The organism is Flavobacterium chungbukense (genome assembly GCF_020805785.1).
GTDB classification, from domain to species: Bacteria; Bacteroidota; Bacteroidia; order Flavobacteriales; family Flavobacteriaceae; genus Flavobacterium; species Flavobacterium chungbukense.
The window spans coordinates 288357-403699 of sequence record NZ_JAJGZV010000002.1 but is presented as its reverse complement, the minus strand read 5'-3'; the positions used below and the strand labels follow the sequence as shown (position 1 = coordinate 403699).

At 33.2% G+C, this 115343-nt stretch carries 103 protein-coding genes (2 of these 103 cut by a window edge); 61 read left to right on the top strand and 42 right to left on the bottom strand.

Features of this window, described 5'->3' with window-relative positions; all coding sequences use genetic code 11:
• A protein-coding gene (locus LL966_RS06980) for a choice-of-anchor I family protein (RefSeq protein WP_229351622.1) crosses the window boundary here: on the bottom strand, positions 1–701 show its start. Its footprint begins 814 nt before the window's first position; only the first 701 of its 1515 coding nucleotides appear in the window; the start codon lies at positions 699–701; its stop codon lies beyond the left edge, outside the window.
• Between the two features lie 187 nt (positions 702–888).
• Here LL966_RS06980 and LL966_RS06975 point away from each other — a divergent pair, with 187 nt between their 5' ends.
• Complete coding sequence (locus LL966_RS06975; RefSeq protein WP_229351620.1) at positions 889–1929, top strand: agmatine deiminase family protein; 1041 nt, start codon at positions 889–891, stop codon at positions 1927–1929.
• Between the two features lie 153 nt (positions 1930–2082).
• Here LL966_RS06975 and fahA read toward each other — a convergent pair whose 3' ends face one another.
• Positions 2083–3366, bottom strand: a complete 1284-nt coding sequence (gene fahA, locus LL966_RS06970; RefSeq protein ID WP_229351618.1) for a fumarylacetoacetase — start codon at positions 3364–3366, stop codon at positions 2083–2085.
• 109 nt (positions 3367–3475) lie between these two features.
• On the opposite strand from fahA, the gene glyA reads away from it, so the two are divergent.
• The 5 genes from glyA (at position 3476) to LL966_RS06945 (ending at position 7998) form a co-directional block, all read left to right on the top strand.
• Entirely contained in the window at positions 3476–4750 is a 1275-nt protein-coding gene (gene glyA / locus LL966_RS06965) for a serine hydroxymethyltransferase (RefSeq protein ID WP_229351615.1), read from the top strand.
• Positions 4751–4899: 149 nt separating this feature from the next.
• Positions 4900–5493 carry a tRNA-(ms[2]io[6]A)-hydroxylase gene (gene miaE, locus LL966_RS06960; protein WP_229351613.1) on the top strand — a complete coding sequence of 198 codons (594 nt, stop codon included), beginning with the start codon at positions 4900–4902 and terminating at the stop codon, positions 5491–5493.
• Between the two features lie 277 nt (positions 5494–5770).
• Positions 5771–6811 (top strand): GMP reductase, encoded by a 1041-nt coding sequence (locus LL966_RS06955; RefSeq protein WP_229351610.1) that lies wholly within the window; start codon positions 5771–5773, stop codon positions 6809–6811.
• A 1-nt stretch (position 6812) separates the two neighbouring features.
• Positions 6813–7310 carry a GNAT family N-acetyltransferase gene (locus LL966_RS06950; RefSeq protein ID WP_229351608.1) on the top strand — a complete coding sequence of 166 codons (498 nt, stop codon included), beginning with the start codon at positions 6813–6815 and terminating at the stop codon, positions 7308–7310.
• Between the two features lie 28 nt (positions 7311–7338).
• Complete coding sequence (locus tag LL966_RS06945) at positions 7339–7998, top strand: hypothetical protein (protein WP_229351605.1); 660 nt, start codon at positions 7339–7341, stop codon at positions 7996–7998.
• 31 nt (positions 7999–8029) lie between these two features.
• Here the strand turns inward: LL966_RS06945 and LL966_RS06940 are convergent, their stop codons facing one another.
• Complete coding sequence (locus LL966_RS06940; protein WP_229351602.1) at positions 8030–8608, bottom strand: pentapeptide repeat-containing protein; 579 nt, start codon at positions 8606–8608, stop codon at positions 8030–8032.
• Positions 8609–8765: 157 nt separating this feature from the next.
• On the opposite strand from LL966_RS06940, the gene aspA reads away from it, so the two are divergent.
• From aspA to LL966_RS06905, 7 genes are all read left to right on the top strand, one after another.
• Positions 8766–10175 carry an aspartate ammonia-lyase gene (gene aspA / locus LL966_RS06935; protein ID WP_229351600.1) on the top strand — a complete coding sequence of 470 codons (1410 nt, stop codon included), beginning with the start codon at positions 8766–8768 and terminating at the stop codon, positions 10173–10175.
• A 149-nt stretch (positions 10176–10324) separates the two neighbouring features.
• Positions 10325–11596, top strand: a complete 1272-nt coding sequence (locus tag LL966_RS06930; RefSeq protein ID WP_229351597.1) for a BamA/TamA family outer membrane protein — start codon at positions 10325–10327, stop codon at positions 11594–11596.
• Between the two features lie 102 nt (positions 11597–11698).
• Positions 11699–12316, top strand: a complete 618-nt coding sequence (locus tag LL966_RS06925) for an outer membrane beta-barrel protein (protein WP_229351594.1) — start codon at positions 11699–11701, stop codon at positions 12314–12316.
• Positions 12317–12482: 166 nt separating this feature from the next.
• Positions 12483–13157 carry a response regulator transcription factor gene (locus tag LL966_RS06920; RefSeq protein WP_229351591.1) on the top strand — a complete coding sequence of 225 codons (675 nt, stop codon included), beginning with the start codon at positions 12483–12485 and terminating at the stop codon, positions 13155–13157.
• Between the two features lies 1 nt (position 13158).
• Positions 13159–14541, top strand: coding sequence for a HAMP domain-containing sensor histidine kinase (locus LL966_RS06915; protein ID WP_229351588.1), 1383 nt, complete (start codon positions 13159–13161; stop codon positions 14539–14541).
• 83 nt (positions 14542–14624) lie between these two features.
• Positions 14625–15347, top strand: coding sequence for a hypothetical protein (locus tag LL966_RS06910; protein WP_229351585.1), 723 nt, complete (start codon positions 14625–14627; stop codon positions 15345–15347).
• A 131-nt stretch (positions 15348–15478) separates the two neighbouring features.
• The gene (locus LL966_RS06905; RefSeq protein ID WP_317207129.1) at positions 15479–16426 is read left to right on the top strand and encodes a bestrophin family protein; all 948 of its coding nucleotides are present in this window, start codon (positions 15479–15481) and stop codon (positions 16424–16426) included.
• A gap of 67 nt (positions 16427–16493) precedes the next feature.
• Here LL966_RS06905 and LL966_RS06900 read toward each other — a convergent pair whose 3' ends face one another.
• Complete coding sequence (locus tag LL966_RS06900; protein ID WP_229351582.1) at positions 16494–17915, bottom strand: aminotransferase-like domain-containing protein; 1422 nt, start codon at positions 17913–17915, stop codon at positions 16494–16496.
• A 108-nt stretch (positions 17916–18023) separates the two neighbouring features.
• Between LL966_RS06900 and LL966_RS06895 the strand changes: the two genes are divergently transcribed.
• From LL966_RS06895 to LL966_RS06870, 6 genes are all read left to right on the top strand, one after another.
• Complete coding sequence (locus LL966_RS06895; RefSeq protein ID WP_229351580.1) at positions 18024–18938, top strand: EamA family transporter; 915 nt, start codon at positions 18024–18026, stop codon at positions 18936–18938.
• 314 nt (positions 18939–19252) lie between these two features.
• Positions 19253–21517 carry an acyl-CoA dehydrogenase family protein gene (locus LL966_RS06890; RefSeq protein ID WP_229351578.1) on the top strand — a complete coding sequence of 755 codons (2265 nt, stop codon included), beginning with the start codon at positions 19253–19255 and terminating at the stop codon, positions 21515–21517.
• Positions 21518–21782: 265 nt separating this feature from the next.
• Positions 21783–23372: a DUF6377 domain-containing protein gene (locus tag LL966_RS06885; protein ID WP_229351576.1), complete on the top strand. Its 1590-nt coding sequence runs from the start codon at positions 21783–21785 to the stop codon at positions 23370–23372.
• Between the two features lie 205 nt (positions 23373–23577).
• Positions 23578–25794 carry a glycoside hydrolase family 3 C-terminal domain-containing protein gene (locus tag LL966_RS06880; RefSeq protein WP_229351575.1) on the top strand — a complete coding sequence of 739 codons (2217 nt, stop codon included), beginning with the start codon at positions 23578–23580 and terminating at the stop codon, positions 25792–25794.
• A gap of 136 nt (positions 25795–25930) precedes the next feature.
• Positions 25931–26578, top strand: coding sequence for a DUF1349 domain-containing protein (locus LL966_RS06875; RefSeq protein ID WP_229351573.1), 648 nt, complete (start codon positions 25931–25933; stop codon positions 26576–26578).
• Positions 26579–26697: 119 nt separating this feature from the next.
• On the top strand, positions 26698–27837 hold the full coding sequence (locus tag LL966_RS06870) for an acyltransferase family protein (protein ID WP_229351571.1): 1140 nt from the start codon (positions 26698–26700) through the stop codon (positions 27835–27837).
• Between the two features lie 461 nt (positions 27838–28298).
• On the opposite strand, the gene LL966_RS06865 is transcribed toward LL966_RS06870, so the two are convergent.
• A complete protein-coding gene (locus LL966_RS06865; protein WP_229351568.1) occupies positions 28299–29405 on the bottom strand; it encodes an NADH:flavin oxidoreductase in 1107 nt (368 codons plus the stop codon).
• Between the two features lie 7 nt (positions 29406–29412).
• Positions 29413–29715, bottom strand: coding sequence for an ArsR/SmtB family transcription factor (locus tag LL966_RS06860; RefSeq protein ID WP_229351565.1), 303 nt, complete (start codon positions 29713–29715; stop codon positions 29413–29415).
• Positions 29716–30012: 297 nt separating this feature from the next.
• On the opposite strand from LL966_RS06860, the gene LL966_RS06855 reads away from it, so the two are divergent.
• Both LL966_RS06855 and LL966_RS06850 read left to right on the top strand, forming a co-directional pair.
• Complete coding sequence (locus LL966_RS06855; protein ID WP_229351561.1) at positions 30013–30504, top strand: TlpA family protein disulfide reductase; 492 nt, start codon at positions 30013–30015, stop codon at positions 30502–30504.
• A gap of 11 nt (positions 30505–30515) precedes the next feature.
• Positions 30516–30986 (top strand): hypothetical protein, encoded by a 471-nt coding sequence (locus LL966_RS06850; protein ID WP_229351560.1) that lies wholly within the window; start codon positions 30516–30518, stop codon positions 30984–30986.
• A 183-nt stretch (positions 30987–31169) separates the two neighbouring features.
• Here the strand turns inward: LL966_RS06850 and LL966_RS06845 are convergent, their stop codons facing one another.
• The 3 genes from LL966_RS06845 to LL966_RS06835 form a co-directional block, all read right to left on the bottom strand.
• On the bottom strand, positions 31170–31529 hold the full coding sequence (locus tag LL966_RS06845) for a hypothetical protein (protein WP_229351558.1): 360 nt from the start codon (positions 31527–31529) through the stop codon (positions 31170–31172).
• 69 nt (positions 31530–31598) lie between these two features.
• Positions 31599–32465, bottom strand: a complete 867-nt coding sequence (locus LL966_RS06840; protein ID WP_229351555.1) for a chromate resistance protein ChrB domain-containing protein — start codon at positions 32463–32465, stop codon at positions 31599–31601.
• A gap of 18 nt (positions 32466–32483) precedes the next feature.
• On the bottom strand, positions 32484–32867 hold the full coding sequence (locus LL966_RS06835; protein ID WP_229351553.1) for a hypothetical protein: 384 nt from the start codon (positions 32865–32867) through the stop codon (positions 32484–32486).
• 213 nt (positions 32868–33080) lie between these two features.
• Between LL966_RS06835 and galA the strand changes: the two genes are divergently transcribed.
• The 7 genes from galA (at position 33081) to LL966_RS06800 (ending at position 42453) form a co-directional block, all read left to right on the top strand.
• On the top strand, positions 33081–35903 hold the full coding sequence (gene galA / locus LL966_RS06830; RefSeq protein WP_229351550.1) for a beta-galactosidase GalA: 2823 nt from the start codon (positions 33081–33083) through the stop codon (positions 35901–35903).
• 247 nt (positions 35904–36150) lie between these two features.
• Complete coding sequence (locus tag LL966_RS06825; RefSeq protein ID WP_229351548.1) at positions 36151–37020, top strand: helix-turn-helix domain-containing protein; 870 nt, start codon at positions 36151–36153, stop codon at positions 37018–37020.
• Positions 37021–37249: 229 nt separating this feature from the next.
• Complete coding sequence (locus LL966_RS06820; protein ID WP_229351545.1) at positions 37250–37657, top strand: cupin domain-containing protein; 408 nt, start codon at positions 37250–37252, stop codon at positions 37655–37657.
• 151 nt (positions 37658–37808) lie between these two features.
• Complete coding sequence (locus LL966_RS06815) at positions 37809–38792, top strand: aldo/keto reductase (protein ID WP_229351543.1); 984 nt, start codon at positions 37809–37811, stop codon at positions 38790–38792.
• A gap of 103 nt (positions 38793–38895) precedes the next feature.
• Complete coding sequence (locus tag LL966_RS06810; RefSeq protein ID WP_229351541.1) at positions 38896–39948, top strand: NAD(P)-dependent alcohol dehydrogenase; 1053 nt, start codon at positions 38896–38898, stop codon at positions 39946–39948.
• A gap of 179 nt (positions 39949–40127) precedes the next feature.
• Positions 40128–41000: a helix-turn-helix domain-containing protein gene (locus LL966_RS06805; RefSeq protein ID WP_229351540.1), complete on the top strand. Its 873-nt coding sequence runs from the start codon at positions 40128–40130 to the stop codon at positions 40998–41000.
• A gap of 91 nt (positions 41001–41091) precedes the next feature.
• The gene (locus LL966_RS06800) at positions 41092–42453 is read left to right on the top strand and encodes an amidohydrolase (RefSeq protein WP_229351538.1); all 1362 of its coding nucleotides are present in this window, start codon (positions 41092–41094) and stop codon (positions 42451–42453) included.
• A 211-nt stretch (positions 42454–42664) separates the two neighbouring features.
• Here LL966_RS06800 and LL966_RS06795 read toward each other — a convergent pair whose 3' ends face one another.
• Complete coding sequence (locus tag LL966_RS06795; RefSeq protein ID WP_229351536.1) at positions 42665–43252, bottom strand: DUF4142 domain-containing protein; 588 nt, start codon at positions 43250–43252, stop codon at positions 42665–42667.
• A 159-nt stretch (positions 43253–43411) separates the two neighbouring features.
• Here LL966_RS06795 and LL966_RS06790 point away from each other — a divergent pair, with 159 nt between their 5' ends.
• From LL966_RS06790 to LL966_RS06755, 8 genes are all read left to right on the top strand, one after another.
• A complete protein-coding gene (locus LL966_RS06790; protein ID WP_229351534.1) occupies positions 43412–43648 on the top strand; it encodes a hypothetical protein in 237 nt (78 codons plus the stop codon).
• A 30-nt stretch (positions 43649–43678) separates the two neighbouring features.
• Positions 43679–44260: a hypothetical protein gene (locus LL966_RS06785; RefSeq protein WP_229351533.1), complete on the top strand. Its 582-nt coding sequence runs from the start codon at positions 43679–43681 to the stop codon at positions 44258–44260.
• 30 nt (positions 44261–44290) lie between these two features.
• Positions 44291–44830: a hypothetical protein gene (locus LL966_RS06780; RefSeq protein ID WP_229351531.1), complete on the top strand. Its 540-nt coding sequence runs from the start codon at positions 44291–44293 to the stop codon at positions 44828–44830.
• A gap of 112 nt (positions 44831–44942) precedes the next feature.
• A complete protein-coding gene (locus LL966_RS06775) occupies positions 44943–45554 on the top strand; it encodes a hypothetical protein (protein ID WP_229351529.1) in 612 nt (203 codons plus the stop codon).
• A gap of 228 nt (positions 45555–45782) precedes the next feature.
• Positions 45783–46022: a DUF7218 family protein gene (locus tag LL966_RS06770; RefSeq protein WP_229351526.1), complete on the top strand. Its 240-nt coding sequence runs from the start codon at positions 45783–45785 to the stop codon at positions 46020–46022.
• Positions 46023–46063: 41 nt separating this feature from the next.
• Positions 46064–47158: a DNA topoisomerase IB gene (locus LL966_RS06765; RefSeq protein WP_229351523.1), complete on the top strand. Its 1095-nt coding sequence runs from the start codon at positions 46064–46066 to the stop codon at positions 47156–47158.
• A gap of 85 nt (positions 47159–47243) precedes the next feature.
• Positions 47244–47405 (top strand): DUF1328 domain-containing protein, encoded by a 162-nt coding sequence (locus LL966_RS06760; RefSeq protein WP_082586828.1) that lies wholly within the window; start codon positions 47244–47246, stop codon positions 47403–47405.
• A gap of 87 nt (positions 47406–47492) precedes the next feature.
• Complete coding sequence (locus tag LL966_RS06755; RefSeq protein WP_229351520.1) at positions 47493–48137, top strand: DUF5661 family protein; 645 nt, start codon at positions 47493–47495, stop codon at positions 48135–48137.
• Positions 48138–48226: 89 nt separating this feature from the next.
• Here the strand turns inward: LL966_RS06755 and LL966_RS06750 are convergent, their stop codons facing one another.
• Positions 48227–48745 (bottom strand): hypothetical protein, encoded by a 519-nt coding sequence (locus tag LL966_RS06750; protein WP_229351518.1) that lies wholly within the window; start codon positions 48743–48745, stop codon positions 48227–48229.
• 189 nt (positions 48746–48934) lie between these two features.
• On the opposite strand from LL966_RS06750, the gene LL966_RS06745 reads away from it, so the two are divergent.
• Genes LL966_RS06745 through LL966_RS06735 form a run of 3 tightly spaced genes read left to right on the top strand, consistent with a single transcriptional unit; the run spans position 48935 to position 51051 of the window.
• Positions 48935–49522 (top strand): YciE/YciF ferroxidase family protein, encoded by a 588-nt coding sequence (locus LL966_RS06745; protein WP_229351516.1) that lies wholly within the window; start codon positions 48935–48937, stop codon positions 49520–49522.
• 57 nt (positions 49523–49579) lie between these two features.
• Complete coding sequence (locus LL966_RS06740; RefSeq protein ID WP_229351513.1) at positions 49580–50311, top strand: endonuclease; 732 nt, start codon at positions 49580–49582, stop codon at positions 50309–50311.
• On the top strand, positions 50308–51051 hold the full coding sequence (locus LL966_RS06735; RefSeq protein ID WP_229351510.1) for a DUF72 domain-containing protein: 744 nt from the start codon (positions 50308–50310) through the stop codon (positions 51049–51051). Before LL966_RS06740 ends, LL966_RS06735 begins: the two co-directional genes overlap by 4 nt.
• 73 nt (positions 51052–51124) lie before the next feature.
• Here the strand turns inward: LL966_RS06735 and LL966_RS06730 are convergent, their stop codons facing one another.
• Entirely contained in the window at positions 51125–51625 is a 501-nt protein-coding gene (locus LL966_RS06730; protein ID WP_229351507.1) for a pyridoxamine 5'-phosphate oxidase family protein, read from the bottom strand.
• Between the two features lie 198 nt (positions 51626–51823).
• Here LL966_RS06730 and LL966_RS06725 point away from each other — a divergent pair, with 198 nt between their 5' ends.
• A complete protein-coding gene (locus tag LL966_RS06725; protein ID WP_229351505.1) occupies positions 51824–52255 on the top strand; it encodes a response regulator in 432 nt (143 codons plus the stop codon).
• Positions 52256–52257: 2 nt separating this feature from the next.
• Here the strand turns inward: LL966_RS06725 and LL966_RS06720 are convergent, their stop codons facing one another.
• Positions 52258–55068: a PAS domain-containing protein gene (locus LL966_RS06720; RefSeq protein WP_229351504.1), complete on the bottom strand. Its 2811-nt coding sequence runs from the start codon at positions 55066–55068 to the stop codon at positions 52258–52260.
• Between the two features lie 210 nt (positions 55069–55278).
• Here LL966_RS06720 and LL966_RS06715 point away from each other — a divergent pair, with 210 nt between their 5' ends.
• A complete protein-coding gene (locus LL966_RS06715) occupies positions 55279–55620 on the top strand; it encodes a hypothetical protein (RefSeq protein ID WP_229351502.1) in 342 nt (113 codons plus the stop codon).
• Between the two features lie 374 nt (positions 55621–55994).
• The gene (locus LL966_RS06710; protein ID WP_229351500.1) at positions 55995–56801 is read left to right on the top strand and encodes a hypothetical protein; all 807 of its coding nucleotides are present in this window, start codon (positions 55995–55997) and stop codon (positions 56799–56801) included.
• A gap of 68 nt (positions 56802–56869) precedes the next feature.
• On the opposite strand, the gene LL966_RS06705 is transcribed toward LL966_RS06710, so the two are convergent.
• Both LL966_RS06705 and LL966_RS06700 read right to left on the bottom strand, forming a co-directional pair.
• Positions 56870–57130 (bottom strand): SemiSWEET family sugar transporter, encoded by a 261-nt coding sequence (locus LL966_RS06705; RefSeq protein WP_229351498.1) that lies wholly within the window; start codon positions 57128–57130, stop codon positions 56870–56872.
• A gap of 103 nt (positions 57131–57233) precedes the next feature.
• A complete protein-coding gene (locus tag LL966_RS06700; RefSeq protein WP_229351497.1) occupies positions 57234–58082 on the bottom strand; it encodes an SDR family oxidoreductase in 849 nt (282 codons plus the stop codon).
• A gap of 386 nt (positions 58083–58468) precedes the next feature.
• Between LL966_RS06700 and LL966_RS06695 the strand changes: the two genes are divergently transcribed.
• From LL966_RS06695 to LL966_RS06675, 5 genes are read left to right on the top strand one after another with little or no spacing between them, the layout of a single operon-like run.
• Positions 58469–59686 carry a hybrid sensor histidine kinase/response regulator gene (locus LL966_RS06695; protein WP_229351495.1) on the top strand — a complete coding sequence of 406 codons (1218 nt, stop codon included), beginning with the start codon at positions 58469–58471 and terminating at the stop codon, positions 59684–59686.
• A 12-nt stretch (positions 59687–59698) separates the two neighbouring features.
• Positions 59699–63262 (top strand): response regulator, encoded by a 3564-nt coding sequence (locus LL966_RS06690; protein WP_229351492.1) that lies wholly within the window; start codon positions 59699–59701, stop codon positions 63260–63262.
• A gap of 17 nt (positions 63263–63279) precedes the next feature.
• Entirely contained in the window at positions 63280–63645 is a 366-nt protein-coding gene (locus tag LL966_RS06685) for a response regulator (RefSeq protein ID WP_229351490.1), read from the top strand.
• Positions 63646–63652: 7 nt separating this feature from the next.
• Positions 63653–64465 carry a CheR family methyltransferase gene (locus LL966_RS06680; RefSeq protein ID WP_229351488.1) on the top strand — a complete coding sequence of 271 codons (813 nt, stop codon included), beginning with the start codon at positions 63653–63655 and terminating at the stop codon, positions 64463–64465.
• Positions 64444–65040: a chemotaxis protein CheB gene (locus tag LL966_RS06675; protein ID WP_229351485.1), complete on the top strand. Its 597-nt coding sequence runs from the start codon at positions 64444–64446 to the stop codon at positions 65038–65040. The genes LL966_RS06680 and LL966_RS06675 overlap by 22 nt, the downstream gene beginning before the upstream one ends.
• Positions 65041–65200: 160 nt before the next feature.
• On the opposite strand, the gene LL966_RS06670 is transcribed toward LL966_RS06675, so the two are convergent.
• Entirely contained in the window at positions 65201–65959 is a 759-nt protein-coding gene (locus tag LL966_RS06670; protein ID WP_229351483.1) for a porin family protein, read from the bottom strand.
• Between the two features lie 10 nt (positions 65960–65969).
• On the bottom strand, positions 65970–67091 hold the full coding sequence (locus LL966_RS06665) for a hypothetical protein (protein WP_229351480.1): 1122 nt from the start codon (positions 67089–67091) through the stop codon (positions 65970–65972).
• Positions 67092–67327: 236 nt separating this feature from the next.
• On the opposite strand from LL966_RS06665, the gene LL966_RS06660 reads away from it, so the two are divergent.
• The 5 genes from LL966_RS06660 (at position 67328) to LL966_RS06640 (ending at position 75807) form a co-directional block, all read left to right on the top strand.
• On the top strand, positions 67328–67651 hold the full coding sequence (locus LL966_RS06660) for a DUF6660 family protein (RefSeq protein WP_229351478.1): 324 nt from the start codon (positions 67328–67330) through the stop codon (positions 67649–67651).
• Between the two features lie 122 nt (positions 67652–67773).
• The gene (locus tag LL966_RS06655) at positions 67774–70911 is read left to right on the top strand and encodes an efflux RND transporter permease subunit (RefSeq protein ID WP_317207128.1); all 3138 of its coding nucleotides are present in this window, start codon (positions 67774–67776) and stop codon (positions 70909–70911) included.
• A 105-nt stretch (positions 70912–71016) separates the two neighbouring features.
• On the top strand, positions 71017–72255 hold the full coding sequence (locus LL966_RS06650; RefSeq protein WP_229351475.1) for a TolC family protein: 1239 nt from the start codon (positions 71017–71019) through the stop codon (positions 72253–72255).
• Between the two features lie 2 nt (positions 72256–72257).
• Entirely contained in the window at positions 72258–73517 is a 1260-nt protein-coding gene (locus LL966_RS06645; RefSeq protein WP_229351472.1) for an efflux RND transporter periplasmic adaptor subunit, read from the top strand.
• A 289-nt stretch (positions 73518–73806) separates the two neighbouring features.
• Positions 73807–75807, top strand: a complete 2001-nt coding sequence (locus LL966_RS06640; protein WP_229351469.1) for a heavy metal translocating P-type ATPase — start codon at positions 73807–73809, stop codon at positions 75805–75807.
• Between the two features lie 172 nt (positions 75808–75979).
• Here the strand turns inward: LL966_RS06640 and LL966_RS06635 are convergent, their stop codons facing one another.
• The 16 genes from LL966_RS06635 to LL966_RS06560 all read right to left on the bottom strand — a co-directional run bounded on the left by LL966_RS06635 (position 75980) and on the right by LL966_RS06560 (position 95794).
• Entirely contained in the window at positions 75980–76975 is a 996-nt protein-coding gene (locus LL966_RS06635; RefSeq protein ID WP_229351466.1) for a hypothetical protein, read from the bottom strand.
• Positions 76976–77105: 130 nt separating this feature from the next.
• A complete protein-coding gene (locus LL966_RS06630; RefSeq protein WP_229351463.1) occupies positions 77106–77381 on the bottom strand; it encodes a hypothetical protein in 276 nt (91 codons plus the stop codon).
• A 221-nt stretch (positions 77382–77602) separates the two neighbouring features.
• Positions 77603–78253 carry a VOC family protein gene (locus LL966_RS06625; RefSeq protein WP_229351461.1) on the bottom strand — a complete coding sequence of 217 codons (651 nt, stop codon included), beginning with the start codon at positions 78251–78253 and terminating at the stop codon, positions 77603–77605.
• 209 nt (positions 78254–78462) lie between these two features.
• Positions 78463–79074 (bottom strand): hypothetical protein, encoded by a 612-nt coding sequence (locus LL966_RS06620; RefSeq protein ID WP_229351459.1) that lies wholly within the window; start codon positions 79072–79074, stop codon positions 78463–78465.
• A gap of 21 nt (positions 79075–79095) precedes the next feature.
• On the bottom strand, positions 79096–80238 hold the full coding sequence (locus LL966_RS06615; protein WP_229351457.1) for a cytochrome-c peroxidase: 1143 nt from the start codon (positions 80236–80238) through the stop codon (positions 79096–79098).
• Between the two features lie 153 nt (positions 80239–80391).
• Complete coding sequence (locus tag LL966_RS06610) at positions 80392–81825, bottom strand: hypothetical protein (protein WP_229351455.1); 1434 nt, start codon at positions 81823–81825, stop codon at positions 80392–80394.
• Between the two features lie 19 nt (positions 81826–81844).
• Positions 81845–83305 (bottom strand): RagB/SusD family nutrient uptake outer membrane protein, encoded by a 1461-nt coding sequence (locus tag LL966_RS06605; protein WP_229351453.1) that lies wholly within the window; start codon positions 83303–83305, stop codon positions 81845–81847.
• Between the two features lie 4 nt (positions 83306–83309).
• Complete coding sequence (locus LL966_RS06600) at positions 83310–86672, bottom strand: SusC/RagA family TonB-linked outer membrane protein (RefSeq protein WP_229351451.1); 3363 nt, start codon at positions 86670–86672, stop codon at positions 83310–83312.
• A 7-nt stretch (positions 86673–86679) separates the two neighbouring features.
• On the bottom strand, positions 86680–87786 hold the full coding sequence (locus LL966_RS06595) for a FecR family protein (protein WP_229351448.1): 1107 nt from the start codon (positions 87784–87786) through the stop codon (positions 86680–86682).
• Positions 87787–87853: 67 nt separating this feature from the next.
• On the bottom strand, positions 87854–88453 hold the full coding sequence (locus tag LL966_RS06590; protein WP_229351445.1) for an RNA polymerase sigma-70 factor: 600 nt from the start codon (positions 88451–88453) through the stop codon (positions 87854–87856).
• A 258-nt stretch (positions 88454–88711) separates the two neighbouring features.
• Positions 88712–89029 carry a GIY-YIG nuclease family protein gene (locus LL966_RS06585; protein WP_229351441.1) on the bottom strand — a complete coding sequence of 106 codons (318 nt, stop codon included), beginning with the start codon at positions 89027–89029 and terminating at the stop codon, positions 88712–88714.
• Positions 89030–89396: 367 nt separating this feature from the next.
• Positions 89397–90749 carry a DUF3526 domain-containing protein gene (locus LL966_RS06580; protein ID WP_229351439.1) on the bottom strand — a complete coding sequence of 451 codons (1353 nt, stop codon included), beginning with the start codon at positions 90747–90749 and terminating at the stop codon, positions 89397–89399.
• A 1-nt stretch (position 90750) separates the two neighbouring features.
• Complete coding sequence (locus LL966_RS06575; RefSeq protein WP_229351438.1) at positions 90751–92202, bottom strand: ABC transporter permease; 1452 nt, start codon at positions 92200–92202, stop codon at positions 90751–90753.
• A gap of 5 nt (positions 92203–92207) precedes the next feature.
• Entirely contained in the window at positions 92208–94505 is a 2298-nt protein-coding gene (locus LL966_RS06570; RefSeq protein WP_229351435.1) for a TonB-dependent siderophore receptor, read from the bottom strand.
• 7 nt (positions 94506–94512) lie between these two features.
• Entirely contained in the window at positions 94513–95208 is a 696-nt protein-coding gene (locus tag LL966_RS06565) for an ABC transporter ATP-binding protein (RefSeq protein WP_229351432.1), read from the bottom strand.
• Positions 95209–95443: 235 nt separating this feature from the next.
• The gene (locus LL966_RS06560) at positions 95444–95794 is read right to left on the bottom strand and encodes a hypothetical protein (protein ID WP_229351430.1); all 351 of its coding nucleotides are present in this window, start codon (positions 95792–95794) and stop codon (positions 95444–95446) included.
• Between the two features lie 532 nt (positions 95795–96326).
• On the opposite strand from LL966_RS06560, the gene LL966_RS06555 reads away from it, so the two are divergent.
• A complete protein-coding gene (locus tag LL966_RS06555) occupies positions 96327–97076 on the top strand; it encodes a 4-hydroxy-tetrahydrodipicolinate reductase (protein WP_229351428.1) in 750 nt (249 codons plus the stop codon).
• Positions 97077–97274: 198 nt separating this feature from the next.
• Here LL966_RS06555 and LL966_RS22750 read toward each other — a convergent pair whose 3' ends face one another.
• From LL966_RS22750 to LL966_RS06545, 3 genes are all read right to left on the bottom strand, one after another.
• Positions 97275–97406, bottom strand: coding sequence for a hypothetical protein (locus LL966_RS22750; protein WP_262909456.1), 132 nt, complete (start codon positions 97404–97406; stop codon positions 97275–97277).
• 166 nt (positions 97407–97572) lie between these two features.
• Complete coding sequence (locus LL966_RS06550) at positions 97573–100491, bottom strand: PQQ-dependent sugar dehydrogenase (protein WP_229351426.1); 2919 nt, start codon at positions 100489–100491, stop codon at positions 97573–97575.
• Between the two features lie 188 nt (positions 100492–100679).
• Positions 100680–101057: a winged helix-turn-helix transcriptional regulator gene (locus tag LL966_RS06545; protein ID WP_262909455.1), complete on the bottom strand. Its 378-nt coding sequence runs from the start codon at positions 101055–101057 to the stop codon at positions 100680–100682.
• A gap of 106 nt (positions 101058–101163) precedes the next feature.
• On the opposite strand from LL966_RS06545, the gene LL966_RS06540 reads away from it, so the two are divergent.
• Positions 101164–101775 carry an FMN-dependent NADH-azoreductase gene (locus tag LL966_RS06540; protein ID WP_229351424.1) on the top strand — a complete coding sequence of 204 codons (612 nt, stop codon included), beginning with the start codon at positions 101164–101166 and terminating at the stop codon, positions 101773–101775.
• A 115-nt stretch (positions 101776–101890) separates the two neighbouring features.
• Here LL966_RS06540 and LL966_RS06535 read toward each other — a convergent pair whose 3' ends face one another.
• Positions 101891–103168, bottom strand: a complete 1278-nt coding sequence (locus LL966_RS06535; RefSeq protein ID WP_229351422.1) for an acetyl-CoA C-acetyltransferase — start codon at positions 103166–103168, stop codon at positions 101891–101893.
• A 243-nt stretch (positions 103169–103411) separates the two neighbouring features.
• On the opposite strand from LL966_RS06535, the gene LL966_RS06530 reads away from it, so the two are divergent.
• Positions 103412–105850, top strand: coding sequence for a TonB-dependent receptor (locus LL966_RS06530; protein ID WP_229351420.1), 2439 nt, complete (start codon positions 103412–103414; stop codon positions 105848–105850).
• Between the two features lie 277 nt (positions 105851–106127).
• Here the strand turns inward: LL966_RS06530 and LL966_RS06525 are convergent, their stop codons facing one another.
• From LL966_RS06525 to LL966_RS06515, 3 genes are all read right to left on the bottom strand, one after another.
• Positions 106128–107150 (bottom strand): LLM class flavin-dependent oxidoreductase, encoded by a 1023-nt coding sequence (locus tag LL966_RS06525; RefSeq protein ID WP_229351418.1) that lies wholly within the window; start codon positions 107148–107150, stop codon positions 106128–106130.
• Between the two features lie 84 nt (positions 107151–107234).
• Entirely contained in the window at positions 107235–107642 is a 408-nt protein-coding gene (locus LL966_RS06520) for a DUF1634 domain-containing protein (RefSeq protein WP_229351416.1), read from the bottom strand.
• Positions 107629–108465, bottom strand: a complete 837-nt coding sequence (locus LL966_RS06515; protein ID WP_229351414.1) for a sulfite exporter TauE/SafE family protein — start codon at positions 108463–108465, stop codon at positions 107629–107631. Before LL966_RS06515 ends, LL966_RS06520 begins: the two co-directional genes overlap by 14 nt.
• Positions 108466–108771: 306 nt before the next feature.
• On the opposite strand from LL966_RS06515, the gene LL966_RS06510 reads away from it, so the two are divergent.
• Together LL966_RS06510 and LL966_RS06505 are read left to right on the top strand one after the other, a co-directional pair.
• A complete protein-coding gene (locus LL966_RS06510; protein ID WP_229351412.1) occupies positions 108772–109635 on the top strand; it encodes a helix-turn-helix domain-containing protein in 864 nt (287 codons plus the stop codon).
• Positions 109636–109734: 99 nt separating this feature from the next.
• The gene (locus tag LL966_RS06505; protein ID WP_229351409.1) at positions 109735–110238 is read left to right on the top strand and encodes a hypothetical protein; all 504 of its coding nucleotides are present in this window, start codon (positions 109735–109737) and stop codon (positions 110236–110238) included.
• 114 nt (positions 110239–110352) lie between these two features.
• Here LL966_RS06505 and LL966_RS06500 read toward each other — a convergent pair whose 3' ends face one another.
• Positions 110353–110787, bottom strand: a complete 435-nt coding sequence (locus LL966_RS06500) for a DoxX family membrane protein (protein WP_229351406.1) — start codon at positions 110785–110787, stop codon at positions 110353–110355.
• Between the two features lie 217 nt (positions 110788–111004).
• The gene (locus LL966_RS06495) at positions 111005–111565 is read right to left on the bottom strand and encodes a GNAT family N-acetyltransferase (protein WP_229351404.1); all 561 of its coding nucleotides are present in this window, start codon (positions 111563–111565) and stop codon (positions 111005–111007) included.
• Positions 111566–111836: 271 nt separating this feature from the next.
• On the opposite strand from LL966_RS06495, the gene LL966_RS06490 reads away from it, so the two are divergent.
• The 4 genes from LL966_RS06490 to LL966_RS06475 form a co-directional block, all read left to right on the top strand.
• Positions 111837–112850: a zinc-binding alcohol dehydrogenase family protein gene (locus LL966_RS06490; RefSeq protein WP_229351403.1), complete on the top strand. Its 1014-nt coding sequence runs from the start codon at positions 111837–111839 to the stop codon at positions 112848–112850.
• A 145-nt stretch (positions 112851–112995) separates the two neighbouring features.
• Entirely contained in the window at positions 112996–113382 is a 387-nt protein-coding gene (locus LL966_RS06485) for a DoxX family protein (protein ID WP_229351401.1), read from the top strand.
• 213 nt (positions 113383–113595) lie between these two features.
• A complete protein-coding gene (locus LL966_RS06480; protein ID WP_229351398.1) occupies positions 113596–114333 on the top strand; it encodes a CPBP family intramembrane glutamic endopeptidase in 738 nt (245 codons plus the stop codon).
• A 184-nt stretch (positions 114334–114517) separates the two neighbouring features.
• On the top strand, positions 114518–115343 hold the 5' portion of the coding sequence (locus LL966_RS06475; RefSeq protein ID WP_229351396.1) for a sensor histidine kinase. It continues 200 nt past the right edge of the window; the window shows 826 of its 1026 coding nt (coding positions 1–826); the start codon lies at positions 114518–114520; its stop codon lies off the right edge, out of view.

The window sequence follows — 115343 nt, the reverse complement described above, 5'->3', positions numbered from 1 at the left end:
TTAGAATCATCAGAAATAGTAACATATTCTGGCTCAATGTCCTGAGCGAAACTTTTAGCAGCCTTAGAAATTCTAAATCCGTCTTTTGCTAAAGCAGCCGCTTGTCCGCTGAAAGAAGCAAAATCTAAAGTTGTAACAGTATAAGTACTTGTTTCTATAATAGAAATAGTTCCGTTTGGATCTTGTGAATAATCTGTATTTGGCTCACCTTCATTAGCAGTCATGATAAATTTTCCATCAGGAGAAAAAGTAATCATATCTGGTAACGCACCAACTGTAACTTGTTTGATTAAGCTGTAATCTGAAGTGTTGAAAATAACCACTTTTCCATTAGCCTGTTTGTTTGCAGTAGACTCTAAAGCAACAGCCAATTTTCCATCAAAAACAGAAACACTATTTGCTGCACCTTCATAAGTGGCTAAGTCAATCTTTCCGATTTTTGCTGGCTTTGCAGGATCCGTAATGTCAATAACATCGATTTGGTTAACACCGCTATTGTTTACTGTAAAAAGTCTTTTTGTTTTTTCGCAATATGCAGAGATTTCAGCAGCAGCTTCTCCGCCAATTGTAATAGATCCAATTTCTTTAAAAGTTCCTGGATTTTCGTTTACAACTACTTCTGGTTCGTTGTTGTTTTCATCATTATTACAGCTTGCCAAAATCAAAAGGGCAGCTAGCAATGAGATCGATAATTTTTTCATGTGTTAGTTTTTAGTTTCGAGTGCAAAAGTAATTCTGTGCTTTATGTTAAATATTAAGAATGTATTATATAATCTTTAACTTAAATTTTGCAAGATATTTTTTGTGAAATAAAACATGAATTGCAACCAAATGTTTTATAATCCTAACGAATGCTTATCTTTGCACTTTCTAAATTAGAACGTATTTATGTCAACAAATAATAGAAGGTTTCCAGCAGAATGGGAAAAACAGCAAGGAATTGTTTTATGTTTTCCGCACAATGGCAAAGATTGGCCAGGAAAATATGAAGCTGTTCAATGGGCTTTTGTAGAATTCATCAAAAAAGTAGCTACTTTCGAAACGGTTTTTTTGGTTGTAGCTGATGAAAAACTAAAAGAAAAAGTTGTCGATATGCTTGAAAGAGCTCGCGTTAAAACTGAAAATGTTTCTTATATCATCCATAAAACCAATAGAAGCTGGATGCGTGATTCTGGACCAATTGTTGTAAAAAATGGTTCAAAAAGAGAGGCTTTAAATTTTAATTTTAATGGCTGGGCGAAATATAAAAACTATCAACTAGATAAATTTGTTCCAGGTAAAGTTGCTGAATTTATTGATGTTCCGTTAACGCAGGTTATGTACAAAGGAAAACCTGTAATTGTTGAAGGTGGTGCGATTGATGTAAATGGAAAAGGAACTTTATTGACTTCGGAAGAGTGTTTAATGCACCCAACCATTCAGGTTCGTAACGCAGGTTTTACAAAAGAAGATTACGAAGCAGTTTTTAAAGAATATCTTGGAGTTACGAATGTAATTTGGTTAGGAGACGGAATTGAAGGTGACGACACGCACGGACATATCGACGATTTATGCCGATTTGTAAATGAAGATACGATTGTAACCATTGTAGAGACTGATAAAAACGATTCGAATTATAAACCTTTGCAAGACAATTTGAAACGTTTGCAAAACGCAAAATTAGAAAACGGAAAATCTCCTGTTATCGTGGCGTTGCCAATGCCAAAACGTGTCGATTTTGAAGATTTAAGATTACCAGCAAGTTATGCTAATTTCTTGATTTTGAATAATTGCGTTTTAGTACCAACATTTAATGATAGCAACGATCGAGTAGCTTTGAATATATTATCAGAATGTTTCCCTGACAGAGAAGTAATCGGAATAAGCTGTATTGATTTTATTTGGGGATTCGGAACATTACATTGTTTGAGCCAGCAGATTCCGGCTTAATGAATAAAACCATATAAGTAATATAAGTAATTTAAGTTTGATTTTAATTGAACTTAAATTACTTATATGGTTGAAAATTTAACCATATAAAAAAACCTTGGCTCTCACCAAGGTTTTTAATTTCTATATTTCTTCAGATTCAGGATCTGTTCTTCATGCTCTAATAAAGGGAGGTAAAAGCTGACTAGCAACTTCTCCAAAACCAATTCTTACTTCTGCATTTTCGCAAAAACCTCTAATGATTACTGTATCGTTATCTTCAATAAATTTACGTTCACTTCCATCGTTTAATTTCAACGGATTTTTTCCGCCCCAAGTTAATTCTAACATAGAACCAAAACTGTCTGGAGTTGGTCCCGAAATAGTTCCAGAACCCATCATGTCACCAGAATTTACACGACATCCATTTGAAGTATGATGTGCTAATTGCTGACTCATTGACCAATATAAATATTTGAAGTTTGACTTAGAAATAACGGTTTCTTCTTGATCTTCAGGTTTTAATGAAACTTCTAAATGAATATCAAAGGCTTTTTTACCTTTAGTTTGTAAGTAAGGAAGAGGCGTTGGATCTTGTTTTGGTCCTTTAGTTCTAAAAGGTTCCAAAGCATCCATAGTCACAATCCATGGAGAAATAGAAGTCGCAAAGTTTTTAGCTAAGAATGGTCCGAGTGGTACATATTCCCATTTCTGGATATCACGCGCGCTCCAGTCATTTAATAAAACCATTCCGAAAATATAATCTTCCGCTTCGTAAGTTGGAATGTTTTCTCCCATTACATTCACATCAGTTGTGATGAAAGCAGTTTCTAATTCAAAATCTACTAAACGTGACGCACCAAAAACGGGTGTTTCATGTCCAGCAGGCAGCGTTTGCCCCATAGGTCTGTGAACCGGAATTCCAGAGGGAACAATTGTAGAGCTTCTTCCATGATATCCAACCGGAATATGAAGCCAGTTTGGCAATAAAGCATTTTCTGGATCGCGAAACATCTTACCTACGTTTGTAGCATGTTCTTTACTCGAATAAAAATCGGTGTAATCACCAATTAAAACGGGTAATTGCATTTCTACATCTTCGATTTTAAATATAACAATATCTCGGTGTTTTGTTGAATCTCTAAGCTGTGGATTGTTCTCGTCAAAAATATCAGCAATACGATTTCGAACCAAACGCCATGTTTTTTTTCCGTCAGAAATAAAATCATTTAGCGTATCCTGCATAAACATATCATCGGTTAAATCTATTCCTTCAAAATAGTTTAATTGTTGTAAAGCCCCTAAATCTATAGCATAATCGCCAATTCTTGTTCCTACTGTAACGACATTTTCTTTGGTAAGAAACACGCCAAAAGGAATATTCTGAATAGGGAAGTCGCTATTGTCTGGCACTTCTAACCATGATTTTCTACTGGTATCGTTGGCGGTTATAGGCATGTTTAATGTTAATTATTTGTTGAAAAATTGTATGTCAAATATATCATAATCTAGCAGTTTGACAAACGTTTTTTTGTATTTTTGCGTGAAATTAACGAAAAACATAGAAATGCAACGCGACGAACAAATTTTTGATCTTATCCAAGAGGAAAAAGAAAGACAAATTCACGGACTAGAGCTTATCGCTTCAGAGAATTTTGTAAGTGATGAAGTAATGGAAGCAGCTGGTTCTGTTTTAACTAACAAATATGCTGAGGGTTATCCGGGCAAAAGATACTACGGCGGTTGCGAAGTAGTTGACGTTATCGAGCAAATTGCTATTGACAGAGCTAAAGAATTATTTGGCGCTGAATATGCAAACGTACAGCCTCACTCAGGTTCTCAAGCAAACACAGCAGTTTATCATGCTTGTTTAAATCCTGGTGATACTATTTTAGGATTCGATTTATCTCACGGTGGCCACTTAACGCACGGTTCTCCTGTAAACTTCTCTGGTCGTTTATATCGTCCTGTTTTTTACGGTGTAGATGCTGAAACTGGTCGTTTAGATTATGATAAAATTCAAGAAATTGCAACTAAAGAACAGCCAAAATTAATTATCGCAGGAGCTTCTGCTTATTCTCGCGATATGGATTTTGCTCGTTTCAGACAAATTGCTGACAGCGTAGGAGCAATCTTATTTGCTGATATTTCTCACCCTGCAGGTTTAATTGCAAAAGGATTATTAAGCGATCCAATTCCTCATTGTCATATTGTTTCTACAACAACACACAAAACATTAAGAGGACCTCGTGGAGGTTTGATCTTAATGGGGAAAGATTTTGAAAACCCACAAGGTTTAAAAACTCCAAAAGGAGAAATCAGAATGATGTCTTCATTATTAGACTTAGCTGTTTTCCCTGGAAACCAAGGTGGACCTTTAATGCACATTATCGCTGCTAAAGCGGTTGCTTTTGGTGAAGCGCTTAAAGATGAGTTCTTTACTTATGCAATGCAATTGCAAAAAAATGCAAACGCTATGGCTGATGCTTTCGTAAAAAGAGGTTACAATATTATCTCTGGCGGAACTGATAACCACATGATGCTTATTGATTTAAGAAATAAAAATATTTCTGGTAAAGAAGCTGAAAATGCATTAGTGAAAGCTGAAATTACAGTAAACAAAAACATGGTTCCTTTTGATGATAAATCACCATTTATCACTTCTGGAATTCGTGTTGGAACAGCTGCAATCACAACTCGTGGTTTAGTTGAAAAAGATATGGAAACTATCGTAGCTTTAATCGACAAAGTATTAGCTAATCATACAGATGAGGACGTTATCGAAGAAGTTGCTGAAGAAGTAAATGAATTAATGAGCGAAAGACCAATTTTTGCATATTAAAAATTAGTCAAAAGTCATAAAGTCGAAGGTTGAAAGTCTAAAATGGAATGTGAATTTCTATGTTTAGTTTTTGATCTTCGATTTTTCTTTTTAGGTTTTACAATAACTTTTTATGACTTTAGACTTTTAAACTTTAAGACTTAAAAAAAATGGGCGTATTAAGATTACAATTGCCAACCGACCCAAGATGGGTAAATATTGTTGAGAAAAACATAGAAGAAATTCTAACGGATCACGCTTGGTGCGAGCAAAAAGCAGCAACAAATGCGATTACGATCATTACAAATAATTCTGAGCATCAGGATTTGGTGAAAGATTTATTGGCTTTAGCCAAAGAAGAAATCGATCATTTTGAGCAAGTTCACAATATTATCATCAAAAGAGGACTAAAATTAGGACGCGAACGTAAAGACGATTACGTAAACGAACTCTACCAATACATGAAAAAAAGCGGTGACGGAAGCCGTGTTTCAGGACTTGTAGAACGATTATTATTTTCTGCAATGATCGAAGCGAGAAGTTGCGAACGTTTCAAAGTTCTTTCTGAAAATATTAAAGATGAAGAATTATCTGTTTTCTATAGAGAATTAATGGAAAGCGAAGCTGGACATTATACCACATTTATCACATACGCTCGTAAATACGGAAAAGGAATCGACGTTGAAAAACGCTGGAGAGAATGGTTAGAATTTGAAGAATCTATCATTACCAATTACGGAAAAGGAGAGACGATTCACGGGTAGTTATTTTAGGGTTCATTGTTCAGGCTTTTAGTGTTCAGTCACGGTCGCAGTCTCAGATTTCAGTTTTTACGTTTGTCACGTTGAGCGGAGTCGAAACGCTCTCCAATTAGAAACTTTGTGAATCTTTGTGAAAGCTTTGCGAATCTTTGTGAAATTAAAAAGCGCTATCGCAAACTCAAGTCAGTAATTGTTCACAAGTTCGAGTTTTTGTTAATCTAATATCTTCGATCTAAAATCTAAAATTTCCTATATTTGAGAGTAACCAAAATCTCGAACTATGAGAATAGAAATGGACCTAAAATTAGGGTTTAAAGATGTGATGTTTAGACCAAAAAGATCAACACTAAAAAGTAGATCTGAGGTTTCTCTCGAACAAAACTTTAAATTTTTGCATAGCACAGCATCTTGGACAGGAATTCCAATTATGGGTGCAAATATGGATACGGTTGGAACTTTTGAAATGGCTCAGGTTTTGGCAAAAGAAAAACTTTTTACGGCCATTCATAAACATTACACTTTAGAAGAATGGAATAATTTTCTACAAAAAGTAACTCCAGACTTCTACGATTATATTGCAGTAAGTACAGGAACAGGAAAAGAAGATTTTGATAAAATTGGAAAAATTATTACTGCAAATCCGTTATTAAAATTTATATGTATTGATGTAGCAAATGGCTATTCAGAACATTTTGTGCAGTTTTTAAAACAAACTCGTAAACAATATCCCGATAAAATAATTATCGCCGGAAATGTGGTTACAGGAGAAATGACCGAAGAACTATTATTGGCCGGCGCTGATATTGTAAAAGTCGGAATTGGACCTGGTTCTGTTTGCACAACTCGTATCAAAACAGGTGTTGGTTATCCGCAATTGTCTGCCATTATCGAATGTGCCGATGCTGCACACGGTTTAGGAGGACATATTATAAGTGACGGAGGCTGCACAACTCCCGGCGATGTGGCCAAAGCTTTTGGAGCGGGAGCCGATTTTGTAATGTTAGGCGGAATGCTGGCTGGCCACACAGAAAGTGGCGGAGAACTAATCGAAGTAAAAGGCGAAAAATACAAACAATTTTATGGAATGAGTTCTAAAACCGCAATGGATAAACATGCTGGCGGAGTTGCAGAATACAGAGCAAGTGAAGGCAAAACAGTGCAGGTGCCGTTTAAAGGAGATGTAATTTACACGGTTTTAGATATTTTAGGCGGAATTAGAAGTACTTGTACTTATGTTGGAGCTTCACGATTAAAAGAATTAACAAAACGAACGACTTTCATCCGCGTAAGCGAACAGGAAAATCAAGTTTTTACAAAATAATATGATTAAGATTACCGAAGCATTTGTTGAAGATATTGCTAAAATTCAAGAAATTGCACATATAACATGGCCAATTACGTATGGCGAAATTCTAACAGCAGAACAATTACATTATATGTTAGATCTGATTTATTCTGATGAAGCTTTAACAAGACAAATTCAGAATAAAGAACAGTTGTTTTATTTAATTTCAGATTCTGAATCCTTAATTGGTTTTATCGGAATTGAACATCATTATAAAAATGAAGCTATAACTAAAATTCATAAAATCTACCTTTTGCCAGAAACACAAGGAAAAGGTTATGGTAAAGTAGTTTTTAATTCTATTGAAAAACTAGCTTTAGAGAATAATTCAAAAGAACTTTTATTGAACGTAAACCGCTTTAATACAGCTTTAAACTTCTATAAAAAATTAGGTTTCGAAATCAAAGAAACGGTTGATATTGAAATTGGAAATGGGTATTTAATGGAGGATTATGTGATGGGAAAAGGTTTGTAATTAAATTGAAAACGAAAATCATTAGCAAATGGATTTTATTAAAAATTTTTTAAATAAGACAAAAAAATACGAATTTGAGTTTGATGAAAACGGAAAGCATCAACTAGGAGGTGAAATACCAGACGAGTTTATAATACCAGAGAATGAATTTAAATCAAATTTCCAATATTTAGGTTTTATAAATAATGATGATGAAGTTTTCAATTGGCTTCCCTTTAAATTAAATTTAATATGCCCAATATATTTAGATATTGATTTAATATTTCTGGATTATGAAAAACCAAATGAGCCAAAATTAATTTATCCGAAAAACACATCAGAAATAGGAAGTGCTTATACAACTTTAGACATCAATTCAAGAGTAATTTATGAGGCTCAAAATTTTTCTTTAAGTGAATTTGATGGCGTAACAGAAGATAATGAGTTTGATATTAAAGGAATTGCAGGAAAACCTCATTGGGACCAAAAACAGAATATTCCAAAGTGTCCTAAAACAAATAATAAAATGAAGTTTGTTTGCCAATTGACAAGTTGGAATGATGTGCCAACAAAATATACAAATGTAGTTGCCGACAATGATTATGAACAAAATTTGTTTTCAAAAATGAACTTTTGGGATGATGGAAGCTTGTATGTTTTTATAGAACCAGAAGCAAAAACCGTTTGTTATTTTATACAAAACACATAAAAGGCAGTTGCTTGCATTGATTTTTATTCAATCAACTCACAAGTATATCATGCTTAAACAATAATCCTTTCACTTCTTTCAAAGAGAAGATCGCTTTCTTTAATTTAGTTTTAGATGGGTCAATAGTATAATTGTAACTTGTTTTAAAATCGGCTTTATTGGCGATTGCTTTATTGAACTCTGAACGATATAAATCGCAATTGTCAAAAACAACTCCAGTCAAATCTGTCGCCATAAAATCTACTGCAATCAAACTGCAATTTGTAAAAACGGTTCCTTTTATTTTTAAGGTATAAAATTTAGAAAAATCCAAAATACAATCGTTAAAACCAATTTCAAAAATAAGTTTGTCACACATCGCAAAATTTACTTCTTTAATTTCGCATCGATTAAAAGTAGCGGTTCTAAAAGCTACATAATTAATTTTTGCTTCAGTAAAAATGCAATCATTAAAAACACAGTCGATAAAAGTAACAGACAGAAAAGTGCAGGCAGAAAAATTACAATTATTAAATATACAGCATTCAAAATCCTTAAAATTGAGGTCGTCTTTACCGTAGATAATTGTATTGTATTCTTTATCAAGAAAATATTCGCTTTCTTTTTTCAACTGTATGCTAATAATTATTTGAGGGTGAAAAGATAATAATTTACCATAGAATAATAGGAACAAATGATAAATGATTTTGATTTGATTTACATTTTTAAATCATAAAATAATGTAGCTTTACACTTATTTTTTAGTCAAAATTTATCAATTTCAAGATATGGAATCAACAAGAAAAGAACATGATTTTCTGGGAGAATTAGAAATTCCAAACCATTTATATTACGGAATACAGACTTTTCGAGCAGTAGAAAATTTTAATATTACAGGAATTCCGATTTCAAAAGAACCTTTGTTTATCAAAGCTTTAGGATATGTAAAAAAAGCGGCAGCTTTGGCTAATAAAGATTGTAATGCAATCGATTCAAAAATTGCCGAAGCAATCTGTTATGGAAGTGATCAGGTTATTGCGGGTAAATTTGATAAAGAATTTGTAAGCGATTTAATTCAAGGCGGCGCCGGAACTTCGGTAAACATGAATGCTAATGAAGTAATTGCCAATATCGGTCTAGAATATCTTGGTCATAAAAAAGGCGAATATAATTTTCTGCATCCAAACAATCACGTAAACTGTTCGCAGTCTACAAACGATGCTTATCCGTCGGCATTTAGAATCGCTTTGTATTTGAAAATGGAAAGCTTTATTAAAACTTTTGCTGGTTTGGAAGTTGCTTTCGCTAAGAAAGGGGAAGAGTTTAAGGAAGTTTTAAAAATGGGAAGAACACAGTTGCAAGACGCTGTTCCGATGACTTTAGGGCAAGAATTTAAAGCTTATGCCACAACAATTGGAGAAGATATTCAACGTTTGAAAAATGCACAGGAATTATTGTTAGAAATTAATATGGGTGCAACCGCAATTGGAACAAAAGTAAATGCTCCAGAAGGTTATCCTGAAATTTGCGTAAAATACTTAGCCGAAGAAGTTGGAATTCCGTTAACACTTTCTCCAGATTTAATTGAAGCAACAGTAGATACAGGAGCTTATGTGCAGATTATGGGGACTTTAAAACGTTCTGCGGTTAAAATTTCTAAAATCTGTAACGATTTAAGATTATTGAGTTCAGGACCTAGAACTGGTTTAAATGAAATCAACCTTCCGGCGCGTCAGCCAGGTTCTTCTATTATGCCGGGAAAAGTAAATCCAGTAATTCCAGAAGTTGTAAATCAAACTTGTTTTTATGTTATTGGTCAGGATTTAACCGTTACAATGGCTGCAGAAGCGGGACAATTGCAATTGAATGTAATGGAACCCGTTATTGCTTTCGCGATGTTTACGTCTTTGGATTATCTTTCAAATGCTATTCAGACTTTAATCGATAAATGTATCAACGGAATTACAGCAAACGTAGATCACTGCTATAATATGGTCATGAACAGCATTGGAATCGTAACGCAGTTAAATCCGATTATTGGTTATGAAGAAAGTGCCAGTATTGCAGGTGAAGCTTTAAAAACAAATAAAAGTGTACATCAAATTGCAGTTTTAGAACGAAAATTGATTACTCAGGAAAAATGGGATGAAATTTATTCTTTAGAAAATCTGATTCATCCAAAGTTTATCACAAAGTAATTTTGTTGTAATATAGAAAATCATAAGCCGTCAAGAAATTGATGGCTTTTTTTGTGCTTTTAATAATTATATTGTGTAAAGTGTTGAAAATGAATTATATTTACTAAAGAAGTAAAACTTGATTTTTTAGAAATTAAAACTTTACGAGCATGAAATTCTCCAATAACAAAAATTTTCAGCATGCTATAAAAGTAACAGTTTTACTTTTTATACTTCCATTGTTTCTTAATGCTCAAAACGAATTAGAATCTCAAAATCAAGAATGTCCTCCTAAAACTATTTTTGAACTTTTTAAAAAGAAGGATTCCGTTTATGTAGTCAAACCTACAAAAAATGATTTTTTTCTCGTAATTCCAGCCATAGGTTCTCAGCCCGCTACTGGATTTTTCTTTGGTGCTGTTGCGCAATATACTTTCAAGGGCAAGCAGGAAAATGATAAATATTCTGTAGCGAATCTAGGGATTCTGTATACCCTGAAAAAACAGTGGATGATTAACGTTAAGAATAATATTTTGCTTAAAAACAATAAAATTTTTCTAAGCGGCGATTATCGTTTTTATATTTTTTCTCAACCCAATTATGGACTCGGAACCGATATTATTCCGCCACGAAGAGACCGTCCTGATGGTTTTAGTATTGACTCGATAGCGGAATCAATGGATTATAATTATTTCAAGTTTCATCAAACGGCTTCTTTTGAAATAAGAAAGGATTTTTATGTTGGAGGTGGTATAAACATTGACTGGTACACCAATATAAAAGACAACGAACTGGATATTGAAAACGGAAATTTAACCTATCATTACAATTACAGTCAGTTGCATGGTTTTGATAATTTAGAATATTTTCTAACGGGAGTAAGTTTCAATATGGTTTACGATTCTCGTGATAATCAAGTCAATTCATCTCGAGGCTGGTTTGCTAATATTAATTATCGTTTTAATCCCGTTCTATTTAACAATCAGAAATATAGTAATGTTTTGTATGCAGAGTATCGACATTTTATTCCGCTTTCAAGTAAAAATGATCGTTATATTTTGGGTATTTGGGCGTACGGACAATTTATCACTAGGGGCGATGTTCCTTATTTAAACCTACCTGCAATTGGCTGGGATCAGCGGAGTAGGAGCGGAGAAGGCTACACTCAAGGCTTGTTTAGAGGAAATGGATTGGTTTACCTCTCAACCGAATTTCGTTTTCCAATTACCTGCAATCAAATGCTTAGCGGAACGGTTTTTACCAATTTTGTAACGGCAAGTAATGCTGATAATAATGTAGGACTTTTTCATTCTATTCAGCCGGCCGCAGGTGTTGGGTTCAGAATATTAATCGATAAAAAGACACGCACCAATTTGGTTGCCGACTATTCTTGGGGAAATAATTCTAAAGGATTCTACTTAAATGCGGGCGAAGTGTTTTGATGTAATTATTTGATTGTGTGAAATTTAAGTTTTTAAACTATAAAAATTTAGAAGAAAAAACTTAAATTTGATATACCATTTAACATTCAAACACAAAAATTTATGAAAAAGTACAGTTTATTATTAGTTGTATTCCTGTCGGCGATAGGAATACAGGCTCAAGATGCGAGGTCGTTTTCTCTTAATTTGTATGGAGGTTATAATTTTTCAGACAAGCTCGATTATGACGGTTATTCTGCAACGATTGAAGATGGTTTTCAATACGGAGCGGGATTTGAGTATTTTTTTTCAACAGATAATTCAGTTGAATTAAAGTATTTAAGATCAGATGTAAAAATACCATATTACGGTCCAGCAGGAACTCAATTAAATGCTGGCGACGATAAGGGAGCATTCAACTTTATACTTGCAGATTTTACGCATTATTTTGATACAGGATCTAATCTTTTACCTTATCTGGGTGCTGGAGCGGGTGTAGGAATTATTGAAACTCCTCGAAGTGGTAGTGGAACTTATTTTGCTTGGGATGTAAAAGGCGGTGTGAAAATTAAAACCGCTTCGTCAGTCTCTGTAAATATCAATGCTTATTTACAATCTATGTCTGCGGCGGTTGGAAGTAGTTATTATTGGACTTATTGGGGCCCTGTTGGTGTCGAAGATTATGTTTCTACTTTTCAATTTGGTCTTGGAGCAGTATTAAGTTTTAACTTTAAAAATTAAGGATTTACAGCTTTAAAACATAAATAAATAAAGATGAGCAGGCTATTTAGCCTGCTATTTTTATGTTTTGACATAATTGTTCATAATAAATCAAAATTTCTATCCGTAATAAGTACTATTTTTAAAACTCAATGCTTATTTTTGTTGTATATACAAACTTCTCAAGATGAAATTACTGATAGTTGAAGACGAACCAAACCTATTATCCATTCTACGAAAAGGATTCGCAGAAAATAATAACGAAGTAAGTGTCGCCATGGATGGTAAGACAGCCTTGGAGATGATTCATAATTATACTTTTGATGTTGTCATCTTAGATGTAATGCTTCCAGATATTAACGGAATTGAAATTTGCAGAAGACTTCGCGCTAGCAAGAATTTTGTGCCAATTTTGTTGCTTACAGCTTTAGGAACTTCAGAAAATATTGTCACTGGACTAAATGCTGGAGCAGATGATTATTTGGTTAAGCCATTTAAATTTGGAGAATTAGACGCGAGAGTAAATGCCTTATATAGAAGATCGCATCAGGAAACTGAAAAAATCGATACCATTGTAATTTCTGACTTAGAAATAAATGGAAGAGCAAAATCTGTAAAAAGAGACGGAGAAAATATTGTTTTGACTGCAAAAGAATTTAAACTTTTGTATTATTTGGCCAAAAATACGGGCAGAATTGTTTCGAGAGATCAAATTTTAGATAATGTTTGGGATATTAATTTTGATATGAATACCAATGTTGTCGATGTATATATTACATATTTAAGAAGAAAAATTGATAAGCCTTACGCAACCAAATTAATTCATACTATGAAAGGTTTGGGGTATGTTATAAAGCCATAAAATGGATATTAGAAAAAAAATTACTTTTAATTATGTTGCCCTTTCTACCTTTAGTACGTCTCTATTGTGTATAATCGTTTTTTTCTTGTTTAGAGAAAACAACCGTTACCACTTTCTTAAGCGTCTTGATGATAGGTCTAAAATCGTTTCTTCTATTCATTTTCAAAAAGATCCAGAAAAAATTAAGTATTATAAAAATCTTAAAAAAAACGGACTGGAAGAATTAATTGAAGAAGAAGAATATGTTTTAAAAATTAATAGTGAGAATAGTTTCGATTATAACACCAATCTAAACCTTCCTAATTCTTTTTACACTAACATCTTAAAAACCGGCAAGGATTCTTTTGAAAGAGACAACAAGTATTATTTAGGTCAGATTTTTCAAGAAAACGACCAGAAATATATGGTGATTGTCGGAGCGAGAGATCGCAAAGGAAAAGATACGACCGTATATATTGTCAAAATAATGCTTTTTGGCGGAATTGGTTTTGTGATTCTAGCGTTTCTTTTAGGGCGATTTTTAGCCAAACGTGTCATAAATCCTGTAGCCAGAATTACCAAAGAAGTAAAAAGAATTAGTGCTTCTAATCTTCATAATAGACTTCCTGAAGTTAGAAATTCTGATGAAATTTCAGATTTGACCAATACTTTTAATAATATGCTGGATCGATTGGAAACTTCTTTCGAAATACAAGCTAATTTTATTAATAATGCTTCGCACGAATTAAAAACTCCAATAACAACTATTATTGCCGAGTCAGAAATTATGCTCCTTAAAGAACGCGAAGTAGCAGAATATGTAGAATCTTTAGAAAACATTTACAGTCAAGCTTCGAGATTAGGGAATTTGACAGAAAGTCTTTTAAAATTGACTCAAACGGGCTATGACGGGCAAAAACAAGTTTCAGATATTGCCAGAATTGACGAACTGTTGCTGGATGTAAAATCGGATTTGGATAAAATTTATCCGGATAACCGAGTAAGTGTGAGACTTAATTTTGCGCCAGAAGATTCTAACTTACTTTTATTGCCATGTAACAAACCATTATTAGAATTGGCAATCAATAACATTATTACCAATGGAGTTAAATATTCTGATAATAATGAAGTTTTTGTAAACCTTTCGGCTAATGACGAAATGATTAAAATTACAATCAACGATATCGGAATCGGAATTCCGCCCGAAGATATCCCGCATTTGTACGAACCTTTCTTTAGAGGAAAAATTGCAACCAAATACATTGGTTATGGTTTAGGATTACCGTTGGCTTCTAAAATTATTAGAATGCACCAAGGAGAATTACAAGTTCAGTCTGAGCAAAATAAAGGCACGATCGTAACAATCATCTTTAAAAAACTTAATATTAAAAAATCTAATGTTTGATTTTATAAAATTCTAATTTTAGATTAATAAGTGTCTAATTTGCTGAGAGTTATTTTGTAAGTATAAACTAAAAGATTATACTTATGAAAAATTTTCTAATACCTACGACTTTAAAAGACGATACAATCTTGGCCGTAAAATCTGCCGTGAATCAGTCTAAAAATACGGAATCAGAAATTATTTTAGTTTTAGTTTCAGAAGCTCCAGATACCTTTTCGACATCTAGTTTTTTAAGAGAAATGAGATCTGGACTTACTAAAAGTGAAGAAGAAATTCTAGAAACCTGCCGTTACATTATCGATCATACTCCAAATGTTAAGCTAAAGGTTCATAATCAATACGGACTTTCGGCGCCAATTTTTAAACGTCTTATTGAAGCTTTTGCTGTTAAGTTGGTTATTCTGACTCATTCTTATAAACAAGAAACAAAAAAAATTCACCAATATTTGGTGCAGCTAGCTGGAAATCAAAAATGTCCGATTCTACATTTAAGCACAGAAATTAACAAAGAAGTATTTCATAAAGCGCTTTATGTTGAAAATTCAAGCCGAAATATTCACGTTAAGGATGTTCAGCAGTTTTTAAGTGCTAATTTCTCTTTCGAAATTGTGAGCCAGACTGCTAGTTTTGAAGATAACTACGAAAGTGTTGCTCCATTTTTATCAGAAGCCATTTCAAAACATAATATAGATATGTTGGTTGAAACTCGAAAAGGGGAAAAAATCAAATTTAAAAAGGTTAAAAAAGAAAATGTCAATGAAAAATTAGGGCTTCCTGTACTTTCATTGTACGAAGAGATGGTTTGAGAATCTTAGGTTCTAAGATTCTAAGATTCTAAGGTACTAAGTCTCTAAGTTTTTTTAATTTTTTAACCTTTAGAACCTTAGAACCTCAGTCCCTTAGCCTCTTAAAGAATATTAATTTAAAAGCCGAAAATATGTTGTTAAGAAAAAGAATACCAATGAAGTACGTTCTCGGGAAAATTAAAGTAGAAATTGTTTTGGTATTGGTTTATACTGTAGTATTCGAAATATTTCACCATTATTTTGTAACACTTCCCGTAGATATTCCGATTGCAATTCCAACAATGATTGGAACGATTATTTCGCTATTGCTTGCTTTTAAGTCAAATCAAGCTTATGACAGATGGTGGGAAGCAAGAATTGTTTGGGGCGCCGTTGTAAACGATTCCAGAACTTTAATTCGTCAGGTATTGACGTTTTACGAAGATCCTGATTTTTCTGTTGAAGCAAGTGAATTCAAAGAGAATTTTGCAAAGAGACAAATCGCATGGTGTTACAGTTTGGGTCAGTCACTTCGAAACAGAGATGCAATCGCTCCTCTTGAAGGTTTTATGAGTGAGGATGAAATTAAATATATTAAAAATCATCAAAATGTTCCGAATGCAATTTTAATGCTGCATGCTAGAGATTTGCGAAATGCTAAAAATGAAAAGAGAATCAATGTGTATCAGCAAGTCGAAATTGACAATACTTTGTCTAGATTATGTGATGAAATGGGAAAATGCGAAAGAATTAAAAATACCATTTTTCCGACCACTTACAGTATGTACATCAGATTGACCTTGTGTTTGTTTATTTTATTGCTGCCTTTCGGATTGACAAGTGTATTAAGCTGGTTTGCAATTCCGTTGATTACAGCAATTGGAGGCGCTTTCTTTCTAATTGAAAGAATGGCAATCCATTTGCAAGATCCGTTTGAAAACCGTCCAACCGATACGCCAGTGACAACTATTGCAAACACAATAGAAAGAAATATCAAACAAATGTTGAATGAATACCAAAGTGAATTTGACATTTTAAAAGAATTCGAATTGAATGAGGAGCCTAAGAAAGTTGAAAAGGGTGCTTACTTTGTTTTATAATAAACATTTTGGTTATGTTTAATTGTTGGCCGGACAGCGAGTAGTTGCGTTGTTCGGCTTTTTTTATTTACAATTGATGAGCTAATTTTCCTAAGGTTTGAATAGCAATTCTTAATTCATTAGACCACGGAAGTCCAAAACTCAATCGCATACAGTTTGAAAACTGGTTTTGAAAGGAGAAAATTCTTCCAGGTGCAATACTTATATTATGTTTCAGCGCTAAATGGTAAAAAGCGGCCGTGTCTATTTTTTTATCTAATTCCACCCAAAGAAAAAAACCGCCTTGAGGCTGACTCACTTTTGTTCCTGCAGGAAAAGATTCTAAAACCGTATTAATATAATTGGTGCAGTTTCGATTTAAAATCTGACGAATTTTTCTAAGATGATTTTCGTAGCGACCATTTTTTAGAAAATCTCCCACAACTTCGTGCGTAATTGTCGTATTAGAAATAGTATGATACAATTTGGTTCTCAAAATTTCTTTTTTGAATTTGCCAGGAGAAACCCAACCCACGCGATAACCGGGAGCTAAAGTTTTAGAAACCGAACTGCAACACAAAACAATACCGCTTTCGTCATAAGTCTTGCAATTTGTTGGTCGGCTTGTGCCAAAGTATAAATCGCCATGAATATCATCTTCAATTAACGGAACATTATAGAAATCCATTAATCTCACAATTTCCTTTTTATGTTCGTTTGGTAGTGTACTTCCAGACGGATTACTGAAATTACTCATCAAAACGCAAGCTTTTACTTTATTACTGGAAAGTGTTTTTTTTACCGATTCGAGTTCAATTCCTGTTGTCATGTTTGTTGGAAGTTCCATCACATACAGACCTAAAGATCTGGCTAATTGTAAAATACCAAAATAAACTGGACTTTCTGTAATAATAGTATCTCCGGGTTTTGTCAGTGTTAGCAAACAATCTGATATTGCCGAAATACAGCCTGGAGTAGTTATAATATCATCTTCAGTCAAGGAGCCGCCCCAAGTAAAAGACCAACGGGCAATTTCTTTTCGTAAATTACTATTACCTTGAATCTCCTCATAACTGGTTCCGCTTTTTGGTAATTGGCGCATGGCCTGAACCATTCCTTTATTTAATTTAGCGATAGGAAGTAATTCATTAGAAGGAAAACCAAGCGAAAGCATCGTGACATCTTTGGTGCGCATATCGCCGTAAACCAAGTCAATTAAATCCTCACGTTCAATATTTTCAAGACTTAATCGTGGCTTACTTGCTGAAGGTTCAGAGATAATTCTTGCCGATATATTACTCACATAATAACCAGATTGCGGTCGCGCTTCAATTAAAGAACGGCTTTCAATTTCGTAATACGCCTTGCTTACTGTACTCATACTGTAACCCGTTTCCGCACATACTTCGCGTATAGAAGGCAATTTGTCTCCCACATTTAAAACTCCAGATTTAATCTGTTTCTCGATTCGGTCAGCAAATTGGAGATATAAGTAATTAGAATTTTTCATATAAATTGAAACTGTTATGCTGCAATTTACAAAAACTGTATCTGTATTGCTGTTTTATTTTTAAGAAATTTGCTTCATCAAAAGAAAATAAATTCAAAAAAGGATTTTGTGAAAACAACAAAGTATTATATAGCGGCTATTATTGCCTTTACCACATGGGGACTTTTCAGTTTGGTTTTGCGACCAATTCATGAATATCCGTCGTTGGATATTTTGTTTTTTCGTGTTTTCAGTTGCGCGATTTTAATGCTTTTGATTGCTTTTTTATGCAAAAGAAAACAAATAAAAGAGACAATAGCAATCTTTAAGGCTTTACCAAAAGCTGAAAAAAGAAAATCAGTTTTATTAAATATTGGCGGAAGCGTTTTTTTGATGGCGAACTGGTTTACATTCATTTATGTAGTAAATCATGTCAGTCTAAAAGCAGCTTCTCTTGCTTATCTCGTTTGTCCAATTCTTACGACGTTATTGGCTTATTTTATACTGCATGAAAAACTTATAAAAACACAATGGCTTTCTGTCGGATTAAGCATTTCGGGATGTTTGCTTCTTTCATACAGCGATATAACAGATATGCTTTTTAGCATTGTTATAGGGGTAACCTATGCTGCATATTTAGTAAGTCAGCGCGCCAATAAAGGTTTTGATAAATTTATTGTTTTAACGTTTCATATTACATTGGCTGCATTGTTTTTAGTACCATTTTATCCGGTTTTTGGGGGACCGGTTCCAACGGAATTTAAATTCTATTTCTGTATAGAAACAATCGCAATCTTATTTACAATTGTACCACTTTTCCTGAATTTGTACGCGCTTTCTGGAATTAATTCTTCTACAGTTGGAATGTTATTAAACATCAATCCGATGATTGCATTTGGATTGGCAGCCTTTGTTTTCAAAGAAAGTATAACGCCGTTACAAATTACCGCATACGGAATAATTTTTACCGCAGTGTTAGTTTTTAATTCGCATCATATTTTTGCTATAAAGCAAAAATTGACCTCAATATCCAAGGGTTCTTAATTCTTAGTTTTCATATTTTTTATTGGTTTAAAATCGAAAATTACAAGAATCTTAACAGGATGTTTAAACAGGAATGACTATTTTTCATTCCTGTTTTTTTATGCAGTTAAATGAATAAAGCCACAGATTGCACTGATTAAAAGGATTATTTCTTTGCGCAAAAAAATCAGCCACCAATTACACTAATTTTTACGAATTATTTTTTAAATCTAAAATAAAAATTTGTGCGAATTCGTGTAATTCGTGGCGAAAAAAAATCCTTTTAATCAGTGTAATCTGTGGCAAAAAACTATTAAAAACCGAATACTATTCATATGAAAATATCAAAACTTCAAGCTTTTACGCCATTATTTTATTTAGTGTGGTCAGATGATTTACTAACACAGAAAGAATTTGCAACACTTCAAGAGTTCATTAAATCATTGAATTTTTTGTCAGGAGAAGAAAAAGAATATTTACTTTCTAAAGTTGATATTTCAAATCCGCCTTCGCGAAATGAACTCGCACAATGGAAAGTTGACATTGAAAGAAGTATTCAGGATAAATCTTCTGTCAAATCTATTTTTGATATTGCAAAAGCACTTTCAGAAAGTGATGTAGATTTAACGCCTATCGAATCAGATTTTAAAAAACTAGAAAATGATTTAGGAATTTTGGGCGAAGAAGCATTGCAAAACTTCAAAACCAAAACGGGTTCTTTTACAGCAGATTCGCAAACAGATGCTAGTTTTGATATTCAGAACATTACTCAAATTTTAGATGGAAATGAAGCCGCAATAATCAAAAAAGTAAAATCTGTCATTTCCAGACCTGAATTTGCTTATGAAACTTCAACTGATATTAATGTTTTTAGGGAAACAGTTTACAAATGGTGTAAAATCTTAGCCGATGAAAATCTCGGAAATATGGCTTACCCTAAAAAGTACGGAGGTGGAGAAAACATAGCCGATTATTTTGCGATTATGGAAACGCTGAGCTATCACGATTTAAGTCTAGTTATTAAATTCGGTGTGCAATTTGGACTTTGGGGAATGAGCGTGCAATCTTTGGGAACCGAAAAACACTATGCTAAATATTTGAAAGATATTGGTTCGCTAAAATTGCCAGGATGTTTCGCTATGACCGAAACACATCATGGATCTAACGTAAAAGGTTTAGAAACTACAGCAACTTACAATCATAATGATCAGACATTTACCATTCATACGCCAAATAAAAATGCACAAAAAGAATATATCGGAAATGCAGCTGTTCACGGACAAATGGCAACTGTATTTGCAAAACTAATTATTGACGGACATGATTATGGCGTTAATGCATTTGTTGTGCCTTTGCGTGATCCAAACGGAAATGTGGTAAATGGTGTAACAATTGGTGACTGCGGGCATAAAATGGGATTAAATGGAGTGGATAACGGAACGATTAGTTTCGATAATGTAATAATTCCAAAAGAAAATATGCTAGATCGTTTTGCTTCTGTAAATGATAAAGGCGAATTTGAAAGTCCGATTCCGAGTGATAACAGAAGGTTTTTTACAATGTTAGGAACCTTAGTTGGAGGAAGAATTGGAATTCCGCGTTCGGCTTTAGCAGCAGCAAAATCAGGTTTGACAATTGCCATTCGTTACAGCGATCAAAGACGACAATTTGGACCAGAAGGAGGTTCTGAAGTTCCAATTTTAAACTATAGAATGCATCAGCGAAGATTGTTGCCGCATTTAGCTAAAACCTACGCCGTACATTTTGCTCTTCAATATTTAACCAAAAGATTTTTAAATAGAACAGAAAGTGAAATGCAAGAAATCGAATCTTTGGCAGCCGGAATGAAATCCTATTCAACTTGGAGCACAAGAGATATTCTGCAGGAATGCCGTGAAGCTTGCGGAGGAAAAGGTTATTTATCTGAAAATAGAATTGATGCATTAAAAAATGATACCGAAATCTACACGACTTTTGAAGGTGATAATACCGTTTTAATGCAATTGGTAGCTAAGAATCGTTTGGCTGAATTCAGAAAATCATTTGGAGAGATGGGTTCGCTTGGAATAATAAATTATGTTTATGAAAATGCTAAAACGGCTTTTACAGAAAAGAATCCAATAGCAACACGCAGAACAGATGAGGAACATTTGCTTGACAATGAATTTCATCTTCAAGCTTTTGTTCACAGAGAAAAAACAATTCTGGCTTCGGCAGCAAGACGTATCAAAAAGCTTGTTGACGGTGGTTTAGAAGCGTATGATGCCTTTAATGTCGTGCAGCATCAAATGATTGAGGTTGCAGAAGCTTATTTAGAAAGAATTGTTTTAGAGCAATTTCAAGTTGCAATAAAGGAAGTAGAAGAGCAGCAATCTAAAGCAATCTTAACGAAATTAAGTCAGCTTTACGCGCTTTCGCAAATAGAAAAAAACAAAGCTTGGTATTTAGAAGATGGATATATGGAAGCCGTAAAAACGAAGGCAGTTCGTAAAATCGTCAATCAGCTTTGTTGGGACATTCGTCCTGATGCGGTGGCTTTAGTAAATTCATTTAATATTCCAGAAAGCTGTCTGGCTGCGCCAATTGCGGCGCATCTTTAGTTTTGGAATGAAATTCTAATAAATGATTTCAGTTTAATTTTGTTTAAGCTGAAATCATTTTATTTATTGTAGAGTTGATTTGTGATTCTTTTATTTATGACTATTAAACGAATCACACCCTTTTTTGGTACATTTTGACCATAGTTAAATAATTCATTTTTTATATTTTCGCTTTCCTATATTTGTAATTCCTTTATATTAAATCGTCTTGAAAAATTATTACTTATTTCTAATTCTTATTTTGATAAAATTTCCAGTTTTTGCATTGGAAAAAAAAACAGATGTTATTTTAAAAGAATTAAATGAAGCGATAAAAAATAAACAGCATTACGTAAAAATAAAGGAAGAGCGAATTCTCAACTTCAAAAAGATAAAATCAGAGAATTTGACAAAAGAGCAGGAGTATAATTACAACAAGACATTATACCTTGAATATCAGAAGTTAAATACAGATTCGGCAATTCAATATGTAAAAAAGAACTTAAGAATTGCAACAGAACTTCAAAATAAAGAACTTCTCAATTTGGCGCAGTTACAATTAGTAACGCTTTATTCCTCGTCAGGAAAATATCGCGAATCGGAAGCCATTCTAAAAAGTATCAATAAAAAGAATTTAGAGCATTCACAGCTTCCTAATTACTACATTTCCTATCGCGAATTTTTTGAGCATTATGCTGCCAATAGTTACAGTTTGGAATACAGAAAACAGATTGGAAAATACCGTGATTCGTTACTTTCTGTTTTAGACAAGAATACATTAGACTATCAGATCAATAGAATTCAGCAGGATATTTTTAATAAAAAATTTGAAAAGCCTAAAAGTCAATTATTGGGTTTACTGGCAAAAACAAAACAAGAAAATCCGCAATATGCCATGATTACCTATTTATTGGGTAAGATTGCCGAGGCGATGCATGATCTAGAATCAAGAAAAAAATATTATGCACTTTCAGCTACTTCAGATATTAAAAATGCCAATAAAGATAATGCATCATTGCAGGAATTAGCTTTGGTTTTTTATGAAATTGGAGATGTAGATATGGCGTATAAATTAACACAATCTGCCATTGAAGACGCTCTTTATTGCAACGTTCAGTTTCGTACTTTACTGATGTCAGAAGTTTATTCGATTATCAATACAGTATATCAGGAACGTGAAGCCCAGCGTAAAAGCGAATTACAAATTTATCTGCTTTGCATTAGTTTGCTTTCGCTATTTTTATTGGTTGCAATCATTTATGTTTACAAACAAATGAAGAAGGTTTCGAGAATTCGAACAGAACTTTATGAAACCAGCCAGAAATTAGCAGAATTAAATAAAGATATAACCGAAACAAACAGTCAGCTTCAAGAAAGTAACTTGCAACTATCTGAATCTAATTTAGTTAAAGAAGAATATATAGCTCATTTTTTTAATCTTTGTTCTACTTACATCAATAAATTAGAAAACTATCGCATTATTTTAAATAAAAAGGCTACTGCAAAACAGTTTGATGAAATTTACAAAATTCTAAAGTCAACAACTTTGGTTGATAATGAGCTGGAGGAGTTGTACAAGAATTTTGATATTATCTTTTTGAATTTGTATCCAACATTCGTTAAAGATTTTAATGCATTGCTAATTTCGGAAGAGCAAATTGTACTCAAACAAAATGAATTACTTAATACTGAACTTAGAATTTTTGCATTAATTAGATTAGGAATTACAGATAGTGTTAAGATAGCTGCATTTTTACGTTACTCTTTAAGCACAATTTACAACTATCGTACAAGAGCTCGAAATAAGGCCGCAGTTTCACGAAATGACTTTGAAGAAATGGTCATGAAAATTGGTATAATGTCTTTGAAAGCATAACTATTTATTTTAAATCTACTACTTTTTTTGATGTTTTAAAAAAGTTAAAGTATTGTAAGTCAGTTTTTTGATTTTTTAATTCACTACTTTTTTATATCTAAAAATCTAACTTGTACGATAACGTTTTAGTTTTACAATATGATAAAAAAGTTTTTTCTCGTAAAGACTTTCCCTATTATAACCTAATGCTTTAATAATTACTGTTATGTTAAAAAACGTAAAAACAATTGTTGTTTTACTTTTACTAAGTTCTTTTGGGATGAATGCCCAAGACAAAGTTCCAGTTTATCTAGACGATAAAAAGCCAATAAATGAGCGTGTAGAGGATGCGCTTAAACGAATGACAACCGATGAGAAAATTGCCATGATTCATGCGCAGTCTAAATTTAGTTCTCCAGGTGTAAAACGTCTTGGAATTCCAGAAAACTGGATGACCGATGGGCCACACGGAATTCGTACAGAGGTAAAATGGGACGAATGGGATCAAGCCGGATGGACAAACGATTCTTGTATTGCTTTTCCAGCTTTAACTGCACTTTCATCAACATGGAATAAAGAATTGGCTTCTTTATATGGAAAATCAATTGGAGAGGAAGCACGTTTTCGTAACAAAAATGTATTATTAGGTCCTGGTGTAAATATCTACAGAAGCCCATTAAACGGTCGTAACTTCGAATACATGGGAGAAGATCCGTTTTTAGCTTCAAAAATGGTTGTTCCTTATATTAAAGGAGTTCAATCAAATGGAGTAGCGGCTTGTGTAAAACACTTCGCACTAAACAATCAAGAAACAAATCGTAATTCGGTTAACGTAATTGTTGACGATCGTGCCTTATATGAGATTTACCTTCCTGCTTTTAAAGCTGCTGTTCAAGAAGGAGATGTTTGGTCGATTATGGGAGCTTACAACAAATATAAAGGACAGCAATGCTGCCACAATGAATACCTATTAAATGATATTCTTCGTGGAGAATGGGGCTTCAAAGGAGTTGTGGTTTCCGATTGGGGTGGAGTCAATGACACTAAACAAGCAATCCATAATGGTTTGGATATGGAATTTGGTTCATGGACAAACGGACTTTCTTGGGGAACAAGCAATGCTTATGATAACTATTATTTAGCTAAACCATATTCTGAAATGATCAGAAAAGGAGAAATTGGAACAAAAGAATTAGACGAGAAAGTACGTCGTATTCTGCGTTTGTCTTTCTTGACTACAATGGATAGAAATCGTCCTTTTGGTTCTTTTGGAACAGAAGAACATGCTCTAGCTGGTCGTAAAATTGCTGAAGAAGGAATTGTTTTATTGCAAAACAATAATAATATCCTTCCAATCAACCTCTCTAAAACAAAAAAGATTGCTGTAATTGGAGAAAATGCCATTAAAATGATGACAGTTGGAGGTGGAAGTTCTTCGCTTAAAGCAAGATATGAAATTACACCACTTGAAGGATTGAAGAAAAGAATCGGAAATCAAGCTGAAATTGTTTACGCAAGAGGTTATGTTGGAGATCCGACAAGTAATTATAATGGTGTGATTGCCAAAGTAAGTTTAGAAGAAAAACGTCCTCAAGCAGAATTAACTGCGGAAGCTTTAAAAGTAGCTAAAGATGCTGACATTGTTCTTTTTATTGGAGGTTTGAACAAAAGCGAAAACCAAGATGATGAAGGACACGATCGTAAAGAATTAGGATTGCCTTATGGTCAGGATAAACTAATCAGTGAATTAGCAAAAGTAAATAAGAATATTGTTTTCGTAAATATTTCTGGAAATGCAGTTGCAATGCCTTGGATTAAAGAAGTTCCAGGTGTTGTTCAAGGATGGTTTTTAGGAACTGAAGCTGGAAATGCTTTAGCAAATGTTTTAGTTGGAGATGTAAATCCTTCTGGAAAATTATCTTTCACTTTCCCTGTAAAATTAGCAGATAACGGAGCTCACGCTCTAGGAGAATTTCCTGGTGGAGATGAAGTAAAGTATAACGAAGGAATTTTTGTTGGATACCGTTGGGTTGACAAAAACAAAATCAAACCTTTATTTTCTTTCGGCCACGGTTTAAGCTATACGACTTTTGCTTACGGAAAAGTAACAGCCGATAAAAAACAGATTAACGCAGGAGATAAAATTACATTCTCAGTTAACGTAAAAAATACGGGAAGCAGAGAAGGGGCAGAAGTAGTGCAATTGTACATTACAGATGTTAAATCTTCTTTGGTTCGTCCGATAAAAGAATTGAAAGGTTTTGAAAAAGTAGCTCTTAAAGCTGGAGAAGAAAAAACAGTAACTTTTACAATTGATAAAACGGCTTTAAGTTTCTTCGACGATAAAAAACACGACTGGGTTGCTGAACCTGGTGATTTTGAAGCGATTATTGGAGCTTCTTCAACAGATATAAAATCTAAGGTGAACTTTTCACTTAAATAAGTTTTTTATTTCTAAAATTGGTTGGTTTGTAAAGCTGCAAGTGTAAAATTTGCAGCTTTGCTTTTGTCTTTAAAAGTTAGATGTTAGAAGTAAAATTTTAGAAGTTTTACTTTTTATAAATAAAAGAATCAAAAAAATGAAAAGAATATTATTATTTACGATGGGTTTTGTCTTATTTCAAAACCTTTCAGCACAGACTCTCAATAAAATGCAATGGTTTAATGAACCTGAGAAATGGGAAATTAAAAACAATGCATTAATTATGAATGTTACTGCAAATAGCGATTACTGGCGAATTTCGCATTACGGATTTACTGTTGATGATGCGCCTTTTTACTACGCAAATTACGGTGGTGAATTTGAAGCTAAAGTAAAACTGACAGGAAATTACATCGCTCGTTTTGATCAAATGGGATTAATGATTCGCATTGATGAAAAAAATTATATCAAAACAGGTGTTGAATTTGTTGACGGGAAATTTAATGTTAGCACTGTTGTAACACACGATAAAAGCGATTGGAGCGTAACCACTCTAGATAAAGTACCGCCTTTTATCTGGATTAAAGCCGTTAGAAGATTAGATGCCGTTGAGATATTCTATTCTTTTGATGATAAAAATTACATCATGACCAGAAACGCGCCGTTACAAGATAATACGCCAGTTATGGTTGGTTTAATGGCAGCTTCTCCAGACGGAAAAGGTTTTGAAGCCAAATTCGAAAACTTTACTGTGAAACACTTACCAGACCAAAGAAGGGCGGAATGGCTTAAAAATCACCAGTAGATTAAATTTCAATTTAAAAATCACAAATTCCAAACTTAATTTTTGAATTTTAAGATTGCAGAAAATCTAAAATCTGCAATCTACAATTAAAACCTAACCTAACTTAGACCAAAAAACAAATGAGTTCAATTTCATCTGATATTAAACCAAAAAAACATTACGAAATTCTTGATGGACTTCGTGGAGTTGCGGCTATTTTAGTAGTTGCTTTTCATATTTTTGAAGCTTTCGCGGGCGGAAATCGTTTTGTACAAATTATAAATCACGGATATCTTGCTGTTGATTTCTTTTTCCTTTTATCTGGATTTGTTGTCGCCTATGCGTATGATGATCGTTGGGGGAAAATGACACAATGGGAGTTTTACAAACGCAGATTAATTCGCCTGCAGCCCATGGTAATTATGGGAATGATCATTGGCGCTATCTTTTATTATTTTCAAGCCTCAGACATACTATTTCCAATGATTGGAGGTATGGAAGTTTGGAAAGTTATTTTAACAATGGTAATAGGTTTTACTTTATTGCCAATTCCGCCTTCTTTAGAAATTAGAGGCTGGGGAGAAATGCACCCTTTAAATGGTCCAGCGTGGTCGCTTTTCTTCGAATACATTGCCAATATTTTGTACGCTTTAATCTTTCGTAAATTTTCTAATAAAGTGATGTCAGTCTTTGTATTGATATTTGCTGGACTATTAATTAATTATACTGTTTTCGGACCAAAAGGAGATGTTATTGGTGGCTGGTCGTTAAATTTAGAACAACTTAATGTTGGTTTTACACGTTTGCTGTTTCCATTTTTTGCCGGTGTTTTGTTATGTCGTTTAGGAAAACTAATTCATGTAAAAAACGCTTTTTGGGTTTGCAGTATTTTGATTACCATAGTTTTGGCTTTACCAAGATTTGGCGATGAAAACAGTCTTTGGCTGAATGGTTTGTATGAATCGATCTGCATTATTTTAATTTTTCCTCTTATTGTGGTAATTGGTGCCGGAGGAGAAATTAAAAATGAACTTTCTTTAAAAATATGTAAAGCTTTAGGGGATATTTCATATCCAATTTACATTACACATTATCCTTTAATTTATTGGTTTACAGCTTGGGTTGTAGATAATAAAGTCTCGATGAAAGACGGATATATGGAAGGAATAGGAGTTTTAATTGCCAGTATTGTTATGGCATTTGTATGCTTAAAATTGTATGATGAACCCGTTAGAAATTGGCTTCAGAATAAATTCCAAAAGAGAAAAGTTTCTTCTTAGAGGTGCAAAGGTTCAAAGGTAAAAGCTTTGTTCCTCTGAACCTTAAATAAAAACATTGAATTTCTAAATTTTGTTAGTTATAGATATTCATTAAAGGGTTAAGCTTAATTGTTTATCCCTTTTTTTATTTTGTTTTAGAAATTTTTGCATTAGACTATCATTCCTTAGGCATATTTCGTTGGTAGAAAAAAATAATTACCAAAAGATTTGCGTTCCATAGGAACGTTTGATATACGAAAGAATTGGAAACACGAAATCAAACGTTCCGACAGAACGTAAAAACAATAACAACATTTTTTTCTACAAACGAAATGTTCCTATGGAACAAAATAATAGATAAAAAAAAGTGGTTGTCTCATTTTTCGAGACAACCACTTTTTTTAAATATAGTAATAAAGACAATCAAAAGAAAAATCTCTGTCCCTCTAAACCTTTGCCTCTTTGAACCTTTAAAAAAAAAATTATTCTAAAACCAATTGGCCTAAAGCTTCTTTACTGAAACCTTTTAATTCTTCTGTTTTTCCTGCTTTGATTTTCGCCACCCAATTAGGATCAGATAAAAGAGGTCTACCAACAGCAACCAAATCAAAATCGCCTCTGTCGAAACGTCTGTTTAATTCTTCTAAAGAAGTTGGTTGTGAACTTTCTCCAGCAAAAGCACCAAAGAAATCGCCAGAAAGTCCAACAGAACCAACCGTAATAGTCGGTGCTCCCGTTACTTTTTTAGCCCATCCTGCAAAGTTTAAATCAGATTCTTCAAATTCTGGTTCCCAGAAACGACGTTGCGAAGCGTGAATAATGTCAACACCAGCATCAACAAGAGGCGTAAGCCAAGCTTCTAATTCCTGCGGATTTTTAGCTAATTTATAATTATAATCAGAAGGTTTAAATTGAGAAAAACGCATGATAACAGCAAAATCATTTCCAACTTGTTTTCTAATTTCTTTTACCACTTCAATAGCAAAACGATTGCGCTCTGGCAATGTTTTTCCTCCGTAAATATCTTCACGTAAGTTTGTTTCAGCTCTAAAAAATTGGTCAATTAAATAGCCATGTGCACCGTGAATTTCGATAGTGTCAAAACCTACTCTTTTGGCATCAGCTGCAGCTTTACCAAACGCAAGGATTGTCTCTTCAATATCTTTTTCAGACATAGCAATACCATTTCTAAAATCAGGACGGTTTAATCCAGACGGACCTTCAAAAGGAACTGGCGGAACCCATCCAGAATGATGATTATCCATAATTCCCATATGCCAGATTTGCGGTCCCATTTGTCCGCCAGCAGCGTGAACTTCGTCAATTACTTTTTTCCATCCGCTTAAAGCTAAATCGCCATGAAAGTGAGGAACATTTGCATCATTTGATGATGAAGGTCTGTCAATTACAGTTCCTTCAGATAATATTAATCCAACTTGACCTTCAGCTCTTTTTTGGTAATAAGCTGCGACTTCATCAGTTGGAACTCCGTTTGGAGAGAAAGAGCGCGTCATTGGCGCCATTACGATTCGGTTTTTCAGATTTAACGTTTTTAAGTTAAATGGAGAAAACAGGTTGTTTGTACTCATAGTAATTTTACAAATTAGATTGAATTAATTTACTGAGTGCTTCAAAGGCACCTTCGTTACGTTTATAATAGGTCCATTGGCCAACACGTTTGGCTTCGATAAAACCGGCGCGTTGTAAAATAGACAGGTATTCTGATACTGTAGATTGTGTCAAACCAGCTTTAGCTTGAATTTGCCCAACACAAACTCCATGTTCAAATCCAGCGTGCTGCAATTGATCGGGAAAGTTGATTTCAGGCTCTTTTAGCCATTCCAGCATTTGCAATCTGGATTTGTTTGACAAGGCTTTAAATATTTCTATCTTTTCCATAATGCAAATATATCGACTTTTCCCGATATACCAATTAAGCAAAATTTATTTAGGAAAATTTTATGATGGAGGAGAGAAAATGATGAAGAATTTAGTAAAGAAAATTTATATTTGCTTAAGTATTCTTTTCTCAGTTTATGTCATTTCGACGAAGGAGAAATCACACTAGAAAGTCCATGAAGAGAATCAAAATCTTTGTAGATTAGCGAGTGTGATTTCTCCTTCGTCGAAATGACAAATGTTGAGGCAATAACATGATTAAAAAAATAACCCCAAAACAATAAAACTTAATCCATTATGAAAAAAACTTTACTCATTGTAGCATTCTTATGTTGTATAATTACCAATTCAAAAGCACAAGTTGTTGGTGTTGATGTTGGAGACATTGCGCCAGAAATTGATCTTCCAAATACAAAAGGAGAAAAAATCGCACTTTCATCTTTAAGAGGATCTTTAGTTTTGGTTGATTTTTGGGCTTCATGGTGTGGACCTTGCATTAAAGAACAGCCATTATTACTGAAGTTAAATAATACTTATCCCGAGAAATTATCGATTTACGGCGTTTCTATGGATACTAAAAAACCATTGTGGACAGCTGCAATTGCAAAAGGAAAATTGCCATGGATAAATGTTAGCGATTTAAAATATTGGCAGTCACCAGCTGTTGCAGATTATAGATTACAATCTGTTCCGTTAAATTTTTTAATAGATAAAAACGGAATTATTCTAGCTAAAAATATTCATGGAAAAGCTCTAGAGGATAAGATTAAAAGTGTTTTAGCACCTTGATAATTAGTAAAATGGAGTCAAATCTCTCTTTGTCTGAATTTCGCAAAAGATTGCAACATAATATTGAAATAGGTTCTTTGAAAGTAAACTTCAGTTACTTTAGACTATTTCCTCTATTCGGCGAATCCAAACCTTTTTATGGAGTTTTTGATGATAAAAGCTTCCGTTTTACTGTAAATTCAGCAACATCTCCAACAATTTTTATTGTAAGAGGGAATTATAAGAATATTGATAACAGGGTAAATGTAAATTATGTCGTTGAAGAAAACAGTAAATTTCAATTGATCTGGACGAGATTTTCTCCAGTAGTTTTTCTGATATTCATTAATATATTTTTTCTTTTTTTTGGAAGAGGACTTAGGAGAGCAACTACAATTGTAAGTTTGTTTCTTCTTATGGGTATTTTCTATTCGAGATGGAAAGAAGAAAGAAGAAGGAAAAAATTAGAGCAAAAATTTATAAGAGTTTTTGAAATCAAATGAGTTAAAAACAAATCAATTTTTTAACTCATTTTTTAAGAGATTTTAGAAAGCAATTCCAAATTGAAAACCAATTGTAAAAGAGGCGGGATGATCATTTCCAAAACGGACAGGTAAAGGAACCGCAACAAAATAACTGCAATTATCACTTTTAAGTACAGTTTTATTTATTACAGGTGTAAAACCTTATCTGCCGCTGCTTTCAAAAGCGGCTCTTCCTGCAAAGGTATAACCGTTGCCTAAAGCCACTAATACGCCGGGATGAAATAATAAATTGGTCACTTTATCACTGTTTCCTTGAACTCTTATATTTGGAACAACTTCAAAAGAAAAACCTATTTTTTGATTTTTCCAAATGTTGATACCAGTTGGAAATCCGACTGCATAATAATCTCTAAAATTTACGGTTGTTTGTTCACTGCTAAAAGTGGCAATAGGATGAAGAATGCCAAAATAACCTGTGATTTTTGGATAAGTCGTTTGAGAAAATGCATTGAAACTTAAAGTAAATAAAGTGATTGCAAAAAGGTGTCTGAAGAAAATCATGATAGTTTTTGTTAATTAATTAATTAATTAAAACAAAACTATTGACAATCAAAGCTTAGAAATAGAACACTATTTACCTTTTGTATCTGGATTACTTTTTAAGGTGTTTTTTCTATAAGAGGAAGGATTTTTTCCTGTTTGTAATTTAAAAATTCTGGTAAAATGACTTTGGTCTGAAAAGCCCGTCATATAAGCTATTTCAGTTAAAGTATAAGAAGTATTTTGAATCAGATTGATGGCTTTTTCTATTCGAAGTTTACGCACGTATTCACCGAAATTTAAATCTTCAAAATATTTAGAAAACTCTCTCGATAAATAAGACGGATTCAATTCTAAATCACTTGAGATTTTCTTCAAATCAAAAGTAAACTGTGCATCTATTTGATCTTGAATAATATTTTTCAATTCTTTAACCCATAAAGGTGTTTTCTGATTATTCTTTTTCTCAATCAAAAACTTGTTATAAACTTCGTGAAGTAAATTTTCGAAAGGGCTATTTTGAAGATGATTTTGTTTGTACAAATGTTTCGCCCAGCTGTAAAGTGCATCGTACAAAACTAATCCTGTTTCCAGCAAATGCGAATCGTCTGTTATATTATGAGAAAGTCCAGCAGAAATTGCCCAAAGTCCAGCTGCTTCTTTGGCAAGATCGTGGCGGTCGGTGTCGGCGCCACGAACAATTTTTGCCATAATTAAAACTGCGGGATCTTTTATTTGATATTTTTTTATAATGAAGTCAAAAGTGCATTCTTCATTATAATGTGTAAATTCTACATCAGGAATATCAAACGGAATTGCATCTAATGCTGCCGCTTTTGTTAAAACTTCATCAAAAGGCACATAAATAAATTCCGCCTCTGCGTCAACAAAATTTTTGATTAGCCACGGGCAGGCAATTCTATCAATTTTAGGTCTTTCCCTAGTAATCCACTTCATTCCGTAAAGAAAAGTAAATTAATCTCCACTATTTGTATTTTTTTTAACCCCTCCAAAACTTGTTTTCAGCATTTCTCTAATCTGAAACTGCGTCTTGTTTCCCGATGCATTTTTCCAATCTTTGAGATCAAAAATATGAATTTGATCTGCATAAGGATTTGTTAAAAATGAAATTCTGGAAATAGCATATTTATAGTATTTCAATTCATGAGATACATGTCGATTTGGAACGACAATCAGAATATTTTCCCATTTCAGGAAATCCTTTGGAACATCATTTCTTTCTAATAATCCTAAAGATTCAAAAAAAGCATTAATCTTCTGATCATTAAGTTCGTTAATCTTATGATCGAGGGTTTTAAATTTACTGTGGAGTCTATTTTCATTTATAATAGTACTCATAATATTCTTTGCTTTTTTAAGATTTGAAAATAAAGTTACATCAAAAGTATATCATATTATAGTTTGAAGCCATTAGATTCATTCTAAATTTTGAATCGCTTTTTACAGCTTTAGATATTAATGAGTTATCATATTTTGATAAAATACTATCGATTTTTTTTCTGTAAAAGCCTTATTTTTATCGCTATTCGATTTTACTAACAACCCAACCTTATGAAAACCACTTTTATTCAAAAAACCATTTTGTCATTTTTTCTTTTGTTTTTAGTGCAAGTTACTGCGCAAAACAAATCGCCTAGAGAGTTAATATTAATAGATAAAGATTGGCGGTTTTCATTCGGACATTTGTATGACACCAAAAAAGATTTTGGTCATGCAGAAGGGTATTTTTCCTATTTGACAAAGACAGGTTTTGGAGATGGACCAGCTGCTTCGGGGTTTGACGATCGTGCCTGGAGAAAATTAGATCTGCCACACGATTGGGCTGTAGAACAACCTTTTAGCGAAAGCGCAAGTTTCAGCCACGGATTTAAAGCGGCGGGTAAAAACTTTCCAGAGAAAAGTATTGGTTGGTACAGAAAAAAAATTACAATTCCGAATAGCGATTTAGGTAGAGTTATTTCATTAAAATTTGATGGCGTTTTTAGAAATTCGAAAGTATTTTTTAACGGATTTTATCTAGGAACCGAAGAAAGCGGTTATAACGGTTTTGAGTATGATGTATCGGCTTATGTGAATTATGGTGGGGAAAATATCATTTCTGTACGTGTTGATGCTTCAATGGAGGAAGGCTGGTTTTATGAAGGTGCCGGAATTTACAGACATGTTTATTTGCAGAAAACAAATCCGATTTATGTAGTTCAGAACGGAACGTATGTTACTTCTGAGCTGGTAGGAAATAATGCAGCTGTTACGGCTGATGTAAAAATTAAAAACAATGGAAAATTTAAGGGTTCTATTGAAGTCATTCAAACCATTTTAGATAATAAAAGTAAACAAGTTGCGGTTTCTTCTGAAAATATAGTAGCTCCAGAATTCTATCAAACGATAAATTATAGTTCAAAATTGCATGTCGAAAATCCGCTTTTGTGGGATCTTGATTCGCCAAATTTATATCAATTAATTACCGAAATAAAAAGTGAAGGAAAAGTAATTGACAGTTATAAAACTTCTTTCGGAATCAGAACGATTGAGTTTAATGCCGAACAAGGTTTTTTCCTTAACGGAAAATCCATAAAACTGAAAGGAACAAATAACCATCAAGATCACGCTGGAATTGGAACAGCACTTCCGGATGAAATTCAGTATTACAGAATTCAAAAACTGAAAGAAATGGGGTCAAATGCCTATCGTTGTTCGCATCATCCTCCAACGCCAGAATTATTAGATGCCTGCGATAAATTAGGAATGCTGGTAATAGATGAAACTCGTTTAATGGGAATTAATGAGTATCATTTGAAAGATTTGCAGCGAATGATGGAACGCGATCGAAACCATCCAAGCATTTTTTGCTGGTCGGTTGGAAATGAAGAATGGCAGATTGAAGGTGGAATTATTGGAGAAAGAATTGCCAATATCATGCAGGATTTTAGTAAAAGCATTGATCCGACAAGACCCGTGACAATAGGAATTAGCAGCGGATTTAAAAGCGGTATTTCTTCTGTAGTCGAAGTTATGGGATATAATTATCTCGGAAACGGAGATATTGACGCGCATAGAAATCAGTTTAAACAGCAGCCTGGAATGGGAACGGAGGAAGGTTCGACGTTTGCAACGCGCGGAATTTATTTTACAGATGACGCCAAACATTATCAAAGTGCTTATGACAAAAAGCCAAGACCAACTTTTTACAGTATAGAAGAAGGTTGGAAATTCTACTCGGAAAGACCATATTTAGCAGGAATGTTTATTTGGACAGGTTTTGATTACCGCGGAGAACCAACGCCTTATGGCTGGCCTTCTGTAACATCTTATTTCGGAATGATGGATGTATGCGGTTTTCCTAAAGACAATGTTTTTTATCTGAAATCTTGGTGGGGAAAAGAACCTGTTTTACATCTATTGCCTCATTGGAATTGGAGTGGAATGGAAGGCAAAGAAATAGACGTTTGGGCTTATTCTAATTGTGATGAAGTAGAGCTTTTTCTAAACAAAAAAAGTTTAGGGAAAAAGAAAATGACACAAAACGGACATTTAGAATGGAAAGTAAATTATGTGCTAGGAACTTTAGAAGCGGTTGGTTACAAAAATGGAGAAAAGATACTTTCTGATATTCAAAAAACTACTGGAAAAGCAGAAAACATCAAATTATCTTCGGATAAAGAAAATGTTCTGAAAGGAAATATTTCGGTCGTAACGATTGAAACCACAGACAAAAACAATTTGCACGTTCCAATTGCCAACGACGAAATTACCTTTTCGATTAAAGGGGGAAAAATTTTAGGAGTTGGAAACGGAGATCCAACTTCTCTGGAAAGCGATAAATTTATTGATGACATTGCTTTGGTTGCTATAAATAATTTTAAAGAACAAAAAAGTAATAGTGCTACTTTGCCAGAACAGTTATCGAATTATTCTGATAATGAATGGATTGACGCTTTTAAAGATCGTGATTATAAAAAACAAGCACCATCTTATATTTATAAAGGAGAATTTGATTTGAAAAACAATTCAGCTTCGAATGTTGTTAGTTTCTTTTACAAAAAAATTGGTGTTCAAACTGTAGTTTTCATTAACGGAAATAAAGTAGAACCAAGTGCAGAAGATCCTCAGAAATATATTCTAAGTTCATCAATTTTAAAAGAAGGAAAAAATACGATTCATATTGCAGCAACGCCTTTACAAAAGATAAAAGATTGGGATGTAATGAATACAGATCCGGGAATTATTCAAGTGATAACACCAGCAGAACCTTGGAAAAGAAAGCTTTTTAATGGTTACGCTCAAATCATAATTCAAAAAGATGAAAATGCAAAAGAAGTTATTTTATCCGCTTCCGCGAAAGGATTACGAGCTGGAAGTTTGAGTTTAAAATAGTTTCACGCAGATTCTGCAGATTTTAGCAGATCTGTAAAGATTTTATTTTTAGATTTGGGATTATTAATCAAAAATGAATCTACTAAAATATGCAGAATCTGCGTGAAAAAACTTTGCATCTCAGCGACTTTGCGAGATTATTTAGTCTAGCTAAAAAACACTTTGCGTAAATCTTTGCGTTCTTTGCGGTTAAAATCAAAACAAAACAAACCAAAATAATATTGTTTGATTTTCATAACTTTGCAAAATGAATAATCAGACAGAAACTCAGAATTGCGATTTTACTTCAGATTTAAAAATGAAGGGATTTAAAGTTTATCCTATAAATGGGGATTTTAGTAAAGTTCCCGTTTACAGTAGGAGAGATTTTTATAAAATCTGCATCAACACCAGTAAAAGTATTATACAATATGCTGACCGCGGAATAGAAACAGACGGTACAATTTTGTTTTTTGGTAATCCGATTATTCCTTATTCATGGGAAACCGTTTCAGAGAGTTATGAAGGTTATGCTTGTGTTTTTACGGAAGAATTTCTAAGAGCAAAAGATCGCTCTGAAACGCTTCATGAATCGCCTTTGTTTAAAATAGGAGGAACCCCAATTTTTTCTTTAAATGCTGAACAAAAGCTTTTTATAGATTCTTTATTTCAAAAAATGATCAAAGAATACGAGACAGATTATGTTTTTAAAGACGATTTGATGCGTAGTTATGTCAATTTGATTATTCATGAATCAATGAAAATGCAACCTTCAGAAAATTTCTTTAAACATAAAAATGCATCTTCCAGAATAACCTCTTTATTCTTAGAATTGTTAGAAAGACAATTTCCTATAGAAACTAAAAATGAACCATTAGCTTTAAAAACGCCTCAGGATTATGCGCAAAGTCTGTCTGTTCACGTCAATCACCTAAATCGTTCGGTAAAAGAAGTAACAGGAAAACCAACAACGGCACATATAACAGAAAGAATTATTGGAGAGGCAAAGGCTTTGTTGCAACATACAGACTGGAGTATTTCAGACATTGGTTATTCGCTTGGATTTGAATATCCAAGTTATTTTAATAACTATTTTAAAAGACTTACAGGTACAGTTCCGAAATCTCTTAGAATGTAAATTGTTTCAATTTCATAATTTTTTGTTTGAATATTGTTATTTTCAGAAAGTCAAGTTGACCTAATTTTGCCTTGAAATTACAACGCTGAATTAATTTATCAGTTTTGGAAAAAACTAAATTACTACTTCATAAAGCGGATTCTAGCTTTTTAAATTTAGTTTATAATTCTGATAATGAATTAGATAAGTGGTTTTAAATGTAGTCAATCTCAAAAAAATAAGTAAATTTATGTCAACAAATTATTCAACCGTTATTGAAGAAGGAAAAGTCCCGAATACTTATATGACAGGTGATGTTTCCTATAAAAAGCAAACCAGTGATATTCACCCAGAAAACACTGTTATTAAGGAAGTTACTTTTGAACCTTGTGCAAGAAGTAATTGGCATAGCAACGCGGGTCTGCAAATGCTGATTGCAAAAGAAGGAACTGGATATTACCAAGAAAGAGGAAAAGCCGTTCGAAAGCTTCAAAAAGATGAAGTGGTTACCATTTTACCAGGAATTGAACATTGGTATGGAGCAACTCCATTTGATACATTCTCTTATGTTGCGATTATAACAGAAATAGATAAAGGCCACGGTGTATGGTTAGAAAAAGTAACAGACGCAGAATATTTTCTTTTAAGTAGCCTCTAAAGGTGCTAAGTTTCTGAGATACTAAAGTTCTAAGTTTTTTAGTGCTGGCAAATATTCTTTGCGTGCTTTGTGTAAATCTTTGCGCACTTTGCGGTTAAATCTGAAACTTGGAACCTTAAACAAAAAAACAACCCTAAAACAAAATTAAAAAATGAAAAAACGCCTTTTAGGAAATAGTGGTCTAGAAGTTTCTGCATTAGGACTTGGCTGTATGGGAATGAGTTTTGGTTATGGACCGGCTCATGACAAAAAAGAAATGATTGCCTTACTTCGTTCTGCGTATGAAAAAGGAATAACTTTTTTTGATACGGCAGAATGTTACGGTCCATTTTTGAATGAAGAACTTTTAGGAGAAGCCTTAGCTCCATTTCGCGATAAAGTTGTAGTTGCAACTAAATTTGGTTTTTTGGAAGGTGATTCTAAAAAAGGATTGGATAGTCGTCCTGAATGGATTAGAAAAAGTATTGAAGGTTCATTAAAAAGATTGAATACAGATGTTATCGATTTGTATTATCAGCATCGTGTTGATCCAAATGTTCCCATTGAAGATGTTGCAGGAGTAATTAAGGATTTAATTCAGGAAGGAAAAGTAAAGCATTTTGGACTTTCAGAAGCTGGAGTAGAAAACATTCGAAAAGCAAATGCAATACAGCCTGTTACAGCGCTTCAGAGCGAATATTCACTTTGGTGGAGAACTCCTGAAGAGGAAATTTTTCCAGTTTTAGAAGAATTAGGAATCGGATTTGTGCCTTTCAGTCCATTAGGAAGAGGCTTTCTTACGGCAAAAATTGACGAAAACACACAATTTGATAGCTCAGATTTTAGAAATTCATTGCCTCGTTTTGCTCCCGAAGCGAGAAAAGCAAATCAAGCTTTTGTCGATTTGTTAGGAAAAATTGCTTCAGAAAGAGGCGTTACAAATGCACAAATCGCATTGGCATGGAATTTAGCCCAAAAACCTTGGATCGTACCCATTCCTGGAACTACAAAATTACATCGTTTAGAGGAAAATTTGGGAGCAATTAATCTAGAACTTTCAACAGAAGAAATTACTGCCATTGAAAATGCATTAGCACAAATTAAAATTGAAGGATCTCGTTACCCGGAACATTTAGAGAAACAAGCAGGTAAGTAAATTGGATAATGTGGCAATTTGAAAATTAGATAATTCAACCTGAAACTTGACACGAGGCTTTAGCCGAACTGGCGAAGAAAACAAAAAAACAAACTATAAAAAAATGGAAACAAAAAACATAAAAGCTTTTGGTACAGAAGCGGCCGACGCACCATTACAAACATTAGATATTAAACGTAGAGCAGTGCAAGCTCATGATGTAGAAATTGAGATTTTATATTGCGGAATCTGTCATTCAGATCTACATTCTGCTAGAAACGAATGGCATGGCACTATTTATCCGATAGTTCCGGGGCATGAAATTGTTGGGCGTATTGTGAAGATTGGCGATCATGTAAAAAACTTTAAAGTTGGCGAATTAGCTGGAGTTGGCTGTTTGGTTGATTCTTGCAGAGAATGTGAACATTGCAAAAATGATTTAGAGCAATTTTGTGATGAAGGAAATATCCAGACATTTAACTCGCCTGACAAGCATTTAGGCGGACAAACTTTTGGAGGTTATTCTCAAAGTATTGTAGTTGATGAAAGCTTTGTATTACACATTTCAGATAAATTAGATCTTGCTGGAGTTGCTCCATTATTATGCGCAGGAATTACAACTTATTCGCCATTAAAACACTGGAAAGTTGGTCCTGGTCAAAAGGTTGGAATCGTAGGAATTGGAGGTTTAGGTCACATGGGAATCAAAATTGCGAAAGCGATGGGAGCTCATGTTGTAGTTTTTACAACTAATTTATCTAAAACAGAAGATGCAAAACGTCTTGGAGCAGATGAAGTTGTATTGTCTACCGACGAAGCACAAATGGCAGAACATGCTAGAAGTTTAAACTTTATTTTAGACTGCGTTTCTGCAGAACATAATATTGATGCTTACTTAAATTTACTAAAAGTTGACGGAACACTTACTCTTGTTGGAGCTCCAATGGATCCGCTTCCTGTAACATCTTTCAGTCTTATTTTAGGAAGAAGAAGTTTTTCTGGTTCTCTAATCGGTGGAATCGCAGAAACTCAAGAAATGCTAGATTTCTGTGCAGAACACAATATTACGGCTGATATCGAATTGATTGGCGTAAACGATGTAAACAATGCTTATGAAAGATTATTAAAAGGTGATATCAAATATCGTTTTGTAATTGATATGGCGTCTTTGCAATAAGATTCTAAGACTCTAAGGTTCTGAGATTCTAAGTTTTTTAATACTTAATTATTTCAACATCTAGAAAGTAAAAATAGATGCTGAGATTAAAGACAAAATAAAAAAACTTAGAATCTTAGCATCTTAATAACTTAGTCTCTTTTTTGTATTTTTGAAAAGAACAATCAAAAGCAATTTCTTTGAATAAAGATTCAATTCCTGTTTTATCTGTTGGCAATATACTTGGAGAAGAAACTTTAGGTATTACTTTATTTCGCCATAGCGTTAAAGGAAGAAATGCATTTGAACAACCCCATAAACACGATTTTTACCTCGTTTTTTTTGTAGAAAAAGGATCTGGAATTCATAATGTCGATTTCACAAAATACATTGTTGATGATTATCAGGTCTATTTTGTAAGACCTGGCCAAGTGCATAATTGGCTGCTGAATGAAAATACAATAGGTTTTCAGCTGATGCTTTCATCTGAAATTGTAAATGTATTTTCAGGTTTAACGGCTCTTTCTTATTTTGAGCAAAATGTACCTTCCTGCCTAACTTTGACTGAAAATAGATTTGAAGAGCTTAAAAATCATCTTCATGATATTGAATTAGCAATACCTGAAAATGATCTTCTTACCAAAGAAATTACGTTGCTTCATCTTCATTTACTATTAAAATTACTTCAAAAAGAGTATTTGATTCAGTTTCCAGAACACGATTCTTCCACTAAACCTGAAAAAATTATCAAACAATTTAATTTCTTGATTGATCGTTTTTTTAATGAAGAATCTTCAGTGCATTTTTATGCTGATAAATTGAATATTACTCCCAATTATCTCAATATTCTTTCACAGCGTTATTTAAAAATACCTGCAAGCGATGTTATAAAACAAAGAACAATACTCGAAGCAAAACGTTTGCTTACGAGTACAGACTTATCTATAAAAGAAATTGCCTATATGCTGGGCTTTAATGATAATACTTATTTCAGTAAAGTATTTAAAAAGTATGCCGGAAAAACACCGGGTGATTTTAAAGAAAGTTATAAATTTTACCATCCTTATCCGTAATATTACCGTTCTGTTTTCGATTTGTAAACGACTTTTGCATCATACGATCTTCAATATAAGTTGAAGCAGTTTTGAAATGTAAAATTAAGATATGGAAGAAAATCTGATAAGCAGAAAGAAATTTTTAGGATTAGGAGCAGCGGCAACAGGCGCAGCGTTGTTTTCTGGAATTGGAGCAAATGCAGCTTCGCAAGTTTTGCCAGTTATGGAAGAAAATAAAACTTCAGGAGAATATATTTTAAGTAATGTAAGATTGGAAGATGGTTTTGAATACAACGAAAAAAATGAAGTTGTAGCCACAAAAACAAACTTATACAATCTGCATATTGCTAATGGTAAAATCAAAAGTATCAATTCAGGAAAGTCTGCTTTAAAACTAAAAACGATAGATGCTAAAGGACTTTTAATGCTTCCAGGATTGCGCGATATGCACATTCATATTGATAAAACATTTTATGGAGGTACTTGGAATGCAGCTCCCAGAAAAGGCTATACCGTAAAAGATATGATTACGTTGGAGCAAAAAATCATTCCGCAACTATTAACCGATTCACAGCGAAAAGCTGAAGAAGCAATTAAATTGATGCAAAGTCAAGGAAGTTATTTCGCAAGATGTCAAACGAATATTGATCCCGTAAGCGGACTAAAAAGTCTGGAACATCTTCTGGCAGCTTTAGAGAATAATAAAGATAGTTTTGGATGGGAAATTGTCGCTTTTCCGCAGCACGGAATTTTATATTCGCAGTCAGAACCGTTATTGCGTGAAGCGGCTAAAATGGGAGTTGATTTTATTGGAGGTCTAGATCCCACAAATGTTGATGGCAATATGGAAAAGTCGCTTGATACAATGTTTCAAATTGCGCTCGACAATAAAAAAGGAATTGATATTCATTTGCATGAATCACCGCCATCTGGAAAAGCTGCCATCGAATATATTATAAAACGAACAGAAGAAAATAAAGAACTTCAAGGAAAAACATACATCAGTCATGGTTTTGCTTTGGCAAGAATGGATCCAAAAGAGATGGAGAAAATTGCCGAACAAATGGGAGACTTAGGAATTGGAGTAATTTCGACCATTCCGATTGGCAGAACCATTATGCCTATTCCGACGCTAAAAAAATACGGCGTAAAATTGATGACAGGAACAGACAGTATTGTCGATCACTGGCAGCCTTTTGGAACATGCGATATGCTTGAAAAAGCAAAATTATGCGCACAGCTTTACGGATGGACAGATGAGTTTGGTTTAAGCCGAGCTTTGCATATTGCTACCAAAGACGAAATTTTACCATTAAACGATGCCGGAACAAGAACTTGGCCTTTACCAGGAAATGATGCTGATTTTATTTTAGTAAAAGCAAGCTGTTCTGCTGAAGCTGTAGCTCGTCTTCCAAAAAGAGAAGGAGTTTTTTTTAAGGGAAAAATGATTGCTGGAGAACTAAGGTTCTAAGATACTGAGGTTCTAAGATATTGAGATATTTATACTATTAGGAAGAAAACTTAGAATCTCAGAACCTTAAAAAAATAAACCCCCTCAAGCAATTCAACTCTTGAAGGGGTTTTTAGCAAAGATTTGAGGTTCTTAGATACTCAATTAATTAGAACCTTAGAATCTCAGAATCTTGCTTCAAAAAAATAAATAATAACCAATTAAATTTATTTTATTTTTTGTCTAGGTTTTGTTTTAGCAATTTAGCATGTTCTAAATGTGCTGTTAAACCTGCAATATTATTAGCTGCCCAAGTTCTAACTTCTTGATCATTGGCATCTTTCGCTGCTTTTTCTAATTTTTTAATTGCTTTTTCGTGACCGTCAATCATTAAATCAGCAAATTTTTTATCAAAATCAACACCTGTTTTTTTGTTCAATTTATTGTATTCCTCTTGTCCGTCTTCAGTTAAAGAAGTTGGAAGAGTAAAGTTTTTTGCTTTTGCTAAAGCACTAACTTCAGAAGCCGATTTAGTATGCTCATCAACAAGCATTTTACCAAATTTTTTCACTTCAGCGTTTGTACTTTTAGTTTGTGCCAGTTTACCAATTTCGATTTCCGCTAAATTTACTTCAGCCTGATCTACTAAAAACTCAGAATCGTCTTCTTTGCTGTCAATCGAATCAAATTTTGCTTCGTTTGCATCTTCTGCTACTTCTTTTGGATCTTCTTGTTTTGTTTCGTTTTTACAAGATTGAAGGCATAATATAAGTAGTCCTGCTCCTAAAATGGTTTTTCCGGCTAATAGTAACTTTTTCATGATTTTAATAGTTTAAATGTTATGATGTAAAATTATTCAGAAGATGTAAGAAAATTTTACAGGATTTTTAGAGATTGTTATAGGATTTAAACCTAGAAATTTTCGTACCAAAATTTTAAATGTGTATGTTTGTTAAAAATCTAATTAAGAGTTTGTCAAGTGGAAAATGATTTTGTTTATGGAATGAAAGTTTCTTTAAATAATGAATTTGGAGTAATTATAAAAGATGAAGCAGACAAACCAAATTTCTGCGGAGTAATTCGTTGGGATACGCTAAAAGAAAATGACACTGAAGATTGGAGAGGTCAGTTTGGAACTTTTATTAGCATAGGAGGTAAGGTTTTAGATAGTGGCTATGTTTTTAAATTCATTACTGAAAAAGGATTGCCTAAATAGTTTAATGAACAAATTTTATTTACTATGGAAATGAAAAATCTTTTCACAATTTTACTTTCAATTGTAATCGTTTCATGCCAATCAAACTCAGAATTCAAAACCATTGATTTTGGTGATTTTGAAATAACAGTTCCGCAACAATGGGAAAAATTAGAATTCAGAGGAATTGATAGTTATGTTGGCGGAATAATTACGCCAGAAAAAGATTTTCTGATTTTTGATATTGGCAGGTATTCTAGCGATATCACTAAAAATGATCTTCCGTTGGTTTTCGATAAGAATAGTTACGCAGATTTAACTCAAAAGCAGAAACACCTTTTAAAAAAGACCAAACATTTAATTGTAGATTCTTTATCGGGAGATATTGATTTTGGAAAATATAAAAAACACATTTTTGTTTTTTATAAAATTGATTGTTTTAAAGCTAAAATAATTACGCCCACAAATAAAGAATTTGGGACAACTGGAATTTATATTGATAGCTTAAGAGGAAATTCTAAAGATTTTACTAAAACGGGAATGTGTTTTTATGGTCATGATTTAAAAGAAAAAACACAAAATCAATTTGTAAAAGCTTTAAAAACGATCAAGCTTAAAGAATTTTGTCATTAGAAATAGCTATAAATTCATTTTATTAGTATTATGAACAAAAAAGTAACTTTTACCATTGTAAACATAGTATTTTGGGTCATTTTTATTCTGCTTGGATTTTATTTTAAATCTGCGAAAAGTAAATATCTAAGAACAGATATTTATGCATTTAAAGAAGATTCATGGAAGTTTTTAATCATAATTTCTCTTCTATTATTACTGATAATAGCCTTTTATTTCTTTTATTTTTTAAAGAAAAAAATAAGAATAGGTAATTTGCTTGTAATTATTCTATATGCATTTATGATTCCGTATTTTTTAAAAACTTACATCGATAACTTTTTGCTTTACATTAATACAAAATTTGCCCACGAAGTTGCTGTTGTAGAATATAATATAATTGAAAATGAAAAAAATAAAGTTTATGAGTTATATGACGGCAAAAATTTTATAGATGAAAAAGAAGAATTAAATAAAATTAATAATCATATAATTAATGAAAAATATAACTCAGTTTATAAGTATAAAAATAAAGATGTTATCAAGGTAGAATTTACTAATGGTTTTCTGAATGTTAAATATTTAGAATAAAGAGCATTCAAAATAAAAATGATGATTCTCAAATGACAAGATTGATTTATTAAAATATTATATATTAGCTTAAAAATTAACTATCTAAAAACTTTAAAACCAACTAATTCTTATGATGCGAAATTTTGCCTTTTCAGTTTTTACTTTCTTTTGTGTTGCAACAGTATCTCAACTAACAGCACAGCAACTAATAACCTTTAATCCGAAAACAACCGACAAAGGATTAATTTTCGGATCAATTACATTTCCAAAAGAAAAAGCACATTTTAATGAGTATTTTATACAGATTAGTTATAAAGCTGCGGATAAAAAAACGGCAAGAAAAAATTTTAAGGAAGTGCACATTAGTCCAGCTCAAATTTTTAAAATGAAGCATAAGGGAGAATTAGATAACGGACTAACTTACCTTTTTGCAATTGAAAGACCCGCTGGAGAAAGTGAAATAATTGGAATTCGACTTTTTTCTAATAGCGGTTTTGCAATACTTCAAAAAAATAGTGGATTGGGAGGTTTTTCAATTCCATTTAACGTAAATAAAGGAGAGATTCTGTATGTTGGAAATATCTTATTTAACGAATATGCTGAAAAAGGTGAAGTGGCTGTAAACTATCAAAATAACTTCGAAAAAGATTTGACGGGTATAAAAAACGTACAAAAATACGTTTATTGGGATGCCGCAAAAGATGATAAAACAATAAAGATATCTTATAATAAAGAAGAATAATATTTTTCTAATTTTTAAATTATAAAATCCCAATTCCTAAAAGAATTGGGATTTTTGTTTTATACCATCAACCATCAACCATTAACAATTGAATTTTACATTTCCACTTTCACAATTCCCATCCCACAAATATGAAATTTCAAACCACAATTGTATAACAGAATCGTCTTACTTTTTAGTGAACTTTGAATTATCAGATTTTTAGAAATAAACTTTAAAATTAAAATCATGCCAGATCCGAGAATTAAAAATGAAAAGCAGTATGAGGCGTTGGTAAAAAAAGGATACAGCAAAGAAAAATCGGCGCGTATTGCCAATACGCCAGATGCAGGTGAGAAAGGTGGACAAGCCAAACCTTATGAAGAATGGACAAAAGAAGAACTTCAAAAACAAGCGAGTAAAGTCGGCATACAAGGAAGATCTTATATGAATAAAAAGAGTTTAATTGACTCTCTAAGAAATAATTAAAATTTAAAATGAATTATTAGTGTGATAAAAATTTAAATATCATGAATGCTGCGAGAAAAGAACTTTTAATGGATCAATTGGTAAAAACACCTCATTTAGTGATAGAAAAACTAGATTTGGAATACATCAATGATAATCAATTGACAATTATAAGATGTCGCGAAGGAGAAAATTTCGTTTATAAGAAAAACGGAAGAAATGTAAAAAGCAAAAATGAGATTAAACGCATTAATAGTTTGGTGCTTCCGCCTGCTTGGGAGAATGTACGAATCACAGATATTACAAACGGACATTTACAGGCAGTTGGAACAGATTTAAAAAATAGAAAACAATACCGTTATCACCCAAAATGGAATCTGATTCGAAATCAGACTAAGTTTTATAAAATAGCGGCATTTGGTGCGAAACTTCCATCGATTCGAAAACAAGTTGATCTTGATTTGGAAAAGAAAGAATGGTCGAAAGAAAAGGTAACGGCTTTAGTCATTCGATTGATGGAAGAAACGCACATTAGAATTGGAAATGAGAAATACGCCAAAGACAATAAATCGTACGGACTTTCGACTTTGAGAAAGCGTCATATTAATATCAATAAAAATTCGCTTCGTTTTGAGTTTATCGGTAAAAAAGGAAAACAACATACCATTACAACCCGAAACAAACAATTGATAAAATTGGTTAGTCGCTGCGAAGAAATTCCAGGTTGGGAAGTTTTTAAATATTACGATAAAAACGGCGAAAGAAAAGTATTAGACAGCCATATGGTTAACGAATATTTGCATCAAATTTCTGGTGAAGATTTCAGTGCAAAAGATTTTAGAACCTGGGCGGCGTCGATTATTTTCTTTGAAAGTTTAATGGAAATGGGGATAACTTCTGATGAAAAAGAAAAAAAGCAAAATATTATAACAGCTTTTGATTTAACTGCAGAAGCTCTTGGAAACACAAGAAAAGTCTGTAAAGATTATTATGTTCATCCGTTACTGCTTGCAACTTACGAAGATGGTTCTATCCAAAAATATTTCGATATGGCAAAGAAAAGCCGAAGCACAAAAAAATATTTTACGAGATCAGAAAGTGCATTTTCAGAATTGATTCAGAATTATCAGATCGATTTAAAATCGCCCTGTCAATAATATAGAGTTACTGCATCTCTTTAAAAGCTTAAATTTTACATACGAACAAAATCAAAAAATCAGTATTAACTAAAAAACTATTATTATGTTACGTTGGACAGTCACATTTATTATTCTAGCCATAGTGGCGGGAATATTTGGTTTTGGTGGAATTGCCGCTGGAGCCGCTAGTATAGCAAAAATTTTATTCTTCATATTTTTAGTCTTATTTGTTATTTCACTAATCAGCGGAAGAACAAGAGTTTAATAAAAATATCAGTAAATAAAAGAACATAAAACGACACATTTATTTCGATAATGTGTCGTTTGCAGTTTCAACCAAAAAAGAATAATGATGGGAACAAAAAGTGGTGCTTATCAGGACGTATATGTCAAAAGAGATGATGAAATGGTAAGCTTGAAAAATGATGTAACAGATTTCTGTGAAAAATATATAAAGCCGGTTCATCCAGAAAATTGGGATTGGTCAATTCGCGATTTTGAAAATCCAGAAAATGATCCAACGACTGCAGAAGCGAGAGCTATTGCAAATGTTGTTTTTAAGGATTTGAATGATAAAAAGCAGACCGATGTTGATCTTTCTACCATGAATAATGTGCATGCAATAAAAGCTTATTTAGACCCAATGAGCAAACATGAAGCATTTAATATGGAAGAATTTGCTTTTGCTTTAAAAGTAGAATTGGAACATGGCAAAATAAAAGATGTCAATGTAACCAATAATCATCCTTTTTTGACTGCAATGATTGCATTGGCACATATGACCGAAAGTTTGACTTATTACAAAAGATTAAAGGTAATGGAAGCAGAGGGTGAAATCTATGAAATTCTTAGAAAACTAGAACATTCATCGGAAAAAGAAAAATGGCAGAAAGAACTAAATAAAGCAGAGCAGGAGCTTAAAGAAGCTAAAGCCGGATTGGCTGAGCGTTTAGAAAAAATGGACGATATTCCAGTATTGAAAATTATTGGTGATTAAGTTGAATTTTAAACTCAAAAAAACCGTCCCGTTAAAAAACGGGACGGTTTTTTATTTTTTACAATTTTTTTATTTTAAAGATTAAGACCTTATAATCTTCGAGGATCGTTTTCAGGATATTCTTCATCATCATTATCTTCTTGAACATCATCCTCGATATAATCATTGTCGTCTTCTATTTCTTCATCAATATACTCATCCTCATCGTCATCTTCTTCATCCTCATCCTCATCCAGATTTTCTAGAACATCTTCGGTTTCGTTAAAATCATAGTCATCCTCTCCTGCATCTGACGGATTGTCTAGTTCGTCTCTTTCTTCCTCCAGTTCAACTTCATAAATATCATCGTTATTATCTTCCAAATCTCTGTCAGTATGAAAGTCATCATTTAGATCATCTAAATCATCATCTGTTAAATTATCTTCGTCTGGATTTGGTCGATTCGGATTGTGGCCGTTTCTCACCATATAACCTCGTTCTGCAATTTCTCTATTATCATTGTCAGGTTTGGTTGCATCATCTTTTAAATCTTTACCTAAGTTTCGATCCGAAGAAAAGTGACTATTAATCTCTCTATAATTGCTGTTTTTTTTATCTATAGTGCTCATGACATCGTGTTTTTATGATTTGTATATTACAAATTTAGTGACGATGACGGAGGAACTTCTTATAGAATTACAAAGTCTAATTGTATAATTAACAGATGTTTATATTGAAATTTAAAGCATGAATTTTATAACCTATACGGTTTTGTAGATGGTAATTTTATCATCTTATTAATCGTAAAAAATAACACCATGAAAACTACAGATAGCAAAAAACAATCAGCTAAAAAAGAAACAACTAAAAAAGAAACAACCCCAAGAGGAGTTACGAAGCCAAAATCGAATGCAGCTTCAGGATTAACAGAATTATTTGAAGACGGTTTAAAAGATATTTATTGGGCAGAAAAAGCACTGACAAAAGCATTGCCAACAATGGTTAAGAATGCTTCATCAGTAGAGTTGAAAGATGCAATTGACAATCATTTGACAGAAACAGAAGAACAAATCGTTAGATTAGAGCAAGTATTTAAAATCATTGGTCAAAAACCAACAGCCAAGAAATGCGATGCAATGGAAGGTTTAATTGAAGAAGCAAAAGGAATGCTTGAAGAAACTGAAATTGGAGTAGTGCGTGATGCCGCAATAATTGCGGCAAGCCAGAAAATTGAGCATTACGAAATCGCTACTTATGGAACTTTAAGACAATTTGCCGAAACTTTAGGTTTACCCGAAGCTGCCACGTTGCTGGAACAAACACTCGACGAAGAAAAAGGAGCAGATAAAACACTAACAGAAGTCGCTGTAAATGCTGTTAATCTCGAAGCCGCAGAAATCGAATAAATACTTTAAGTATCACCAAAGTGCAGTTTTCGAACTGCACTTTTTAATTAAGAATATATGCCCGAAGGTCCATCAATAGTAATTTTAAAAGAAGAAGTGCAGCAATTTTCTGGACAGAAAGTAATTTCTGCATCCGGCACGAGCGCAATTGACTTTTCTAGAATAAAAGACAATACTATTAACTCTTTTAAAACTTGGGGAAAACACTTTTTGATCTGTTTTGATTCTTTTACAATCAAAATTCAATTGTTGATGTTTGGAACTTATAAGATTAACGAAAGAAAAATTGCCAAACCAAGATTAAGTTTGGTTTTTGAAGATGGTGAACTCAATTTTTATACCTGTTCAGTAAAAATTTTAGAAGGAGATCTTAATAAATATTACGATTGGAGTGTTGATGTGATGAATGAAAATTGGAATCCGAAAAAAGCACATCAGACACTAGAAAAAATGCCGAATATTATGATTTCCGACGCGATTCTTGATCAGAATATTTTTGCCGGAGTTGGAAATATTATAAAAAATGAAGTTTTATATCGATGCTATGTTCATCCAGAATCAATAGTCAGTAAAATACCTTTAAATGAATTAAGCCAGATTATAGCCGAATGCTCAACCTACAGTTTCGAATTTCTTTATTGGAAAAAGAAATCAGAACTCAAAGAACATTGGGAAATATATACAAAAAAAATATGCTTAAGATGTCAGCTTCCAATTCGATGCAAAAAAACCGGCGTAAGAAAACGAAACAGTTTTTTCTGTACTAACTGTCAAAAATTATATAAATGAAAAATCAAGTAGCAATAGGATGTTCGAGCTTTTATAATCGTTTTTGGAAAAATATTTTTTATCCTCGAAATCTGCCCTCCAAAGCATGGTTCGAATTTTATTGCCAGCATTTTAATACTTACGAATTTAATGGCAGTTTTTATAAGTTTCCGACCGTGCGAGTTTTTAATAATTGGTATGATAAAACACCAGATTCTTTTTTATTTTCGGTAAAAGTGCCAAAAGAAATTACCCATATTAAAAAGCTGAAAGATTGTGAAAGCCTTTTAAATGACTTTTACGAAGTTTGCAAAAACGGAATGAAAGAAAAACTGGGTGCCGTTTTATTTCAGTTTCCTCCAAGCTATGATTTTAGTAAACAAAAATTAGAAAGTATTATCGGACTTCTTAATTACGATTTCAAAAATGTAATAGAATTTCGCCATATAACATGGTGGAACGAGGAGGTGTGGAGTGCTTTTAAAGATAATAATATTACTTTTTGCAGTGTAAGTTATCCTCATTTACCATCGACCATTTTTAAAGATTTTCCGTTACTTTATATTCGTTTTCACGGAGTTCCAAAATTGTTTTATTCCAGTTATTCTAGTGAAGAATTGCAAAATTTAAATCATGCATTAGAATCCAAACATGGATTTGTTTATTTCAATAATACCGCTAGCGAAGCTGGAATTCTAAATGCTTTAGAGTTAAAAAGAATGCATGCTTTAAATTATTTAACCGCAAAGAGCGCAAAGTAAAAACGCTAAGTTCGCAAACATATGCTTGCGTGCTTCGCGAAAAAACTTTGCGCTCTTTGCGGTTAGGTAAACTTTACAATTTTAAGTTTCCTTCAATTCCGTCATCCATTGTTTGTCCAGTAACAAATGCTGCCGTCATTTTGGCAATTGCCACCATTTTTCCGTTTTTATTATTCCAATAATAGCCATCTTCTGGAACGAATTTGATAACGCTTAAATTCGGATCGTCAACGCCGCCTGGCATCCAGACTTTTACTATCGGATTCCACAATCTTTCGATCGTTTCTTTATCATATTCAATCGTTGCAGTTCCGTGCAGCGTAAGAAATTTGTCATGCGGTTCAGAGAAGAAGATTTCTACCATCGGATTCAATGTGATTTCTGCATTCTGACTGCTATTTCGGTCTGATAAAAACCAAAGTTGTCCTTTATCGTCAATTTCTTGCACAGACATTGGTCGCGACTGCAGTCTGTATTCATTGTATGTACAAAACATACAGGTTTTAATATGCTCAGCAAGATCTTTTATTTTCTCTACTGCAAATTCATCTGTAAGGTCTTTATGATCGCCCATAACGTTATATTTTAAAGTTATATTTACTTATAATTATTTGATTAAAGTAAAGTTGGCTCTTTTTATGCTTTTTTTGATTATATAATTAAACTTAGAAATTATGATATTTCAATTCTTAATATTTGGATAAGAATTGAATCACATATATGTGTTATGAATAAAATGCCTTATATTTGATGAAATTTCTCAATAAAAGCCATGAAAAACTATACTATTTTTTATACCGACGATGATGAAGACGATATTAGTATTTTTTCTGACGCGGTAGATTCGATTCCCCAAAACATTATTCTGCAAACCTACTCTGAAGGGCAAAAATTGCTGAACGCTATTTTTAATCCGCCTCCGACTCCTTATGTGGTTTTTTTAGATTTGAATATGCCTGGCAAAAATGGTTTTGATGTTTTGGAAGAAATTAGAAAATCGGATCAGAATAATGAAATTCCTGTTGTAATATATTCAACTTCAAGCGAAGCAGGAATTATAGAAAGATGCAGAAATCTCGGGGCAAATTATTTCATAACAAAGCCTGTATTAATGCGAGATATTATCAAGGCAATCGAACACGCCATTCAAATTGATTGGAATAAATTTACTCCAACGCAATCTAATTTTGTTTTTAAATCCTGATTTTAAGTCAAATCAGGAATATAAATATTAAAAACAGAACCTTTTCCCTTTTCACTGGAAACAGAAATGATGCCTTTATGATTTTCAACGATTTTCTTTACAATGGCAAGTCCGATTCCGGTTCCTTTATATTCGCTTTCAGTATTTAAACGCTGAAAAACTTCGAAGATTTTTTCTTTATAAATAAGCTCAAAACCAATTCCGTTATCAGAAACTTGTAAGTGAAAGTATGTTTTGTCTTTAAATTCAGCATTTGGAAGCAGTTTTCCATCGATTTTTTCCATCGAAATTTTTACATGTGGAGGAATTCCTGGTTTAGAAAACTTCAATGCATTTTCAACCAAATTATGAAGTAATTGTCTAAATTGAAACTGAATAACAGTTGCTTCTCCTAAATTTGAATATTCTACAACAGCATTTTTTTCTTCAATTCTTTCCGAAAAATCACTAACCACTTCTTCAGCAATAGTATCGACTTTTACTTTTGTAAAAACGCGTTCAGCAGAATTTGTTCTGGAATAAGTCAATAAATCTTGAATTAAATTCTGCATTTTTTTGGCAGACATTTCAATTCTAGACAGATAAGTTTTGGCAATTGCCGAAATGTTCTGTTCATCTAAATCGGCTAGGCGGCTTGCAAACGTCTGAATTTTTCTAAGCGGCTCCTGAAGATCGTGGCTTGAGATATACGCAAAAGATTGTAACTCAATGTTCATATTAACCAAATCTCTATTTTTAAGTTCTAATTGCGTTGTACGCTCTAGAATTTGCTCTTCAAGACGATTTGTAAAGTTTTTTTGTTCTTCAATATCGGTACTAGTTCCTACCCACATTTGTATTTTTCCGTTTTCATCCAATTGCGAAATAGCGCGGCTCAATTGCCATCTATAATCACCGTCGTAACGTTTTAAACGGTGTATGAACAGAAAGTCATTTCCTGATTTTACAGACTCCATCCAGAGTTTTACATTTTCTTCTCGATCGTCGGGATGTACAATTTGAAGCCATCCATTTTTCTCAATTTCTTCTTTTGAAACTCCAGAATAGGTGTAGTATGTTTCATTAAAATAATTCAAATTTCCTAAAGTGTCGCTGGTCCAAATAAGCTGTGGCATAGAGTCGGCGAGGAGTCTGAATTTTTTCTCGCTTTTCATCAATACTTGCTGCATGTTTTTTTCGATTGTAAAATCCATAACAGTTCCCAGCATCTTTATAGGAATGTTGTTTTCATCAAAAAATATTCTTCCATGCACCTTTATCCAGCCAATCGAATTATCTAATTTTAAGATTCGGGCTTCATATTTATAAATACCATTTTCTAAAGCTCTTTCGTATGCCTCAACCACAATATGATCGTCTTCAGGAAGAATGCGGCTTCGAATATCCGGATGAAGAATTTTTGTATGCTCTTCAAACCCAAAAATGGCTAGTAAATTATCGGTATAAATTAGCTTTTTGTTTAGAAGATTTAAATCCCAAGTAGCAATTCCTCCAATTTCGGCGGCCAATCTTGCTCTTTCTTCCGCCGTTTCTACTTTTTTTCTTGCTTTTACTTTAGAAGTAACATCATAAACGGTACACATTATACCAGAAGATTTTCCGCTTTTGTCGTATAATGTCGTGTACTCATAATCGAGATAAAATCTTTTTAATTTTCCTTTAATATCAACATAAGCCACAGCTTCATTTTCACGAATAGTTTTTCCGCTTGAAAGAACCTCGCTTAGCAATTCAGGATATTTTTGGTTCATTAATTCTGGAAAAACTTCTAATAAAGGTTTGCCAATACAATCCTTTTCTTCTCGCTGCCAGATGTCGTGCATCATGGTTAAATTGGCCATTTCGATTATATATTCTTTTCCTCTAAAAATTGCCATCGCAATAGGAGATTCCATCACAATATTTCTAAAAGCTTTTTCACTTTCTGTCAAAAGATGTCTTCCTTTTACTTCTTCAGTAACTTCGTAGGCAACAACAATAATTCCTTCAATGGTATTATCTTCTTTTAAAGGATAAAAAACGAGATTAAAATATCCTAATTCTTGTTTTCTGTAGCGATTTAAAATCACAGCAAATTCATCAGCATAATAGGGTACGCCAGTTTCTAAGACATTTTTTATAATAGGGTAAGCCGTTTCTTTTGTTTCAGGAACAGAATCAAAAAGCGGTTTGTTTAAAATATCGCTTTCTGTTTTATCAATAATATGAAGATAAGTTGTGTTGGCCATTTCGACCACTAAATCAGAACCTTTCAAAATACAGATTCCAAGCGGTAATTGTTTTACAGTATTTCTAAACCTTTTTTCGCTTTCTTCAAGGTTTTTACGGGTAATAACTTGATTTGTAGTTTCGTTACAAATTACTAAAACACCTGCTGTTTTTCCATTATCATTATTTACAGGACTGTAGCTAAAGGTCCAGTATACATCTTCCATTTTGCCATTCCTGTAAATAGGCAATAATTGATCTTCGTGCCAAGTAGCTTCTCCTTTATCTAAAACTTTATCGATTAGGGGTTTTATAAAATCCCAGATTTCAGGCCAGTAATCTGCGCCTTTTTCTCCGAGAATAGAAGGGTGTTTTCCATTATTTCCAAGACTTGGACGGTACGCATCATTGTAAAAACATATATGATCTGGTCCCCAAAATAAAAACATTGGGAATTTAGAATTTAAGATAATGCCTAAAGTGGTGCGAAGACTCTGAGGCCAAGATTCAACGGCTCCAACGGCTGTTTTACTCCAATCTTTAGCTCGGGTAAGTCTCCCCATTTCTCCTCCATTAGCCAGAAAATCATAGTCAGTATTACTCATTAAAATTTAATTTATAGTCTCAGAAATCAGCTAATTTTTTTTTCTACTTAAATGTAGTAATTCTTGTTTGAAATTTAGCTTGATTAAAATTAATAAAAAAAAAATATGCACTCAAAACTCATTTTTGAATGAGCTAAGATTAAAATCGTTTGAGTTAATTTTATTTGTTTTCAATACGGAAATTTGAATAAAGGATTAAAAACAAAAACCATGAAAAGAGAAGATTCTAAACACGAAATCGATAATATAAAAAGATATCAGCAAGAAGGTTACAATGTAAGTTACTTGTTCGAAAATAATCTTCTGATTAATGCTGAAACCAAAACCGAATATAAGCCTGAAGATATTTTTATTGTAGCACATCACCGATATGAAGGAATGAGCGATCCTGATGATATGTCAATCTTATATGTAATTGAAACAAAAGACGGAGCAAAAGGAACTCATTTATTAGGTTACGGACCAACAGCAGATTTAGATGAAGCCGAATTCTTTAAAGACATTCCAAAAGCAAATTATTCTAAAAACGCAGACATAGACGAATTGACATAAAGGAATAAAAATAGATTGATATTTTTATTTTGCTGATGAGCAGTTGTTTCAAATTTATTTGGAGCAGCTGCTTTTTTTTTTGAGGTTCAAAGTAACAAAGTAACAAAGGGACAAAGGGACAAAGGGACAAAGGTTTTTGTTGTTATGGTAAAAAGTTAAAAATAATAGAGTTAGAGCTTGAAAAAAACTTTGGCACTTTGTTTCTCTGCCGCTTTGCAACTCCATAATGAAATTATGAAAATTCTCTCCAAAATTGTATAAAGATTTGATAGACAATATAAACGAAATTTGACTTATAGAAATGAAGACGAAAACCATGGTTAGTTTTTGTGTATAAATGATTACTAACCGATTTACTAAACCAAACCATTATAATGAAGAAACTTTACATAAATACAGGAGGATTTGATGCTGTTTTTAATAATCTTAAAGATAGTTTTGGCGGTGATTTGTTAGTTACCGGCAATGAATATAAATTGAAAGTTAAATCAAAATGGGCAAGTGGAAGTATTTCTGGAGTTCGTTTTGAAAAAGAAATGACCTATCTGAATTTTGATTTAACTCTAAATCAAGATGTTAATTTAAGTATAGAATCTAATCCGATGGCGCCAGTATTTTTTGCGTATTGCGAAAAAGGAAATGTACTTCACAGTTTTGGAGCCAATGGTGAAATCAAATGTTTGAAAAAAAATCAGTCTGGTATTATGAGCAATTCATCAGCCATTAATAGTGTGCTGTATTTTGAAAGCCATAAACAAATTCAATTTTCATTAATCGGAATGCCAACCAATAGTGATAATTGTAAATCTGATTTTGCAAGCCAGGTGCGAAATATTTTTGTGCATAATTCTGGAAATTATATCTATATCGGTGCTGAAAATCAAAAAATTGAAAATAAATTTAAAGAACTTCAATCCATTCCACAGCAAGGAACTGTACGTTATTTGTTAATGAAGAGTATTTTACGCGAGATCTTAGAGTTAGAGATAGCGCAACACAGTTATAATTATTTAACGCCATTTGTGCCTATTTTAAATTTTGCGACTAAACAGCTTTCAGAAATTAAAAAGTTCTCTCATTTAAATCTGAATACAATTGCTGCGCCAGTTCTTTTCTTAAAAAGAAATTTCCATTCCAAAACATTGACACTAAAACCATACAATCAAAAATTAGCTAGCTAGTAAGCATCCTATATCTTCACTTTCAAAAAAACAGCTTTGGTCAAGCTGTTTTTTTCTTTTATAACGGTTTATTCCTTTTCATAATAAATAATAAAATAAACCATAATAAGATTTAAAACCAATGAAACGCTATTGGTAATAATAATAGGAAGATCGTTTTTTAGAATACCATAAACAATCCAAATTGCAATTCCGAAAGTAAGTGTAGCAAACATTCTTAGAGAAATTTCCTTTACTTTTTTTGTTTTCCAAACTTTCAATATCTGCGGAATTGTTGAAATCGTAATGCACGCTCCTGCAAAAAGACCAAGAATATCTATATAATTCATTTTTTCTAAGGTTCTAAGGTTCTGAGATACTAAGATGCTGAGGTTTTAAAAAAAAAACTTTTTGCGAACTTTGCGTAATACTTTGCGAATTTTGCGGTTAAAATTATCCGCCGACCAATTCACCGCCATTAATATGAATAAACTGCCCAGTAATATAACTGCTGTCTTCACACGCCAAAAACACATAAGCAGGCCCCACTTCAGAAGGCTGTCCAGCTCTTTCCATCGGATTATCTTTTCCGAAATCAGATAATTTTTCAAAACTTGCTACAATCAGTGGCGTCCAGATTGGGCCGGGAGCAACACCATTTACACGTATTTGTTTTTTAGCCAGCATAGTCGAAAGTGATCTTGTAAAACTAACAATGGCACCTTTTGTGCTAGCATAATCAGCCAAATGTTCGCTTCCGCGGAAAGCCGTAACCGACGTTGTATTGATAATAGAATCGCCTTTTTCTAAATAAGGCAAAGCTGCTTTTGTAATATAGAAATAGGGATAAATGTTGGTTTCAAAAGTTTTTTGAAGTTGTGAGGCTGTTATTTTTTCCAATTCATTTTTCGGAAATTGCACTGCGGCATTATTTACAATGATATTAATATTCTTAAAGGTTGAATGGCATTTTTTTATGGCTGTTTGGCAAAACTTTTCATCTTTCAAATCACCACTGATCAATAAGCATTGCTGGCCTTCTTTTTCAACCATTACTTTTGTATCTAACGCATCTTTATTTTCTTTCAAATATACAATGGCTATATTAGCGCCTTCACGAGCAAAATGAACTGCGACGCTTCTTCCGATTCCGCTATCACCGCCAGTTATAAAGGCAGTTTTACCTTTTAATTTACCACTTCCAATATAATTTTCTCGTATAATTTCTGGCTCAGGATTCATCATGTGTTCGTTGCCTGGAAGTTTTTGCTTTTGTTCTGGAAATGTTTGTTTCTTTTTCATGATTTTGTCTTTTAGGCTTTGTATGTCTTTTAAAATTACTTAAGAATTACATTTATACTTGGCTTAAAAGGAATTTTGTTTGCCTCAATAAATATAAATTGCCCTATATTGTATGAGAATACATTAATTTTTTTGAAATGTTAAAATAATAGGAAATTTCTAAGAAGTTAAAAATCAATATCTTTTTCAAAATCACCATCTCAAAAGTGGGAATTCTGTAACTATTTTTGATTTAGATAAAAAACCGAGTAGTTATTTTTTTATACATTTGAGATTTTACATATCATTTTTAATGTTGTTATTTGAAATTCATTAAGAAAATAAGAAAAAATTTACATTCAATTTAAAATAATCATTTTGATTTACAACCGATTTAGCTTCCAAACATGGTATTAATTGTAGACGATATAAGGGCCAATATTATTGCCTTAAAGAAAACATTGGAGCTGCATAATATCGATGTCGATAGTGCTGAATCTGGAGAAGAGGCTTTAAAAAAGATTTTAAAAACAGATTATTGCTTAATAATCATGGATGTTCAAATGCCAGGACTTGACGGCTTTGAAGTAGTAAAAATCCTTTCTGGTAATCAGCGTACTAAAGATATTCCGGTTATATTTCTTTCTGCTTTGAATACCGAGAAAAAATACATTTTTAAAGGTTATGAAACAGGTGCCGTAGAATACATTACTAAACCTGTTGACTCTGATTTATTGATTTTAAAAGTAAAAACTTTTCTTAAAATCTACGAGCAGCAAAACGAACTTAAAGCTATAAAAGATCTGCTTTCTAAAGAAATAAAAATTAGGAAAGAAGCACAGGATAATCTTGAAATTAAAATTGCTGAAAGAACAAAAGAACTGGTTCAGAAAAATGAAGAATTAGAACTTCGAAATCACGAATTGCAGCAATTTTCTTGGGTTGTATCACATGATTTGAATGAACCGATCCGTAAAATTCAGATTTTCATTAAAATAATAAAAGACCTTTATCTAAAAGCAGATGATAAAGCAGTAGATTATGTAGATCGAACTATAAAATCGGCTGAAAGAATGCAGACATTGATTACCGATCTTTTGGCATATTCTCGACTTTCTGCTCAAGTTAAACCTGAAAAAACAGATTTAAACGAGGTTTTGCAAGAAGTGCTTTCTGATTTTGATTATTTAATTGAAAGCAAAAATGCATCAATAAAAACGAATGAACTTCCTTATGTAGACAGTATTCCAAGTCAGATGCGTCAGGTTTTCCAGAATTTAATTGGTAATGCAATCAAATTTTCGGGCATAGATCAGAAGCCGGAAATTGAAATTTCTTCAGAAATAATTGCAGATAAATCTATTGACAGTCCGACATCGCCAGAAGGCAAATTTTGCAGAATTACAGTAAAAGATAACGGAATCGGTTTTGATGAAATTTATTTGGATCGAATTTTTATTATCTTTCAGAGTTTAAATGACCGCCAGACCTATGAAGGAACTGGAATCGGACTTGCAATTGCTAAAAAAATCATAGATAAACATAACGGTTTAATAACCGCCAAAAGTAAACCAGGAGAAGGTGCAAGTTTTATTATTGTACTTCCTTTAAGCAATAAAAAATAGTATAAAACAAATATGGAGAGTAATTTTAAAAGAAATTTACTAATCAGTTCTTCAATTTCATTGTTGATTTTGATGATTAGTTCGACTGCATCTTTTTTAAGTATTAAAAGTCTTTTAGACAGTAATAACTGGGTTAATCATACGCAGGAAGTTATTTATAATCTAAACGCTGCTTCTTCCATAATTACCGATGCTCAAACGAGTATGCGAGGTTATTTGATTACCGGAAAAAAAGAATTTCTAGAAGAACATTACAATTCTGAAAAAGAGTCCAATACTTATTTTGAAAAGCTTGATGAATTAACTGCAGACAATCCTGCACAGCAAAAAAGGCTTAATGAGTTAAAACCTCTTCGTTCTAATTTCTTTAAATACCTTCATAATCAGGTTGTAAAGAAACAATTAGGAAAATCATCAGTAGTTTTTGATTTGGATGAAGGTAAAAAAATGATGGATGAACTTCGCAATAAATTCAAAAGCATCGAAAATACAGAACAAATTCTTCTAAAAGAACGTATTTCTAATTCTGAGCAATACGGAAATTACAGCTTTATTCTGATTATCGTTGCGTTTGTTATTGCGTTGATTATTACGGTAGTATTCTTTGCCAGAATTCTAAAAGACCATAATGAAAGAGCCTTATTGCAAAAAGAATTAGAACAAAAAGATATTGAAATAGCAGAACGTTTAGAAGTAATAAGCGGAATTGCGACCCAAATTTCAAATGGAAATTATGATGTTCAGATAGACGATAGAAAAGCAGATACTTTGGGAGCATTAGGAAGCTCTATTCATGAAATGAAGGATTCTCTGAAAAGTTCTTTCGATTTATTATCTCAAAAAGAATGGCTTCAATCTGGTGTTGCAAGTTTAAATGATAAAATGCTGGGCGAAAAAACAATCCAGAAATTATCTAAGGATATAATTGAATTTTTATGTCAATACACGAATAGCAGCGCGGGTGTTTTGTATGTCGTAGATGGTGAAGAAATGACTGTTTCTGGAGGATATAGTTATATTCCTAGTAAAAGTCGTGAAAGAATTAGAAAAGGTGAAGGCTTGATCGGGCAAGCAATTGTATCTGGAAAAATGCTGGAATTAAAAACACTTTCACCAGATGATATTCAGATAAATTATGCTTTAGGAGAAATAAAGCCTACACATATTGTTGCACTTCCTTTAATGGATTATAAAGTAGAAGGTGCGGTAGAATTAGCAAGCATTTACGGGTTCTCTGTGCTGCAATTAGAGTTTTTAAATCTGGTTGCGAACAATATCGGAATCGCTTTAAAAGCAACTCAAAACCGTAAAAAAGTGATGGAGCTTTTGGAGGAAACTAAATCGCAATCGGAAGAACTTCAAGTACAACACAGCGAATTGGAAGCTATAAATGCAGAACTGGAAGCACAAACTGAAAAACTGCAAGCTTCGGAAGAAGAACTTCGTGTACAGCAAGAAGAGCTAGAACAGACAAACGAAGAACTTTCGGAAAGAAGTGTTTTATTAGAAGAAAAAAATACAGAAATTCAGAAAAAATCAGAAGCTTTAGAGTTAAGCACACGATACAAATCTGAATTCTTAGCCAATATGTCGCACGAGCTAAGAACACCACTAAATTCAATCTTGTTGTTGAGCCGTTTATTGTCTGAAAACAATAACGAAACGATGAACAATGAAGAAATTGAATTTGCCAAAGTGATTCAGAGTTCAGGAAATAGTTTATTAGGATTAATCGATGAAATTCTAGATTTATCTAAAATTGAGGCGGGAAAAATGGAGCTGGAATTTTTAGACGTTTCAACAAAAGAAATTACAGACAATCTTTATAATTTATTCCATATAGTAGCAAAAGAAAAAGGAATCAACTTTGAGATTATTACTAAAGAAGCTCCAATTGTCATTAAAACTGATAAAATGCGTTTGGAACAGATCTTAAAAAACCTGATTTCAAATGCGATTAAATTTACTGAAAAAGGAACGGTAAGCCTTGAAATTAAAGTAGCTTCAGACAATGATAAAATAATTTGTTTTATTGTAAAAGATACTGGAATCGGAATTCCGTTAGAAAAACAACCTCTTATTTTCGAAGCTTTCCAACAAGCCGATGGTTCAACAAAACGTAAGTATGGAGGAACTGGATTAGGATTATCAATAAGCCGTGAATTGGCTAAATTGCTTAGAGGAGAAATTACGCTGCATAGTAAAGTAAATGAAGGAAGTTCGTTTACGTTGTGTGTTCCAGTTTTGGGATTGGCAATCAATAAAGTTTTGGTGAATAAAATACAGCCAAAAGAAGTGGTAAATGAAGAAGAAATTGAAAATGAAGAAAAGCCAAGATACATCAGCGAGGTAATTCCTTCAGAAATTGAAGATGATCGAAATTCGATTGAAGAAGGCGACAAAGTAATTCTGATTGTAGAGGACGATATTAATTTTGCCAAATCGTTATTAGCTTTCACTCAGAAAAAAGGGTATAAGGGAGTAGTTGCCGTTAGAGGAGATTATGCTTTAAATTTTGCTTTAATTTATAAACCAGTCGGGATTTTATTGGATATTGAATTGCCTGTTAAAAGCGGTTGGGAAGTTTTAGAAGAACTAAAAAATCACTCACATACGAAACATATTTCTGTTCATATCATGTCATCGCATAAATTGAAACAAGAAAGTTTGTTGAAAGGTGCTGTAGATTTCTTAGACAAACCAGTTGCTTTTGATAGAATTCCGGAAGTGTTTGTGCGTATTGAGCACATTATCAATAAGGAATCTCAAAAGGTTTTAATTATTGAAGACAATCCGAAACATGCCAAAGCACTAGCTTATTTCTTAGAAACGTACAATATCAATTCTGAAATAAAAAGTGAAGTTTCTGAAGGATTATCTCTTTTAACCAAGAAAGATGTAGACTGTGTTATTTTGGATATGGGAATTCCAGACAAACAAGCCTACGAAATTTTAGACGGAGTAAAGAAAAGTCCAGGTTTGGAAAATCTTCCAGTAATTGTATTTACAGGAAAAAGTTTGTCTATCAAAGAAGAACTGAAAATTAGAAAATATGCCGATTCTATTATTGTAAAAACGGCACATTCATACCAAAGAATGCTAGACGAAGTTTCGCTTTTTCTTCATTTGGTAGAGGAGAAAAAAGACGGCAAAACAAAGGAAATTCATAAAAAACTGAATTCATTAAATAACATTCTTTTTGAGAAAAAAGTTTTAATTGTGGATGATGACGTTCGTAATATTTATTCCCTTTCTAAAGCGCTAGAAGCATTTAAAATGAATGTTATTACGGCTTTTGACGGAAAAGAAGCCATTAAAATTTTAGATGAAAATCCAGACACAGACGTTGTATTGTTAGACATGATGATGCCAAATATGGACGGTTACGAGACGGCAGAAAAAATAAGAAGTAATCCTAAATTTCTTAACTTAGCCGTAATCGCCGTAACGGCAAAAGCGATGACGGGAGATCGTGAAAAATGTATAAAGGCGGGAGCTTCAGATTACATCACAAAACCTGTAGATGTAGATCAGCTGTTATCGTTGTTACGAGTATGGTTATATGATAAAATTTAACCTTTAAAAAGCTTTAAATGGGAAAAAAACGTGTACTGATTGTAGACGATGATGCTAGAAATATTTTTGCTTTAGTGAATACTTTAAAAGCAAAATCTTTTGATTGTTTGTCTTGTTTAAGTGCCGAAGAAGCGCTTAGAATATTAAAAGACGATGACTCAATCGATGCTGTTTTGATGGATATGATGATGCCGGAGATGGACGGTTACGAAGCAATTCCGCTTATAAAAGCGATACCATCACAAAAATCTACATTAGTAGTGGCTGTAACCGCACAGGCTATGGCAGGAGATAAAGAAAAATGTTTAGAAGCTGGGGCAGATGCATACATTTCGAAACCAGTTGATGTTGATAAATTACTTCAGATTTTGGGGGAAATTTAAATGAATTATGATTGAAGATATTGAACTAGAAGCTCTAATTAATGATGTTTACGAATATTACGGTTTTGATTTTGGAAGTTATTCTAGAGCTTCACTGAAAAGGCGTGTCAGTAGGGTTTTTTATTTAGATGGATTTAAGCATTTTCATGAATTCCTTTCAAAAGTTCGCACAGATCCAGATTATTGCAAAAGAATGATTGATGAAATTACGGTCAATGTTACAGAAATGTTTCGCGATCCGTCTTTTTATTTGGTGCTTCGAAATGAAATTTTGCCATTATTAGGAACAAAACCTTTTATCAGAATCTGGCATGCAGGTTGCTCTACAGGCGAAGAAGTCTATTCTATGGCGATTATGCTGAAAGAATTAGGATTGCTTCATAAGTCAATTTTGTATGCAACAGATATTAATGCTGCAGTTTTAGAAACGGCAAAAAGTGGTATTTTTCCACTACGAATGATAAAAGATTATGCAGACAATTATAGAGATTCTGGCGGACAGCAGGATTTTTCAGATTATTATATTGCCAATTATGGCTTTGCGAAATTTAGTGAAGAGCTTTCAGAAAAAATGGTGTTTTCGCAGCATAATTTAGTTTCAGATACTTCTTTTAATGAGTTTGACTTGATTTTGTGCCGAAATGTTTTAATCTATTTTGATAATAATCTGCAAAAAAGAGTCGTTAATTTATTTGATGACAGTCTTGCTGTTTTAGGATTTTTAGCACTTGGGACAAAAGAAACTATAAAATATTCTATATCTCAAACTAAATACAAACAGTTTGAAAGAGAAAAAATATGGAGGAAAATAAAAGAATAGTAAAAGATTGTAAGGTAGTTATAATTGGAGGTTCAGCAGGAAGTTTGCAGGCATTGCTGCAAATTTTGCCTTTTATAGAGAATCCTATTTCTTTTGCAATTGTAATCGTAGTTCATAGAAAAAATTCTGACGAGCAGACTTTAGAAGCCTTACTTGCTTTAAAAGCTAATATTGTGGTAAAAGAAGTAGAGGACAAAGTTGCCTTAAAATCAGGGTTTATTTATATAGCGCCATCCAATTATCATTTATTGTTTGAAAGAAATGAAACCCTTTCATTAGATACTTCTGAAAAAATAAATTACAGCAGACCAAGTATTGATGTTTCATTTGAGTCGGCTGCTGAAATTTACGGCAGCAGTCTAATCGGAATTTTACTTTCTGGTTCCAATTCCGATGGAACATTGGGAATGAAAGCAATTGAGCAAGCAGGAGGAATAACGGTAGTTCAGAATCCAGTTTCTGCTGAAATGTCTTTTATGCCCAACAATGCTATTTTGCACAGTCAGCCAGATTATATTTTAAAAACAGAGGAAATTCTTGAATTTATAAATGGAATAAATAAGGAAACTACATAAGGGCATTTTAAACACATAGAAACATAGATTTTCTTTGGCTAAAAAGGCGTTTCACTTGCATCAATTCACATAGTTATATGTTAGAAACTAGTTTTTTTCCTTCATTTCTTTCGTAATAACAAAATCTATGTTTCTATCTGTTTAAAAATATATAACTATTCTATTTCTCATCTTCGGGTAAAATAACCTTATTCATTTCGGCATCTTTTTCGGCTCTTCTTTGCGCTGCTTTTCCTTTTCCTATAGGAATTCCAGCTGTTAAGTATAAAGATCTGTTGTATACATTTGGACCGTCTCCTTTCATTACAGGTACTAATCCATAATAATATTGAATGGTAATGTTCAATCCGTTGCCTACATTCATATGATAACCTGTTCCTAAAGCAATTCCAGCATCAATTACACGAATCTGATCTCTAATTTTTTTCTTGTACGTGACATCGTTTTTATTAATTTCATTTGTAAATTCATCAAAAGCTGATGCAAGAAGTCCAAATTGCGGTCCTGTTTTAACGTAAATTCTATTTTTAAATTGATATTTAATTAAAATGGGAACATTAAAATATCGAATTTCACGATTGACAGTTCCTCCTTCAAAAGTATTGTCAAGGTTAGCATCGTCTAAAGAGTAAACAGGAATATGTCTGGCTCCCATTGGCGATTTGACTATGACGCCAGTATTAATCATCCAGGCAGGATTTTTTTTGGATCGTATATCAAAATAGAAACCAAGATTAAAACCAGCATTCATTCCAGAGCTTTCAAGATTAGAAATATCAGAAAGGTTGATACCGCCTTCAAGCCCAAATTCCAAAAAAGGCGAATTAAGTTTATCTCCAAAAATAAGCGATATTAAAACCTGTGATCTTGCCTGATTCATACAAAAGAAGGCGAGAAGTATGAATAAACCTTTTTTCATAAAATTGGGTTTAAAGTCCAAAACGATATTGAATTCCTCCTAAAGCCTGTGTGCGGGTTCCTAGAAAACCAGCTTCAACTCTGAACATGATATGTTTATTAAGCTGATATTGAGAACCTATAATAAAATTCCACATATCTTTTGGTCTTTTTTGAAGCGAATATTGAACCGATGATGAACTAGCAGTGCTCAAAGCGCCATCTAAAGTCGAAAGAAAATTTCCAGCACTTTCCAGCGCACGATTTGCCGTATTATGTTTGGCAATATTTGCAGGGCTTTTTTGTTCCGCAGGTGTTAAAGCGCTCCACCAAGAATCTACTTTTCCTTGATTTTCGGAAACTTTTTCTAATCCATTGTCGACTTTTGCCTGAGCTGTAGATAAGTCGATTACGTCTGATAAATTAATATTTCCATTTGTGTTTCCAGAAATATGAACTCTGAAACCTCCCACCCAAACAGCAATATTTTGCTCTGGTTTAGGAAGTTTAAAAGTTTTTCCTAAACGAGGACCAAATACATACGAAAAAGCGGGTTTATCTAAAGCACTTACATCTGTCCAAGCCATATTCATATCAAGAGCCAACCAACCGCCGCCAATTCCTATAGTTGGGGTCATTCCAAAACCAAATGTTGTAGCACTAAAACTAGCTTTTGTACTAAAATTGGCAATTTCAGACCAATTGTTATCTGCGTCCGGAATATAAATTCCCGCATTAATTTTTGTTGAAGGATTTGATTTTCCAAAAATTCCGTAGATATTTAAAAAAGGAAGCAGCCATATATCCGGACGAATAGTTAATGCACCCGCTTCGACAGAGGATTTATCAAAACGTACAATTTCGTCCAAATTATACATAGGACCATTATTAAAACCAACTTGAAGATTACTGATGACAATTTCAGAATCCTGCCAGAAATAATTTAAGGAAAGCCCTGCAGAATAAGGAAGCTTGTATCCTTTCTTTGCAACTTTATCACCCCAAATAGGAAGGGCATAAGGATAATCTGCAACTTTTAGACTGTCTTTGAGTTCTTGATTTTTTTCTCCTACGATTTTGTCACTATAAACCTGACCGAAAAAATGAACACTAAATAATAAGAAAAAGGCTGATATTAGTTTTTTACATTTCATTGACTTGAGTGTTTAATTGATTAAAATAAAACTGCTTGAAATAATGATATACTAATGTATTCTGAGGGAATTTAGGCTTATCTTTTGCTTTACTGGAGTGTAGAATATACGTTATTTAGTGTTAAAGTTAACTAAAAATTCTTTTGATAAGAATTATTTTTAAATAAATGTAGTTTATAATCAATGATTTATAATGTTTTTTCGAATGAATGAAATAATATATTATTTTTACACTCATGAAATGGATAGCAATTATAATGTCAATTTATTTGATGGCACTTTCAAATATGCCTTGCGCAGATATGGAAGTCAATAGCGCTATGCATAAAACGGCTCAGTTTTCTTCAGAAGAGAACCACTCACACGATAAAGACAATGATTTATGTTCTCCTTTCTGCACTTGTAATTGTTGCAGTGTTCAAATTTTAAGTTATCAAACTCCGATAATTTTTGAATTTCCAAAGGTTTGCGATCTTATTTCAATAGCATTACCAAGTTATAATTCCGTTTTTGCTTCCAATTTCTTCGGAAGTATTTGGCAGCCGCCTCAGTTAGTATAATGAAATCCTTTTTGTCCCGATAGTTTATCAGGATCACAATTTGGATTAGAGAAGGGTGGATTTTCCACAAAACTTAGATAGACAAGAAATTGTCTCATTTCTCATGTCATTATATATCTCAAATGCTAGATAAAATTATTCAGTTTAGTATACGGAACAAATTCGTCATACTATTATTTACCCTCGTTTTGATAGCGTGGGGAAGCTATTCGCTTAAAAAACTACCGTTAGATGCGCTTCCAGATGTAACTAACAATCAGGTTCAGATTATTACCACTGCACCGACCTTGGCAAGTCAGGAAGTAGAACAATTGATAACGTATCCTCTTGAACAAGCTGTAAAAACAGTTCCAGATATTATAGAACTTCGAAGTATTTCCCGTTTCGGATTATCTGTCGTAACCGTTGTTTTTGAAGATGATGTTGATATTTATTGGGCTCGCGAACAAATATTTCAACGCTTAAAACAAGCCGAAGAGAATATTCCGCCTTATGCAGGAACACCAGAATTAGCGCCAATAACCACAGGTTTAGGCGAAATTTATCAATATGATGTTTATGCCAAAAAAGGTTACGAAAAAAAGTATGATGCAATACAATTAAGAACCATTCAGGATTGGATTATTATTCCGCAATTACAGGGAGTTAGGGGAGTCGCAGAAGTAAGCACTTGGGGCGGAAAATTAAAACAATATGAAATAGCTGTTAACCCAAATACACTAAATAGTTTAGGCGTAACTATCACCGAAATTTTTGATGCTTTAGAAAAGAACAATCAAAATACAGGAGGTGCCTACATAGAGAAAGATCAATATGCTTATTTCATTCGCGGTGTCGGAATGGCAAAAGGAGTAAGAGATCTAGGTGATGTAGTAGTAAAGAACAGAAATGGTTCTCCAGTTCTTGTGCGTGATGTAGCTAAGGTTCGTGAAGGTATTGCGCTGCGTTACGGCGCTTCAACCAAAGACGGAAAAGGAGAAATCGTATCAGGAATGGTTTTGATGCTGAAAGGTGAAAACTCAAGCGCAGTAGTTAAAAGAGTAAAAGAAAGAATGGAGCAGATTAATAAAAGTCTGCCTGAAGGCGTTGTTGCTGAGGCTTTCATTGATCGCGGAAAGTTGGTCGATAATGCTATAGGAACGGTTACTAAAAATTTATTGGAAGGTGCTTTTATAGTAATCTTAGTTCTGATTTTATTTCTCGGAAATCTTCGCGCCGGATTAATTGTAGCTTCAGTAATTCCGTTAGCGATGTTATTTGCTGTTATTTTGATGAATGCTTTTGGCGTTAGCGGAAATTTAATGAGTTTAGGTGCAATAGATTTCGGAATCATTGTCGACGGAGCTGTTATTATAGTCGAAGCTTCCATGCATCATTTACAGAAACTTAAACGGAACGAAAATCTTTCCCAAGAAGAAATGGATGCCGAAATCTACAATTCGGCTTCAAAAATTAGAAACAGCGCCGCTTTCGGAGAAATCATCATTCTTATCGTTTATCTTCCCATTTTAGCATTAATTGGTACTGAAGGAAAAATGTTTAAACCAATGGCAATGACAGTTGGTTTTGCAGTAATTGGAGCGTTTATACTTTCGTTGACTTATGTGCCAATGATAAGCGCATTAGTTCTTTCAAAGAAAACAAAACACAAAGAAAATTTCAGTGATAGAATGATGCTTTGGTTTCAAAATAGATATACGCCATTTTTAAATAAAGCACTCCAATTTAAAAAAGCAGTTTTAGGAATTGCATTCGGTTTATTTGCATTAGCCTTAATTATTTTTCAAAATATGGGAGGAGAATTTATCCCGACTATTGCAGAAGGAGATTTGGCTATAAATGCGACCATTATGACAGGAAGTTCGCTTACGCAGATGGTAGAAACGACTACAAAATACGAGCAGATTCTGAAAGCTAAATTTCCTGAAATCAAGACTATTGTAACCAAAATTGGAAGCGGTGAAATTCCGACAGATCCAATGCCAATTGAAAGTGGAGATTTGATTATCGTTTTAAAAGATAAAAAAGAATGGAAAGGCAAATATCATAATTGGGAAGAATTAGCCAATGCGATGAAAGAGGAAATGGAAGTAATTCCAGGTGCTACAATAGAGATTTCTCAGCCGATTCAAATGCGTTTTAACGAATTAATGACAGGAAGCCGTTCTGATATTGCCATCAAAATTTTTGGTGATGATTTAGAAATATTGGATTCAAAAGCCTCAGAATTAATTTCGAAAATAAAAAACATTGAAGGAATCGGAGATTTAAAAGCCGATAAAGTAACAGGACTTCCTCAAATTACTGTTAAATACGATTATAATAAAATTGCGTTATACGGATTGAATATATCTGACATCAATCAGATTATACGATCTTCATTTGCAGGTGAAAGTGCTGGAAAAATCTATGATGAAAGCAAACGTTTTGATGTTGTCGTTCGAATGGATGAAAACAATCGTGCTGATATTACCGATGTGAGTAATTTGTTTATTCCACTTCCTAATGGCCAGCAGGTACCGCTTTCGCAAGTTGCCACGGTCGATTATGAGCAAGGTCCTGTTCAGGTGGTTCGCGAAAATGGAAAAAGAAGAATTACTGTTGGTTTAAACGTACGCGGGCGCGATATTAAAACGGTTGTAGAAGAAATTCAGCAAAAACTGGACAAAAATTTTAAACTTCCCGCAGGTTATTATGTGACTTATGGAGGTCAGTTTGAAAATTTAATCGAAGCATCAAAAAGACTTTCTTTGGCATTACCAATTGCTTTAGGATTAATTTTGATCTTGTTGTATTTTACTTTTAAGAGTGTAAAACAAGCTTTATTGATTTTTACTGCCATTCCTTTATCCGCAATAGGAGGAGTTTTTGCACTTTCGCTAAGAGGAATGCCGTTTAGTATTTCTGCCGGAATTGGATTTATTGCCTTGTTCGGAATTGCCGTTCTCAACGGAATTGTACTGATTTCGTATTTCAACCAATTAAAAACAGAAGGAATTTTAGATCCGCTTCAAAGAGTTATAATCGGAACCAAAACACGTTTACGTCCCGTTTTAATGACCGCGGCAGTTGCTTCGTTAGGATTTTTGCCAATGGCATTGTCAACAAGCGGAGGGGCAGAAGTACAGAAACCTTTAGCAACTGTAGTTATCGGCGGTTTACTCTCTGCAACTTTATTAACCTTAATCGTTTTGCCGATTTTGTATTTAATGCTGGAGAAGTTTATTAGAAATGAGATAATTAAAAAATCTGACAATTAGAAAATTTATTCGTGCATACAGAAAAATTTATCTCGCAGATTCAGCAGATCTTAAAGATTAATTTAAAAAAATCCCTTAAATCTGCGAGAGATAAAAAATAACAAAATGAAGAATTCAACATATAAAATCGAATTGAAAAAGCTTTGCTCCCAATGGCTATCGGGATTGCAGTTAAGCATATTCCTATTGGTAAGTACTGCTATTTCAGCACAACAATCTATAAGTCTTGAAAAAGCCATCGAACTTGCCAAATCAAACAACATCGACTTAAAAATAGCCGATAAAGAAATAGAACGCCAAACCGTTTTAAAGAAAACAGCTTTTCAGCCCGATCCTTTGCAAGTGCAGTACCAAGGTGGACAGTTCAATAGTGCCGATTTTGACCATAATGTTTCCATACAGCAGTTTTTCCCTTTAGGAAATGTCACCAAAGCCAATAGACAATTACAAGAAGAGTTGACAAAACTGGCTGAAAAACGAAAAGCTTTATCTTCTTACGAGTTAGAAAAAGCTGTGACTTTGGCTTATTATCAATATTTATACGGAATTTCAATTCAAAAGTTAAACTCAGAATTAAATGAGATTTATACTAAATTCCTTAAGAATGCTGAGCTGCGTTTTAAAACTGGGGAAAGTGGCAATATCGAAGTTATCAGTGCAAAAGCCAAAGTAAAAGAGATCGAAACGCAAAAAGAACAATTGCGTTACGATTTGGCTATTTACCAAAAACAGCTTCAGTTTTTTGTTCAGACCGATGAAAATATTATTCCAGATGAAGCAACTTCGCTCAAATTTACATTCACAGAAAATCAGAATTCAAAAGTGGAGGAATTAGTAACCGATTTTTATCAGCAGCAAATTTCGGTTTATCAAAAAGAAGTGGGAACGTTTAAGGCAAATCGTACTCCAAAATTGGGTTTAGGCTATTTTGCCCAAACCATAAATACCCAATCATTATTTCAAGGATTTACTGCTGGAATACAAATTCCGTTATTTGGAAGCGTAAATACAACAAAAGCGAAGGCGGCAGAGATTAGTATTTCGCAATCGCAATTGGCATTGGATAAAAACAAAATCATTTTAAATCTTCAAAAAGAAGAGTTGCAGAATAATTTTCTAAAACAGCAAAAAAATCTGAATTATTATCAAAACGAAGGTTTACAATATGCAAATCAGATTATTGAAACAGCGCAGAAAAGTTATGCCAATGGCGATTTGAGTTATTGGTCGTATATCAGTTTTTTAAATCAGGCAATTGATATTAAAAAACAACTTGCCGAAGCTACACATAGTTTTAATCAAAGTGCTATCGAACTCCAATTTCCAACCATCAAAAGCAATTAATCATGAAAAATATACAGAATTATTTAACCGCAAAGAGCGCAAAGATTGTAACGCAAAGTTCGCAAAGTTTAATTTCCTTGCGTGCCTTGCGCTTTGTCTTTGCGTGCCTTGCGGTTAACTTAAGCGCATGCAATGAAAAGAAAGCAGAAGAAACTCAAGAAGAAGAAAAGCCGAATACAGAAGTTGCTCTAACGGAATCTCAATATAAAACAGTTGGTATTGAAACTGGATTTGTGGAAGACCGAAATTTGAATAAAGTCATCAAAGCCAATGGTTACACTACGGTTCCTCCTCAAAATTCGGCTGAAGTTTCGACTTTAATTGGCGGAACTGTAAAAGATATTTATGTTTTGGAAGGAACATTTGTCAACAAAGGAAAAGTGCTGGCAACAATTCAGAATCTAGAAGTGATTGAAATGCAGGAAGAATATCATTCGGCAACTGCCAATATTGAATATTTACAGTTAGAATACAATCGCCAGAAAACATTAAGTGATGAAAATGTAAATCCGAGAAAGACATTTCAGGAAGTAAAAGCCAAGTTGGCAGCTGAAAGAGCCCGCGCACAAGCCGCAAAAAACAAATTGGATGCCTTGCATGTTTCTACTAAAGGAAGTTCCTCACTTGTGCCGATTGTATCGCCTATAAATGGTTATGTAGGGAAAATAAATATTGCTAAAGGCGCTTTTGCAAATACGGGAGTTTCTTTGTTTGAAGTGGTAGATAACAGTCAGATGCATTTGGATTTGAATGTTTATGAGAAAGATTTAGGTTCTATTTCGATTGGGCAGGTAATTGATTTTGTATTGACCAATCAGTCCAATAAATCTATTAAAGGAAAGATTTTCGGAATCAATAAATCATTTTCAAATGAAAGTAAAACGGTTGCTGTTCACGCTAAAATTGATCCTGCAGACGCAAAAGGATTGATTTCAGGAATGTATGTATCTGCTAATATAAACATTACCAATGCCACAGTTCCTGCACTTCCTAAAGATGCCGTAGTTCGAAACGCAGATAAGTATTTTGTTTTTGTTCAAGAAGAAGAGAAAGCAGAAAAAGATCATAAAGCAGGGGAAAAAGAGGAAGTTCATGAAAAAGAAGTCCATTTTAAAGCCATAGAAGTAGTTCCAGGTACAACAGATTTAGGTTTTACCGAGATAAAATTTGTAGATAAGATAGATTCTCAGGCAAAAATCGTTACAAAAGGGGCTTTTTATCTGCTATCTGCAATGAAGGGCGGAGGAGAGCATGAGCATTGATTTTTTTTAAGTTGCTAAGATTCTAAGTTGCTGAGGGACTAAGTTTTTTAGTTGGAATGAGATTATTTTTGATTTCAACGGAGGAGAAATCTATGCAAGTAATTCCGTTCCTAAAATCCAATCTTTGTCGAGCTTCTTGTGAAGATTTCTCCTCGTGGAAATGACAAATAGCGCGTTTAATCATTATTTTAATAAAAAACTTTACTACAAATTGATTAAATTTAGAACATAATTTTTAAAACAAAGTTTCAGGATGCAAAACCTGAAACTTGAAACCTGAAACTCTAAAATGATACATCAAGATATAGAAGTAAAAAACACAAAAAATAAAGCCAAACCATCTTGTTGCTGTTCACATGAAGAACCAGTACATTCGAATGATGACGGACACGATCACGGAGATCACGATCATGAACATAATGCGCAAGGCAGTTTATTTGAGTTGTTTCTGCCATCAATTATTTCCTTTATTTTACTGCTAATCGGAATTGGTTTGGATCATTACTTTCCTCAAAACTGGTTTACTGGATATGTTAGAATTGCGTGGTACGTGATTGCTTATCTTCCAGTTGGATTTCCAGTTTTGAGAGAAGCCTACGAAAGCATTATAAAAGGAGATGTTTTCTCCGAATTTTTCCTAATGTGTATTGCTACAATTGGTGCATTTGCTATTGGCGAATATCCAGAAGGCGTTGCCGTAATGCTTTTTTATACTATTGGAGAAACCTTTCAGGGAATGGCGGTTAAAAGAGCAAAATCAAGTATTAAAAGCCTTTTAGATCAGCGTCCAGACGAAGTGAATGTTCTTGAAAATAATGTCGCTACAAAAATGAAAGCCAAAGATGTCCAGATTGGAGCGATTATTCAGCTTAAAGCGGGAGAAAAATTAGGTTTGGATGGAGAATTATTATCAGATTCGGCTTCTTTTAATACTGCGGCACTAACAGGAGAAAGTAAACCCGATACCAAAAAGAAAGGAGAAACTGTTCTCGCAGGAATGATCAACGGCAATACTATTGCCGAAGTAAAAGTAACAACCGCTTATAACGATAGTAAGTTGTCTAAAATTCTGGAATTAGTTCAAAATGCAACTACTAAAAAAGCTCCAGCTGAATTATTCATTAGAAAATTTGCTAAAATTTACACACCAATTGTGGTTTATCTTGCAATCGCAATTTGTTTGATTCCGATGCTTTTTGTAGACCATTATGTTTTTAGTGATTGGTTGTATAGAGCGTTGGTTTTCTTGGTTATTTCTTGTCCTTGTGCATTGGTTATCAGTATTCCGTTAGGTTATTTTGGCGGAATTGGAGCAGCTAGCAAAAACGGAATTCTATTTAAAGGCAGTAATTTTCTAGACAGAATTTCGACCATTCAGAATGTTGTGGTAGACAAAACTGGAACGATGACTGAAGGTGTTTTTAAAGTGCAGGAAGTTATTATAAAACCAGAATTTGATAAAGAAGAAATTCTAAAATTGGTCAATGTTTTAGAAAGCCGAAGCACACATCCTGTTGCAACGGCAATTCATAATTATGTAGGACAAATTGATTCTTCAATTGAATTGAAAGATATTGAAGAAATTTCTGGACATGGATTAAAAGCGTCTTTTAACGGAAAAGAACTATTTGTTGGGAATTTTAAATTGCTTGATAAATATAATATTCCGTATGATATTGATCCTGCATCGATAGTTTACACCACAATTGCAATTGCTTACGAAGGCAAATTTGCAGGTTACTTAACTATTGCAGATCAAATAAAAGAAGATGCTAAAGAAACGGTTTCAAAACTAAAATCTTTAGGCGTAAAAATAACGATGTTGAGCGGCGATAAAGCCAACGTCGTTCAATTTGTGGCAGATAAAATCGGAATTGCAAATGCTTTTGGAGATTTGCTTCCAGAAGATAAAGTCAATAAAGTAAACGAAATTAAGGCCAGAAACGAAACCATTGCTTTTGTCGGTGATGGTGTAAACGACGCGCCTGTAATTGCCTTGAGTACTGTCGGAATTGCAATGGGAGGTTTAGGAAGTGATGCAGCAATAGAAACTGCCGATGTTGTCATTCAAGACGATAAACCTAGTAAAATTGCAATGGCAATTAATATAGGCAAACAAACTAAAAAAATTGTTTGGCAAAATATTACGCTAGCTTTTCTAGTAAAAGCTTTTGTGCTGATTCTTGGCGCAGGCGGACTAGCAACTATGTGGGAAGCTGTATTTGCCGATGTTGGAGTAGCGTTGTTGGCGATTTTGAATGCGGTGCGAATTCAGAAAATGAAGTTTTAGATTGTTTTTTAGAATTGGAAAAAGATTTATTCTTCTTCAAATTCTTGATCTGCAAATAAAAGGAGCTTATTTGTTCTAATATAGTCATATTGCAGTTTTGTCAGGAAAACAACTTTGGCTAACTGATCTCCAGTGTATAATTCATAAAACTGACCTTTGAGTTTATTTTCTTTTACAACAGATTGAATAAAATCAAAAAAATAATATCAATCCAATCGCTGTCGATTTTGAAGGTTTTTGAATAAGATTTATTATCTAGTTTAAATTTTAAAGTTGTTTTCCTTTTTCGACCTTGAAATTGATTCAAAATATCACTTGGATTGAATTCGTTATGAGAAATTTTTGAAAATTCCTTTACTAATTCAGCATAAGGATCTTCAAGATTTCCAAGTTCTGTATCAAACGAATAAATTAGGTTAGGAAAGACCGAAAGAATGTCATTGTAATCCATGATCTCTAATTCACTTGTTCTTTCCTTTCCCTCAGTTATTTCTTCAATTGTTAAATTTGAAAACAAACCAATTTTTGCATATTCTTCGATTGCTTTTTCAATTTCAAGGCTTGTTGGTTTATTTTTAAAATCTTCATAAGATGCAGAAAGATAAGTTACAAATTCGTTTAGTTTTTTCTCCTGTTCTTTGGTTAAGACCATTATTCCAATTTGGCTAACAGATGAATTATCGCCAAATACTGGAACATCATGAACTCTATACGGAGCATTTAAGTCGATTAATATTTTATTGAATATCTGATAATAGTTTTGAATTTCAATTTCACCAGCGGAATAATCGTTTTTCGATGATGGATAAAATCCGCTTTTTTGCTTATAGACTTTTCCATTTGATTTTAAAGAAACGATACAGTTGTAATAATTATCGCCATAAGCAGACATTTCAGCATCAGGCACAATTTTATATTCAAAATCAGTAAAAGCCAATTCAGGAAGTACTGATGCGGTTTTTTTATGAATGGCTTCCAAAAAAACTTCTGCTTTATCCGAATAATTCTTTGGGTTTATGATTGTAGATTTTTCACAGTACAAAAGAAAATCGATAGGCTCTTGTATTTTTTCTTCGTCTATCGCAGCAATCAAATTTTCATATTTTTTATCGACTATTTTATAGTCTTTTAATTTATCTGCAAATTCTTTTAGCTTTTCTGGAGCCATATAATCGGCTTTCAAAGCTCTAAATGAAATATCTTGCAGAAATTGAAGCTTGTATCCGTATGAATTATTATTTATTTCTTTTTGAAAGTAATGAACTTGTTTTTCGTTTATAAGTCCACACTCTTTAAGTTTAGCAAGATAGTCCGTAAATTTTTGGTTCTCTTTTTTTTTGTTCTTCTTCGCTGAGTTTTTCGTTTTCAATAGAAATCATATCAGCTAAAAAAGAAGAATAAAAATGCCCTGTTACTCTTTTATATTCACAGTGAAATAATCCATACAAATAGGCTGTACTTCCTTTTATTTCTATCTTATTTTGAACTTCCTTAAAATCTTTTACTTCTTTTTGTTCCAGAAGTTTAGTATCTATTAACTTTTGTAAAACAATATCTTGCGCTTGAGCATTCATAAAATTGAAGATAAAAAAAGTAAGTAGAATTGCTTTAAGGAATATTTTCTTCATATAGATATTTGCTAGCTGAAAATTTAAAAATAATATTTGAACACTATTATTTCTTTCAAACAAATATAGAAAAAGGAAATTAGCAGTTAACAAAAAAGCCCTTTTCAAAATGAAAAGAGCTTTTACTTGTTATAATTTGTTTTTGTAGATTAGAATTTGAAGTTCTTCTAAAATTTCAAATCAATATTATTTCCGTTAATTTCTAATTTCACTTCCGTTTTATTGTTTTCAGAAGGCGTTTGTGTCGGATACCAATTTCGATTAGGTCTTACCATAATCAATAAGCCTTCATCGTCGCCAATTGCGGCAAAAGCTTCCGTATTTTCGTTCTTAGAAAAGAAGTTTAGGTTGTGTTTTGCGATTAATTGATTTCCTAATTCTAATGGATTTTCATTTACAATTCCGATTTCACTAATATTTAAAATAGATTTAGAATTGAATGCTGCTGTTTGCGAATTATTAAGATCATGTCTGGCAATGAATTCTAATAAATTTCCGTTGTTATCATAAAAATAAACAGCGTGAGCATTCCAATTCTCAAAATTTGCAATAACATTTTGATCTTCAATAACAATTACATCTACTTTGTTTTTGCACCACTCAATCGCTTCCTCTAATTTGTTCTCTGGAATATTAAATGCAAAATGATAAATAGAATTGAAATTTGTATTTTCAACGAATTTCAAAACAGAATTTCCCGCTTGAATGCAAACTGAATTTTCGCTTTTTTCTATAATTGGGAGTTCTAAAACATCTTGATAAAAAGCAGTTGTTTTTAGAATATTGTTGGTCTGAATTTGAATTTGTTCTAACTTCATAATAATGTTTTTTTAGAAAATATAGCTTTTCTCTGTTTCAAACAAATTTAAAAAATGTAGCCTCTTTTTCGAAGAATATAGCATTCTAAGCTTCAATAAAAGTATAATGAAAAAGTATGGAAAAGATTGTTTTTAATACAAAAAAAGCCCTTTCAAAACGAAAAGGGCTTTTGTGATTTGCAAAATACTTGGGGCAAAACACAAATCATTTATTTTGTTTGGACTTTGGGTTTATTTTCTGTTTTTCTGAGCTCAATTAATTCTGGATTATACTTAAAACCATAATTAAGAAGTTCTTTTGCTGAAATAGTTTTTACTTCTTCTTTGCCTGTTTGCAGAAAAAGTTTATCTCGTAAAGATTGAAGTTCTATTTTTACTTTTGGGTCATTATTTAAGAACAATTCCTGAAGTCTGTAGGGCATTTTTATATGTAGCTTTTTTGCTAATGCTAAAACATCGCTTTCGCTCATCCAAGTATAATAACCAACTCTTTTCCATTCATAATTAAGCCTGAGTCCTGCTATTCTTGAAGCGTCAGAATCTTTAAATTCAGCCATTAAAACAATTCCGAGAGAATCTTTGTGGTTACGAATTCTTTCAGGATAGAATTTGTAATCAGTCACTGTTTTTTCGAAAATTTCCTTTGGTATTTTAATCTTAAAGTTTTGATCCAAATATTTATAATCATAACTTAAAAAATCAATTTTAGAAATAGAATCAATTTTTAAATCTCTTTTTCGCATCATTTCTTCCGTCATTTTCTGTGCAGATGCAGTTTTGAAAACTAAAAAAAGAATAATGATAATGTTTACTGATTTCATAAAAGCTTGTTTTAGAATTAATTATTTAGGCATTTCTGGCACCATAATTCTTCTGGTTGGCGTACTTAAAGTTTCAATAAATGCTAATAAATCGCTGATCTCCTCTTTGCTTAAATCTAATTTTCTCAACATCGGATCAGATTTTGGAATTAGCGAATCTCTTGCTGTTCCCAGATATTTCTTTTGAACTGGCGATGGATTTCCTAAATTGTACAATTCCACAACATCCAACAAAGAAGGAAAATGTCCGTGATGCATCCAAGGTCTTGTGTTTGCTACTTCACGAAGTGTCGGTGTTCTAAATTTACCAATGTCTTTTACGTCTTTGGTAACATTGTAACGTCCGAAATCTTCATTTTTTGTTCCGAATAAAGTCTGTCCATCATTATGAAACTGATTATCGCTAAAATATGGCGTATTATGGCAGTTAATGCATTGCGCTTTGGTTCTAAATAAATGCATTCCTTTGACTTGCTGATCGGTATAAATATCTGATTTACCGCTTACAAACTGATCGAATTTACTTTTCGGACTATTTATTGATCTTTCGAAAGTGGCAATTGCATATTGAATTCTTTGTAAAGTCACTTTTTTATCTCCAAAAGCTGCTGAAAACAACGAATTATAGCCTTTTATTTTAGCAATTTTATCAACGGCAATCGTTAATTTTTCATTCATTTCTAACGGATCAGAAACAGGAAATTGTGCTTGATCTTCTAAACTTAAAGCACGTCCATCCCAAAATAGGGAAGTGGCATACGCTGAATTTAAAATCGTCATCGAATTGCGTTTTCCAGTTTGACGATCATGTCCAAAAGAACGAGTTAAATTGTCAGTCCAGCCTAATTCTGGATTATGGCAAGAAGCACAAGCAATTTGTCCGCTTCGTGATAATCTCGGATCAAAAAATAGAATCTTTCCCAAACTTTCTTTTTCCTTAGAATACGGATTATAAGCAGGATACGGAACAGCTGGAAGTACTCCAATATCTTGAAATTTAGTTTTATCGACATTTTCGTGTAATTTCGCAGCGGGCCATTTCGAAGAATCTCCGCTAGAATACAATTTTCTTAATTCCTGAATATCAATATAATCAGGATTCTCAACGCTTTTATAAGCCGTAAGGCAAAGCATGAAAAGGAGAGGGAAGATTAGTTTTTTCAATTCTTTGTGTTTTTTTTGGTTTTGTTTTTTTTGTTTCAAGTTTCAAGTTTCAAGTTGCAACAGAACGTGAAACCTGAAACTTCTTTTTCACGCCAAAAGCTTTGTCAAAGTTTTAAACTTTGACAAAGCTCAAAGGCAATTATCAATTATCAATTATAAAGTAACTTCTTTTGGGCACGAGATGCTTAAAGGCGTTGGCTTTGTGTACACTCTGTTGTTGTACATTCTGTATTGCGTCGAAACTGTTCCTCCAAACAATTTGTCGTTTGTTAATTTTAATTCAAATGAAATTTCATATAAACCGTTGCTGATTTCTTTGTAAGTTCCTTCTCCAGAAATAGCAATTTGATACGTATTTGTTGCACTAGAACCGATGGTTAAATCTTGCGGAATTACGAGCACAGTTCCTTGTGTTTTGCTGTTTCCATTGGCAGGGAAAAACTCTAAAGCTGAGGTAATATTAAATCCAGGCGAGATTGCAGCCGAGTTACTTTCGTTAGAAAACCATCTTTTTAAACCAAAAGAATTTACAGTATTTGTTCCAGTAGCAACATTAAATCCGATTTTGAATGCATCATAATACACGTCATCATTTGGATTTGCAGTTCCTTTATCGCTGTAAAGAATCGCGTTTTCGTGGTCTTTTGTTACAGCAATCGGGAAAGTCAAAGCGTTGAAAGTCTGCCAAGAACATGCATTATTGACACTAAACCAATGTTCTCCATAAGTTAAATAAAATGCATTTGTGGGATCTGTGAATTTTGATGCTGGATAGGCTTGAATATCTCTAGGCGATTTTATCGGTTTTACTACAGTTAAAGTCAGATTTCCGGTTGCATTATAATTGGGAATATTAATCAAAGTAATTTTAGACTCATAACGAGCATCATCATTCTGAATATCTTCTAATAATGTTAAATGGTAGGTTATAGAACTTCTGTTATCTCCAAAATCATCGTGGGTTAGAGAATATTCAAAACCATTTTGAAATTTGAAGATTTGAGCGTTTTCTATTTCAGAAGGAAAAAATCCGTTAGGGAAATTTACTTTAAAATCAACTGTTTCGCCAACTACACCTTTGACAACCAGTTGATTTACAGGAAATGTATAGTTTGTTGTAATTGAGGTCAAATCAATTGTAAAAGTGTCGTTTGGATATTGAGTATTCAGATTTCCGATATGAATTTCAGGATCTGAAACCGTTTCTAATTTTAAATTAATACTCTGATTAGCAGACCATCTTTTATCAAAAGAAACAGCAATAGTGTCTGTTAGCTGAGTTCCCTGAAAAGTTAACTGATTAACTGGATTTACTGTAAAACTTTCATTATCACCCGTTGATGAAACGGCACTAAAATTAGCAGTAACCGTATTTTTTACGTTACGAGTTGTTAATGCAACTGGCACTTTCAGCGTCTTTACAGAAGTATTTACGTAATTTGATTGAGGAACCAAACTTCCGTTTACTGTTGGATATTCTAAAGGTGTATTATCACTTTTAACCAAGAAATTGAATCTTAAAAACGGATCAATTTCAGAACCTAATTTATAATCGTCTTTTGAGCAAGAAGTACATAATACTGCCATAAGCAATATGCTAAATATCTTAATACGAGTCATTTTGTTGTAAGTTAGGGTTAAGATTAGTGTTGAATGTTGGTATTGGCAGCACAAATTTTAAAGAAGGATATGTCATGCTGCAACTAGTTGAGATACAACCATCATTTCTCGAAATATTCTTGTGATCGCGCACAAGATCAAAAAATAAATGTCCTTCAAAGCAAAGTTCTTTTCTTCTTTCTAAGAGAATATTTTCTTTAAGATTTGTTGTGTTAGTCAATAAAGTTGCATTTGCACGAGCGCGGATAATGTTGACATCTGCCATAGCAACATCGGCTCTGCTGGTTTCTAAAGCAGCTTCGGCGCGTATTAAATACATTTCGCTCAATCTAAAAGCTACATAAGCAGCATTGTTTTGGAATTTTTTAGTGAAATTATAATTCACAGGAGTTAGCACACCGTTTACTAAAGTCTGCAAGGGCTGTGTTAAGAACAATTGTTTTCTTAAGTCGGCATTTTCGTATAGGTTAACGATGTCATTTGAAGCGACATATTTGTTGTAAATGGTTGCAGATGTGTAACCAAAATAGCTTGACATTGAAGAACCGACTGTACCTTCAGCATCTCTTGGAACCGAAAATTCTAATAAAATTTCAGAAACTGGAAGATCTGTTTTTGCCCATTCAGCAAGATAATTGTCTTTTTCTACCAATTTAATTCCAGAATTTGTAATAACATCATTTGCAGTATCGTATGCATTTGTCCAATCACTTTTCTGCAGATAAACTCGCGCAAGTAATGCTTTTGCACTGTTTATGTTAAAATAAGAATAGGTTGGTCCGCTAAGTACTAAATTTGAAGAATAGTTGCTAATAGCCTCTTTTAAGTCGGTTATAATTAGATTGTAAGTATTTGCAACCGTTTCTCTTGCCGGATATTGTATTCCCGCTTTAATCGATTTTGTACTATACACAATTCCTAAATGAGAAGCGTCTGTGGTGTAATTATAATCTTGACCGTAAACAATTGCTAAAAGAAAATGTGCATAAGCTCTTATTGTCATAGCCTCTGCCATAATTTGTTTTTTCTCTTCTTCGGTAGCATCTTTTAGGGCAGGCGTATATTCTAAAATTAAGTTAGCTTGATTAATAATATCATAACTTCCGTCGTAAAAAGATTTGAAATTACTAGTCAGCGCTAAATCATCAAAAGAATAAACCTGCTCTATGTTTCCAGCTGGCGAAATTTGCCCTCGGTTTGTTCCTGAAGCAGTTGGTGTAAATTTGATATTTCCTCCTTGCAGATCTGCATAAACAGCAAAACGTTCGCTTCTTACATTGGCTTCAACTTCTGTATAAAGTCCTGTTAGAGCGGTAAGAACACCTTGTTTATTTTGCAATAATTCATCAATAGATGTCTGCGTTCCAGGTTCCTGCTCCAAAAAATCACTACAGCTTTGTAAGGAGAAAATTAGAAAAAATAATGTGATGTATTTTGAATATTTCATTTCTTTAAAATTTTGCATTAACTCCAAGCGAGATTGTTCTTGCCTGAGGGTAGATAAAACTGTATTCTCGTATTCCGTTCATTCCTTTTGGACTTTTTGCTTTGTACCAATATGCCACATTCGAAGCATCTGCAAAAACAGAAAGAGAGTCCAGAAAAGTATTTTTTAACGGTACATTATAACTCAAATTAATATTGCTGATTCTCACATAAGTACCATCATAAACATATTTGCTTAAGTTAGAAAGAATTGGAGAAGAAGTAACTGCTGACTGTGAAACAATATCTCCAGGATTTCTCCAATGATCTGCTGCATTTATAGAAAGATTTCGGTTTAAAGTATTTGAATATTTATCAATATAAACATCAGAAATAAAGACATCGCCACCAAGTTGAAAATCTCCTCTAACAGATAATGTCAGGTTATTGTAAAATGTAAAATTATTATAAAAACCTCCGTATGCATCTGCCTGCGTGTCTCCAATTGGTACCCAGTCTGCAACAGTATGACCTTCATTATAAGTTTTGGCATCATAAACCTGTCCATCTTTTTCTACAAGATCTCGTCCTGTTGCAGGATCAACGCCAACCCATTTTATTCCCCATAATGTTGTGGTGCTGTAGCCAATTTTTTGTGCCAAAGCAATATTTCCTAAAGCATAATCGCTTCCTAAACCTTTTAGATCGGTTACTTTACTGTCTACTGTAGAAATATTGAAAGTAGTTGTCCATTTAAAAGGTTCGCTTTTTATCCATTTAATTCTTGTAGTAAGTTCAAAACCTTTATTGTACATACTTGAAGCGTTTAATTGCACCGAGTTATATCCCGTTTCTGTTGGAATATCTCTAGTTGTAATTAAATCACTTTTATTATCATAATAGTATTCAAGAGTTAATTCGATTCTTTTAAAAATATTGAAATCAAAACCAACATTGAATTTTGTGTTTTTCTCCCAGCTTAAATGACCGTTTGGGGCAGCGCCTGTAGTACCTCCGCTGTAACCGTTATAATTATTTTGGCCAATATTATATAAACCTTTTGATCGGTAAGAACCAATTCTTGAGTTTCCTGTAGAACCATAACTCACTTTAAATTTCAAGAAATCAATCCATGAGTTTGATCTTAAGAAATCTTCGTTACTTGTAATCCAGCTTAAACCTGCCCCTCCATTTAGAGCAACGTTTGTATCATCTCCAAAAACAGAACTTTCGTCACGCCTTAAATTAGCTAAAACATAATAACGTTTTTTATAGTTATAATTTACCTGAGATAAGAGTGAAACTCTAGAATTATAGCTGATTTCATTTCGATACGTTTGACCGCTTTTTGATTCGTCAATTAAAGGCGTTGCTAAATTATCGTCTCTAATCGCATCTGTAACTTTATTAATCTGCTCTGGATTCACAAATCCAACTCCAGATTTATAATTGAAATCTGTTCTATCTTCAGACAATTCAAAACCTGCAACACCATCAATTTCATGGTTTTCAGACAATTGTTTGTTAAATAAAACTTGTCCCTGCCAGTTCCATTTAGTTGAATTTCTTTGATTTAAAAGTCTACGTCCCCATGCAGGATAAAGAATTCCGTCTAGGGTAAAAGATCCATTAAACTGACCACTTTCGTTTGCAGCAGAAAAATAACGATCTTGTTCTTTATCAGTATAATCCATTCCGAAAAGAGTAGAAAATTTAATAGCATTATTTAGCTGATAAGATAAATTGATGCTTCCTAAAAGTCCAAATGTCTGCGCTTGATTTTTGTTTTGTTCAATAGCCGCAAGCGGATTTCCTCTTGTAATACCGCTAACGCCTAAATCTGCGTAAGAACCGTCTGCATTATAAACCGCAAGAGTTGGTAAATAAGCAAAACTTGCAAAGATGTTTGGAGAATCTTTTTGTACGTAACTTGGATTCAGCATCAAATTGGCGCTCCATTTACCAGAATTAAAACCTAAATTAATTCCAGCGTTTAATTGCTTCGTATCGTTACCCAATTGAGGTTCATCAATTTTTGTATAACTTACGTTTGTACGGTATGAAAATTTTGAAGTTGCACCAGAAACATTAAAATTATACTTGTTGTAAATTCCAGATCTGTTTAAAACCTCAAACCAATCTGTATTTATACCATTGTAAGCAACAGGAACATAACCTGTTGTGGTGTTTTTCATGTATTCGTTTCTAAGTTCGGTAAATTGCTCACCGCTTAGATATTTAATTCGGTTAATAGCCGATGAAACCCCAAGCTGATTAGAGAAACCAAATTGTGTTTTTCCTTTTTTCCCTTTTTTGGTAGTAATTAAAATAACACCATTTGCACCATCAGCACCGTAAATACCAACGGCCGCAGCATCTTTTAAAACCGATATTGTTTCGATATTTTCTGGCGCAATTTTCATTAATGGATTGGCTAAATTTTCTGCAGTATCGCCACTTCCATCAAAAACAGAGCTGTCAATACCGTATTCTTCACTCATAACAACACCATCTACAATAATTAAAGGTTGCGTAGAAGTTCCCGTTTTTGCTCCTGTTAAAGAAGATAAAGTTCCTTGTCCGCGAATATTGATTTTAACGGGACCACCAACACCAGAAGTATTTTCTACCATTACACCGGCAATTTGACCTGTAATCATTTTATCGAAACTTTCAGAAGCTTGTTCTACCGCAATGTCTTTTGCGTTTAAAGTCGAAATACTTCCAACTATTTCTTCTTTTAATTTAGTAGTTCCATAAGAAGAAGTAATTACAACAGGATTCAGTTCGTCTGTAACTTCTTTAAGGTAAAAGACAAATTCTTTTTTATAATCTGCTTTTTGCGATTGGCTTTCCATTCCTAAAAATCCAACTTCAAGAACCAAGTTCGGAATGTCATTTCCTTTTAATTCATAAGCAAATTTTCCGTTAAAGTCAGTTATAGCGCCCATTCCAGTTCCTTTGATGCGGATAGTTGCGCCAGGAAGCGGCTGTCGGTCGGTCGCACTGTAAACGGTTCCTTTAATAATTCTTTCTGTTTCTTGAATATTAGGATTTGATTTTTCAACAGGAGCAGCATTCGTCAATAAAACTTGCTTTTTCTGAATGTAATAAGAAATATTAGTGTCTTTTAATAACTTCTTTAAAGCAGCTTCTAAAGACACATTAGTAACATCCAAATCGACTAATTGATCGGTATCTATTTTTTTTGCATTATAAATAATTCTAAAATCACTTTGCTCTTCAATAGATTTGATAATAAAGCTAATAGGTTTGTTTTTTACATGAATTGTAATATTTTTATTTTGAGAAAAAGCCGAAAAACAGGATAAAAGAAAGCCTAAGAAAAATAGAATTTTTCTTGAATTGGGATGTATCGTAAATGTCATGTTTTATTTAGTTATGGAAAATTGGTGTAATAGTAATTGTGTTTTGTTTAATAGAATAATTAAATGGCGTGTCGCGTTTTAGAAGCTCTAAAATGTTTTCGACACTAGATTCGCTAATTTTTATTGAACCTGTAAAATTCTGTTTGGCCAAAACAGCATTTTCGTTGATAATTTCAACGTCGTAGGTACGTTCAATAATCTTTGCAATTGATGAAAATGGGGTGTTTTTGAATGTAATTTCGCCTAGAGTCCAAGCTTCATAAAATGCAGGATCAACTGTTTTTGTTACGATTTTCTTAGAGTCATTTTGCCAAACAGCCATTTGGTTGGGCTTAAGCAAAACGGCGTTTAAAGGATTGTCTTTTTCAGACATTTGAATACTTCCTTCGACCAAAACACTGCTCACGGTTTTTTCTTCAGGATACGCATTTACATTAAATTTTGTTCCAAGAACTTCTATATCAACTTCATCAGAATGCACAATAAACGGATGCTGCTTGTCTTTGGCAACATCAAAAAATGCTTCACCGGTTAAATAAACATTTCTTTTGCCATTAATTCCAAATTGTTCCGGATAACGTAAAGTAGTTCCAGAATTTAAATTCACAAGTGTACCGTCTGAAAGTTTAAGTTTGAACGTTTTTCCGTAAGGAACAGTAAGTGTGTGATATAAAACTTCTGTATCGAGAACTTTTCCGAAATATATTATTTGATTAGGAAATTTTCTCGCAACCAATTCGCCTTTGTCATTCACCAAAGCGTTCAGTTTTTTTTCAGAAAAGTATTCTAATCGTCCATCGCCTAATTCAAGAACAATTTCTTTAGAAGTCGTTGTTCTTTCATTAAAATAAAAAGCAAGCCTAGCTAAACCAATACATACAACAAGAATGGCCGCGTATTTAAAATACTTTCTTGTATTATTTTTTGGTTTTAAAGTAACAACAGGAACTTCACGTGAAATAGTTCCAGTAAGCGCTGTTAAAGCCCAAGTTTTTTTTAAAATTATAAATTGCTTTTTGTTTTCTTCTGAAGCATTAATCCACTCAAAAAGCTGTTCTACTTCTTGCTCAGATGCTTCATTAGATAAGTATTTATAAATTATTTCCGATGTCATAAATGCATTTTTATACTTCTCGCTATTATTAGTACACCTCAGAATTAAAATACCCTATCTTTTATTCTTAATTATTATAAATAAGGATAAAGATTAAGAACAAATAATCAGATAATTTGGTCTTTAAAATCTTCAAAGCCTTTGTCATGTGGGCTTCTACTGCTTTTAAAGTGACATCCATTTCTTGTGCTATTTCTGCATTTTTTTTATTCTCAAAGCGTTTTTTTATAAAAACTTCGCGAGTTTTGGTTGGTAATTCATTGATTGATTCCTGAATAATGCGTTCTAATTCTGTTAATTCTAGAGTGTCAAATTGTACTGAATTTAAAACTTCGATATTCAATTCTCTTTCTTGGTGGTTTAGGAGGTCATTCTTGAATTTATCTTTCACTTTGTTGTGACGGATTAAATTCAAGCATTTTGATTTGGCGTAAGTGTATAAAAAAGCCTGAATTCCGTTTATAGATTCTACGTTTTCTCTATTTTGCCATAAGTGTAGTAAGGCTTCTTGAGCAAGATTTTCAGCCTCATCGTAATCGTAAATAAACTGAATACTAAAAGATTGAATTCGTTTAAAATATTTATCGTAGAAAAACTTAAATGCAGTTTCGTCTCCTTCCTTAAAGGATTTGAAGAGATTTAATTCGAAACTGGTATTATGGTTCATTAAACGAAATTTACTTTGGAAAGCAATATAAGTAAATTTTAAAAATTACTCTGTTTTGCTTAGATAGCGACAAATATAAAAGTTTATTTATATTAATTCTAAATAAAATAAAATTATTAAATGTTTGGAGAAATTTTATTCAGAATAGGTTTAGAAATGGTGTTTTTTAAACGTAGTATTTGTCATTTCGACGAAGGAGAAATCGCACGAGTTATTCCATAAAGTGATTCAGCTTATTTTTCAAATGAAGTTTGGGTTTTATTCAAAATGAAAATTTAGAAAATCGAAGTTTGGATTGTAGTTTTTTATTAATTCAATTTTCTTTTCTCTCCTCCATTTCTTTAATTCCTTTTCTCTTGCTATAGCCTCATGAATCCAAGTGAATTTTTCGTAATAAACTAAAAATTTAATATTATATTTTGCTGCGAATGTGTTGACTTTCTGATCTATATTTTCTTTATGTTTTAAAAGTCTTTGCTTGAGATTGTTAGTTACTCCAATGTAGAATGAACTGCGGTATTCATTTGTAATTATATAAATATAATATGTATGAAAACCTCTTTGAGGATTTAGCATTTTAATTATTTTGTACGAATATACTTATTTTTCTATTCTTACATTCCCAAACTAAATTTGTCAATCTTTGTAGAGTTTCTAGTGTGATTTCTCCTTCGTCGAAATGACAAAAAAGTAGATCATTAATATTAAAAACGAAAAGTTCGCAAAGCTTTATCTAAAAAAACTTTGCGAACTTTTTTGCCACAGATTAAAAGATTAGAAGATTAAAATTTTGAAATCTTTTTAATCCGTGAAATCTGTGGCTATATTTACTTTTTTGGAGAAACTTAGCGAACTTTCAAAAGCATTGTTATTTAGCAAAGCTTTGTAAAAAAAAAACTTAGCGAACTTTGCGTAAATCTTAGTGCCCTTTGGGGTTAAAAAATCAAAAAACAGCTTTCGTATTAAAATTCCTCCACCCAAAACCAATCAAAAGTAAAATGAAAAGCAATAATGGCAAAAAGGCTTTTCCAAAACTAATTTCTGAAGAATCTCGAAAAGTTTCTACTTTAAAATCTTTCCAATTTTGCTGATCTACTGCAGCATTGTCAAATATTTTTGGGTAAAAATGCAAACGTAGTTTTTCATGAAATTTTGTCGTTTCTTTCAAAAATAAAAGTTGGTTTCCTAAATCAGCATGAGCGATTTCGTTTAATTGTAATTGCGTGTGCAGGGTTGGAATAAATTGTGCAATTCTTTGGCTAGCAAGGTTTCGCTGTTGTAATTTTGTTTCTAATTCTCTTGACAATATAGCCGATTCGTCGTCGCCCATTTGCTGCATAGCATAATACCAAAGCCAGCTGAATTCTTTATCTTCGGGTATTTTATAACCTTTAAACTGCGGATAATGTTTATAGAATTTCTCCATCGTTTCATTTTTATCCGTATCCCATTTTTCATGATAGGCATTTCGCTGTTTTAAAGTCAGTTCTAAAGCTTCGGGAACTTGATACTGATTTACGATATAAGCGTTGATTCCTGCTGGAACAATAATAATTAAAAACAGCCAAATCGTTAAGAGAATTACCGCATTAAAATTGGAATTTTTCTGTAAGGAAACAATAAAGAAACTGACAGCAAACCAAAATAAAATGTACAAAACTCCAAGTCCGTAGAAAATAAAGAAAGCCGAATCTAGTGGGATATGCAAGAATAAAACAGCGGCAAAAAGCAAAAATGTAAGCAATGCTATTAGACTTAAGATTCTGACGTAAAATAATTTTAGAATAAAAAGAAAGGTGTTTTGACTTTGAGTTGCGACAATTTTCCACGTGCCGCTTTCTTTTTCTTCCGAAATAAGGTTGTATGAAAAGGCAATGATTAAAAGTGGAAAAAGATAAATCAGCACAAAACCAAAATCAATATTTCCTGCCAAAAGATTGTTCGGATTATTGAGTTCCGAATCGTATTTCTGACCTTCTAAACCACGAATCGTAACACTTTGAATCGACGGATTCACATCGCGTTGTCCGATGGCTAAACTATTTATTGGCAATGTATTATTAACCAAAGAAAATTTGATGTAATACAATAAAAGCCCTATTTCGTCTTTGTGAAAAGCAGCATTTCTGGCAATATGTTCTTTTTGATAAATAGAGGCTTCCTTAATGTTATTTTGTTGCTTATCCTGAAACTGTTTTCCAACTAAAAGACTAATAAAACCAATGCATAATAAGAAAAGAAGCCCAATTTTGGTTCCTTTCGATCGAATGAAATTTTTAAATAATAATGCTAACATATTAAATGGCTTTAAGTTTTTTGGATGCAATTTGAATTAAAATAATAAGCGCTGCAATCCAGAGAATAATCGAAATAATGGAAACCGCTTCGTTTTTAAGAATTGTTCCAATAGTTTTAGCTTCGTAATGAAATTCTTCTACATCTGCCCAATGCTCTTTGCCAATTGTCAATGGCTTATCATTTGGTCCAGGTTTTTTATTGCTGATGTATTTAATCTGCAAAGCATTCATTTTCTGAGCCATTTTATAACGATAATCTTCGGCTTGTTTCTGAAAATCGACATAAGATTCATAATCCGTATTCGACAAGCCCATCGATAGGTTTTTTATCGCGATAAATGGATTTAGAAAAGAGACTGTTTTAGAAAAACTATTCTGTTGTTTGTAGACATTTAAAAGTTCTTCTAAATGTTCGTTGTAAATTCTAGAGCTTATTTTTTCGCCTTCGGTCATAATATATCCCGAATAATTGAACGGAAGTTTCTGTACGGAATCTACTTTGTAAGCACGAAGCAAAGAATCTTTAATCGTTTTATAATGCGGATCATTCGGATTATGACTATCACCTTGTTTTAAAATGTCTTTCTCAATGTCGCTATTAAACTGAATTTTAGAAGGCGCTTCATAAATATAAGCTCCAATTGCCTGTGTCGTTCTTGGCAAAATAATCGTAAAAAGCAGCCAGATTCCGATAAGCGTAATCAATGCTTTTTTGGAAGTTTTACTAACTGCCGAAATCAAAACTGCAATAACGCAGAAGAATAGGAGATAGGCAAGATGAAAAAGTATAAACAATATCATTTTTATGGCTTCGTCAGCTGTAACGGTAAAGTCTTGAAAAAACAGCCACACCAAAACCAAAACAATAATGGTTGGAACAAAAAGCATCATAATAACGCTGGCAATTCCTAATATTTTTCCAATTAAAAGCTGTTTCCAGTTAATTCCTTGCGTTAAAAGAATTTTTAGAGTTCCATTTTCACGTTCGTAAGCAATAGCATTAAATCCTAAAAAGAAGATTAATAAAGGCAGTAAAACCTGTAAAACCATTGCAATGCTGATTTCTCCAAAGCGAAGCATGCTGTTAGAAAATCCCGCTTCAGAGAAATTGGCGGTATTTTGTTTGTGTGCTTCAAGGAATATAGCATTCCCAAAGAACGGTTCCATCCCAAATTCAAAAACACTTAAAGGTGTACTTTTTCTAAACGCAAAATTGCCATAATGCGCCATTCGATGCGGATTTTTATCCGGATTTTTCAGCCAGTCTTCTCTCGATTCGTGCTGGTATTTTTCGCTGGTTTCGTTCTGGTTTTTATAATTTTCCCAACCCGAAAATGTAGCGTATAAAAGCAAAATACCAATAAAAAAAGTAATGATATATAAAGCTGTATTTTTAAAAACCGACTGTCTAAAATGGCTGGCTATTAAAAGTTCTGAGTGTAATATTTTCATATAAATTAAAATTTATAAGTTACGGTTAAGCTTGCATTTCTAGGACTTCCAGGAAATAATCTCAAATAATTTTGAGCGCCTAACCAATACGTTTTATTAAGCAGATTTCCTGCATTCAAGGCAATCTGCATATTGCCATTATTTGGTTTATAATAAAGCGCTGCATCAAAAATAGTAAAGTCAGGAAGTGTAAAATCTCTTGTAAACCAAGGCACTTTACTGCTTTGATACTGCATTCCCAATCCAATCCCGAAATCATCTAAAGCTGAATCAGAAGCAAAGTTGTAGCGTGTCCATAAATTGGCGCTGTTTTTTGGTGTATTTTGCTTTCTTTGCCCAATTAGAGAAACATTGGCATCGTTTGTAATTTCGGCATCGATATAACTGTAAGAAGCGTTTATCTGCCAATCTTTAGTAATATAACCGGCAAGATCGCATTCAAAACCACGGCTTCTTTCAGAACCTCTGGTTACTAGCAAATCGGGATTTACAGGATCATTGGCGTTCATCAAAATATTACGCTGATCAATTTCGTAAATCGCCGCGTTAAAACTTACGGTATTATTAAAGAAAACAGCTTTCATTCCAAACTCTTTCAAATCACTTTCCAATGGTTTAAACAAACTTCCAGCAGGTAAGCTTCCCGTTTGCGGCATCAAAGTCGTTGTATTCGATTGTGGCTGATATCCTTCTAAATAGGTTGTATAGACATTTATTTCATTATTGATAGCGTACGTAACTCCAATTCTAGGCAGTAAAGCAGATTTTTTGACTGTTAATTCCTTATTTGATTTGTAGTTTGTAACATCCTCAAACCATTCGTTTCGTAGTCCCAACAAAAAAGTAAATTTTTCCCATTGAATTTGATCCTGAATGTAAACCGCATTGGTTGTAGTAAGAGCAGATGGAAGCGCTGTACGAACATTCATGACATAATCCTGCGTATTTCTCAACGCATAAGAAGGATTGTTCAAATCGAAGAAATTGACATTTGGTTTGGGTAATGCAACATCGTTTACAGTAACCGTTTGATAATTTGAAGCATTGGCTGGAACAAAAGAACTGGCAACCGTTCCGTCTTTTAAAAGATACCCTCTCGCAGCATTTTGACCGCCACCAATATTTTTATTCCAACTGCTCAAATCATATCCAGTTAATAACTTATGATTGAGTTTTCCTGTTTTAAAATCAAAATTAAAATAAGCACTCAAATTGTCAATATCCCAATATTGCTGGCGCTGTACAAATTGCATCATGGCTAAACTTGTCACAGGCTGATTGTTCATATCAACTGCAAAAGCATTTGTTGTGCGATGTTCCTGGAGATTTTCTGTCCAAGTTTGCTTCATGTACGATGCATTGAAGCCAATTTTTGAAGTGAATTTATGTGCAAAATTCGTCATCAAAATCATTTCTTTAGATTTAAAATAATCTCCAGAAGCACCTAAATTCAAACTGATTGGAGTTTTATTTAAATCAGTTTTACCGGCAACAGCACCAAAAATAGGTTGCCCGCGATCTAGAACTCCAGTCATGTCACTTAAAATCAATTCGGTATTGATGGCCGTTTTTTCATTAGGAATATAAGTGAACGAAGGAGAAATCAAGAAGGATTTATTGTTGACCAAATCACGAAATGATTTTGCTTCCTGATATGCTCCGTTTACACGATATAAAAGTGTTTTAGAATCGTTTAAAGGTCCTGTAAAATCTAAAGTCCCGCGAAGTGTGCTAAAACTTCCAACAGTAAGGCTAACTTCTTTACGGTCAATAGCAAGCGGTTTTTTCGTAACCATATTAATACTTCCCCCTGGATCAACAGAAGAAAATGTCGCGCTCGACGGACCTTTAATTACTTCAACTCGCTCAATATTACTTGTTAATGGCTGTAGAAAATAATATTGTCTGGTTCGCATTCCGTTGATAATCTGGCCTTCTTCATTTTGACTGATCCCACGAATGGTATATTGATTGTAATAACTCGCTGGAATTACGCCGCTTGCCATTTTGACAACATCGGCCAAATAAATAGCGCCTTTATCGGCAATTAATTCTTTGGTAATGCTCGAAATAGATTGCGGAATATCCTTATTTAAAGTCGCCGTTTTTGTTGCAGAAAAAGAATAATCGCTGTTGTATTTTCGCGTCGAGCGTCCTATAATTTCTACTGTTTGGAGTTCATTGCGTTTGGCTTCTACTTCTAGAGAATCCTTACCAATGCTGTCTCTTATTTTTTGATTGCTCTGTGCGTTTAAACTTGAAAAAGTGCCCGCTATAAAAATTAAAAAAAGTTGCTGTTTCATTTTTCGATTAAACGGTTTGTAAATACAAATCTTCTAGTTCATTGGCCGAAATTTTCTCCGCTTCAATCACGGTAACCAAGTTTCCTTGTTTCATAATACCGATGTGACTAGCCACTTCGCGCGCCCTGAAAATATCGTGAGTTGCCATTAAAATGGCTGTTCCGTCTGCAGAAAGTTCTTTCAGAATCTGAGAAAATTCATTAGATGCTTTAGGATCTAAACCGCTTGTTGGTTCGTCCAATAAAAGCACTTTTGCTCTTTTGGCGATAGCAATGGCAATTCCGACTTTTTGGCGCATTCCTTTAGAATAACCGCCCAGATTTTGGTCGTGTGCTTTGGTTTGTAATCCTGCTTTATTCAAAAAGTAAACCAGTTCTCCTTTAGAGTATTTGAAACCTGCCAAAGAAGAGAAAAATTTAAGATTTTCTAATCCAGTTAAATTCGGATATAACATTACCGTTTCAGGAATGTAGGCAACAAATTCCTTTGTCGTTTTAGCGTTTAAGTCAACTGGTATACCGTTAATGGTTAAAGTTCCTTCGGTTGGCTCAATAAAACCTAAAAATAGGTTGATTGTGGTGGTTTTTCCAGCACCGTTTTGACCGAGAAGCGCAAATATTTCGCCTTCCTTAATAGTTAAATTTAGCGCATTTAATGCAATATTATCACCGTATTTCTTGGTCAGATTTTCAGCTGTAAGCATAAGTATTTCTTGAATTTGGATTGAATTTTAGTAAATGATAAAGTGATTCCAGACGAAAAATTAATTAGATCGTCTGATTTTTTTTGTTTGAAATGAAAGGGTGAAGTTTACAATGATTTATCCGCAAAGGAGTTCTCAAAAATAGAAAGCGATACGGTAATAATTTTTTATTCTTAAAACAATAGCTTTCTTTCGCTTTAAAGCGAAAAAAGAAATGGATAATAAAAAAAGTAAACTAGATTAAAGCAGGAGGAGCCCTTAAAGCAAATAAACTGCCTTTGAAGAATGTAGAAACCGATTGATTATAAATAAATATCGGTTTAGACTCAATTTGTGTTTTTTGAAAAATTACAGCCTGAATTGAATTCGGAATAAAAGTACTGAAAGCAAAATGACAAAAATGACATTTTGTATCGACTTCATGGCTGTGAGTTATTTCTTTTTGATTAGCACTTGTATGGTGTACACAAGGTTTTTCAGAAAGCTGTTTGAAAAGATGTTCGTAAGAGTGCACGGTCTGAAACAGCATGGCGCACAATACTGCAAAAGATGCTAAGAAATTTACTAATACGATTCTCTTTTTCATTCCAACACATTTCTGTGCAATCTTAAGTGTTTAATACTTAAATAAATAATCGCAACAGAGTTGCAAATATAGACATCTTATTTTTAAATGCTATAAAGACATTGTTTTTTTATTTTTAATTTCTAATTAAAACCCTTTAAAAAACAACAACTTTACAGGTTATTTTATAGCAATTGTAAAGTGTAAAAATCTGACGAATTTTCAAAATTACTTTTATTTTTTACATTATAAAAATAATAAATTAGAATTTTTGAACTAAAAAGTACCGTTGAAATAATTTTTTTTTGTCCTTTAGGTATTTCATCAGAAATACTAGTCTCGTAATTTCTATTAACAGAAAAAATAGTATTAATATGTCAGTTTTTTGTTATAAAATGCAATTTTAACTCGGAATTCTGTTATAATTTTCCTAGTTTTACTCAGATAGCAGTTTTAAAACTGTTGAAATAAAATAAAATTTGGATTGATATTTAACACGTGATAGTATCAATTTTTCTAACGAGCATTCCGCTCATTTAAAATACAAATGCTTATGAAAATAGGATTAATCGGATTCGGAAAAACTGGAAAATCAGTAGCTTCAATATTATTAGAAAATAAAAAATTCTGCTTAGAATGGGTTTTGAGACAAAGTACTGTTTTAGAACACAGATCGGTGCCAGAATTTTTTGGAGTGGAGTCAGACGAACCCGGCTTAATCTATTCAAGTTCAAAAACTTCTATTGAAGAATTGCTAGAAAAACATCCTGTTGATGTAATTATTGACTTTTCTTCTCATCAAGGAATTTATACTTACGGTGAAGTTGCCGCAAAAAAGAATGTAAAAATAATCTCGGCTATTTCTCATTATAAAGATAAAGAACTCCAGTTTTTAAAGAAATTGGGACAGAAAACAACGGTTTTTTGGTCGCCAAATATTACTTTAGGCGTCAATTATTTATTATTTGCAGCCAAATTTCTAAAGAAAATTGCGCCTTGGGTTGATATTGAAGTTAATGAAGAACACTTTAAAGCTAAGGAAGGAACTTCTGGAACTGCTATAAAAATAGCTGAAGCGTTAGATGTTGATAAAGAAAATATCAATTCGGTGAGAGCAGGAGGTATTGTCGGAAAACATGAAGTTATTTTTGGATTTCCTTTTCAAACGGTACGAATTATTCACGAATCTATTTCAAGAGAAGCCTTTGGAAACGGAGTTATCTTTGTTGCCGAAAATATAAAAGAGAAAGAAAACGGTTTATTCAACTTTGAGGATATCTTAACGCCGTATTTTACTGTTTAGTTATTTGCCACAAAGCCGCAAAGTTTTTTCTTTTTGAAAGAATGGAAGTACTTGACTTCCTGAGCGAAGTTGAACGGTAAATGTAAAATATAATCTCGCAAAGACGCAGAGCCGCTAAGTTTAAACAGCTTATTAAAAAAGAAAAACTCTGCGGCTCTGCGTCTTTGCGAGAAATTCTCTTAAGTATTTTAAATTACTTTATTTCCTAAAAGCCAAAGCTTTCAAATATTCTAAATTCATCTTAGCAATAGAAAGAACGGAAATTCCCTGCAGACATTCGATTTCAGAGGCATGTGCATCTGAGCATGAGCCAAAGTATTCTTCATCCATTTTTTTGACATTGTGAGAGCATGTTTAGAAGCTTTTACTATTCCATAAGGAAGACAAATGCGTTATTTTAATGCCTACAAATAGCGAGCGCTGCACTTGCTTTTTTACAAGTAGCTATACAGTTCCAAAGCCAATACATATTGCAAGATGATTTATAAAATAAAAATTATTGTTTCGTAATTGGAATCGCTTTACTGCTGATATTTGTTTTGATGAAGTAAATTCCAGTAGCAAATTCAGAAATTGAAATCACATTTCCTGAGCCATGTTTGATTTTACTTCCAGTGGTAGAATATACAGTCCATTCCAGTTCTTTTGACAAGTGAAATATTCCTTTTGATGGATTTGGATACACGACAATTTTATTGAATTCTTCATTTGGATTTTCAACACCTAAATTGCAATTTTCAACCATATAAGAAACCGTTTTGGTATTATTTCCGTTTGAATTGCTCACAGTTAATGACACTTGTCTGGTTCCCTCTGTAGAAAAAATTACCGAATGTGGACCAATTCCTGCTGCTGTCGCTGGTGTTGCGCCAGTACCAAAATTCCAAGCATAAGCATCTACAGTTCCTACAGAAACAGAAGTAAAAGTAACGGGATTATTCAAACAGCCCATTTGCGGTGTAAATTCAAAATCGGCAATAGGTGTAGTGGTGCTTGCAGACAATACAAATTCCATTTTATTTACATTGATGTCGTTTTCTTCAAAATACAAAGTGATAACATGCGTACCCTGCGTTAATGCTATGTTTGGAATAGCAACAGTCTGCCAGTTCTGAAAACCTCCTGTATTTGGAATATTTACCACTCCAGTTACATTGACACCATCTACTTCAAGATGGAGTTTTCTGGTATTATATGGAGTAGCAATTCTAAGATTGATGGTATAATTTCCAGTTGTATTTACTTTTGCTGTGTATTTTAACCATTCATCTTTAGCAACATAAGCAAGATTAAATCCGCCTTCATTGCAAGCTTCAGTTCCAACACCGTCGCCGGCTCTGTAAGCAGTATCGCCACCGCCGTTTTTATCTAAAACTGCTCCAGGACCAATATCGTAATTTTCAGCTTCAATAATTCCTGGTATTTGAGCAATTATTCCTTGATAAGGTGCATTTTGAAGAGTTGTTGAAGTATAAAATGCAGTATAAGTAATTGCTCCCGAGGCAGGAGCTTTAAAAGACTGATTAGCCAATCCGCCTTGACTCCAGTGATCAAAATCATAGCGAATATTTCCAACATATTGAGGCGTTGGAGCATTTAAAGTTTGTAAACCAGCATTTGCCACAACCTGTTTTGTTGAAGGTGCTGTAACGGGTTTTTGATTGAATTCTAAATTTAATGGTACTGGCGAGCTAGCTGCAGTGACATCGACTAAATTAGGTTTAATGTCTACAAAAGTTGTGGCAGTTAATCCGTTGCTGTCGGTTACTTTTACAGTAAATCTGTACCAAACATTCGGTGTTTTTTCGCCTTGATTGGAAGCGGTAAAATTTCCTGATTTCACACCCTGCGGACTTGCTCCGGGATGTGAATGACCAGCACCGGGAATATCTTCGTGAAAAAGATCGATGCTCCAAGAAAAAGCACTTGCGGGCAATGTTCCGTCTTCAATATCAGTAGCTATAGCTTCAAAAGGGATAATATCATCTGCATTCCATTTTAATGTTGGTAAAGGAGAAACAATTGTTACCGTTGGTTTATTGCTAAATGGCGTTACGGTCAAGGTTGCAGGATTACTGGTTACGTTTCCAGCTGTATTCGTGACAATCACTTTGTAAGCTCCTGCATTTGCATTAGTTACATTTGGGATTGTATAAGTTGCCCCAGTCGCACCATTGATATTTGCATTATTAAATTGCCATTGATAAGTTAAACCTGTCCCACTCGCCGAAACCGTAAAAGTAACAGGATTAGTTTCCATTATAGATTGAGAAACAGGATGATTAACAATCGTTGGAGCAGCAGTTTCAATATAATCGAGTTTGATTAAAGAGCCGTTATTTCCGTAAGCACAATAGTAAATATAACCATCATTTCCGAGCATCATTCCAAGAGCATATTGCTGTGGAGCAGTAAAGAAAGTTGTGGAAACTGGATCTGCAACATTTGGATCAAAAGATCTTATTTCTGTTCTTACATAATCTTTAATGATAAATTTTCCTTGAAGATTAGGATAACGAGATATTGTCGGATTATAAAGTAACCCATTGGTTAACGCATTTCCTATGCTTCCAGTCGCGTAAGTAAATATCGGATTGGTAAATAAATTAGTTTCAGTTTGTTTTCCGTCTCCTCCCTGCTGATGTCCCCAGGCATAATTGCGAATAGCAGGATTACTGATTTCATTTACTTCTTCCCATGAAGTGCCAACATCTAGAACAAATAATTTGTTGGCAACAGGATTTGCAACCAATCTCCATGGATTTCTGAAACCGTAAACCCAGATGCTTTGTCTTTGTACAGAACCACTTCCATAATACGGATTTCCAGGTGCTGGCTGTCCGTCTTCGGTTAAACGAAGAATTTTTCCTTTATAAGTGTCTAAATCCTGAGAGTTGGTATTTTGTTGACTGTCACCAACAGTGACATAAAGATAACCATTGAAGAACTTTAAATCACCACCGTTATGAAATCCACCTCCAATCGGTTCCAAAAGCAAAATTTCTTGTCTGCTAATTACTTGATTGGCATTATCTATTTTGATTCTCTCAATACGGTGACGTATTACAGTTCCGTCATTAATAGAATAAAAAACATAAATATATCCGTTTGCAGCAAAGTTAGGGTGCAGCGTTAATCCAAGCAAACCTTGTTCATTGTCGGTTACGGTAGTCACATTAAAAACCGTTGAAACTGTATTGTTTTGAAACACTTTCACAATACCGCCTCTTTCTGCTATAAATATTCTTCCGTCTGGAGATTGCTCCAATGCTAATCCTTCTTTAATTACAGCTGTAGGTGCAAGGTTTTGAGTAATGTATTGTGAGTGAGATTTTAATGAAACTAATAAAGCGAAAATTGCCAGTAAATAGCTAAACAATTGCTTTTTGATGTTAAAAAGTAGATTTCTTCTCATAATTATTCAGAATTTTTAAGGATTTGGGTAATCAAATTTAATCCTTTTCTGTATAATTATTTGAAATTCAAATGTTATGTTTTTTAGAAATGGCTAATAACATTTTCAAAACCAGAAAAACGCTGTGATGACAATTTTGCTGTAAAGTTTTTGTAGTGTTTGAGTTCTTCGCCAAATAGCTTTAAAATCTATTTTCCGATAATCTCTTTTCGGTGTAAAGTTCCCCAATCTTTTAAAGCCATGATTACATTCGTCAGCGATTGGCTGTGTTCTGTTCGGGAATATTCTACTGTTGGCGGAAAAGTATCATACACTTTTCTAGTAACAAGTTTATTGATTTCTAAATCCTTAAGTTCCTTAGAAAGCATCTTATCTGTAATACCGTTGATGTCCTTCGAAATTTCATTGAATCGTTTGGGTCTGTCGGACAATGCAATTAAAATAGGAAGCTTCCATCTTCCGCTTAATACTTCCAAAGCATCTCTAACGGGAAGTAATGCACCCATACATTCTTGTGGTTTGCAATCCTTTTTGGGTGTTTCCTGTGGTTTTGTGTCGATTTCCATAATTTGTTACTTACTATCTCCAAGGATAGCGCTATCCTTGAGGATAGTACTATAAAAGGGATAGTAAATGTAGATAAGTTTGTATTGAAAAACAAATCTATAAATTATGAGCCAAAAAATTTTACAAATAATAACGAGTACTAATGGAGAAAATTCATTTAGTAATCAATTGTCCAACGCAGTAATAGAAAAATTAGCAGCAGGGCAACCCGACACAAAAGTGCAGACACTTGATCTGACAAAAACACCATTACCTTATTTAACCAATTCTCATATAAGTGCGGTTTATACTCCTGAAGAAGCGCACACACCGGAGCAAAGAGCGACTTTAAAATATTCAGATGATGCTATAAATACTTTGTTAGAATCTGATGTTATTGTAATTGGCGTGCCTTTGTACAACTTTGGAATTCCTGCAGTTTTAAAGGGATGGATTGATCAAATTGCCAGGGCAGGAAAGACTTTTAGTTATAGCGCAGAAGGACCAAAAGGATTGGTAACAGATAAAAAAGTATATCTCTCAATTGCTTCAGGAGCTATATTTTCTGAGGGTCCGTACAAAAGCTATGATTTTTCAGAATCGTATCTTCGAGCTGTATTTGGATTTTTAGGAATGACCGATGTAACTACTTTCCGTGTAGAAGGAACTGCAATTCCTGATTTTGCAGAAAGTGCTTTGCCAAAGGCTTTGTCTTCGGTTGAGGAATTTACTTTTTAATAAAAAAAAAATCTGCTTAATCTGTCAAATCTGCGAGAGCATCTTTTTGCTCGCAGATTTGACAGATTAAGCAGATTTATAAATTCAAATTGATATATTGTTGAAATGCAAAAAGTTATTTTTCAATGATCATAGTGACTCCTTGTCCGCCTGCGGCACAAATGGAGATTAAACCTTTTCCAGCACCTTTTTCGTTTAGCAGTTTTGCCATTACGCCAATAATTCTGCCGCCTGTCGCCGCAAATGGGTGAGCAGCCGCTAGACTACTTCCTTTTACGTTTAATTTATTTCGATCTATTGCCCCAAGTGTTTTCTTTAAACCTATTTCAGCGCTCAATTCAGGACTTTCCCATATTTTTAAAGTTGCTAAAGTTTGAGCTGCAAAGGCTTCGTGAATTTCATAAAAATCAAAATCTTGTAAATTTAATTCTGCCTTTTCAAGCATTCTCGAAGCAGCAAATAAAGGCGCTAATAATAGATTCTGCTGATTTTTAACGTACTCAATTGCAGCAATTTCTGCAAAAGTAATATAAGCCAGTATTGGAAGACCTTGTTCTTTTGCCCATTCTTCGCTTGCTAAAAGAATACAAGAAGCTCCATCAGTAAGAGGAGTAGAATTTCCTGCTGTCAAAGTACCGTTTACCTTATCGAAGGCAGGATTTAGTTTCGCTAATTTTTCAATTGTACTGTCTCTTCTTAGATTATTGTCTTTTTCTAATCCGTTGAAAGGCGTAATCATATCGTCAAAGAATCCTTCGTCGTATGCTTTAGCCATATTCAAATGACTTTTTAAGGCAAATTGATCTTGTTCTTCACGAGATATTTTATAATATTTTGCGGTAATTTCGGTATGTCCGCCCATTGAAAGTCCCGTTTGAGATTCTTCATTTTTAGGTACAAGCGGACTTAAATCTTTTGGACGTAGTTTCAAAAAAGTTTTGATTTTTCCGCCTAATGATTTTGCATATCGAGCTTCTAATAATATTTTTCTAAGTTTTTCGCTAACTGCAATTGGCATATCGCTGATTGAATCTACACCGCCAGCAATTCCAGAATCAATCTGACCTAAAGCAATTTTATTAGCAATGTAGATGGCACTTTCGATTCCTGTATCACAAGCTTGCTGTAAATCGCAGGCAGGAGTTGCAGGATCTAGGCTAGTTTGCATTACGCATTCGCGAATCAAATTATTGTCGTACGTATGTTTGATCACGGCACCTCCGGCAACTTCACCTAATAATTTTCCTTTCAAATTATATTTATCAATTAAACCATTAAGAGCAGCAATCATCATTTCTTTATTTCCAACATTAGAATAAGCTGTGTTTGCTCTTGCAAAAGGAATTCTATTATAACCTACAATAGCTACTTTTTTTATCGTATTTGATTTCATTTCAGTACTTTATTAATTGAAATAGTAAATAGTTATTCGGAATATAAAGATAGACATACAATCTGGTTTATAGACTTAATGTAGATTAATTTCTAAGGAAATACATCATAAGTATTTTTTTGAATTTTAATTCCTTACTAATTTACTATAAATCGTGATATTTATTTAGAATGAATAAAAATAATTTGGAAAAGTTAAGTTTTGAATTTACTTTTGTCGCATAAAATTTAAAACCAAACCAAAATGAAAATTATTTTTGATGCAAAAGTTTATTTTTTCGTGTTGTTTTTGAGTTCAATAAGTATGATTGGACAGCAGCTTGGAAATATAAATGGAAAAGTTTCCTTGAGTGGAAATAAACCTGCAGGAGATGTTTCTGTAACTTTAAAAGGAACAAAATATTCAGATGTTACTAGTGTTTCAGGACATTACGAAATTAAAAATATAAAACCAGGAACATACACTATTCTTTTAAAAGGAGTAGGTATTCAGCCAATTGAAGAAAGTATTGTGGTAAGTTCAAAACAGACTACAATTAAAAACTTTATGCTTTCAGAAAGTCAGGAAGATCTTGAAGAAGTTGTTATTAAAAAGAATAAATACAAGCAAGACAAACCTTCTTTGTCATTACGTCTTCAGACTCCAGTTTTAGAAATTCCTCAAAATATTCAAATCGTAAGTGCTCAAACTTTAAAAGATCAGCAGATTACAAGTATGAGCGATGGAGTTATTCGTAACGTGAGTGGTGCTGTTCGTTTGGAGCATTGGGGAGATTTATATACTAATATTACTATGAGAGGTTCTCAAATTCAAGCTTTTAGAAATGGATTTAATGTTGTTTCTTCTTTCTGGGGACCATTGACAGAAGACATGAGTTTTGTAGATCATATCGAGTTTGTAAAAGGACCAGCAGGATTTATGCTTTCAAGCGGAGATCCAAGCGGTTTATACAATGTAGTAACTAAAAAACCAACGGGAGTTACAAAAGGAGAAGTGAGTGTGCTTGGCGGAAGCTACGATTTTTACAGAGTAAGCGTTGACTTTGACGGGAAATTAGATAAAAAAGGGAAATTGCTTTATAGATTTAACGGAGCAGCACAAAACAAAGGTTCTCACCGTCAATTTGAAAGAAACAACCGTTATGTAATTGCTCCTGTACTTTCTTATCAGATTGATGATAAAACAAAAATTACAGCAGAATATAATTTTCAGTATGCTAATATGACTGAGGTTGGTTCTTATTACGTTTTCGGACCAGCAGCGGGAGGTTATGCAACTCTTCCAGTTGGTTTTACAATGACGCAGCCAGGATTACCTGATACCAATATTCAGGATCATAGTGGATATCTTCAGTTTGAACATAAGTTTGACGAAAACTGGAAACTTAGTGCACAAACTTCTTATTTTAAATACATTCAGCAAGGATATAGCTCTTGGCCAGGTGTTGTTGGTCCAGGTCCAGCTGATAGAGATTTTGACGGTGTTCCTGAAGGAAATCTTGCTTATGGAGATATTATTAGAAATGTTGGTATTTGGGATGCAGAAAGCAACATGTATTTGGGACAAGTATTTGTAAACGGAAAATTCAATACTGGCAATGTTACTCATAAAATACTGGCTGGTATCGATTTAGGAAGCAAAGATTATATGGCAGATTGGGGACAATCTCATGATTTGGATACTGTTGATAATCCATTTAATGTTTATAATCCAAATTACGGAACGCCATCGAATGGTTTTCCGCAATTTGATCACGATACTCCTTTAAGCCAAAGAGCTGGAGGACTTTATGGCTCAGAATATGCGGCTGGTTATATTCAGGATGAACTTGGTTTTTTTGAGAATAAAATGAGATTGACTCTTGCTGCAAGATATACATGGATTAGCCAAACTAGCAGCTATGAGGCAGAACCAATTGAAGATAGCCACATTACACCTCGTGCCGGTTTAAGTTATTCTATTACTGATGATTTTGCAGTTTACGGATTATACGATCAAGCCTTTACACCTCAATCGGGTGTTGTGAGAAATGGTGATATAAAACCTCTTACAGGAAATAATGTTGAATTTGGAATTAAGAAAGATTGGTTTGATGGTTCTTGGAATACAAGTTTATCTGTTTACAATATCTTAAAGAAGAATGAGTTAACGGCAGATCCTAATAATCAGCCAAACGAACAATATAAAATAGTTCTAGGTGAAAAAAGAGCGCGTGGTGTTGAATTTGATTTGAGAGGAAAAATCTTTGATGGCCTAAATCTGATCGCAAATTATGCCTTTACAGAATCAACTGTGACTAAAATAGATCCAGATGTTTCTCAAGCTAATGGTATTAAGGTGGGTGATATTGTGCCAGGTTATGCAAAACATACCGCAAATGCATGGTTAAATTATACACTTCAAAATGGTAAACTAAAGGGATTAGGAGCTTCTATTGGAGGAACTTTCCTTGACGGACGCCAAACAGATACTTGGAGTGCAGGATTAGAAAGATTACCTTCTTACTTTAAATTAGACGGAGGTTTATCTTATGAAACAGGTAAATTTAAAGTTACTGCAAACGTATTCAATATTTTAGATAAATATTTATACAGTGGTTCATACTACAGCTGGTTAAATGCTTATTACTGGCAGACTGAAGCTCCAAGAAACTTTAGAGTTGGTGTTACTTATAAGCTTTAGTTTTTTTGAAGGTTCTGAGGTACTGAGAAGCTAAGATTCTAAGGCTCAAAGTGACAAAGTGACAAAGTAACAAAGTAACAAAGCTTCAGGAATTTTTTAATTGCCTCGAGTTTTAACTGGAGGTAAATAAATTAAGTTTCTAAAAAGGCTTTAGTCAAACATCACTAGTTTGGCTAAAGCCTTTAATATTTGTTCTATATTCTCATGTGGCTAAAGCTGAAAGTTATTCGATTTCTAATGGAAATCCTTTTAATCTGTGTAATCTGTGGCAAAAAAATTATCCCTTCCTAATCAATGGAATCAATTTTGTTCCAATTAATTCGATGGCATTCATTAATTGTTTATGATTTAATCCAGCATTATCCATTTGAAAAGTAAATCGGTCAACTCCTCCAAGTGCTTCACTATGACGAAGAATTTTTTCTGCCGCACGTTCCGGACTTCCAACAATTAAAACACCTAAGTCATCGATCAGTCCATCAAATTTACCTTTTGTTACAGGTGGCCAGCCTCTTTCATATCCTAATTTTGTCCATAATTCGGCATAACCTGGATAATAATCTTCAATAGCGCTTTCTGTAGTTGCACCAATATAACCAGGCGAATGCAATCCTACTTTTAGTTCTTCGGGTTTATAACCTGCAGCTTTTCCAGCTTGACGGTATAAATCGACTAAAGGTTTAAAACGATGCGTTTGTCCGCCAATAACCGCTACCATTAACGGAAGACCCAGCGAGCCAGCTCTTATAAAAGATTCTGGTGTTCCGCCAACTCCAAGCCAAATAGGCATTTTTTGCTGTAAAGCTCTCGGATAAACTGGCAAATCATTAATAGCTGGGCGAAATTTTCCTTGCCAAGTCACAAACTCATTATCTCGAATCTGTAAAAGCAATTCTAATTTTTCGCTGAACAGTGCATCATAATCGTTAAGATTATATCCAAAAAGAGGATAAGCTTCAATAGAAGAACCACGTCCTACAACAATTTCTGCTCTTCCTTTTGAAATTAAATCTAAAGTGGCAAAACTTTGATAAACTCTAACAGGATCTGCCGCACTTAAAACAGAAACGGCACTAGCTAATCGTATATTTTTTGTTCTTGCCGCCGCTGCACTCAGAATAACAGCCGTAGCAGAATCTAAAAATTCTTTTTTATGATGTTCTCCAATTCCGAAAACATCAAGACCAACCTGATCTGCAAATTCAATTCGCTGTAAAAGCTGCTCCATGGCATCAACACTGCTCAGCGTGTTGTTGTCGCCGTACATTGCCGAAGCAAAACTGTCTAGACCTATTTTCATTTTTTTTTAGCTTTAAGCTATAGGCTGTAAGATGTAAGCAATTTTAGGAAGCCTAAAGCCTACAGCTTATAGCCTAAAGCAATATTAATGTGAGAAACCAAATGATATACTTATAATAATAATGAGAATTACGATTAAAGTAATACCAACATACAAATAATCTTTTTCTAATAAAAAAGAGAATAATGAAAGTAAAACACGTAAAACGGGTGTTAAAAACAATAAAATAATTCCTGTAAAAATTAACGACGCTCCATCTCCCTGAATTGCTCCTTGATAAATAGCAGCAATTACTTCGAATATATTACGATCATTTTCTTTAAAAACAGAATAATCTTCAATTTGGCTTCCGTGATTAATTAAGTACACGATTCCACCAATAAAAGCTACTGATAATGAAATCCAAACGCCATAACGAAGTAAGTTTCCGATGATGGTTTGAAAATCTTTTTCTCCAAATTTTTCTTCTTGTACCATATTAGATTTTTCCATTTAGTCCGTTATAAATCATATTTACTGCCAAAACAAAAATCAGACAAGCAAAAAAGATTCTCAATTTCTTCGGATTGGTTCGTACTAAAATTTTAGCACCAGCCATTGCTCCAAATAAAACGCCAATGACAACAGGCATACAAATTCCGGGCTCAATATAGCCTTTTTGAATATATATTACAGAACTCGCCATTGCCGTAACACCCATCATGAAATTACTCGTTGTAGTCGAAACCTTAAACGGAACTCTCATGATATTGTCCATCGCAATTACTTTAAAAGCGCCAGAACCAATTCCTAGTAATCCAGACATCATTCCTGCAATTCCCATCATGCTGAAACCACCAAGAACATTTTTAGTTCCGTATTTTACAACTTGACCATCGTGTGTTGGATAAGTTCCTTCTAATTTAAGCTTTTTGGCCAGCGGACTAGATTCTAATACAATGTGTTCTTCTTTCTTTCGAAGCGAATTAATAGCAGAAAAAATTAGCGTTAAACCGAATAAAACGGCTATAAACGAAGTAGGAGCAACGGTAGAAAGTAATGCACCGCAAACGGCTCCGATAGTGGTGGCGATTTCAAGAAAAATTCCCATTCTCATATTGGTAATTCCTTCTTTTACATAAGCTGCTGCAGAGCCAGAAGAGGTTGCAATTACGGAGACTAAAGCAGCTCCAATAGCATAATGAATGTCGACACCAAGAATAATGGTAAGAAGCGGAATGATAATAATTCCACCTCCCAAGCCTGATAATGAACCGATAAAGCCAGCTAAAAAAGCTCCCAGAATCATAATCAGCGTAAAGGTAAGTATTGTCATTTAAGATATGTTTTTGTATCTGCTAATTTACGAATACAAATTTGTTCGAAACAGCTTTATGACCTTAAATATAGCTTAAAAAATTTTCAGTGATCAGTTTTTAGTTTTCAGTCGCAGTATTCAGTCTCGGTGGTCTCAGGTAGTTTTAGAGTCTAGAAGCTTTGTCAAAGTTTCAAACTTTGACAAAGCTAGCCGTTCTTACCGCAAAGACTGCAACTGAGACTGAATACTGCGACTGATTACTAAAAAACTGAATACTAAAAAAAAGGTATATTTGAAACCATAACGATTACTAAAACAGCAGTATTGAAGAATAAAATACTCACATATTCCTTAACGCATCACAAGAGTTTATTTTCGTATGCAGATCAGAAAGAGTACTTCTATATCGAGACTAGCGAGCATCCTTATATAAGCGAGCCTTATCGTGCCGAAAGCTATGCAATTGAGTTTCTAAGAAAAGGAAGTATAATAATGCATACTGGGCTCGAAACAAAAGTAGTTCATGCTCCAGCTATTATTGCTTTAGGACCTTCCGTAATAAGAAGTTTTTCTAAAAATGAGGATGAAATTCTAATCGATATATTATTTTTTAAACCACAGTTTTTTCTAGAAAATCAAGCAAATGTATTTTTTCTAACACAATATGTTTTTTTTGAAAATAGTGATAACAATACATTTCCACTCGTCAAAACAGATGAAAGCAAGTTTGAACGTATTTTTAGCTTGATCAAAGAAGTGTCAGAAGATCAGTCGAAGCATCAAGCCTCTATTTTGAGAAGTTATTTGTACATTTTAATTTATGAAATTGATGGTATTCAGAAAGAAAAAATTGCCTCGGAAGTACAAAATCCTTTATATGAAAAGTTTAAAGAACTTCTTTTTAAAGACTTTATGAATTTCAGAACCGTACAGCATTATGCAGATGAATTAAATGTAAGCCGAAAATATTTGTCTGAAGTCATCAAAAAACATAGCGGAAAAACGGCTAGTGATTGGATTAGTGAAATGGTAATTTTGGAAGCTAAAGTTTTGTTGCAGAATAAAAAAATGTCAATCAATCAGATAAGCGATTTACTTCATTTTTCTGATCAATCTATTTTTGGAAGGTTTTTTAAAAACTATGAAGGTATTTCGCCTTTAGAATATCGAAAAAAACAGGTCGATTAAAATCATTTTGATGACATTTTGCACAATATAGAAGCCGTTTCGCTCTTTTTTTTGACCAACATTCGGTGCAATTTTGCTTTTTATTTTTAAAGAAAAGAAATGAGTAAAATTGCAAAATTTGTTGTCATAATCAACGATAATGTCTTTTGGATGGAAGAAAAGGCCGTTCAATTCTATACCAATTTATTTAAGCAAAAAGATTTAGGAGAAAAATATGCCGAACAGCATCTTTCTAAAAAGGAGTTGTTTCGAATTCAGAACGATTTTTCTATCGAGATTTTAATGGCTTATCTTGACGAAACTCCACAATCGTATTTAAAATTAGATTCGTCGAGAATTCGAAATGAAAACCTTGGAGTATCAAAAGCAATAAATCTGAGTGAGATTGTTTATTTTGATGAAGAAGATTTAAAAGCGCTTATTAAACGTGCTGAAGAAATTGCTTCTCAGCGAAAACACGATTTAATTTGGGTGAGCGTTTTTGCCGTAGATACTGATTTGATTGATATGCTACGATCATTAAACTACGAAGAATTTGATTGGCAAGAAAGCACTAAAAATCAATTTCCGAAACGAATTTATTTCCGAAAAAATGTGAACTGATTTATTTTTTAGGTTGATGGTTGATGGTTGATGGTTGATGGTTTTTGGTTTTTGGTTGATGGTTGTTAGCGAAAAATTTTTAACTTATCAAACAAAAAACATCAACCTAAAAAACTATATCCTATTGTCAACGGCATAAGATGTTTTACCAATATTGGCAAGTAGTAAAGCCGCCGCCGCACTTGTCCAAACCGAATAATCGAAAGGTGCTTTTACTGAAACAGAAACGGCCATTGCAAAACCAAAGAAGAACAATAAAAAAGCAGTTCCTAAAGCTGCAAGTCTGGTTTTAAATCCGAAAAGCAATAATAAACTCAATAAAATTTCTAAAAAAGTAGCGATTCCGCCTAGAATTTCTGCTGTTGCTTTATTTGCGTAAGGATTTAAAGTATTAGTATAGATAATGAAGTTTTCCCAATTTCCCCAAGCAACACTATTGGAGCCAGGTGCTCCCCAAATTCCAAATCGATCCGCTACATCCGAAAGCATTGTGATTGCTAAAACTATTCTTAAAATTAAACCTGCTTCTAGTATGGTTATGTTTTTCATTCTAATTATTAATTTTTTATTTCGATTTCATTAAACGAATTTCTTTTTTAAAAGTAAAAGAAAATCGTCCGGTCATTTTGTAATAACGACAGAATGAACTTCAAATTGTTTAAAATTATCGATTAAATGCTTAAAAAGCCGACAAAAATTATTTAAACTGTTTTTTGATTGTTTTCAAATTATGATTTCCTGATTTATCATTTCGGCAAAAAAGGCTTTATTTCAGACTTATTTGAAGATGATCCAACTTTTTTCCAACCAAAGTTTTTCTTCCCACAACATTAAATCCGAGTTTTAAATAAAGGTTTTTGGCCAGCGGATTATCTTCTTCAACCAATAATCCTAATGTCTGTTTGTTTTTATGGACATATTCGGCAATTAAAAACTGAAGTAATTTAGAACCAATTCCTTTTCCTTGATGGTTTGGATTTACGCCTAGAGAATCAATATAATATTCTCCGTCCTTTGTTTCAAATTCTGGATCAAATGCTGGATTATAATTTTTCCTTACAAATTCAATTATCGGATTTCGTAATGCTTCAATATCAGAACCTTTATAAATATTGACAGCGCCAATAATTTCATTATTTTCTTCTGCAACAAAGCAATTTTGATAAGAATATTGATTGTTTTCTCTTTCGATGAAATGTTCCAAAAAGTCTTTCGCGGAAGCGTATTCTTCTTTCGCTATAAATTTATAAATGATATCTTCCATTGCTAATAATAATATAGGAGCAATTTGTTTTGAATCGGATATTGTGGCTTTTCTGATATTCATTTTTCATGATTTTAAAGCAAATTTACTTATAAATATATTTTCACGCAGATTGAAAAAGATTTTAGCAGATTTTCTAAGATTTAAAATTAATAAATCTGCTTAATCCGCTTAAATCTGCGAAATCAGCTTGAAACAAAAAACGCCACAACTTAGAATCTTATAACATAAAAAAAATGCTGAATTTTTACCGATATAGTATAAAAATATACCAATTCCAAAATTGAAACAGCTTGTATCTTTGTTAGTATATTTTAAACCAAAATTTTAAAACATGAAAGCAATAGGATTTAAAACCTCATTACCCATAGAAAACCCAGAAAGTTTTATCGAATTTGAAGCCGTGAAACCAATACCTGGCCCAAATGATTTATTAGTAAAAATTGATGCGATTTCGGTAAATCCGGTCGATTTTAAAATTCGTCAAAATAGTGCAAAAGATACCGTTTTAGAAACGCCGAAAATCATTGGTTGGGATGCTGTAGGAATTGTACAAGCGGTCGGACAAGATGTAACTCTGTTTGAAGTCGGTGATCCTGTTTATTATGCAGGAGATATTACAAAATCAGGAAGTAATTCCGAATTTCAGATTATTGACGAAAGAATTGTGGGCAGAAAACCAAAATCTTTAAGCGTTGAAGAAGCTGCCGTTATTCCGTTAACAGCTTTAACAGCTTGGGAAATTTTATTTGACAGAATTAGAATTAGTGCAGAAAAAGACAAAGGAAAATCAATTTTAATTATTGGAGGAGCAGGCGGAGTAGGTTCGATTGCGATTCAATTGGCTAAGAAAATAGCGGGTTTAACTGTTATTGCAACAGCGTCGCGTTCTGAAACAATGGATTGGTGCAAAAAACAAGGAGCCGATTTTGTAGTAGACCACAAAGATTTGGTTTCTTCAGTTCGTGAAGCTGGTTTTGAGCATGTTGACTTTATTCTAGATTTTGTAGATACCAATGCCTATTGGGATACAATGGTCGAACTAATTAAGCCGCAAGGCCATATTGCCTCCATTACAGGAAGTGCAGAACCTGTTGCATTAACAAAACTAAAAAGTAAAAGTGTTTCTTTTTCTTGGGAATTGATGTACACACGTTCTATGTATCAGACAGAAGATATGGTCGAACAGCATAACATTCTAAATATTGTTGCTGATTTGTTAGATGACGGAATATTGAAAACGACATTAAACACGACTTTAGATGGAGTTACAGCCGAAAATCTTAAAAAAGCACATGAACTCTTAGAATCTGGAAGAACAATTGGAAAGATTGCTATAAAATATTAAGCGATAAAAATGCCAATCTAGATAGCTTAGAAAAGGTTATTTAGAACTACTTTAAATAATATTGTTTTAGGAAAGCAAATTTTTGTATTTTAGTTGCCTAACAAGCCAAATTGTATTTAAATTTTAACCTAAAACAATATCATTTATGATTTCAAAAAACACAGACCTTGGATTATTGCTTTTACGCATAAGCACTGGTGGATTAATGCTTTTTCATGGCGTTTCTAAACTGATTCACGGAATTTCATTCCTTGTAGATAATATGGGAGCATTTGGATATGCCGTTTATATTGGTGAAGTTCTAGCGCCAATCGCTATCCTAATTGGATTTAGAGCTAGAATTGCCGCAGTTCTTCTTGCTGTAACTTGTGTTGTGGCAGTTGCTACAGCTCACGCACAAGAAATTTTCACAATCAGCGAGCACGGAGGTTATGCTTTAGAATTATTAGCACTTTACCTTTTCGGAGCGCTTGCTTTGTTCTTTACTGGAGCTGGTAAATATGCGGTTTCTAGTAAGAATCAGTGGGATTAATTTAAGTTGCTAAAGTTTCTAAGATACTAAGTTTCTAAGATTTTATTATAGGGTTTAAAGTTTTACTTTGAACCCTTTTTTTATGTAGAAATTTACTTTATCGGATAAAATTACATTTTCACCGAACAGATAATATATTCTACCGATCACAATTTTAATTTATACACTCTCGATATACTTTTGATTCAAATTAAACCTTTAAAAATCAAAATTATGTCATTATTTACGCCACTTCTTTGGATCTTTTTAATTGCTCCTTTCATCATTATTGCTCATTTTAAAACAGAAAAAACAAACTTTAAATATTTAGCTTTTTTTATTCTTTATTTTCTTGTCGATGTATTTTTGCAAGCTTCAGGAAAACAACTTATTAATTTGGATTTTTTAGATTTAAAATTCAATTGGTCTGGAAAAATTCTAAGTTTAATTCTTGGTTTGATTATTATCTTTTCAGTTTCAAAAGAAGAAAGAATCAAAATCGGATTTACTTCTAAAACTAATTCCAGAAAACAATTAAAATTTGGATTATTGGTTTTCTTCGGATTTACTTTGTTTGATATTATTTTTAAACTCATTTTATTTCCTAAAGGCGGAACATTCCATTTAGAAACCTTTCTTTTTCAGGCAACAATGCCGGGTTTAACAGAGGAAATTCTTTTTAGAGGAATCTGTCTATGGCTTTTAGATAAAGCTTTTGCTCCAAAATGGAACTATCGAGGCATACAATTTGGGTGGTCTTTTGTAATCGTAACCATTTTATTTGGAGTTTCTCACGGTGCAGTTCTAGATCAAGATTTTCATTTGAAGTTTGACGTTCTAACAATAGTTTATTTAACCTTAATATCGTCATTTAGTGTTGGTGTTTTAAGGCAGTTTTCTGGTAATCTTATTTATTCTGTTCTAGGCCATAACACCATTAATTTAATCAATGCGATTATTAGAATTTTATAAAACCTGCCAAATTAAAGTTATATTTGAAACTGTTTTACGTTTATATTACATGCCAAATACCACATCAACTTCAGGATATTTTTTAGACAAAATTGCTTCTTTAAATTTTGATCATTTTTTTAATAAAAGAAATCGAATCTTGCTGCACATTTTCATGTGGTTTGGGTTTTCTATATTATTGTTTTTGAGTTACGTAATAGGTTATCATTTAGTTTATATTGATGCAGTTTTGCTCACTATTAGAATGGCATTGGTTAATATTATTGTGTTTTATATGATTTTTTATCTTTTGCTTCCTAAGATTTTTTCGGGAAACAAAACTCGAATCATAATTCTTTTAGTATTTCTTTTTCCGCTTTCTATTTTTGTTTGGATGGCCGTTACGTATTTTATTTCGTTGTTTTATAATGCTTTGGGACTCGAAATTACTTTCGGAGAATTAAAGGGAGTAATCAAAATGAGTGCACAACAAAGCTTTCTAGAGGCAGTTTCACTAAAAAGAATGCTTTCTCAAACCATCATAATTATCTCGCTTCTTTCGCCTTTTTGTTTCGCTAAGATTTTGGTTGAAATTGCAAAACTTTATCACAATAAATTTCAGATTGAAAGAGAGAAAATGGCTTTAGAAATTCAAAATATTCAAATTGAAAAAGACTTTTTAAAAGCACAATTAAATCCACATTTTCTATTTAATACCTTAAATAATCTTTACGGATTAACGGTTAGGAAAGATAATTTAGCACCAGAACTAATTCTGAACCTTTCGGATATTATGAGTTATACGCTTTACGAATCGAATACTGATATTGTTCGTTTAGAAAAAGAATTAGATTTCATTACAAATTATATCGCTTTAGAAAAAATGCGTTATGCTGAAGAAACTGATATTCAGGTTCATATTGAAGGACAAACGGCTGGACTTTTTGTAGCTCCATTGTTGACTTTTACTTTCATTGAAAATGCTTTCAAGTATGGTTTAAAAAGCAAAAATGCCTTTATAAAACTGGATA

Bases quoted from the DNA above. Each gene is read 5' to 3' on its own strand.
- LL966_RS06675 (WP_229351485.1), top strand. From the start codon at position 64,444: ATGGAGGAAAATAAAAGAATAGTAAAAGATTGTAAGGTAGTTATAATT.
- LL966_RS06745 (WP_229351516.1), top strand. From the start codon at position 48,935: ATGAAAACTACAGATAGCAAAAAACAATCAGCTAAAAAAGAAACAACT.
- LL966_RS06680 (WP_229351488.1), top strand. From the start codon at position 63,653: ATGATTGAAGATATTGAACTAGAAGCTCTAATTAATGATGTTTACGAA.
- LL966_RS06530 (WP_229351420.1), top strand. From the start codon at position 103,412: ATGAAAATTATTTTTGATGCAAAAGTTTATTTTTTCGTGTTGTTTTTG.
- LL966_RS06855 (WP_229351561.1), top strand. From the start codon at position 30,013: ATGAAAAAAACTTTACTCATTGTAGCATTCTTATGTTGTATAATTACC.
- LL966_RS06825 (WP_229351548.1), top strand. From the start codon at position 36,151: ATGAATAATCAGACAGAAACTCAGAATTGCGATTTTACTTCAGATTTA.
- LL966_RS06735 (WP_229351510.1), top strand. From the start codon at position 50,308: ATGAAAAATCAAGTAGCAATAGGATGTTCGAGCTTTTATAATCGTTTT.
- LL966_RS06585 (WP_229351441.1), bottom strand. From the start codon at position 89,029: ATGCTAAATCCTCAAAGAGGTTTTCATACATATTATATTTATATAATT.
- LL966_RS06880 (WP_229351575.1), top strand. From the start codon at position 23,578: ATGTTAAAAAACGTAAAAACAATTGTTGTTTTACTTTTACTAAGTTCT.
- LL966_RS06640 (WP_229351469.1), top strand. From the start codon at position 73,807: ATGATACATCAAGATATAGAAGTAAAAAACACAAAAAATAAAGCCAAA.
- LL966_RS06575 (WP_229351438.1), bottom strand. From the start codon at position 92,202: ATGAAAATATTACACTCAGAACTTTTAATAGCCAGCCATTTTAGACAG.
- LL966_RS06900 (WP_229351582.1), bottom strand. From the start codon at position 17,915: ATGAAAAATTCTAATTACTTATATCTCCAATTTGCTGACCGAATCGAG.
- aspA (WP_229351600.1), top strand. From the start codon at position 8,766: ATGGAATCAACAAGAAAAGAACATGATTTTCTGGGAGAATTAGAAATT.
- LL966_RS06765 (WP_229351523.1), top strand. From the start codon at position 46,064: ATGAATGCTGCGAGAAAAGAACTTTTAATGGATCAATTGGTAAAAACA.
- LL966_RS06580 (WP_229351439.1), bottom strand. From the start codon at position 90,749: ATGTTAGCATTATTATTTAAAAATTTCATTCGATCGAAAGGAACCAAA.
- LL966_RS06810 (WP_229351541.1), top strand. From the start codon at position 38,896: ATGGAAACAAAAAACATAAAAGCTTTTGGTACAGAAGCGGCCGACGCA.
- LL966_RS06570 (WP_229351435.1), bottom strand. From the start codon at position 94,505: ATGAAACAGCAACTTTTTTTAATTTTTATAGCGGGCACTTTTTCAAGT.
- LL966_RS06535 (WP_229351422.1), bottom strand. From the start codon at position 103,168: ATGAAATCAAATACGATAAAAAAAGTAGCTATTGTAGGTTATAATAGA.
- LL966_RS06795 (WP_229351536.1), bottom strand. From the start codon at position 43,252: ATGAAAAAGTTACTATTAGCCGGAAAAACCATTTTAGGAGCAGGACTA.
- LL966_RS22750 (WP_262909456.1), bottom strand. From the start codon at position 97,406: ATGGATGAAGAATACTTTGGCTCATGCTCAGATGCACATGCCTCTGAA.
- LL966_RS06840 (WP_229351555.1), bottom strand. From the start codon at position 32,465: ATGAAGTGGATTACTAGGGAAAGACCTAAAATTGATAGAATTGCCTGC.
- LL966_RS06665 (WP_229351480.1), bottom strand. From the start codon at position 67,091: ATGAAATGTAAAAAACTAATATCAGCCTTTTTCTTATTATTTAGTGTT.
- LL966_RS06690 (WP_229351492.1), top strand. From the start codon at position 59,699: ATGGAGAGTAATTTTAAAAGAAATTTACTAATCAGTTCTTCAATTTCA.
- LL966_RS06730 (WP_229351507.1), bottom strand. From the start codon at position 51,625: ATGGGCGATCATAAAGACCTTACAGATGAATTTGCAGTAGAGAAAATA.
- LL966_RS06750 (WP_229351518.1), bottom strand. From the start codon at position 48,745: ATGAGCACTATAGATAAAAAAAACAGCAATTATAGAGAGATTAATAGT.
- LL966_RS06590 (WP_229351445.1), bottom strand. From the start codon at position 88,453: ATGAACCATAATACCAGTTTCGAATTAAATCTCTTCAAATCCTTTAAG.
- LL966_RS06775 (WP_229351529.1), top strand. From the start codon at position 44,943: ATGATGCGAAATTTTGCCTTTTCAGTTTTTACTTTCTTTTGTGTTGCA.
- LL966_RS06975 (WP_229351620.1), top strand. From the start codon at position 889: ATGTCAACAAATAATAGAAGGTTTCCAGCAGAATGGGAAAAACAGCAA.
- LL966_RS06845 (WP_229351558.1), bottom strand. From the start codon at position 31,529: ATGATTTTCTTCAGACACCTTTTTGCAATCACTTTATTTACTTTAAGT.
- LL966_RS06905 (WP_317207129.1), top strand. From the start codon at position 15,479: ATGTTGTTAAGAAAAAGAATACCAATGAAGTACGTTCTCGGGAAAATT.
- LL966_RS06650 (WP_229351475.1), top strand. From the start codon at position 71,017: ATGAAGAATTCAACATATAAAATCGAATTGAAAAAGCTTTGCTCCCAA.
- LL966_RS06485 (WP_229351401.1), top strand. From the start codon at position 112,996: ATGATTTCAAAAAACACAGACCTTGGATTATTGCTTTTACGCATAAGC.
- LL966_RS06820 (WP_229351545.1), top strand. From the start codon at position 37,250: ATGTCAACAAATTATTCAACCGTTATTGAAGAAGGAAAAGTCCCGAAT.
- LL966_RS06890 (WP_229351578.1), top strand. From the start codon at position 19,253: ATGAAAATATCAAAACTTCAAGCTTTTACGCCATTATTTTATTTAGTG.
- LL966_RS06910 (WP_229351585.1), top strand. From the start codon at position 14,625: ATGAAAAATTTTCTAATACCTACGACTTTAAAAGACGATACAATCTTG.
- LL966_RS06600 (WP_229351451.1), bottom strand. From the start codon at position 86,672: ATGACATTTACGATACATCCCAATTCAAGAAAAATTCTATTTTTCTTA.
- LL966_RS06875 (WP_229351573.1), top strand. From the start codon at position 25,931: ATGAAAAGAATATTATTATTTACGATGGGTTTTGTCTTATTTCAAAAC.
- LL966_RS06520 (WP_229351416.1), bottom strand. From the start codon at position 107,642: ATGGAAAAATCTAATATGGTACAAGAAGAAAAATTTGGAGAAAAAGAT.
- LL966_RS06505 (WP_229351409.1), top strand. From the start codon at position 109,735: ATGAGTAAAATTGCAAAATTTGTTGTCATAATCAACGATAATGTCTTT.
- LL966_RS06800 (WP_229351538.1), top strand. From the start codon at position 41,092: ATGGAAGAAAATCTGATAAGCAGAAAGAAATTTTTAGGATTAGGAGCA.
- LL966_RS06950 (WP_229351608.1), top strand. From the start codon at position 6,813: ATGATTAAGATTACCGAAGCATTTGTTGAAGATATTGCTAAAATTCAA.
- LL966_RS06565 (WP_229351432.1), bottom strand. From the start codon at position 95,208: ATGCTTACAGCTGAAAATCTGACCAAGAAATACGGTGATAATATTGCA.
- LL966_RS06955 (WP_229351610.1), top strand. From the start codon at position 5,771: ATGAGAATAGAAATGGACCTAAAATTAGGGTTTAAAGATGTGATGTTT.
- LL966_RS06720 (WP_229351504.1), bottom strand. From the start codon at position 55,068: ATGAGTAATACTGACTATGATTTTCTGGCTAATGGAGGAGAAATGGGG.
- LL966_RS06725 (WP_229351505.1), top strand. From the start codon at position 51,824: ATGAAAAACTATACTATTTTTTATACCGACGATGATGAAGACGATATT.
- LL966_RS06740 (WP_229351513.1), top strand. From the start codon at position 49,580: ATGCCCGAAGGTCCATCAATAGTAATTTTAAAAGAAGAAGTGCAGCAA.
- LL966_RS06630 (WP_229351463.1), bottom strand. From the start codon at position 77,381: ATGAATGCTCAAGCGCAAGATATTGTTTTACAAAAGTTAATAGATACT.
- galA (WP_229351550.1), top strand. From the start codon at position 33,081: ATGAAAACCACTTTTATTCAAAAAACCATTTTGTCATTTTTTCTTTTG.
- LL966_RS06755 (WP_229351520.1), top strand. From the start codon at position 47,493: ATGGGAACAAAAAGTGGTGCTTATCAGGACGTATATGTCAAAAGAGAT.
- LL966_RS06555 (WP_229351428.1), top strand. From the start codon at position 96,327: ATGAAAATAGGATTAATCGGATTCGGAAAAACTGGAAAATCAGTAGCT.
- LL966_RS06870 (WP_229351571.1), top strand. From the start codon at position 26,698: ATGAGTTCAATTTCATCTGATATTAAACCAAAAAAACATTACGAAATT.
- LL966_RS06500 (WP_229351406.1), bottom strand. From the start codon at position 110,787: ATGAAAAACATAACCATACTAGAAGCAGGTTTAATTTTAAGAATAGTT.
- LL966_RS06815 (WP_229351543.1), top strand. From the start codon at position 37,809: ATGAAAAAACGCCTTTTAGGAAATAGTGGTCTAGAAGTTTCTGCATTA.
- miaE (WP_229351613.1), top strand. From the start codon at position 4,900: ATGGGCGTATTAAGATTACAATTGCCAACCGACCCAAGATGGGTAAAT.
- LL966_RS06860 (WP_229351565.1), bottom strand. From the start codon at position 29,715: ATGGAAAAGATAGAAATATTTAAAGCCTTGTCAAACAAATCCAGATTG.
- LL966_RS06850 (WP_229351560.1), top strand. From the start codon at position 30,516: ATGGAGTCAAATCTCTCTTTGTCTGAATTTCGCAAAAGATTGCAACAT.
- LL966_RS06710 (WP_229351500.1), top strand. From the start codon at position 55,995: ATGAAGAAACTTTACATAAATACAGGAGGATTTGATGCTGTTTTTAAT.
- glyA (WP_229351615.1), top strand. From the start codon at position 3,476: ATGCAACGCGACGAACAAATTTTTGATCTTATCCAAGAGGAAAAAGAA.
- LL966_RS06785 (WP_229351533.1), top strand. From the start codon at position 43,679: ATGAAAAATCTTTTCACAATTTTACTTTCAATTGTAATCGTTTCATGC.
- LL966_RS06605 (WP_229351453.1), bottom strand. From the start codon at position 83,305: ATGAAATATTCAAAATACATCACATTATTTTTTCTAATTTTCTCCTTA.
- LL966_RS06695 (WP_229351495.1), top strand. From the start codon at position 58,469: ATGGTATTAATTGTAGACGATATAAGGGCCAATATTATTGCCTTAAAG.
- LL966_RS06865 (WP_229351568.1), bottom strand. From the start codon at position 29,405: ATGAGTACAAACAACCTGTTTTCTCCATTTAACTTAAAAACGTTAAAT.
- LL966_RS06635 (WP_229351466.1), bottom strand. From the start codon at position 76,975: ATGGCTCCAGAAAAGCTAAAAGAATTTGCAGATAAATTAAAAGACTAT.
- LL966_RS06780 (WP_229351531.1), top strand. From the start codon at position 44,291: ATGAACAAAAAAGTAACTTTTACCATTGTAAACATAGTATTTTGGGTC.
- LL966_RS06945 (WP_229351605.1), top strand. From the start codon at position 7,339: ATGGATTTTATTAAAAATTTTTTAAATAAGACAAAAAAATACGAATTT.
- LL966_RS06595 (WP_229351448.1), bottom strand. From the start codon at position 87,786: ATGACATCGGAAATAATTTATAAATACTTATCTAATGAAGCATCTGAG.
- LL966_RS06645 (WP_229351472.1), top strand. From the start codon at position 72,258: ATGAAAAATATACAGAATTATTTAACCGCAAAGAGCGCAAAGATTGTA.
- LL966_RS06540 (WP_229351424.1), top strand. From the start codon at position 101,164: ATGAGCCAAAAAATTTTACAAATAATAACGAGTACTAATGGAGAAAAT.
- LL966_RS06685 (WP_229351490.1), top strand. From the start codon at position 63,280: ATGGGAAAAAAACGTGTACTGATTGTAGACGATGATGCTAGAAATATT.
- LL966_RS06925 (WP_229351594.1), top strand. From the start codon at position 11,699: ATGAAAAAGTACAGTTTATTATTAGTTGTATTCCTGTCGGCGATAGGA.
- LL966_RS06620 (WP_229351459.1), bottom strand. From the start codon at position 79,074: ATGAAATCAGTAAACATTATCATTATTCTTTTTTTAGTTTTCAAAACT.
- LL966_RS06705 (WP_229351498.1), bottom strand. From the start codon at position 57,130: ATGAATTATATAGATATTCTTGGTCTTTTTGCAGGAGCGTGCATTACG.
- LL966_RS06550 (WP_229351426.1), bottom strand. From the start codon at position 100,491: ATGAGAAGAAATCTACTTTTTAACATCAAAAAGCAATTGTTTAGCTAT.
- fahA (WP_229351618.1), bottom strand. From the start codon at position 3,366: ATGCCTATAACCGCCAACGATACCAGTAGAAAATCATGGTTAGAAGTG.
- LL966_RS06760 (WP_082586828.1), top strand. From the start codon at position 47,244: ATGTTACGTTGGACAGTCACATTTATTATTCTAGCCATAGTGGCGGGA.
- LL966_RS06930 (WP_229351597.1), top strand. From the start codon at position 10,325: ATGAAATTCTCCAATAACAAAAATTTTCAGCATGCTATAAAAGTAACA.
- LL966_RS06715 (WP_229351502.1), top strand. From the start codon at position 55,279: ATGAAAAGAGAAGATTCTAAACACGAAATCGATAATATAAAAAGATAT.
- LL966_RS06915 (WP_229351588.1), top strand. From the start codon at position 13,159: ATGGATATTAGAAAAAAAATTACTTTTAATTATGTTGCCCTTTCTACC.
- LL966_RS06700 (WP_229351497.1), bottom strand. From the start codon at position 58,082: ATGAAAAAGAAACAAACATTTCCAGAACAAAAGCAAAAACTTCCAGGC.
- LL966_RS06660 (WP_229351478.1), top strand. From the start codon at position 67,328: ATGAAATGGATAGCAATTATAATGTCAATTTATTTGATGGCACTTTCA.
- LL966_RS06495 (WP_229351404.1), bottom strand. From the start codon at position 111,565: ATGAATATCAGAAAAGCCACAATATCCGATTCAAAACAAATTGCTCCT.
- LL966_RS06490 (WP_229351403.1), top strand. From the start codon at position 111,837: ATGAAAGCAATAGGATTTAAAACCTCATTACCCATAGAAAACCCAGAA.
- LL966_RS06515 (WP_229351414.1), bottom strand. From the start codon at position 108,465: ATGACAATACTTACCTTTACGCTGATTATGATTCTGGGAGCTTTTTTA.
- LL966_RS06625 (WP_229351461.1), bottom strand. From the start codon at position 78,253: ATGAAGTTAGAACAAATTCAAATTCAGACCAACAATATTCTAAAAACA.
- LL966_RS06770 (WP_229351526.1), top strand. From the start codon at position 45,783: ATGCCAGATCCGAGAATTAAAAATGAAAAGCAGTATGAGGCGTTGGTA.
- LL966_RS06655 (WP_317207128.1), top strand. From the start codon at position 67,774: ATGCTAGATAAAATTATTCAGTTTAGTATACGGAACAAATTCGTCATA.
- LL966_RS06835 (WP_229351553.1), bottom strand. From the start codon at position 32,867: ATGAGTACTATTATAAATGAAAATAGACTCCACAGTAAATTTAAAACC.
- LL966_RS06920 (WP_229351591.1), top strand. From the start codon at position 12,483: ATGAAATTACTGATAGTTGAAGACGAACCAAACCTATTATCCATTCTA.
- LL966_RS06670 (WP_229351483.1), bottom strand. From the start codon at position 65,959: ATGAAAAAAGGTTTATTCATACTTCTCGCCTTCTTTTGTATGAATCAG.
- LL966_RS06610 (WP_229351455.1), bottom strand. From the start codon at position 81,825: ATGGCAGTATTATGTACTTCTTGCTCAAAAGACGATTATAAATTAGGT.
- LL966_RS06525 (WP_229351418.1), bottom strand. From the start codon at position 107,150: ATGAAAATAGGTCTAGACAGTTTTGCTTCGGCAATGTACGGCGACAAC.
- LL966_RS06480 (WP_229351398.1), top strand. From the start codon at position 113,596: ATGTCATTATTTACGCCACTTCTTTGGATCTTTTTAATTGCTCCTTTC.
- LL966_RS06560 (WP_229351430.1), bottom strand. From the start codon at position 95,794: ATGAAAAAGAGAATCGTATTAGTAAATTTCTTAGCATCTTTTGCAGTA.
- LL966_RS06545 (WP_262909455.1), bottom strand. From the start codon at position 101,057: ATGGAAATCGACACAAAACCACAGGAAACACCCAAAAAGGATTGCAAA.